This window comes from Kitasatospora sp. NPDC094016, from assembly GCF_040304045.1.
GTDB lineage: Bacteria > Actinomycetota > Actinomycetes > Streptomycetales > Streptomycetaceae > Kitasatospora.
Map to the genome: position 1 here is coordinate 1 of NZ_JBEOUK010000001.1, position 114,608 is coordinate 114,608.

General features: G+C 74.1%; 91 protein-coding genes, 2 pseudogenes and 1 riboswitch (1 of these 94 running past the window's edge). Of the genes and pseudogenes, 45 read left to right on the top strand and 48 right to left on the bottom strand.

What is annotated here, in order from left to right; genetic code table 11:
• Positions 1-150, top strand: a pseudogene (locus tag ABT015_RS00005) (IS30 family transposase); the annotation flags it as partial.
• Positions 151-205: 55 nt separating this feature from the next.
• Here the strand turns inward: ABT015_RS00005 and ABT015_RS00010 are convergent.
• On the bottom strand, positions 206-628 hold the full coding sequence (locus tag ABT015_RS00010; RefSeq protein WP_350874942.1) for a MarR family winged helix-turn-helix transcriptional regulator: 423 nt from the start codon (positions 626-628) through the stop codon (positions 206-208).
• Positions 629-659: 31 nt separating this feature from the next.
• The gene (locus tag ABT015_RS00015) at positions 660-1,892 is read right to left on the bottom strand and encodes a M48 family metalloprotease (RefSeq protein WP_350874944.1); all 1,233 of its coding nucleotides are present in this window, start codon (positions 1,890-1,892) and stop codon (positions 660-662) included.
• A gap of 295 nt (positions 1,893-2,187) precedes the next feature.
• On the opposite strand from ABT015_RS00015, the gene ABT015_RS00020 reads away from it, so the two are divergent.
• The 7 genes and pseudogenes from ABT015_RS00020 (at position 2,188) to ABT015_RS00050 (ending at position 8,859) form a co-directional block, all read left to right on the top strand.
• Positions 2,188-3,375 (top strand): CapA family protein, encoded by a 1,188-nt coding sequence (locus ABT015_RS00020; RefSeq protein WP_350874947.1) that lies wholly within the window; start codon positions 2,188-2,190, stop codon positions 3,373-3,375.
• Positions 3,376-3,662: 287 nt separating this feature from the next.
• Positions 3,663-4,448: a 2,3-dihydro-2,3-dihydroxybenzoate dehydrogenase gene (locus ABT015_RS00025; RefSeq protein ID WP_350874949.1), complete on the top strand. Its 786-nt coding sequence runs from the start codon at positions 3,663-3,665 to the stop codon at positions 4,446-4,448.
• 291 nt (positions 4,449-4,739) lie between these two features.
• A complete protein-coding gene (gene dhbC / locus ABT015_RS00030) occupies positions 4,740-5,891 on the top strand; it encodes an isochorismate synthase DhbC (RefSeq protein WP_350875648.1) in 1,152 nt (383 codons plus the stop codon).
• A 41-nt stretch (positions 5,892-5,932) separates the two neighbouring features.
• Positions 5,933-7,603 carry a (2,3-dihydroxybenzoyl)adenylate synthase gene (locus ABT015_RS00035; protein WP_350874951.1) on the top strand — a complete coding sequence of 557 codons (1,671 nt, stop codon included), beginning with the start codon at positions 5,933-5,935 and terminating at the stop codon, positions 7,601-7,603.
• A gap of 49 nt (positions 7,604-7,652) precedes the next feature.
• Positions 7,653-7,841 (top strand): annotated as a pseudogene (locus ABT015_RS00040) (isochorismatase family protein); the annotation flags it as partial.
• A 32-nt stretch (positions 7,842-7,873) separates the two neighbouring features.
• Complete coding sequence (locus ABT015_RS00045; protein ID WP_350874953.1) at positions 7,874-8,098, top strand: phosphopantetheine-binding protein; 225 nt, start codon at positions 7,874-7,876, stop codon at positions 8,096-8,098.
• Positions 8,098-8,859, top strand: coding sequence for an AMP-binding protein (locus tag ABT015_RS00050; protein ID WP_350874955.1), 762 nt, complete (start codon positions 8,098-8,100; stop codon positions 8,857-8,859). Before ABT015_RS00045 ends, ABT015_RS00050 begins: the two co-directional genes overlap by 1 nt.
• 86 nt (positions 8,860-8,945) lie before the next feature.
• Here ABT015_RS00050 and ABT015_RS00055 read toward each other — a convergent pair whose 3' ends face one another.
• On the bottom strand, positions 8,946-10,070 hold the full coding sequence (locus ABT015_RS00055) for a M20 family metallopeptidase (protein ID WP_350874957.1): 1,125 nt from the start codon (positions 10,068-10,070) through the stop codon (positions 8,946-8,948).
• Between the two features lie 124 nt (positions 10,071-10,194).
• On the opposite strand from ABT015_RS00055, the gene ABT015_RS00060 reads away from it, so the two are divergent.
• The 3 genes from ABT015_RS00060 to ABT015_RS00070 are packed head-to-tail and all read left to right on the top strand — an operon-like array spanning position 10,195 to position 19,089.
• Positions 10,195-17,514: a non-ribosomal peptide synthetase gene (locus ABT015_RS00060; protein ID WP_350874959.1), complete on the top strand. Its 7,320-nt coding sequence runs from the start codon at positions 10,195-10,197 to the stop codon at positions 17,512-17,514.
• Positions 17,507-17,692, top strand: coding sequence for an MbtH family protein (locus ABT015_RS00065; protein ID WP_350874961.1), 186 nt, complete (start codon positions 17,507-17,509; stop codon positions 17,690-17,692). The genes ABT015_RS00060 and ABT015_RS00065 overlap by 8 nt, the downstream gene beginning before the upstream one ends.
• On the top strand, positions 17,689-19,089 hold the full coding sequence (locus ABT015_RS00070) for a DHA2 family efflux MFS transporter permease subunit (protein ID WP_350874963.1): 1,401 nt from the start codon (positions 17,689-17,691) through the stop codon (positions 19,087-19,089). Before ABT015_RS00065 ends, ABT015_RS00070 begins: the two co-directional genes overlap by 4 nt.
• Positions 19,090-19,154: 65 nt before the next feature.
• On the opposite strand, the gene ABT015_RS00075 is transcribed toward ABT015_RS00070, so the two are convergent.
• The 3 genes from ABT015_RS00075 to fhuB all read right to left on the bottom strand — a co-directional run bounded on the left by ABT015_RS00075 (position 19,155) and on the right by fhuB (position 23,458).
• A complete protein-coding gene (locus ABT015_RS00075) occupies positions 19,155-20,009 on the bottom strand; it encodes an MBL fold metallo-hydrolase (RefSeq protein WP_350874965.1) in 855 nt (284 codons plus the stop codon).
• A gap of 12 nt (positions 20,010-20,021) precedes the next feature.
• A riboswitch (guanidine-III (ykkC-III) riboswitch) is annotated at positions 20,022-20,082 on the bottom strand.
• A 73-nt stretch (positions 20,083-20,155) separates the two neighbouring features.
• Positions 20,156-21,271, bottom strand: coding sequence for an enterochelin esterase (gene fes, locus ABT015_RS00080; protein ID WP_350874967.1), 1,116 nt, complete (start codon positions 21,269-21,271; stop codon positions 20,156-20,158).
• A gap of 21 nt (positions 21,272-21,292) precedes the next feature.
• Positions 21,293-23,458, bottom strand: coding sequence for a Fe(3+)-hydroxamate ABC transporter permease FhuB (gene fhuB, locus ABT015_RS00085; RefSeq protein ID WP_350874969.1), 2,166 nt, complete (start codon positions 23,456-23,458; stop codon positions 21,293-21,295).
• 105 nt (positions 23,459-23,563) lie between these two features.
• On the opposite strand from fhuB, the gene ABT015_RS00090 reads away from it, so the two are divergent.
• From ABT015_RS00090 to ABT015_RS00125, 8 genes are all read left to right on the top strand, one after another.
• Positions 23,564-24,589 carry an ABC transporter substrate-binding protein gene (locus ABT015_RS00090; RefSeq protein ID WP_350875650.1) on the top strand — a complete coding sequence of 342 codons (1,026 nt, stop codon included), beginning with the start codon at positions 23,564-23,566 and terminating at the stop codon, positions 24,587-24,589.
• A 141-nt stretch (positions 24,590-24,730) separates the two neighbouring features.
• Entirely contained in the window at positions 24,731-25,516 is a 786-nt protein-coding gene (locus tag ABT015_RS00095) for an ABC transporter ATP-binding protein (protein WP_350874971.1), read from the top strand.
• A gap of 192 nt (positions 25,517-25,708) precedes the next feature.
• Complete coding sequence (locus ABT015_RS00100; protein ID WP_402447214.1) at positions 25,709-26,566, top strand: DUF4132 domain-containing protein; 858 nt, start codon at positions 25,709-25,711, stop codon at positions 26,564-26,566.
• A complete protein-coding gene (locus ABT015_RS00105; RefSeq protein ID WP_350874973.1) occupies positions 26,563-31,716 on the top strand; it encodes a hypothetical protein in 5,154 nt (1,717 codons plus the stop codon). Before ABT015_RS00100 ends, ABT015_RS00105 begins: the two co-directional genes overlap by 4 nt.
• Positions 31,713-32,927: an ATP-binding protein gene (locus ABT015_RS00110; protein ID WP_350874975.1), complete on the top strand. Its 1,215-nt coding sequence runs from the start codon at positions 31,713-31,715 to the stop codon at positions 32,925-32,927. The genes ABT015_RS00105 and ABT015_RS00110 overlap by 4 nt, the downstream gene beginning before the upstream one ends.
• A 4-nt stretch (positions 32,928-32,931) precedes the next feature.
• The gene (locus tag ABT015_RS00115) at positions 32,932-36,660 is read left to right on the top strand and encodes a vWA domain-containing protein (RefSeq protein WP_350874977.1); all 3,729 of its coding nucleotides are present in this window, start codon (positions 32,932-32,934) and stop codon (positions 36,658-36,660) included.
• Positions 36,657-38,633 carry a hypothetical protein gene (locus ABT015_RS00120; RefSeq protein WP_350874979.1) on the top strand — a complete coding sequence of 659 codons (1,977 nt, stop codon included), beginning with the start codon at positions 36,657-36,659 and terminating at the stop codon, positions 38,631-38,633. Before ABT015_RS00115 ends, ABT015_RS00120 begins: the two co-directional genes overlap by 4 nt.
• A 100-nt stretch (positions 38,634-38,733) precedes the next feature.
• On the top strand, positions 38,734-39,213 hold the full coding sequence (locus tag ABT015_RS00125) for a MarR family winged helix-turn-helix transcriptional regulator (RefSeq protein WP_350874981.1): 480 nt from the start codon (positions 38,734-38,736) through the stop codon (positions 39,211-39,213).
• A 114-nt stretch (positions 39,214-39,327) separates the two neighbouring features.
• On the opposite strand, the gene ABT015_RS00130 is transcribed toward ABT015_RS00125, so the two are convergent.
• The 5 genes from ABT015_RS00130 to ABT015_RS00150 form a co-directional block, all read right to left on the bottom strand.
• Positions 39,328-39,903 (bottom strand): GTP-binding protein, encoded by a 576-nt coding sequence (locus ABT015_RS00130; protein ID WP_063349857.1) that lies wholly within the window; start codon positions 39,901-39,903, stop codon positions 39,328-39,330.
• 66 nt (positions 39,904-39,969) lie between these two features.
• Complete coding sequence (locus ABT015_RS00135) at positions 39,970-40,350, bottom strand: DUF742 domain-containing protein (RefSeq protein WP_350874984.1); 381 nt, start codon at positions 40,348-40,350, stop codon at positions 39,970-39,972.
• Complete coding sequence (locus ABT015_RS00140) at positions 40,347-40,778, bottom strand: roadblock/LC7 domain-containing protein (RefSeq protein WP_350874986.1); 432 nt, start codon at positions 40,776-40,778, stop codon at positions 40,347-40,349. Before ABT015_RS00140 ends, ABT015_RS00135 begins: the two co-directional genes overlap by 4 nt.
• Positions 40,778-43,000 (bottom strand): sensor histidine kinase, encoded by a 2,223-nt coding sequence (locus ABT015_RS00145; RefSeq protein WP_350874988.1) that lies wholly within the window; start codon positions 42,998-43,000, stop codon positions 40,778-40,780. The genes ABT015_RS00140 and ABT015_RS00145 overlap by 1 nt, the downstream gene beginning before the upstream one ends.
• Before the next feature lie 499 nt (positions 43,001-43,499).
• On the bottom strand, positions 43,500-44,768 hold the full coding sequence (locus ABT015_RS00150; protein ID WP_350875654.1) for an acyl-CoA dehydrogenase family protein: 1,269 nt from the start codon (positions 44,766-44,768) through the stop codon (positions 43,500-43,502).
• 426 nt (positions 44,769-45,194) lie between these two features.
• Here ABT015_RS00150 and ABT015_RS00155 point away from each other — a divergent pair, with 426 nt between their 5' ends.
• The 3 genes from ABT015_RS00155 to ABT015_RS00165 all read left to right on the top strand — a co-directional run bounded on the left by ABT015_RS00155 (position 45,195) and on the right by ABT015_RS00165 (position 50,508).
• Positions 45,195-46,268 (top strand): GAF domain-containing protein, encoded by a 1,074-nt coding sequence (locus tag ABT015_RS00155; protein WP_350874990.1) that lies wholly within the window; start codon positions 45,195-45,197, stop codon positions 46,266-46,268.
• A gap of 228 nt (positions 46,269-46,496) precedes the next feature.
• On the top strand, positions 46,497-48,086 hold the full coding sequence (locus ABT015_RS00160) for a lipase maturation factor family protein (protein WP_350875656.1): 1,590 nt from the start codon (positions 46,497-46,499) through the stop codon (positions 48,084-48,086).
• Positions 48,087-48,291: 205 nt separating this feature from the next.
• Positions 48,292-50,508 carry a hypothetical protein gene (locus ABT015_RS00165; protein WP_350874993.1) on the top strand — a complete coding sequence of 739 codons (2,217 nt, stop codon included), beginning with the start codon at positions 48,292-48,294 and terminating at the stop codon, positions 50,506-50,508.
• Between the two features lie 93 nt (positions 50,509-50,601).
• Here ABT015_RS00165 and ABT015_RS00170 read toward each other — a convergent pair whose 3' ends face one another.
• On the bottom strand, positions 50,602-51,603 hold the full coding sequence (locus tag ABT015_RS00170) for a transglycosylase SLT domain-containing protein (RefSeq protein ID WP_350874995.1): 1,002 nt from the start codon (positions 51,601-51,603) through the stop codon (positions 50,602-50,604).
• 82 nt (positions 51,604-51,685) lie between these two features.
• Positions 51,686-52,492: a helical backbone metal receptor gene (locus tag ABT015_RS00175; RefSeq protein ID WP_350874997.1), complete on the bottom strand. Its 807-nt coding sequence runs from the start codon at positions 52,490-52,492 to the stop codon at positions 51,686-51,688.
• 228 nt (positions 52,493-52,720) lie between these two features.
• Between ABT015_RS00175 and ABT015_RS00180 the strand changes: the two genes are divergently transcribed.
• The 3 genes from ABT015_RS00180 to ABT015_RS00190 are packed head-to-tail and all read left to right on the top strand — an operon-like array spanning position 52,721 to position 55,809.
• Positions 52,721-53,833, top strand: coding sequence for an ABC transporter substrate-binding protein (locus ABT015_RS00180; protein WP_350874999.1), 1,113 nt, complete (start codon positions 52,721-52,723; stop codon positions 53,831-53,833).
• A 3-nt stretch (positions 53,834-53,836) separates the two neighbouring features.
• A complete protein-coding gene (locus tag ABT015_RS00185; RefSeq protein WP_350875001.1) occupies positions 53,837-54,925 on the top strand; it encodes a FecCD family ABC transporter permease in 1,089 nt (362 codons plus the stop codon).
• Positions 54,922-55,809: an ABC transporter ATP-binding protein gene (locus ABT015_RS00190; RefSeq protein ID WP_350875003.1), complete on the top strand. Its 888-nt coding sequence runs from the start codon at positions 54,922-54,924 to the stop codon at positions 55,807-55,809. The genes ABT015_RS00185 and ABT015_RS00190 overlap by 4 nt, the downstream gene beginning before the upstream one ends.
• Here the strand turns inward: ABT015_RS00190 and ABT015_RS00195 are convergent.
• The 4 genes from ABT015_RS00195 to ABT015_RS00210 all read right to left on the bottom strand — a co-directional run bounded on the left by ABT015_RS00195 (position 55,794) and on the right by ABT015_RS00210 (position 60,621).
• Positions 55,794-56,834, bottom strand: a complete 1,041-nt coding sequence (locus ABT015_RS00195) for an L-tyrosine/L-tryptophan isonitrile synthase family protein (RefSeq protein WP_350875005.1) — start codon at positions 56,832-56,834, stop codon at positions 55,794-55,796. The two genes, ABT015_RS00190 and ABT015_RS00195, sit on opposite strands and share 16 nt — an antisense overlap.
• 104 nt (positions 56,835-56,938) lie before the next feature.
• Complete coding sequence (locus ABT015_RS00200) at positions 56,939-58,309, bottom strand: cytochrome P450 family protein (protein WP_350875007.1); 1,371 nt, start codon at positions 58,307-58,309, stop codon at positions 56,939-56,941.
• A gap of 112 nt (positions 58,310-58,421) precedes the next feature.
• The gene (locus tag ABT015_RS00205) at positions 58,422-59,795 is read right to left on the bottom strand and encodes an MFS transporter (RefSeq protein WP_350875009.1); all 1,374 of its coding nucleotides are present in this window, start codon (positions 59,793-59,795) and stop codon (positions 58,422-58,424) included.
• Positions 59,796-60,057: 262 nt separating this feature from the next.
• Positions 60,058-60,621 carry a sigma-70 family RNA polymerase sigma factor gene (locus tag ABT015_RS00210; RefSeq protein WP_350875011.1) on the bottom strand — a complete coding sequence of 188 codons (564 nt, stop codon included), beginning with the start codon at positions 60,619-60,621 and terminating at the stop codon, positions 60,058-60,060.
• A gap of 55 nt (positions 60,622-60,676) precedes the next feature.
• Between ABT015_RS00210 and ABT015_RS00215 the strand changes: the two genes are divergently transcribed.
• Complete coding sequence (locus ABT015_RS00215) at positions 60,677-60,946, top strand: zf-HC2 domain-containing protein (protein ID WP_350875013.1); 270 nt, start codon at positions 60,677-60,679, stop codon at positions 60,944-60,946.
• A 307-nt stretch (positions 60,947-61,253) separates the two neighbouring features.
• Here ABT015_RS00215 and ABT015_RS00220 read toward each other — a convergent pair whose 3' ends face one another.
• Entirely contained in the window at positions 61,254-62,207 is a 954-nt protein-coding gene (locus ABT015_RS00220) for a hypothetical protein (protein WP_350875015.1), read from the bottom strand.
• Positions 62,208-62,450: 243 nt separating this feature from the next.
• On the opposite strand from ABT015_RS00220, the gene ABT015_RS00225 reads away from it, so the two are divergent.
• Positions 62,451-63,701: a cytochrome P450 gene (locus tag ABT015_RS00225; protein WP_350875017.1), complete on the top strand. Its 1,251-nt coding sequence runs from the start codon at positions 62,451-62,453 to the stop codon at positions 63,699-63,701.
• 78 nt (positions 63,702-63,779) lie between these two features.
• Here the strand turns inward: ABT015_RS00225 and ABT015_RS00230 are convergent, their stop codons facing one another.
• Positions 63,780-64,238 carry an Lrp/AsnC family transcriptional regulator gene (locus ABT015_RS00230; protein ID WP_350875019.1) on the bottom strand — a complete coding sequence of 153 codons (459 nt, stop codon included), beginning with the start codon at positions 64,236-64,238 and terminating at the stop codon, positions 63,780-63,782.
• A gap of 167 nt (positions 64,239-64,405) precedes the next feature.
• On the opposite strand from ABT015_RS00230, the gene ABT015_RS00235 reads away from it, so the two are divergent.
• Both ABT015_RS00235 and ABT015_RS00240 read left to right on the top strand, forming a co-directional pair.
• Positions 64,406-65,035, top strand: a complete 630-nt coding sequence (locus tag ABT015_RS00235) for a LysE family translocator (RefSeq protein ID WP_350875021.1) — start codon at positions 64,406-64,408, stop codon at positions 65,033-65,035.
• Positions 65,036-65,057: 22 nt separating this feature from the next.
• On the top strand, positions 65,058-66,551 hold the full coding sequence (locus ABT015_RS00240; protein WP_350875024.1) for a CoA transferase: 1,494 nt from the start codon (positions 65,058-65,060) through the stop codon (positions 66,549-66,551).
• A 149-nt stretch (positions 66,552-66,700) separates the two neighbouring features.
• On the opposite strand, the gene ABT015_RS00245 is transcribed toward ABT015_RS00240, so the two are convergent.
• Positions 66,701-67,300 (bottom strand): HdeD family acid-resistance protein, encoded by a 600-nt coding sequence (locus tag ABT015_RS00245; RefSeq protein WP_350875026.1) that lies wholly within the window; start codon positions 67,298-67,300, stop codon positions 66,701-66,703.
• Positions 67,301-67,519: 219 nt separating this feature from the next.
• Here ABT015_RS00245 and ABT015_RS00250 point away from each other — a divergent pair, with 219 nt between their 5' ends.
• On the top strand, positions 67,520-69,334 hold the full coding sequence (locus ABT015_RS00250) for an NAD-binding protein (protein WP_350875028.1): 1,815 nt from the start codon (positions 67,520-67,522) through the stop codon (positions 69,332-69,334).
• A 122-nt stretch (positions 69,335-69,456) separates the two neighbouring features.
• Here the strand turns inward: ABT015_RS00250 and ABT015_RS00255 are convergent, their stop codons facing one another.
• From ABT015_RS00255 to ABT015_RS00305, 11 genes are all read right to left on the bottom strand, one after another.
• A complete protein-coding gene (locus ABT015_RS00255; RefSeq protein WP_063349877.1) occupies positions 69,457-70,242 on the bottom strand; it encodes an enoyl-CoA hydratase in 786 nt (261 codons plus the stop codon).
• Between the two features lie 171 nt (positions 70,243-70,413).
• A complete protein-coding gene (aceE, locus tag ABT015_RS00260) occupies positions 70,414-73,146 on the bottom strand; it encodes a pyruvate dehydrogenase (acetyl-transferring), homodimeric type (protein WP_350875031.1) in 2,733 nt (910 codons plus the stop codon).
• 195 nt (positions 73,147-73,341) lie between these two features.
• Positions 73,342-74,004 carry a GntR family transcriptional regulator gene (locus ABT015_RS00265; RefSeq protein WP_350875033.1) on the bottom strand — a complete coding sequence of 221 codons (663 nt, stop codon included), beginning with the start codon at positions 74,002-74,004 and terminating at the stop codon, positions 73,342-73,344.
• Positions 74,005-74,155: 151 nt separating this feature from the next.
• Positions 74,156-75,202: an enoyl-CoA hydratase/isomerase family protein gene (locus ABT015_RS00270; RefSeq protein WP_350875035.1), complete on the bottom strand. Its 1,047-nt coding sequence runs from the start codon at positions 75,200-75,202 to the stop codon at positions 74,156-74,158.
• A 304-nt stretch (positions 75,203-75,506) separates the two neighbouring features.
• Positions 75,507-76,730 carry a fumarylacetoacetase gene (gene fahA / locus ABT015_RS00275; protein ID WP_350875037.1) on the bottom strand — a complete coding sequence of 408 codons (1,224 nt, stop codon included), beginning with the start codon at positions 76,728-76,730 and terminating at the stop codon, positions 75,507-75,509.
• The gene (locus ABT015_RS00280; protein WP_350875039.1) at positions 76,727-77,665 is read right to left on the bottom strand and encodes a hypothetical protein; all 939 of its coding nucleotides are present in this window, start codon (positions 77,663-77,665) and stop codon (positions 76,727-76,729) included. Before ABT015_RS00280 ends, fahA begins: the two co-directional genes overlap by 4 nt.
• Positions 77,662-78,912 carry a homogentisate 1,2-dioxygenase gene (locus ABT015_RS00285; RefSeq protein WP_350875042.1) on the bottom strand — a complete coding sequence of 417 codons (1,251 nt, stop codon included), beginning with the start codon at positions 78,910-78,912 and terminating at the stop codon, positions 77,662-77,664. The genes ABT015_RS00280 and ABT015_RS00285 overlap by 4 nt, the downstream gene beginning before the upstream one ends.
• A 76-nt stretch (positions 78,913-78,988) precedes the next feature.
• Complete coding sequence (hppD, locus tag ABT015_RS00290) at positions 78,989-80,203, bottom strand: 4-hydroxyphenylpyruvate dioxygenase (RefSeq protein ID WP_350875044.1); 1,215 nt, start codon at positions 80,201-80,203, stop codon at positions 78,989-78,991.
• 206 nt (positions 80,204-80,409) lie between these two features.
• Positions 80,410-81,774, bottom strand: coding sequence for an alpha/beta family hydrolase (locus ABT015_RS00295; protein WP_350875046.1), 1,365 nt, complete (start codon positions 81,772-81,774; stop codon positions 80,410-80,412).
• 133 nt (positions 81,775-81,907) lie between these two features.
• On the bottom strand, positions 81,908-83,608 hold the full coding sequence (locus ABT015_RS00300) for an acyl-CoA dehydrogenase family protein (protein WP_350875048.1): 1,701 nt from the start codon (positions 83,606-83,608) through the stop codon (positions 81,908-81,910).
• 153 nt (positions 83,609-83,761) lie between these two features.
• The gene (locus tag ABT015_RS00305; protein ID WP_350875050.1) at positions 83,762-84,334 is read right to left on the bottom strand and encodes a PadR family transcriptional regulator; all 573 of its coding nucleotides are present in this window, start codon (positions 84,332-84,334) and stop codon (positions 83,762-83,764) included.
• Between the two features lie 186 nt (positions 84,335-84,520).
• On the opposite strand from ABT015_RS00305, the gene ABT015_RS00310 reads away from it, so the two are divergent.
• The gene (locus ABT015_RS00310) at positions 84,521-84,991 is read left to right on the top strand and encodes an SPW repeat protein (protein WP_063349890.1); all 471 of its coding nucleotides are present in this window, start codon (positions 84,521-84,523) and stop codon (positions 84,989-84,991) included.
• Positions 84,992-85,094: 103 nt separating this feature from the next.
• On the opposite strand, the gene ABT015_RS00315 is transcribed toward ABT015_RS00310, so the two are convergent.
• Positions 85,095-86,501, bottom strand: a complete 1,407-nt coding sequence (locus ABT015_RS00315; RefSeq protein WP_350875053.1) for a class II fumarate hydratase — start codon at positions 86,499-86,501, stop codon at positions 85,095-85,097.
• Positions 86,502-86,666: 165 nt separating this feature from the next.
• A complete protein-coding gene (locus ABT015_RS00320; RefSeq protein ID WP_350875055.1) occupies positions 86,667-87,443 on the bottom strand; it encodes a carbon-nitrogen hydrolase family protein in 777 nt (258 codons plus the stop codon).
• Between the two features lie 439 nt (positions 87,444-87,882).
• Between ABT015_RS00320 and ABT015_RS00325 the strand changes: the two genes are divergently transcribed.
• A complete protein-coding gene (locus tag ABT015_RS00325) occupies positions 87,883-89,712 on the top strand; it encodes a cholesterol oxidase substrate-binding domain-containing protein (protein ID WP_350875057.1) in 1,830 nt (609 codons plus the stop codon).
• A 21-nt stretch (positions 89,713-89,733) separates the two neighbouring features.
• On the opposite strand, the gene ABT015_RS00330 is transcribed toward ABT015_RS00325, so the two are convergent.
• A complete protein-coding gene (locus tag ABT015_RS00330; RefSeq protein WP_350875658.1) occupies positions 89,734-90,315 on the bottom strand; it encodes a helix-turn-helix domain-containing protein in 582 nt (193 codons plus the stop codon).
• Between the two features lie 163 nt (positions 90,316-90,478).
• Between ABT015_RS00330 and ABT015_RS00335 the strand changes: the two genes are divergently transcribed.
• Positions 90,479-91,336, top strand: a complete 858-nt coding sequence (locus tag ABT015_RS00335; protein ID WP_350875059.1) for an AzlC family ABC transporter permease — start codon at positions 90,479-90,481, stop codon at positions 91,334-91,336.
• Positions 91,336-91,644 carry an AzlD domain-containing protein gene (locus ABT015_RS00340; RefSeq protein WP_063349896.1) on the top strand — a complete coding sequence of 103 codons (309 nt, stop codon included), beginning with the start codon at positions 91,336-91,338 and terminating at the stop codon, positions 91,642-91,644. Before ABT015_RS00335 ends, ABT015_RS00340 begins: the two co-directional genes overlap by 1 nt.
• Before the next feature lie 11 nt (positions 91,645-91,655).
• On the opposite strand, the gene ABT015_RS00345 is transcribed toward ABT015_RS00340, so the two are convergent.
• Positions 91,656-92,195, bottom strand: coding sequence for a GNAT family N-acetyltransferase (locus tag ABT015_RS00345; protein ID WP_350875062.1), 540 nt, complete (start codon positions 92,193-92,195; stop codon positions 91,656-91,658).
• Positions 92,196-92,312: 117 nt separating this feature from the next.
• On the opposite strand from ABT015_RS00345, the gene ABT015_RS00350 reads away from it, so the two are divergent.
• From ABT015_RS00350 to ABT015_RS00375, 6 genes are all read left to right on the top strand, one after another.
• The gene (locus ABT015_RS00350; RefSeq protein ID WP_350875064.1) at positions 92,313-93,491 is read left to right on the top strand and encodes an acyl-CoA dehydrogenase family protein; all 1,179 of its coding nucleotides are present in this window, start codon (positions 92,313-92,315) and stop codon (positions 93,489-93,491) included.
• A gap of 63 nt (positions 93,492-93,554) precedes the next feature.
• A complete protein-coding gene (locus tag ABT015_RS00355) occupies positions 93,555-93,935 on the top strand; it encodes an ADP-ribosylation/crystallin J1 (protein ID WP_350875066.1) in 381 nt (126 codons plus the stop codon).
• A gap of 33 nt (positions 93,936-93,968) precedes the next feature.
• Complete coding sequence (locus ABT015_RS00360) at positions 93,969-94,235, top strand: ATP-grasp domain-containing protein (protein WP_350875660.1); 267 nt, start codon at positions 93,969-93,971, stop codon at positions 94,233-94,235.
• A 127-nt stretch (positions 94,236-94,362) separates the two neighbouring features.
• Entirely contained in the window at positions 94,363-95,265 is a 903-nt protein-coding gene (locus ABT015_RS00365) for an alkaline phosphatase family protein (RefSeq protein WP_350875068.1), read from the top strand.
• A gap of 407 nt (positions 95,266-95,672) precedes the next feature.
• Complete coding sequence (locus ABT015_RS00370) at positions 95,673-96,155, top strand: hypothetical protein (protein ID WP_350875070.1); 483 nt, start codon at positions 95,673-95,675, stop codon at positions 96,153-96,155.
• A gap of 310 nt (positions 96,156-96,465) precedes the next feature.
• Positions 96,466-97,758: a multidrug effflux MFS transporter gene (locus ABT015_RS00375; RefSeq protein WP_350875073.1), complete on the top strand. Its 1,293-nt coding sequence runs from the start codon at positions 96,466-96,468 to the stop codon at positions 97,756-97,758.
• A 160-nt stretch (positions 97,759-97,918) separates the two neighbouring features.
• On the opposite strand, the gene ABT015_RS00380 is transcribed toward ABT015_RS00375, so the two are convergent.
• From ABT015_RS00380 to ABT015_RS00420, 9 genes are all read right to left on the bottom strand, one after another.
• A complete protein-coding gene (locus tag ABT015_RS00380; protein ID WP_350875075.1) occupies positions 97,919-99,979 on the bottom strand; it encodes a glycosyl hydrolase family 18 protein in 2,061 nt (686 codons plus the stop codon).
• A 606-nt stretch (positions 99,980-100,585) separates the two neighbouring features.
• Complete coding sequence (locus ABT015_RS00385) at positions 100,586-101,194, bottom strand: hypothetical protein (protein WP_350875077.1); 609 nt, start codon at positions 101,192-101,194, stop codon at positions 100,586-100,588.
• 160 nt (positions 101,195-101,354) lie between these two features.
• On the bottom strand, positions 101,355-102,296 hold the full coding sequence (locus ABT015_RS00390; RefSeq protein WP_350875079.1) for an ABC transporter substrate-binding protein: 942 nt from the start codon (positions 102,294-102,296) through the stop codon (positions 101,355-101,357).
• A 39-nt stretch (positions 102,297-102,335) separates the two neighbouring features.
• Positions 102,336-103,013, bottom strand: a complete 678-nt coding sequence (locus ABT015_RS00395) for an ABC transporter permease (protein ID WP_350875081.1) — start codon at positions 103,011-103,013, stop codon at positions 102,336-102,338.
• On the bottom strand, positions 103,010-103,678 hold the full coding sequence (locus tag ABT015_RS00400) for an ABC transporter permease (protein ID WP_350875083.1): 669 nt from the start codon (positions 103,676-103,678) through the stop codon (positions 103,010-103,012). Before ABT015_RS00400 ends, ABT015_RS00395 begins: the two co-directional genes overlap by 4 nt.
• Positions 103,668-104,774: an ABC transporter ATP-binding protein gene (locus tag ABT015_RS00405; RefSeq protein ID WP_350875085.1), complete on the bottom strand. Its 1,107-nt coding sequence runs from the start codon at positions 104,772-104,774 to the stop codon at positions 103,668-103,670. The genes ABT015_RS00400 and ABT015_RS00405 overlap by 11 nt, the downstream gene beginning before the upstream one ends.
• Positions 104,775-105,172: 398 nt before the next feature.
• Positions 105,173-105,559, bottom strand: coding sequence for a rhodanese-like domain-containing protein (locus ABT015_RS00410; RefSeq protein ID WP_063349906.1), 387 nt, complete (start codon positions 105,557-105,559; stop codon positions 105,173-105,175).
• A complete protein-coding gene (locus ABT015_RS00415) occupies positions 105,553-106,173 on the bottom strand; it encodes a cysteine dioxygenase (RefSeq protein ID WP_350875087.1) in 621 nt (206 codons plus the stop codon). The genes ABT015_RS00410 and ABT015_RS00415 overlap by 7 nt, the downstream gene beginning before the upstream one ends.
• Positions 106,174-106,367: 194 nt before the next feature.
• Complete coding sequence (locus ABT015_RS00420) at positions 106,368-106,445, bottom strand: putative leader peptide (RefSeq protein ID WP_106981192.1); 78 nt, start codon at positions 106,443-106,445, stop codon at positions 106,368-106,370.
• 420 nt (positions 106,446-106,865) lie between these two features.
• On the opposite strand from ABT015_RS00420, the gene ABT015_RS00425 reads away from it, so the two are divergent.
• From ABT015_RS00425 to ABT015_RS00440, 4 genes are all read left to right on the top strand, one after another.
• Positions 106,866-107,708: a nitrilase-related carbon-nitrogen hydrolase gene (locus tag ABT015_RS00425; RefSeq protein ID WP_350875089.1), complete on the top strand. Its 843-nt coding sequence runs from the start codon at positions 106,866-106,868 to the stop codon at positions 107,706-107,708.
• Positions 107,709-107,719: 11 nt separating this feature from the next.
• Complete coding sequence (gene hydA, locus ABT015_RS00430) at positions 107,720-109,150, top strand: dihydropyrimidinase (RefSeq protein ID WP_350875091.1); 1,431 nt, start codon at positions 107,720-107,722, stop codon at positions 109,148-109,150.
• Between the two features lie 76 nt (positions 109,151-109,226).
• Positions 109,227-110,258 (top strand): TIGR03842 family LLM class F420-dependent oxidoreductase, encoded by a 1,032-nt coding sequence (locus tag ABT015_RS00435; protein WP_350875093.1) that lies wholly within the window; start codon positions 109,227-109,229, stop codon positions 110,256-110,258.
• Between the two features lie 27 nt (positions 110,259-110,285).
• Positions 110,286-111,812: an NCS1 family nucleobase:cation symporter-1 gene (locus ABT015_RS00440; RefSeq protein WP_350875095.1), complete on the top strand. Its 1,527-nt coding sequence runs from the start codon at positions 110,286-110,288 to the stop codon at positions 111,810-111,812.
• Here ABT015_RS00440 and ABT015_RS37945 read toward each other — a convergent pair.
• The gene (locus ABT015_RS37945) at positions 111,719-111,976 is read right to left on the bottom strand and encodes a glycosyltransferase (RefSeq protein ID WP_502897244.1); all 258 of its coding nucleotides are present in this window, start codon (positions 111,974-111,976) and stop codon (positions 111,719-111,721) included. The genes ABT015_RS00440 and ABT015_RS37945 overlap by 94 nt on opposite strands.
• A 188-nt stretch (positions 111,977-112,164) precedes the next feature.
• On the opposite strand from ABT015_RS37945, the gene ABT015_RS00450 reads away from it, so the two are divergent.
• On the top strand, positions 112,165-112,431 hold the full coding sequence (locus ABT015_RS00450; protein WP_350875097.1) for a GlsB/YeaQ/YmgE family stress response membrane protein: 267 nt from the start codon (positions 112,165-112,167) through the stop codon (positions 112,429-112,431).
• A 122-nt stretch (positions 112,432-112,553) separates the two neighbouring features.
• On the opposite strand, the gene ABT015_RS00455 is transcribed toward ABT015_RS00450, so the two are convergent.
• The 3 genes from ABT015_RS00455 to ABT015_RS00465 form a co-directional block, all read right to left on the bottom strand.
• Positions 112,554-113,141, bottom strand: a complete 588-nt coding sequence (locus ABT015_RS00455) for a TetR/AcrR family transcriptional regulator (RefSeq protein ID WP_350875099.1) — start codon at positions 113,139-113,141, stop codon at positions 112,554-112,556.
• 75 nt (positions 113,142-113,216) lie between these two features.
• Positions 113,217-114,230 (bottom strand): aldo/keto reductase, encoded by a 1,014-nt coding sequence (locus ABT015_RS00460; protein WP_350875101.1) that lies wholly within the window; start codon positions 114,228-114,230, stop codon positions 113,217-113,219.
• A gap of 139 nt (positions 114,231-114,369) precedes the next feature.
• Positions 114,370-114,608 carry the final stretch of a class I SAM-dependent methyltransferase gene (locus ABT015_RS00465; RefSeq protein WP_350875103.1) on the bottom strand. The gene runs 577 nt beyond the window's last position, so only the last 239 of its 816 coding nucleotides appear in the window; the start codon falls outside the window, past its right edge; the stop codon is at positions 114,370-114,372.

The window sequence follows — 114,608 nt, forward strand, 5'->3', positions numbered from 1 at the left end:
CTGCGGCAGTACTTCCCCAAGGGCACCGACCTGACAGCCCACACCAGCGAGCACCTGGCAGCCGTCGCCGCCGAGCTCAACGGCCGCCCACGCAAAACGCTCGGCTGGGAAACCCCAGCCGAGCGCCTGCATAAACTCATCGCGGCCTGAACAACCGACCACGTGTTGCAACGATCCCTAGAAACCGCCCCCCGTACAGGGGGTCTCAGCCCTCTTCGCCGTAGCGGGCCAGGTAGGCGGCGAAGCGGGCGACGTCGTCGTCGGACCAGTCGGTGAAGCGGGCGGTGAAGGCCAGCCGGCGCTGCTCGTTGGCGTCCTGCAGCAGGGCGAGCCCGGCCTCGGTGGCGCGCAGGATCTGGCCGCGCTGGTCGTCCGGGTCGGCCTCGCGCCGCAGCAGGCCGAGCTTCTCCAGGGCGGTGACCTGGCGGCTGACGGTCGACTTGTCGAGCATGAAGTGGGCGGCCACGTCGGCGGCCCGGCAGCCGCCGCGCTCGGTGATCAGGTCGAGGATGCTGTAGGTGACCAGGGAGAGGTCGGGGTGCAGCTGGGAGGCCTTGTGCCGGGCGCGCCGGGCGAAGGCGGTCAGCTCGCGCTGGATGGCGTCGATGGACGACTGGCGGCCGGGCACGGGCGTTCCTACCTCCTCGATATTTGTTGCACTATACAACGGATTCCCCCGGGTTCGCGCGCCGCTCCGGGCCTCCCCGTCCCTGAGTGGCCTGCCAGGCGCGGGCGGCGGCAATCCGGCGGGTCGCACTCGGGTGAGTGGCGAACAGTAGCTCAAGCGCCCTCGGCGGGTCGACATCGGAGACGTTCGCCAAGGCCAGTCTGCGTTGCATCGCGACGAACTGCTCGGCGTCCGACGTCAGTTCGAGCGCGTGTCGGTCAGCCCTGGCCTCGATCCGGCGGCTCACCGCGCACTGGACCGGCCCCGACAGCGCCCCCAGCAGCGCCGCGCACGCCGCCAGCAGCGGCAGTGCCCGCGGATCGGCCGCATCCGTCGCCCCCGCCGTCGACAGCAGCGGCCGCCAGGAGCCCAGCACCCCCAGCACGGCCACCGCCACGGCCGCGCCCACCGCGCCCAGCAAGGTGCCGAACGGCACGTCCCGGTGCTTCACGTGGCCCAGCTCGTGCGCCACCACCAGTTCCACCTCGCGCGGCGTGGCCGTCGACAGCAGCGTGTCGTACGCGACGATCCGGCGGGTCGCGCCCAGCCCCGACACGTACGCGTTGAGCGCGGTGGTCCGCCGCGAGGCGTCCGCCACCAGGACGTCCCGCACCCGTACGCCGTCCCGCTCGGCCAGCGCCAGCAGGGCGCTGCGCAGCGGGCCCGGCGGCATCGGAGTGAAGCGGTTGAACACCGGCTCGATCAGCAGCGGGTGCAGGAAGGACAGCGCCGCCGTCAGTACCGCCGCCGCGCCCGCCGCCGGCAGCCACCAGTGCCGCGGCGACCAGGCGGTCAGCGCGAACAGCCCGAGCGCGAGCGGAAGGACCAGCACGAGGGCCAGCCCCAGGCCGCGCAGCGCGTCCACCGCCCAGCCGCCCCAGCCCTGCGTCACCAGCCCGTACCGGGCCCGGACCACCCGCAGCCGGGCGCCGAACGGCAGCTGCAACGCCTGGCCGAGCACCACCAGGGCCGCCGCGCCCGCCAGTACCCCGGCCGTCCGGGAGCCGCCGAACCAGCCGCCGACGGCCGAGACCAGGCCGGCCCCGGCCGGGGTCAGGCCGAGCAGCAGGGTGAGCGCCAGGCCCGCCAGCCGCCCGCCCAGTGCCCAGGGCAGCTGGGCGCGGCGCAGCGCGCGGCCACGGGCACGCTCGGCGGGGGTGAAGTCGGCCGGTGGGCCGCCGGCGGGGGCGGGGCCGGTGGAGGCGGTGGTATCGGTGTCGTCCATGGGGTGGGTGCGGCTCCGGGCTGTGGCGGACGGGGCGGTTCAGCATCTCCTACCGCGCCGGGGCGGCGCTCAGTCCTCGGCGCCCGGTGCTCCAGCCTTTGGTGTCCGGCGGTGGGTGTCCGGTCGTGGGTGTTCGGTGGCTGCTGTCCGGTGGTTGGTGTCCGGCCGTTGGTGTTCGGCCGTTGGTGTTCGGCCTGTCGGTGTTGTGCCCGGAATGTTGCGGAACCGAGGCGGATGGGTGCGGAAGCCGTGCCGTAGGCTGACCGCTTCTGGATCGACCCGGGGGGAACCACTCATGCGCCGTGCCGCGGCCGCCGTCGCGCTGTTCGTCGGCCTGACCGCCGTCGCCGCCTGCGGGCCCGACGACCCCGCCCCGGCGCCGGCCGCCGCGCCCGGCTCGGCCGCGGCCTCCTCCGGCGGGGCGGCGGGCACCTCCGCCAGCCCGGGCGCGACGCCGTCCGGAGCCGCCGCCGGGAAGAACGCCGCGCCCCGGCCCGACGGCAGCATCACCGTCGCGTTCGCCGGAGACGTCCACTTCGAGGGTCGCACCGAGGCCCGGCTCGCCGTCCAGCCGCCCGAGCAGGCCCTCGGCCCGCTCTCGCGAACGCTCGCCGACGCCGACCTGTCCGTCCTCAACCTGGAGACGGCGATCACCGGGCGCGGCGCCCCCGAGCCGAAGACCTACACCTTCCGCACCTCGCCCAAGGCGCTCGCGGCGCTCAAGGACTCCGGTGTCGACGTCGTCTCCATGGCCAACAACCACGCCGTCGACTTCGGCGCCGACGGCCTGACCGACACCCTCGCCGCCAAGGACTCCTCACCGATCCCGGTCGTCGGCGTCGGCCGCAACGCCAAGGAGGCGTACGCGCCGTACGTCACCACCGTGCGCGGGGTGAAGGTCGCCGTCGTCGCCGCCAGCCAGGTCGAGGACCTCACCAACCAGAAGTGGCGGGCCGGTGCCAACAAGCCGGGCATCGCCTCCGCGCTGGACGTCCCCGCACTGGTCAAGGCGGTCGAGGCGGCCAAGCAGCAGGCGCCCGTCGTCCTCGTCTACCTGCACTGGGGCGACGAGGGCAAGGCCTGCCCCACCGGCCCGCAGACCGCCATCGCCAAGAAGCTGGCCACCGCCGGCGCCACCGCCGTGGTCGGCACCCACGCCCACACCATGGTCGGCTCGGGCATGCTCGGCAACACGTACATCGGCTACGGCTTCGGCAACTTCCTCTGGTACGGCACCTCCAACTACGCCTTCTCCAACGAGACCGGCGTCACCACCCTCACCCTCACCCGCGACGGCAAGGTCACCGGCGAGGCCTTCGCCCCGGCGACCATCGACGACAAGGGCGTGCCCGTCCCGGTCACCGGCGCCACCGCCGAGGCGGCCCGCAAGCGCCGCGACGCCCTCCGGGGCTGCACCGGTCTCGCCCCGGCCCCGGCGGCGCCGTCGGCTCCGGCGACGGGTGCGTCGGGTGCGACGGGCTGAGGTGCCTCCGGGGCCCGCGGGCCTCTCGTGAGTGACCGGGAGCCACCCTCAGCTCCCGTTCGCCGTCCGGCAGTTCGCCGTCCTCCAGCCCCCTGCGGCACCGCGGCCCCAGGGGGTCCGGTCCGCCGAATCGGCGAGACGAAACGTCTCGTGCCGGCGTGCCCGGAAATGGCGGCGATCGGGTCGGAGTCGAGGGGGATGGCGGTGAGTTGACGGCTGAACAGGGCATCGGCGCAGCCGAACGTATGTGTTAGGTTAGGCTTACCTAATATTGCTGGTCGGAGGGGATGTCCGTGCAACAGTCCGAATTCGCCGGTGCCGTCGCGATGGTCACCGGGGCCGGGCAGGGCATCGGTGCGGCCGTGGCCCGGGCGCTCGTCGCCGAGGGGGCCGTCGTCGCCGCGGTGGACCGCAATCCCGGCCCGCTCGCCGCCCTCGCGGCACAGTCGCCCGCCGTGCACCCGTATGTCCTGGACGTCGCCGACGGCCGGGCGGTGGACGACACGGTCGACCTGATCGAGCGCCGACTCGGGCCGATCGCCGCTCTGGTGAACGTCGCCGGGATCCTGCGCACCGCACCCGTCGTCGAACTCACCGACCAGGACTGGGCGGAGACCTTCGCGGTCAACACCACCGGCGTCTTCCACACCGGCCGCGCGGTCGGCCGCCGGATGGCCGGCCGCGGCCGCGGCGCCGTGGTCACCGTCGGCTCCAACGCCGCCGGGGTGCCGCGCGCCGGCATGGCCGCGTACGCGGCGTCCAAGGCGGCGGCCACCATGTTCACCCGCTGCCTCGGGCTGGAACTCGCCCGCTCCGGCGTGCGGTGCAACATCGTCTCGCCCGGCTCGACCGACACCGGGATGCAGCGCGCGCTCTGGGGCGAGGACGCCGAGGCCGCCGAACGGCGGGTCATCGAAGGCGACTTGGGTGCCTGGCGGGTCGGAATCCCGCTCGGGCGGATCGCCGCACCGGCCGACATCGCCGAGGCGGTGGTCTTCCTGGCCTCCGACCGGGCCCGGCACATCACCATGCACGACCTCTACGTCGACGGCGGCGCGACCCTGCGCGCCTGACGCCCTCGCCGCCCCGGCTTCCCCGCCGCTTCCCGCCGCTTCCCGCCGCTCCCCTCCGCGCCCTGGGCAACCCCCGGGCGTCGGCCATGCCCTGACCTCCCTCCCCGAGCCCCCCGTCCTTCCTCCCCGACGCCCAGACCGTCCAGACCGTCCCAGACTGGAGACTTCACGGTGACCACGGTGCACCACGCCCCCGCCGGGGGTGTCGTCGAGCACGCCGCTCCCGCCCCCGCCGCCCCGGCCCCCGCCGGGCCCGCCGGCGCTCCCGCCCCGGCCCCCGACCACGCCGTCATCGGCGCGGCCAGCGGCCTGCTCGGCCAGTACCGGGCCACGGCCGACGAGGCGTTCTTCGCCTCGCCGACCCGCACCCTGCTCACCGCCGGGGTGCACGCCCGGGTCCCGCAGGACGGGCGCCCGCTGCCCGTCCGGGTCGCCGCGACGCTGGCCGAGGCCCGTCGCGCCGGGGTCGAACGGCCGCTGGTGGTCGGCGCGGTGGCGTTCGACCACGACAGCCGGGTCGAACTCGCCGTCCCCGAGAGAGTCCGCAGAGCCGGGGCGCTGTGCGACGACCCGCTGATCGCGCTGCCCGCGCCGCCGGCCGAGCTGGTCGACTGGCAGGTGCGTCCGATCCCCGAGCCGGCCGCGTACGGCGCGGGCGTCGCGGCGGCCGTCGAGCGGCTGCGCGGCGGCGAGTTGAGCAAGGTCGTGCTGGCCCGCACACTGGAGCTGAGCGCCGACCGCCCGCTGGACCTGCCCGCGATCCTCCAGCGGCTCGGCCGCCGCGACCCGGGCGGCTACACCTTCGCCGTCCCCGCCGGTGGCGGGCGGACGCTGATCGGCGCCAGCCCCGAACTCCTGCTCTCCCGGCGCGGAACGGCCGTCCTGGCCAACCCGCTGGCCGGTTCGGTGCCGCGCAGCGCCGATCTCGGCGAGGACGTCCGGCGTGCCGCCGCACTGCTGGAATCGCCCAAGGACCTGCACGAGCACGCCGTCGTGGTGGACGCGATCCGCGCCGCGCTGGCGCCGTACTGCCGCACCCTGGAGGTGCCGGCGCGGCCGACCCTGGTGCGCACCGCCGCGATGTGGCACCTGGCCACCACCATCACCGGTGAACTGGCCGATCCGGCGGTCTCCGCCCTGGAGTTGGCCACCGCCATGCACCCGACCCCGGCGGTCTGCGGCACGCCGACGGCCGTCGCCCGGAGGGTGATCGGCGAGGTCGAGCCCTTCGACCGGGGCCTGTACACCGGCATGGTCGGCTGGGGTGACGCGGACGGCGACGGCGAGTGGGTGGTCACCATCCGCTGCGCGGAGGCGGACGAGCGGACCCTGCGGGTGTACGCGGGTGCGGGCGTCGTCGACCGGTCCCGGCCCGAGGACGAACTCGCCGAGACCAGTGCCAAGTTCCGCACCTTCCTGGACGCCGCGGGGGTGCCGCGGTGACGGTGCCGGGAACGTCTCCGACGCAGGGTCGGACTCCAGTCGTGGACCGGGCCCCCGTTCAGGAGTCCGCCTTCACCCCGTACCCCGCCGAGTTCGCCGAGCGCTACCGGGCCGCCGGGTACTGGCGCGGCGAGACCTTCGGGCGGATGCTGCGCGAGCGCGCCGCCGCGCACGGCGAGCGGATCGCGATCGTCGACCCGGCGGGGGAGGGGCGGCGCTGGACGTACGCCGAACTCGACCGCCGCGCCGACCGGATGGCCGCCGGGCTGCTCGCCCGGGGGATCGGGCGCGGTGACCGCGTGGTGGTCCAACTGCCCAACGTGGCCGAGTTCTTCGAGGTGGTCTTCGCGCTGTTCCGGATCGGCGCGCTGCCGGTCTTCGCGCTGCCCGCCCACCGCGCCACCGAGATCGGCCACTTCTGCTCCTTCACCGGCGCGGCCGGCTACGTCGTCGCGGCCGTCGACAACGGCTTCGACTACCGCGAACTGGCCTCCCGGGTCAAGGCGGAGAGCCCGGCGCTGCGGCTGGTCCTGGTGGCCGGCGACGACCCGGGCGAGCACCTCCGGCTGGCCGACGTGCCCTGCGACGGGCCCGGGCCCACCGAGGAGCCGGAGCCCGGGAGCGTCGCCTTCCTCCAGCTCTCCGGCGGCAGCACCGGAGTGCCCAAGCTGATCCCGCGCACCCACGACGACTACATCTACTCGCTGCGCGGCTCGGTCGAGCTGTGCGCGCTCGACGAGGACAGCGTCTACCTGTGCGCGCTGCCCGCCGCCCACAACTTCCCGCTCAGTTCGCCCGGTTCGCTCGGCACGCTGTACGCGGGCGGCCGGGTGGTGCTGTGCCCGCGGCCCAACCCGGAGACGGCCTTCCCGCTGATCGAGCGCGAGGGCGTGACCATCACCGGGCTGGTGCCGCCGCTGGCCCTGCTCTGGCTGGACGCCGCCGAGCGCGACGCGGGCGGCCCCGGCGCGGGGGGCCTGGACAGCCTGGAGGTGCTGCTGGTCGGCGGCGCCAAGTTCAGTGCCGAGGCCGCCAGGAGGGTGGGCCCGGTGCTCGGCTGCACGCTCCAGCAGGTGTTCGGCATGGCGGAGGGGCTGGTCAACTACACCCGCCTGGAGGACCCGGAGGAGCTGATCACCACCACCCAGGGCCGGCCGATCTCCCCGGACGACGAGGTCCGGGTGGTCGACGACCAGGACCAGGACCTGCCCGACGGCGCCACCGGCCACCTGCTCACCCGCGGCCCGTACACCATCCGCGGCTACTGGAACGCGCCCGAGCACAACGCCGACTCCTTCACGGCCGACGGCTTCTACCGCACCGGCGACCTCGTCCGCCGCGCCCCCACCGGCCACCTGGTGGTCGAGGGCCGGGCCAAGGACCAGATCAACCGGGGCGGCGAGAAGGTCGCCGCCGAGGAGATCGAGAACCACCTGCTCGCCCACCCCGCCGTGCACGACGCGGCGGTGGTGTCGATGCCCGACCCCTACCTCGGCGAACGCACCTGCGCCTACGTCGTCCTGCGTGCCGAGCAGCGCGAACAGCCGCCCAGGAGCGTCGAGTTGAAGCGCTTCGTGCGACAGCGCGGACTGGCCGAGTACAAGGTGCCGGACCGGGTCGAGTTCGTCGAGAGCTTCCCCGCCACCGGGATCGGCAAGGTCAGCAAGAAGGACCTGCGCGCCGCCATCGCGGCCGCACTCCCTACTCACTGAAGGAAGGACCGTCGTGGGCCTGCCCCGCATTCCCTCCCGTCCCCTCGCCGATGCCGGTGCCGGTGCCGGTGCCGGCGCCGTCGCCCCCGCGCCGGGCGACACGCTGCTCACCAGGTGGAAGGACAGCGCCTTCGTACGCACTGATCTGGACCGGCTGCCGCGCGAGCAGGGCCGGGACCAACTGGTGACCACCGGCGTGTACGCGCACATCGGGGTGCGGGTCACCACCACCGACGCCGTGTTCGCGATGCTGGAAGGGAAGTGACGGGCATGGCCTTCACCGTGGAGCGGATCCGGACCGAGGTCGCCGACCTGCTCGGCGAGGACCCGGCGGACGTCCCGCTGGACGAGAACCTGGCCGACTGGGGCATGGACTCGGTCCGGCTGATGGCGCTCGTCGAGCGCTGGCGGGCCGAGGGCGCCGAGGTGGCGTTCGTGCAACTGGCCGAGCGCCCGGCCGTCGAGGCCTGGGCCGCACTGCTCGGCGCGGCCTGATGGAGACCGTGCTGCTGGAAGCCGCCGGGCCGCAGACGCCCCCGCGCGCGGACCGGGCGGCGAAGTACCCGCCGACCACCGTCGTGGGGCCGGTCGAGGCGCAGGCCGCCCGGACCCCGGACGCCCCCGCGGTGCTGCTCGCGGGCGGCGCGGTCGTCACGTACCGGGACCTGAACGCCGCGGCCAACCGGCTGGCGCGCGCCCTGGCCGCGCGCGGCGCCCGGCCGGGAGCGGTGGTCGGCCTGGCGCCGGCCCGCCACCCGGCGCAGCTGCTGACCGCGCTGCTCGCGGTGGCCAAGTCCGGCGCGGCGTACCTGCCGCTGGACCCGGCGGACGCGCCCGGGCGCCGGGAGCGGCTGCTCGCGGAGACGGCGCCGGTGTGCGTGCTGGGGGAGGGGGTGCCGGAGGCGCTGACCGGGTTGGACGTGGACGGCGAGCTGGCCACCGACCCGCCCCGGGCGCTCACGCCGCAGCACCTGCTGTGCGTCGGGTACGGCCCGGGCGGGCGCCCGGCCGCCGTCCGGCTCACCCACGCCGAGGCCGACCGCCGGGTGCGTGAGCTCCAGGCGGCCCACCCGCTCGGCCCGGGCGACCGGGTGCTGCAACTGGGCCTGCCGCTCTGGGAGTTCCTCTGGCCGCTGCGGACCGGCGCCGCCGTGGTGCTGGCCGATCCGCAACGGCCGGGCGAGGTCGGGGAACTGGTGAGGGAACTGGGCGTCACGGCGGTGCGGGCGACGCAGGCGGCGCTGCTGCGCGGCTGACAGATGACGACGTTCAGCGAACAACTTTCAGATGACAGATGATGAAATCTGTTATCTGAAAGTTGTCATCTGTCTGCCGTCGATCGTCAGCCGTTCGCCGCCAGGTCCGCCGCCGTCCAGGCCATGGCGACCGCGCCGTCCAGCACCGCCCGGTCGGCCTCCGCCCCCACCGCGGCCTCGGTGAACGCGGCCTCGTGCGGGGCGCAGGCGCCGCCGGTGATGTCCAGCACCGGATGGATGGCGGGCACGGCGTGGGAGACGTTCCCCATGTCGGTGCACGCGAACGGCCCGCTCTCGACCGGCTCCGGCCGGCCGAGAGCCGACGCGTTGGCCCGCCAGAGGGCGAGCAGGGCGGGGTCGGAGCGCATGTCCAGGTAGTCCGGTTCGGGCCGGTCGAGCGTCACCTCGCAGCCGGTGGCGAGCGCCCCGGCCCGGAAGCAGTCCTCGACCCGGGCGCGCAACCGGGCGAGGTCCTCGGCCGCCGAGGCGCGGATCTCGTACTCCGCGCTCGCGCTGTCGGGGATCAGGTTGGGCGCGGTGCCGGCGGCGGTGGTGATGCCGTGCACCCGCCACTGCGGCGGCAGGTGCTGGCGCAGCAGCCCGAGGGCGACCTGGGCGACGGTGAGCGCGTCGGCGGCGTTGCGCCCCTGGTGCGGGTTGAGGCTCGGGTGGGCGGCGCGACCGGTGTAGCGGACGGAGAGGGTGCCGAGCGCGAAGGAGCGGAAGTCGGCGACCTCGACCGGGCAGGGGTGCACCATCATCGCCGCGTCCACGCCGTCGAAGGCGCCCGCCTCGAGCAGCAGCGCCTTTCCGGCTCCGCGTTCTTCGGCCGGCGCGCCGATCACCCGTACGGTGAGCCCGAGTCGGTCGGCGTACGGGGCGAGGCCGAGTGCCGCGCCGAGGCCGGCGGCGGCGATCAGGTTGTGCCCGCAGGCGTGCCCGAGGCCGGGCAGCGCGTCGTACTCGCAGACGAGTGCGACGGTGACCGGCCCGCTGCCCAGGCTCGCGGTGAACGCGGTGTCCAGTCCGTGCGCGGGCGCGGTGACGGCGTAGCCGTGGGCGCGCAGGAGTTCGGTGCACCAGGCGGCCGCGCGGTGCTCCTCGAACGCGGTCTCGGGGTGGGCGTGGATGCGGTGGCTGAGCGCGAGCAGTTCCGCGCGGTGCGCGTGGACGCGTTCGCGGACGGCCTGTTTGGTCGCGGTCAGGGGCATGGGCGGAGCCTCCGTGCTGTCAGGGCCCCTGCGGTGTGGGGCCGTTGATCAGGTCATATGAAGTTAGGTTAGGCTAACCTAATTAGGCGTTTCGTTCGCCGGACCCCGAGGAGCACCCCGAACCATGCCTGCCGTCGAAACCCAGGCCGTCGATGTCCCGCTGCTCGCCGCCCAGGCCGCCATCTGGTACGCGCAGTCACTCGACCCCGACAGCCCGGCCTACAACACCGGCGACGCCGTCGAGATCACCGGCCCGCTCGACGAGGCCCGGTTCGAGGACGCGCTGCGGCAGGCGGTCGACGAGGCCGAGGCGCTGAGCGCCGTCGTCGTCACCGGCCCGGACGGCACACCCCGCCAGCAGCCGCGCCCCGGCCGCCGCTGGCCGCTGCACCACCTCGACCTGCGCGCCGCGCACGACCCGGCCGCCGAGGCCGAGGCCTGGATGCGCGCCGACCTCGCCCGCCCGGCCGACCTCGCCGAGGGCCCGCTGTTCACCCACGCGCTGATCCGCCTCGCCGACGACCGGTACCAGTGGTACCGGCGGATCCACCATCTCGCCGTCGACGCCTACGCGTTGAACCTCCTCGGCGAGCGCCTCGCCGAGCTGTACACCGCGTACGCCACCGGCACCGAGCCCGCCGCACGCCCGTTCGCCACCCTCGCCGAGGCCGCCGCCGAGGAGACCGCCTACCGGGACGGCGAGGAGTACCCGGCCGACCGTGCCTACTGGGCCGAGCGCCTGGCCGGCGCCGACACCCCGGCGACCCTGCCGGGCAGCCCGGCGCCCGCGCCGTCCGCAACCCCGGCCCAGACCCCCCTGCGCCTCACCGCCGAGCTGCCCGCCGGCACCCGCGACCGCCTGGAGCGCGCGGCCGCCACCGCCCGTGCCACCTGGGCCGAACTGCTCCTCGCCGCCACCGCCGGCTACCTGCACCGCGTGGCCGGCACCGAGGACGTCGTGCTCGGCCTGCCGCTCGCCAACCGCCGCGGACCGGCCGCCCTGCGCACCCCCGTCGCCGCCGCCAACATCCTCCCGCTGCGCCTGGCCGTCCGCCCCGCCGACAGTGCCGAGGCGCTGCTGCGCCGGGTGGTCCGCGAACTGCGCGTCGTCCGCCGCCACCAGCGCTACCCACTGGAGGACCTGCGCCGCGACCTCGGGCTGACCGGCGAGCGGCGCGCCCTGTTCGGCCCGATGGTCAACATCAAGGCCTTCGAGGGCGACCTCGACCTGGCCGGCCTGCCCGGCGTCGTCCGCAACCTCGCCGCCGGGCCCGTCGACGACCTCGCCGTCAACGTCTCGCCCGCCCCCGGCGGAGCGCTGCGCCTCGTCCTGGACGCCGACCCGGCCCGCCACGACACCGCCTCGCTCGCCGCCCACCGCGACGGGCTGCTGCGCTACCTCGACGCCCTCGCCGACCTGCTGCTCACCGCCCCGCAGACGCCCGTCGCCCGGATCGACCTGCTCGACCCGGACGGCCTGCGCCGCGCCACCGCCGGCCGCACGGAGCCGCCGCTCGACCGGACGCTGCCCGAGCTGTTCGCCGCGCAGGCCGCCCGCACCCCGGCCGCCGTCGCCGTCCGCAGCGGCAGAGCCGCCCTCACCTTCGCCGAGTTGGACGCCGCCGCCAACCGTCTCGGCCACCGCCTGAACGCCCTCGGCGTGCGCGCCGGTGCGCCGGTCGCGCTCGCCCTGCCGCGCGGCGTGGACACCCTGGTCGCGATGCTCGGCGTGCTCAAGGCCGGCGGCGCCTGCGTCTCCCTCGACCTCGCCCACCCCCGGCAGCGCCTGGCCGCCGTCCTGGACGACGCCCGCCCGGTCTGCGCGGTCGGCACCGCCGAGGCCCTCGCCCGACTGGACCTCCCCGCCGGCCTGCCCACCGTTCTTCCCGGGGACGCGGACGCCGAGCCCGCCACCGCGCCCCCGGCCCCCCGGCCCCACCACGCCGCCTACGTGCTGCACACCTCCGGCTCCACCGGCCGCCCCAAGGGCGTCGTCGTCACCCACGCCTCGCTGGCCAACCTGTACGCGGGCCACGGCGAGGACCACATCGCCCCGGCCGTGCGCCGCACCGGCCGCGAGCGCCTGCGCGTCGCCCACAGCGCCTCGTTCGCCTTCGACGCCTCCTGGGACCCGGTGCTGTGGATGGTCCACGGCCACGAGCTGCACCTGCTCGACGACGCCACCTACCGCGACCCGGCCGCCCTGGCCGGCCACCTGCACCGGGAACGCGTCGACTACCTCGATGTCACCCCCTCCTACCTCGAAGTCCTGCTCTCCGAAGGCATCCTGGACGAGGAGTGGCACCGCCCGGCGGTCATCGCGGTCGGTGGCGAGGCCACCCCGCCCGCCCTGTGGCAGCGCCTCACCGCCGCGCCCGGCCTGCACCCGATCGACCTCTACGGCCCGACCGAGACCACCGTCGACGCCTACGCCTGGACGCCCGGCCCGGACGGCGCCCCGGTCGGCCGGGTGGTGCGCGGCTCCCGCGCCTACGTCCTCGACGGCTCGCTGCGCCCGGCGCCCGACGGCGCCGCCGGCGAACTGTACGTCGCCGGGGCCTGCCTGGCCCGCGGCTACCTCGGCCGCCCCGACCTCACCGCCGAACGCTTCCTCGCCGACCCGTTCGGCCCGCCCGGCGACCGGATGTACCGCACCGGCGACCTCGCCCGCCGCCGACCGGACGGCACCCTGGAATTCCTCGGCCGCGCCGACGACCAGGTGAAGATCCGCGGCTTCCGGATCGAGCCCGGCGAGATCGCCGCCGTCCTCGCCGAACTGCCGGGCGTCGCCCAGGCCGTGGTGATCGCCCGCCCCGGCCCGCAGGGCAAGCGGCTGCTCGGCTACGTCGTCCCCGAGGCGCTTCCCGAGGCGGCTCCTGAGGCGGCTCCCGAGGCGGTTTCCGAGTTCGAGGCCATGCCGGAGGACTCCACCGAACCCGCCCCCGTCCCCCGCGTCGCCCTCGACCCGGCCGCGCTGCGGGCCGCCCTCGCGGCCCGGCTGCCCGGACACATGGTCCCGGCCGCCGTCCTGGTCCTCGACGAACTGCCGCGCACCGCCCACGACAAGCTCGACCACCGCGCCCTGCCCGAGCCCGCCGCCGCCGAGCCCGGTACGGCCCCGGCCACGCCGCAGGAGGAACTGGTCTGCGGGCTGTTCGCCGACGTCCTCGACCTGCCGCAGGCACCCGGGCGGGACGCCTCCTTCTTCGACCTCGGCGGCCACTCACTGCTGGCCGGCCGCCTCGCGGCCCGGCTGCGCGAGACCTTCGACGCCGCCGTCGGGTTCGCCGACGTCTTCCGCCACCCGACCCCGGCCGCGCTCGCCGCCCTGCTCGACGCGCACCCCGGCGGCGAGCCCGAGGCCCGCCCCGCACTGGTGCCCGTACCGCGCACCGACCGGATGCCGCTGTCGCCCGCCCAGCGCGGCCTGTGGTTCCTGCACCGGCTCCAGGGCCCAAGCCCCACCTACAACATCCCGCTCGCCCTCACCCTCACCGGCCCGCTCGACCGGACCGCCCTCACCCTCGCCCTCGGCGACCTCACCGCCCGGCACGAGGTGCTGCGCACGGTCTACGGCGAGGAGCCGGACGGCACGCCGTACCAGCGGGTGCTGCCCGCCGCGCCCGTCGAACTGCACGACGGCACCGAGCTCGCCGAAGCCGTCCGGCACGCCTTCGACCTCACCGGCCGGCCGCCGCTGCGCGCCACCCTGTTCACCCACGGCCCGGTCGAACACACCCTGCTCCTGCTGCTCCACCACATCGCGAGCGACGGCGCCTCCACCACCCCGCTGGTCCGCGACCTGTCCGCCGCCTACACCGCCCGGCTGGCCGGCCGCGCACCGGAACTCCCCTCTCCCGCCGTGCAGTTCGCCGACCATGCGGCCTGGCACCGCCAGCTGCTCGGCACCGCCGAGGCGCCCAGCCCGCTCGCCGCGCGGCAGTCGGAGTACTGGCGCACCGCCCTGGCCGGCCTGCCCGACCAGCTGGAACTGCCCACCGACCGCCCGCGCCCCGCCGTCGCCGGCCACCACGGCGCCACCGTGCCCTTCAGCCTCGGCGCCGAGGCCCACGCCGCCCTCGCCGCGCTCGCCCGGGCCGCCGGCGGCACCGTCTTCATGGCCGTCCAGGCCGGACTCGCCGCCCTGCTCACCCGGCACGGCTGCGGCACCGACATCCCCGTCGGCACCCCGGTCGCCGGCCGCGACGACCCCGGGACCGCCGACCTGGTCGGCTACTTCGTCAACTCCGTGGTCCTGCGGACCGACACCTCGGGCGACCCGACCTTCCGCGAGCTGCTCGGCAAGGTCCGCGGCACCGTCCTGGCCGCCCACGAGCACGCCGACCTGCCCTTCGACCGGCTGGTCGAGGAGCTCAACCCGCCGCGCTCCCTCGCCCGCCACCCGCTGTTCCAGGTGATGCTCGCCTGGCAGAGCCGCCCCGACGAGCCCCACCCGCTGGGCGGCGGCCTCACCGCCCGGATCGCCGCCGTCCCCAGCGGCACCGCCAAGTTCGACCTCACCCTCAACGCGGGCGAGCTCCCCGGCGGCGGCATCGGCGGCTTCCTGGAGTACCGGACCGACCTCTTCGACGCCGCCACCGTCGAAGGGCTCGCGACCCGCCTCGCCCGGCTGCTCGCCGCCGCCGCCGGCGCCCCCGACACCGCGATCGGCCGGCTCCCGCTGATCGGCGAGGAGGAGCGGCTGCGCGCCCTCGTCGAGTGGAACGGCACCCCGCACATCTCGTCCCCGCACACCTCGACCCCGCGCACTTCGGCCCTGCCCACCCCGACCCCGCACGCCTCGGCCCCGAGCGCCACCCTGGCCGAGCTGTTCGAGGCCGCGGCCGCCGCCAACCCGCAGGCCGTCGCCGTCAGTTACGGTGACGAGCAGCTCGACTACACCGAACTCGCCGCCCGCGCCGACCGCCTGGCCCGGCTGCTGGCCGCCAACGGCATCGGCCCCGGCACCATCGCCGCCCTCGCCCTGCCGCGCTCGGTCGAACTCGTGGTCGCCCTCCTGGCGGTGGCCAAGTCCGGCGCCGCCTACCTGCCGCTCGACCCCGACTACCCGGCCGACCGCCTCGCCTACATGCTGGCCGACGCCGCCCCCGCCGCCCTGCTCACCGACCGCGCCACCGCACCCCGGCTGCCCGCCCACCAGGTGCCCCGACTGCTCGTCGACGGGCCCGAGTCGGCCACCCACCCGGCCACCCCGCTGGCCCAGCACGAGCGCACCCGCCCGCTGCGCGCCGAGGACACCGCCTACGTCATCTACACCTCCGGCTCCACCGGCCGGCCCAAGGGCGTCCCCGTCACCCACCACAACGTGGTCCGGCTGTTCCGCTCCACCGACCACTGGTTCGGCTTCGGCGCCGACGACGTCTGGACCCTCTTCCACTCCTACGCCTTCGACTTCTCCGTGTGGGAGCTGTGGGGAGCCCTGCTGCACGGCGGCCGCCTGGTCGTCGTCCCGCACCTGGTCAGCCGCGACCCGGCGGCCTTCCTCGACCTGCTCGCCCGCGAACGCGTCACCGTGCTCAACCAGACCCCGTCCGCCTTCTACCAGCTCAGCGCCGCCGACCGGGACCGCCCCGGGTCCGAACTCGCCCTGCGCTACGTGGTGTTCGGCGGCGAGGCGCTCGAACTGGCCCGGCTCGACGACTGGTACGCCCGCCACCCGGAGGACGCGCCCACCCTGGTCAACATGTACGGCATCACCGAGACCACCGTGCACGTCTCCTACCTCGCCCTCGACCGGGCCACCGCCGCGGCCGGGAGCAGCAGCACCATCGGCGTCAACATCCCCGACCTGCGGGTCTACGTCCTGGACCAGCACCTCCAGCCCGTCCCGCCCGGCGTCACCGGCGAGATGTACGTCGCCGGGGCCGGCCTGGCCCGCGGTTACCTCGGCCGCCCCGACCTCACCGCCGGACGCTTCGTCGCCGACCCGCACGCCGAACTGTTCGGCGAACGCGGCACCCGGATGTACCGCTCCGGCGACCTCGCCCGCCGCCGCGCCGACGGCGTCCTGGAGTACTTCGGCCGCGCCGACCAGCAGGTGAAGCTGCGCGGCTTCCGGATCGAACTCGGCGAGATCGAGGCCGTGCTGGCCGCCCACCCGGGCGTCGCCGACGCCGCCGTGGTCGTCCGGGAGGACGCCCCGGGCGACAAGCGCCTGGTCGGCTACGCGGTCACCACGGCGGGCCCCGAGGAGCCGAACGGCGTCGCCGCCCCGACCCCCGAGGACCTGCGCGCCCACGCGGCCGCCGACCTGCCCGCCCACATGGTGCCCTCCGCCGTCGTCCTGCTCGACCGGCTGCCGCTCACCGCCAACGGCAAGCTCGACCGCCGCGCCCTGCCCGCCCCCGAGGCGCCCGCCACCGGCGCCGGACGCCCGCCGCGCACCCCGCGCGAACAGCAGCTGTGCGAACTCTTCGCCGAGGTGCTGGGCGTCGCGGCGGTCGGCGTCGACGACGACTTCTTCGCCCTCGGCGGCCACTCGCTGCTGGTCGTCCGCCTCGCCGGGCGGATCCGCGAACTGCTCGGCCTGGACGTCGGCATCGGCACCCTGTTCCAGTCGCCCACCGTCGCCGCCCTCGACACGGCCCTGGCGGCCGGCTCGCAGAGCGCCGACGCGCTGGACGTCCTGCTCCCGCTGCGGCCCGCCGCGCCCGGACGCCGGACCCCGCTGTTCGCCGTCCACCCCGCCGGCGGCCTCAGCTGGTGCTACACCGGCCTGATCCGCCACCTGCCCGCCGACCTGCCGATCTACGGCCTCCAGGCCCAGGGCGTCGGCGCCGCCACGGCGGCCCGGCCCCTGCCGCGGACCCTGGACGAACTGGCCGCGCACTACGTCGACCGGCTGCGCGAGGTCCAGCCCGAGGGCCCGTACCGGCTGCTCGGCTGGTCCACCGGCGGGATCATCGCGCACGCCGTCGCCGTCCGGCTCCAGGACCTCGGCCACGCCGTCGAACTGCTCGCGATCCTGGACGCCTACCCCGCCGAGGGCTTCCGTGACCTGCCCGTCCCCGACCGGGCCGAGGCGCTGGAGGCGCTGCTCACCATGGGCGGCTACGGCCCCGAGGACCTCGCCGGGCGGCCGCTCGAACTCGCCGCCGTCACCGAGCTGCCGCGCCGCGAGGGCAGCCCGCTGGCCGGGCTCGACGACGCCACCGTGGCCGCCCTCAACCGGATCTACCTCAACACCGACCACCTCGTCCGGGGCCACGACCACCGCCCCTTCGACGGCGACGTGCTGTTCTTCCGCGCCACCGTCGACACCATCGACGAGACCCTGGTGCCCGAACTCTGGACCCCGTACGTGTCCGGGCGCATCGACAACACCGACGTCGCCTGCTCGCACAAGGACATGACCCTGCCCGCCCCGATCGCCCACATCGCCCGCGTGATCGCCGACCACCTGGAGAAGTCCTCCGATGAGTGACGCCCCCGCCAACCCCTTCGACGGCGACGGCGAGTTCCTCGCCCTCGTCAACGACCACGCCCAGCACTCGATCTGGCCGGCCTTCGCCGCCGTCCCGGCCGGCTGGAACGTCTCCCACGGCCCGTGCGAGCGCGCCGACGCCGTGCAGTGGATCACCGCCCACTGGACCGACCTGTGACCCCTCCGGCCGTCGAGGCCGCCCCGGCCCGCCCCCTGCTCGCGGGGCGGGCCGCGGTGGTCGTGGTCTACACCGCCGCGATGTGCATGAACGGCCTGGACTCGACCATCGTCAACCCCGCGCTGTTCACCATGGCCGAGGACTTCGGGCGGCCCGTCTCGGCCGCCAACGCCGTCGAGACGGCCTTCCTGGTCGGCCTCGCCGTCGGCCTGCCGGTGGCGGGCTGGCTCGGCGACCGGTTCGGCGTGAAACGGGTCTTCCTCGGCTCCCTGGCCGCGTTCACCCTCGCCTCCGCCCTGTGCGCCGCCGCCCCCGGCCTCGGCTCGCTCGCCGCCGCGCGGGCCGTCCAGGGCGTGGCCGGCGGGCTGCTCACCCCCGTCGGGATGACCCTGCTGTTCCGGGCCTTCGCCCCGCACGAGCGGGCCGGCCTGAGCCGGATCCTGATCGTCCCGACCGCCCTGATGCCCGCCCTCGGCCCGCCACTCGGCGGCCTCCTGACCGAACACCTCTCCTGGCACTGGCTGTTCCTGGTCAACGTGCCGATCGGGATCGCGGCCGTCGTGACCGGGCTCATCGGCCTGCGCGCGGCGGACGAGCCCCCGGCCGGCCGCTTCGACACCACCGGCTTCCTGCTCGCCACCCCCGGCCTCGGACTGCTCACCTACGCGCTCGGCTTCGGCCCGGCGCACGGCTGGTCCTCGCCGGGAGTGGCGCTCGGCGGCGTGGCCGGGCTCCTCCTGCTCGGCATCGCCGTCCGCCACCAACTCCGTTCCTCCGAACCACTGGTGGACCTGCGGCAGCTGGCCGACCGCACCTTCGGCACCGCCACCTGGCTGGCCCTGCTCACCTCGGCCGGCCTGATGGGCGCCCTGTTCGTCCTCCCGCTGCTCTACCAGGCCGCCCTCGGGGCCTCGGCCCTCGACGCCGGGCTGAGCGTCTTCCCCGAGGCGATCGGCCTGATGGCCGCCTCCCAGGTGGTCGACCGCCTGCTGCCCCGGTTCGGCCCCCGCCGTCTCGCGCTGCCCGCGCTGCTGCTCGCCGCCCTCGTCCTGGTCGCCCTCGGCTTCGCCGAGAACCCTTGGGCCGTAAGGGCGTTGATGTTCGCGGTCGGCCTCGTCCTGGGCACCGCCGTGCTCACCGTCCAGATCGCCGGCTTCGCCGACGTCCCCGGGCCGGCGATGGGCCGCGCCATGGGCCTGTTCACCATCGTCCGCACCCTCGGCGGCGCCCTCGGCATCGCCGCCACCGCCGCCCTCATCGGCGCCCTGGACACCGGCGGCGGCTCACCCGGCCCCTACCGCCTCGCCCTCCTGCTCACCGCCGCCCTGGTCGCCGCCGGCACCCTCCTCACCAGCCGCCTCCCCCGCGAGGCGCCGGCACCACCCCCCGCCGACTGAACGGCCACGCCGCACCCCGCGATCGCGGGGTGCGGCGCCAGTTCGTTGGACGCGGCCTTCCGGGCTCAGGCGCTCGGCCAGAGGATCAGGTCGGGCAGGGCGTGCCGGCGCGGCCGGTCGCCGAGGTCGGCGAGGGCGGTGCGGATGGCCCGGAGGTGCCCGACGGTCAGTTGCAGGGGCGGCTCGTCGGGCTGGTGGGTCGTGCGGATGGGGTAGTCGACGCCGGGGGTGCGGGTCATCTCGATGTGGCAGCCGAGCAGGTGCGTCACCGGGCGGCGTTCGGCGAAGTCGATCAGCCGGTCGACGGTGCGGGTGAAGGCCGGCCAGTCGTCGATGTAGAGGCGGCCCGGGTAGACGGTGTCGCCGGTGAGCAGGAGGCCCGTCCACGGGTCGTAGTAGGTGACGGCCGCCGGGTGGTGGCCCGGGGTGGCCAGGCATTCGAGCACCCGGCCGCCGCCCAGGTCCACCCGCGCGACGGCGTCCGGATTCTGGTCGAAGCCGAAGTACGGCCAGGCCGCGGCCGGGTCGGCGCCGACCAGGGTCGTCGCGGGCCGGTCGGCGAACTGCCCATCGCCCGCGACGTGGTCGCCGTGCGGGTGGGTGTGCAGGACGAGCAGTCCGTAGCCGTCGCGGGGGTTGTCGGCGAGCCACCGGTCGATGAGTCCGTCGACCACGGTGCGCAGCGGGAAGTACGCGGCGGAGGCGGTGGCCCCGGTGTCGATCAGGACGGCCCGCTCGCCCCCGAACAGCAGGAACAGGAACGGCGCCTCGTAGTTGACCGCCTTGTTCTGCCGCAGGATGGCGGTGTGCTCGTCGTACGCGTGGACCTGGATGTCCGGGTCCGTGTTGTGCTTCGCGGACGGGGACCCGTGGATCCACCGCGCGTCGAGCGGACGGGCGATCGGGGCACCGGCGGCCATGACGTCTCCCTGGGTGCGTCGTCTTGGCGGGCCGGGTACGGCGCACATCTCGTCCGGGGCGGTCACCGGCGCGCCGCCACCGGGACGCTAGCACGCCCCCGTCGCCGCGCGCCGGTCCGCCGGTCCGCCGATCCCCCCGGGAACCGTCAGGCGCCCCCGAGCAGGTGCGCCAGCCCGTCGGCCAGCCCGCCGCGCCAACAGGCGTAGTCGTGACCGCCGTTGAACTCGCGGTACGCGAGGTCGTAGCCGCGGGCGGTGAGGACGTCGCGCAGGTGGCGGTTCTGCGCGAGCAGCATCCACTCCTGGAGGCCGACCTCGACGTAGAACCGGGCCTCCCGCCGCTGCTCGCGGGCGAATTGGCGGGTCAGCCACTCGCTGCCCTCGTCGAACTCCGTCTCGTCCGGCCACCAGAAGGAACCGGACTGGCAGAGCGCGCCGCCGAAGCGGTCGGGGCGCCGGAACGCGGTGAAGGCGGCGGTGAGGCCGCCCGCGCTCTGGCCGGCGATCACGGTGCCGGCCGGGTCGGTGGTGGTGCCGAACTCCGCCGCCGCCCAGGGGAGGAGGCGGTCGGCGAGGAGGTCGACGAAGGCCGGGTTGCAGCTGAGGTCGTCGGGGCGGCGGGGGCCCATGGTGTGGACGAGCAGGGCGACGGTGGGCGGGATGGCGCCGTCCGCCGCCAGGTTGTCGAGGGTGTCGCCGACCGACAGCACCTCGCCCCACATCTCGCCGTCCAGCAGCACGGCCACCGCGAACGGCCCGTCCCCGGCGGAAGGCCCGCCCCCGGCGGGGAGGTGGACGTCCACCCGCCGCCCGGCCACCTCGTGGGCCACCGTCCGCCCGCGCGGTACGCCGTCGCGCCGCCGGACGTACGGCTGGGCGGGGGCGTCGGGCAGGCTGAGCACGGACGATGGGTGGCGCCCGTCGCGGGCGGGCAGCCGGGGGGCGGCGTCGTACGGGTCGGGGCGGGCGTGGTCGAGGACGCGCAGCCAGTCCGCCCGGGCGGTGCCGGGGGCGTCCCCGCGGAACGGGTACAGCTGGTAGGACGCCCGGTGGTCGGCGCGCAGCCGGTAGGTGATCGACCAGCGGCCGTCGTCACGGCGGGTCATCAGGTGCGGGGCGAGGTCGCCGGCGTGCCGGTCCTTGTCGGTGACGGTGTGCAGGAGGGCGAGCACGCCGTCGCACGACGTGTCCTCGTGCACGAAGGTGACCAGGCGGTAGGCGGGGTCGGCCGGATCGGGCTCGACGAGGGGAAGGGTTTCCATCTGCGGGACTCCTCGGGGAGGTCAGGCGGGGGTGCCCTTGCGGCCGAGCAGCACCCAGAGCAGGAAGGGGCCGCCGAGGACGGTGGTGACGATGCCGACCGGGATCTCCACCCCGCCGATCAGCACCCGCCCCACGGTGTCGGCGAGCACGACGAGGACGGCGCCGGTCAGGGCCGAGCCGAGGACCGGCACGCGCGCCGGCCCGGCCAGCCGCCCGGCGACCACGGGCGCGGCCAGCGCGACGAAGCCGACCGGCCCGCACACGCCGACGGCCAGCCCGGCCAGCGCGACGGCCAGCAGCAGGCAGCCGAGCCGGACCCGGGCCGGGTCGACGCCCAGTGAGGCGGCCACGCTGTCGTCGAAGCGCAGCACCGCCAGCCGCCGGGCCACCGCCAGCGCGAGCGGCACGAGCACGGCCAGCCCGATCAGGACCGGGGTGGCGACGGCGTAGTCCCGCCCGTTGAGGCTGCCGGAGGTCCAGACGTACAGCGAGCCGGCCGAGTTGAGCGAGCGGCGGGCGAGCGCGACCTGGATGACGGCCGAGGCGAGCGCGGACATCGCGAGGCCGACGACCAGCACCCGGTAGCCCTGCGTGCCGAGCCCGCCGGAGACCAGGGTGACGACCAGGACGGCGGCCAGCGCGCCGAGCGGGCCGGCCCACCAGGCGCCGAAGGTGCCGGAGACGGTGGCGGAGATCAGGACGGCGGCGGTGGCGCCGTCGTTGACGCCGAGCAGTTCGGGGGTGGCGAGGCGGTTGCGGGCGAGGGTCTGGGTGAGGCAGCCGGCCAGGCCCAGGGCGGCGCCGGCGGCGAGCCCGGCGACGATCCGGCCGAGCCGGAACCTCTGCACCAGCAGCACGTCCAGCCGGTCGCCGTAGCCGAACACGGCCTGGAGGGTGCGGCCGAGGCCGAGTTCGCTCTGCCCGGCGTGGGCGGACACGACGACGACGGCGAGCAGCGACGCGGCCAGGGCGAGCGAGGCGAGCAGCGCCCGGCGGGGGAGCAGCAGCGACCAGGCGCCGCGCCGCAGCACCAGGTCGGGTTCGGGCGCGGGCGGCTCGGACCGCCGGGCGGGGGCGGGCTCGGCCGGGTCGGCCATGCCGAGCGCGGCGGTCCGGCGGGAGCGGACGATCGCGATCAGCGCGGGGGCGCCGACCAGGGAGACGATCACCGACACCGGCGCCTCGAACGGTCGGGCCACCACCCGGGCCAGCACATCGGCCCCGGTGAGTACGGCGGCACCGAACAGCCCGGCGAGCACGGTGAGTTGCCCGACCCTGGGGCCGGCGACGGCCCGCGCCAGGAACCCGGCGAGCAGGCCGAGGAAGGAGATCGGGCCGGCCAGCGCGACGGCCGAGGCGGTGAGCAGGGTGACGGCGAGGGCGACCGCGGCCCGGGTGGCGCCGGGCCGGTGGCCGAGGCCGCGGGCGAGGTCGTCGCCGAGCGCGAGCGCGGTGAGCGGCCGGGTGGCGAGCAGGGCGAGCAGGAAGCCCGCGCCGAGCACCGGGGCGAGCTGGCGCAGTGTCGTCCAGCCCTCCACCCCGGCCAGCGAGCCCAGTACCCACACCCGGTACCGGTCGTACGCCTCGGGCGAGTTGACGATCAGCACGCCGGTGAGCCCGCCGAAGGTGGCGCCGACCGCCGAGCCGCCGAGCACCAGCCGCATCGGGGACCCGCCCCGGGCACCCGCGATGAGCAGCACCAGCGTGCTGGCGAGCACGGCGCCGCCGAAGGCGAAGGCCAGGTACCCGTACGAGGTCTGGACGCCGAGCACGGCGATGCCGAGCACGACCCCCAGCGAGGCGCCGGCGTTGACGCCGAGCAGTCCGGTCTCGGCGAGGGGGTTGCGGGTGACGGACTGCAACTGCGCCCCCGCGACCCCGAGCGCGGCGCCGACCAGCAGGGCGGTGGCCGTGCGGGGCAGGCGCAGATCGCCGACGACGAGGGCGAGCCGGCCGTCGGCGCGGGCGCCGTGGCGGTCCGACAGGTAGTCCAGCACCCGCCCGGGGCCGACCTCTCCGGCGCCGACGGACAGTGAGAGCGCGGCGAGGGCGAGCAGGACCGCGACCGCGCCGAGGGCGATCGGCCAGGCGGCGCGGCGGCCGTCCCCGCGCGGTGGCGTCGGTGGCGGCGGGGCGTCCGGCTCGGTGCGGGACTGCCCGGGGGCGCCCACTTGCGACAACGTCATAAGGTAAGGCTAACCTAATGAGCACATCGTCCCGTGGGCACCGCCATCGTGCCGGGTTGCCCGGACGCCGCCCAACCCCCGTACCACCGCTGCCCGGAGGCACCCATGCCGTTCGCCCAGAGCCCGCTCCACCCCGTCCGCCGCCGCGCGGCCCGGGCGCTGGCCGTCACCGGGGCGGCCGCCCTCCTGCTCGCGGGGTGCGGCTCCTCCGGGTCCTCCTCCGGATCCTCGGGCTCCCCGGGCGGCTCCTCCGCCGCCGGCAGCCCGGCGGCGGACGCGGCCGGCGGCAAGCGCACCGTCAAGGACGCGACCGGCAAGGCCGTCGAGATCCCCGCCGCGCCCCAGCGGATCGTCACCCTCACCCAGGAGGACCTCGACGCGGTGCTCGCCCTCGGGGTGAAGCCCGTCGGCATCACCAACGGCCAGGGGCTCAACGAGCCGCCCGCCTACCTCAAGGACAAGGTCCAGGGCGTCCCGGTGGTCGGCAACCTGCTGCAGCCCGTGATGGACAAGGTCATCGCCGCCAAGCCCGACCTCATCCTGGCCGGCGACATGCAGGACGAGCAGATGCTCAAGCAGCTGCGCGAGATCACCCCCGCCACCCTCGTCACGATGGCACCCACCGACGACTGGAAGCTCGCCTTCCGCGGCATCGGAAACGCCGTCAACAAGCTCGACCAGAGCAACAAGGTGATCGCCGACTACGAGGCCAAGGCGGCCAAGGCCGGCGGGGACCTCGGCAAGAACAAGGGCGCCGCCGTCTCCATCGTCCGCTGGAACCCGACCGGGCCGAGCTGGATGGAGAAGAAGCAGTTCGCCGGCGGCGTCGCCCTCGACATGGGCCTCACCCGCCCGGCCGCGCAGGACAAGGACGGCAACGCGCACAGCCCGGCGCTCAGCCTGGAGAAGCTCGCCGAGATCGACGGCGACTGGCTGTTCCTGTCCACCCTCACCGACGACGGCAAGACCGCGCTCAAGGACGTCCAGTCCAAGCCCGCGTACCAGGAGCTGGGCGCGGTGAAGAACAAGCACGCCGTCACCGTGGACGGTTCGGTCTGGTCCACCCGCGGTGGGCCGCTCGCGGCCGACGTGGTCATCGGTGACATCGGCAAGGCGCTCGCCGCCTCCTGACCGGTCCGCGTCCGTGTCCGCGTCCGCGTCCGTGTCCGCGTCCGCGTCCGTGTCCGCGTCCGCGTTCGGGTCCGTGTTCGGGTCCGTTTTTCGGGCCCGTGCCCGGCCGGCCGGTAGCCCCTCCAACCGAAGGAAACCGCGATGGAGTTGACGATCGAGGGCCTCACGGCCGGCTACGGCCCCGGCCGCCCGGTGCTCGCAGGCGTCGACCTCACCGTGCCGGCCGGCCGGGTGGTGGCCGTCGTCGGCCCGAACGGCTGCGGCAAGTCCACCCTGCTGCGGGCCGTCGCCCGGCTGCACCGGCCGGACGGCGGGCGGGTGCTGGTCGGCGGCGAGGACGTCTGGCGGCTGCGGCCGCGCCAGGCCGCGCACCGGGTCGCGCTGCTCCCGCAGAGCCCGCAGGCTCCCGAGGCGGTCACCGTCGCCGGGCTCGTCCGCTACGGCCGCCACCCGCACCAGGGGCTCTTCCGCCAGTGGTCGGCCGACGACGAGCGGCTCACCGCCGGGGCCCTGCGCGCCACCGGCGTCGAGGGACTCGCCGACCGCCGGCTGGACCGCCTCTCCGGCGGCCAGCGGCAGCGCTGCTGGCTCGCCATGGTGCTCGCCCAGGACGCGCCCGTCGTGCTGCTCGACGAACCCACCAGCGCGCTCGACCTCGGGCACGCCGTCGAGGTGCTGGAACTGGTCCGCGAGGTCGCCGCCGGCGGGCGGACGGTCGTCATGGTGCTGCACGACCTCGCGGCGGCGGCCCGCTACGCCGACCTGGTCGTCGCCCTGCGCGACGGCTCGGTGGTGGCCTGCGGCCCGCCCCGCGAGGTGGTCGACGCGCCGCTCGTGCGCGCGCTGTACGACATCGACAGCGACGTGCTCGCCGCCCCCGGCGACGGCGCGCCGGTGATCGTTCCCCGTGCGACGTCAGTGAATTGACGATACGTCAGATCTGATCTGGCGCTGCGGCGGGAGGCGGGTGGCGGGGCGGGCGGTGGGTCGCCCGCCCCGTTCACTCGTTCGATGGGTTTGCGCCCCGGAAGCCGCGGAACGGCCTCCCTGGCCGCCGCTTTGTCAGTGGGCCTCGCTACGTTCCTCGCATCGCTGACCGGCAGGTGGGAGGAGACGTCCGTGGCATGGGTGGAAACAGGCGCGGGAGGGTACCGCGTAGCGCTCGACGAGGAGGGCAAGGTGGTCTGCCGCAACGCGGCGGGCCGCGAACTGAAGTCCCTGCCGTCGAAGCTCGGTGACGATCCGGTGGTCGTCCAGCTCAGGCAGCTCACCGAGTGGCTGGCCGCGCACGAGCGGCGCTGCCAGGAGGACGTCGAGCGGTGGATGGTGCGCTCGCTGCCGGTGCCCGCCGCCGTGCTGACCGCGGTCTGGGCGGACGAGGCCTGGCAGGCCGTCCTGCGCGACCTGGTGGTCACCGGCTCGGACGGCGCCGTCGCCGGCTTCCTGCGCGGTGCGGACGCCGAGCGCGGGATCGGCCTGGTGGACCTGGACGGCGACACCGTCCGGCTCACCGACGGCGAGATCCTCATACCCCACCCCGTGCTGCTCCCGGACCTCGACGACCTGCGCGAGTTCGCCGTCGAGCTCGGCGTCTCCCAGCGCGTGCCGCAGCTCTACCGGGAGGTCTGGCACCGGCCGGACGAACTGCCGACCGGCACCGAGGTCACCACCTACGCCGGCGGCCGCTACCGGGAGCTGCGCGAGCTGCTCGGGCGCTGCGCCCGGCTCGGCCACCGGGTGCGCGGCGGCTCCGCCGTCCAGCCCGTGGTGGAGGCGGGCCGCACCGTCGAGGCCCGCGTCTGGGTGGGCGACTACTACGAGTACGACGCCTGCGAGACGGGCGCGCTCAGCTGGGCGGGCCCGGACGGCCGGGTGCTGCCGCTCACCGAGGTCGGCCCGATCGCCTGGTCCGAGGGCACGCGGATGGCCGCCGCACTGTACGCAGGCCGCACCATCGAAGGGGAGGACGCCGCATGACCGCCACCGGACTCGACCAGAGGGCCGTTCAGGACGCCGACCGGACGGCCGCCCAGGACACCGGGCCGCACGAGCGGCTGCTCGACGCGGGGGCCGTGCTCCCGGCCGGCACCCTGCCCGGCGCCGGCCGCCCCGACAGCGCCGCCGACGTGCTCACCGCCCGCGCCTACACCCACTCCGCGCTCGACGGGCGCCGGATCGTCCGGCTGGTCCCCGGCGCGCTCGGACCGGCCGAGGACCTCGCCGTCGACTTCCTCGGGCTGGTCCCCGACGGCACGCCGGCCGAGGTCGGCCAGGTCCGCCAGGAGGCGCTCGGCTTCCCCGCCTGGGCGCTGGTCCACGACCCGGCCAACGGACACCACGCGCTCGCCCTGGTCAAGGAGATGGAACGGCTCTCCCGCCAGGCCCGGTCCAAGCCCGGCACCGCCAAGGACGGGTTCGAGGAGCTGGCCGCCCGTCTCGGCCGCGCCGTGCCGCACTTCCTGCCCACCTTCTGCGAGGAGGTCGGCCGGATCTTCCTCGCCCACGGCAACCAGACCTACGCCGCCAGCTACTTCGGCAAGGCCCGCGAGGCCGAGCGCACCTACCGCCTGACGGTCGACGAGGAGCGGCTGCGCGCCGTCTTCCTGGAGTTCGCCCTGGCCGGCGCGCTCACCGTCAAGTCCCTGCGCCAGTACGTCAAGGAGCTCGCCGGGCGACTCGACGCGCTGACCGCCTGGCAGCGCTTCCGCCAGCTCTGCACCGAGCGCTCCGCCGCAGGCATGGCTCCCTACGCCGGGGTCGCCGAGGACGCCCGCGCGCTGATCAAGGCCGCCGGGCTGGACCGCGCCGAGCACGAAGAGGCGCTGCTCGCCGAACTGCTGGCCGCCCCGGGCGTCAACCGGGCGCCCGGCGCGTTCTGGAAGTCCTGGCACGGCTCCCTGACCGAACTCGGCCGGCGCGACCCGGCGGTCCGGGCCCGCCTGCTGGAGCTGATGCCCGACCCGGCCGGCACCGACGCCGCCCTGAACGACACCGCCTGGCTCGGCCTGCTCGCCGAGACCGGGGCCGAGCACCTGCTCACCGGCCCGCGCGCCGAGGGCGCCGAGGGCTCCGAGCCCGCTGCCGCGTGGCTTCAGCGCTGGTGCCACCACCTCGGGCGCGGCTGGCGCTCCCGGCCCAGCTGCGCCGCCACCGTCGCCCTGGCCGGCCGGATGGCCGAGCGGCTGCGGGCCGACGGCGTCCCGGTGGACCTGTACACCGACGTCCGCCGCAGCCGGACCCAACTCGACCTGCTGGACCAGCTGCTCGCCGACGGCGTGCCCGTCGCCGACCCGTCGGCCACCCACCGGTTCGACCTCAAGGACTGGGTCGACCAGTGCGGCGCCGACAGTACCGGCCTCGCGGCCGTCGCCGCCGACCCGCGCTTCCGGCCCGCCCTGCGCGCCGCGACCCCGCCCGCCTGGGACACCGCCGTCAGGCGGCAGGTGCCCGCCCTGCCGCTGCTGCGCCGCCTGTTCGAGGAGTGGGCCGAACTCCGGGCCGACGAGCTGACCGCGGCCCGCGGCCTGGCCGGAGCCGTCGACCTGGTGCAGTCGCTGAGCCCGTACCGCACCGCCGTGCGGGCCGTCGCCCCGGCCGCCGCCGAGCGGATCGCCGCCCTCGACGTCACCGCCCTGCTCGCCGGGGCGCTCGGCGCAGGCATCCTCGACGAACTCGGCTGGCCCGCCCTGGAAGAGGCCGTGGCCAAGCTCACCGACCCGGCCGACCCCGCCAAGCCCGTGGACCCTGCGGACCCCGACTCCGCCGGACCGGACTCCGAGTCGCCCGACACCCCCGGCCTCAACGGCGGGCGCCTCACCGGCCTGATCGTCGAGGACGCCTGGCCGCACCTGATCCTCGCCCGCCACGACCGGGCCGTCGTCGTCGGCCCGCAGGGCGTCCTGCTGGAGCACACCCTGCGCCTGCCCCCGGCGAAGGAGCGCTGGAACCAGCCCCGGCTGCGCTTCGTCGACGGCGAACTCCTCGTCGCCTGGTACCAGGACGGAAAGCAGCACGCCTACTGGTCCAGCCGGCCCGGCGAGGTCGTCGAACTCACCGGCGAGACCATCGCCGGCTACTACTACGGCGACCGGGACCCCGAGCCGCCCTCCCTCCCGCTGCCCGGCGGCGGCCGCACCACCGGCGAACGCCCGCTGCACCCCGGCGACACCCGGATGCCCGGCGAACACCGCGTCCTCAGCGACGGCACCGGCCACTGGACGCTGCGCTACGGCCAGGACGGCGCCGTCCTGCGCGAACTCGACCCGCACACCGGCGCCCTCGGCCGCGCCGCCGAACCACCGGTCATCGCCGCCACTGCTGCCGCCGGCTGGCTGCCCGCCGCTCGCGCCCGACTGCTGCCGCTCCAGCCCGGCCTGGAGCAGACGCCGCTCGGCACCGACGGCACCGTGCTCGGCAGCTGGGTCCGGATCGACCCCGGCCGCGCCGTCACCACCACGACCGCCGACGGGCAGGCCATCGTCCTGCCGATCACCGACGGCCACCCGGACCACGTCCCGGTCGGCCGCCTCGCTCTCCCCGGCCAGGCCCGACCGGTCGTCACCGAAGCGCAGCGCGGCGGCCTCGCCCTCACCCTGCCCGACCTGGCCACGGACACCGACCGCAACCTCGACCTGCGCCCCTGCCGCCCGGGGGACTTCGCCGCCGCCGGGACGGCGCTCGTCCCCCCGCTCGACCACTGGCACGCCCTGCGGCCCCGCGACGAGGCAGGCTCCCGCGTCCTGCGTGGCGTCGACACCGAGCAGGCCGCCCGCCTGATCGACGCCGCCTGGCCGACCGACAGCCGGCCCGCGCCCGAGGAGGAGCAGCGCTGGATCACCGTCCAGGGCGTCCGGCGCCCGCTCGCCGCCTCCGGTGGTGCCCGCCGCGTCCTGCCCGTCCAGGCGGTCGGCACCGTCCTGCCCGGCGTCAGCCACCCGCTGCTGCTCGCCGGGGTCGCCGGGCTCGCCCGCACCGCCGCCGACCTGCTCGACCGGACCGCCCGGTTCGTCCCGCAGCCGGAGGCCGAGAAGCCGTCCAAGGCCGAGGCCGCCCAGTACCGGCCCGAGCACGGCCGAGACCACGAACTGCGCGACGCCGTCACCACCCTCCTGCCCGACGTCGCCTGCTTCGGCCCCAACTGGGGCGACGGAGACCGGTGGCGGGTGCTCACCAACCTGCGCGCCGTCACCGCCGTCCTGGCCGACCCGCCGGCCGCCACCGGCGAGGGCTGGAGCACCCCGGCCACCGTCACCCTGCAACACGGCGACACCCACCACGGCTGGCTCCACCTGCTCGGCCGTCTCGACACCCTCGCCTACGCGGTGGCCGCCCCGCTCACCGAACCGGCCCACCGCTCCAGCCTCATGCTGCTCCTCGGCGAACTGACCGAGGGAGTGCTCGCCGACCACGGCGCCACCCTGCGCGAGATCGTCCTCGGCGAACCCGCCGACCGCGCCGACCGCCGCCGGCCCGCCGTCTCCCGCGAGGGGCAGGTGCTGCGCCACGGCGACCGCACCGTCGTCATCCTCGGCCACCGTCGGCACCACGAGGGCACGGAGCAGTGGTACGCCGTCGACCACGACCCGAGCGGCGCGTTCGGCCCCGTCGCCCACTTCACCACCGTCAAGGAACGCGGCACCGAGGAGCGGGTCGACGCCGCCTGGATCACCGCGCTCCGGCAGGCCGCCGCGCTGCACGGCGGCGCCCCCTGGCAGCCCGCCCGCGCCACCGCCTTCGGCGGGCTCACCGGGATCGGCGCCGCCCGCGCCGCCCTGCTGCTCAGCCCGCCGCCCGGGCTCTTCCAGTGGCACAGCGCCGTCCTGCCCGCCGACCGCCTCGCCGAGTACGGCCTCAAGTCCACCGAGGCCAAGGCCGCCCGGGACTGGCTGCGCGGCCGCGACCGGACCGTCCTCGCCGACGTCTGGGGCGCCCTGCTGCCCGCCGACCCGAAGACCCTCTGGACGGAGGGCCCCGACGTCGATGCCGGCGCCGCCGCCTGGATCCGACACTTCGGCCGGCTCGTCACCCTCCCCGAGGCCGCCCAGGCCACCGTCACGGGTGCGCGGATCGAACACATCGAGGCGGTGCTCAACCCCGCACAGACCCCTTGGCTGACCGGCACCACGACCTTCCGGCTCAGCGACGAGGGCGGGTCCACCCCCCAACTGCTCGCCGAGGACCAGAGCGCCGCACCCGACTCCGGCGACCTCGGCCGCACCGTCGACGCCCTGCGCTGGCTCGCCTACCACCTGCCCGCCGACAGCCCGCTGCGCCCGCTGCTGCCCGCGGCCGCCGCCGCGCTGCGAAACCGCCTCGCCGATCCGGAGCTGCTGCTCGACTTCCACCTCGTCCACACCACCAAGGGCGACTCGCTGTCGGCTGTCCTGCGCACCCACTTCGGCCTGCCGGCCGTGGGCGGAGCCGACCCGAACGGGCTGGTCGACTGCGGCCCGGCCCTCGTCCTGACGCCGTACCACGACGAGTACGAGCGGGTCTGGCTGCGCCCGGCCGGGCTCACCGGCCCCGACGACCCGGTGCTCGAACTGCTCGGCGGGCTGGGCAACACCTACTGGCTGGACGCCGAGCGGGGAGCCATCGAGGCCGTCCTGCGCGGCGAAGCGGAGCGCCTGGCAGCCGCCGCGAGCCCCGCCGCCGCGGCCGGTGACACCGAGCCCTGGCTACAGCACCCGCAGCTCACCGTCCCCGACCTGGTCGCCGAGGCGGCCCGGGCCCACGGCCTCGGCGAGGACGCCGCGGTGCTCTACCTCCAACTGCTGGCCCTGCCCGACCCCACCGACCGCAACGTCGCCCGCTGGACGGGCTGGAAGCCGGCCAGGCTCAAGCGCGCCCGCGCCGAACTCGCCGCCACCGACCTGGTGCTGGAGGCCAAGCGGGCCCGGGCCGGCCGGAGCCTCTTCCTGCCCGGCGGCTGGCAGGAGGCCAAGGCTCCCGCGCTGCCCGCCGAGACCTGGAAGGCCGCGCTCTACGAACTGCCCACCCACCGCGTCTCGCTGCCCCACCTGCCCGTCCCGGAGCTGTTCGCCCGGGCCTGGCAGCGGACCCTCGACGGCGACGCCCCCGGCTACGAAGAGCTCCAGACCAGCAAGCGCAGGAAGGCCCGCCGATGAGCGCCACGCCGACGAACAGCACGCCGCCCAACAGCACACCGACGAACGGCACACCGACGAACAGCACACCGGTGAGTGCCGACACCGCCGCCGCGCGCCGGCAGATCATCCCGCCCGAGGAGAAGCACGCCGCCGAACTGGAGTTCCTGGCCGCCTACGACACCGGCCCGCGCCCGCCCGGCTGGCGGCTCACCCCGCGCGCCGTCGTCACCTTCGTCATGGGCAGCGACGGCGAGAAGCTCAAGGCCGGCCGCCGCGGCCTCGCCATCGAGCAGAAGTTCGTCGGCGAGCGCGCCCTCGTCGAACGCTGTGTCGTCACCCTCGCCGGGGAGCGCGGCCTGCTGCTCGTCGGCGAGCCCGGCACCGCCAAGTCCATGCTCTCCGAACTGCTCGCCGCCGCCGTCTGCGGCACCAGCGCGCTCACCGTCCAGGGCACCGCCGGCACCACCGAGGACCAGCTCAAGTACGGCTGGAACTACGCCCTCCTGCTCGCCAAGGGGCCCAGCCGGGACGCCCTGGTGCCCTCCCCGGTGCTCACCGCGATGACCAGCGGGGCGGTGGCCCGCGTCGAGGAGGTGACCCGCTGCCTGCCCGAGGTGCAGGACGCGCTGGTCTCCCTGCTCTCCGAACGGCGGGTCGCCGTCCCCGAGTTGGCCGGCACCCCGGACGGACAGCTGCACGCCGCCGCCGGCTTCACCCTGATCGCCACCGCCAACCTGAGGGACAAGGGCGTCAGCGAGATGTCCGCGGCGCTCAAGCGGCGGTTCAACTTCGAGACGGTCGGCCCGATCGCCAGCCTCGCTGCCGAGGTCGAACTCGTCCGCCGGCAGTCGACCGTCGCCGTCGCCCGCGCCGGAGCCACCTACGCGGTGGACGACGCCGTCCTGGAGGCCCTCGTCACCGCCTTCCGCGACCTGCGCACGGGCCGCTCCACCGAAGGCTGGGACGTCGAGCGCCCGTCCACCGTGATGAGCACCGCGGAAGCCGTCTCGGTCGCCACCGCGCTCGGTGTCACCGCCGCCTACCTGCCCGACGGCGGCGACCTGCTCGGCCGCCTCCCCGGCCAGCTCATCGGCGTCGTGCGCAAGGACGACCCGGCCGATGCCGCCCGGCTGCTCGGCTACTGGGACGGACCGGTCCGCCGGCGCGCCGAACAGGGCGCCGGCACCTGGCGCACCCTGTGGGACCTCCGCTCGGCCCTGGAGGCATGAGGCGATGACCAGCACGGTGACGCCCGCCCCGGCGGGCCCTGACCACCTGGACGGCCCGGACAGCCTGGACGGTTTGGACGGTTTGGGTGACCCGCGCCCGGCCGTCCGGGCCGCAGCCGACCAACTGGCAGCCTCCGGCACCGGCCGGCCCGGGCCCTACCTGATCGGCGTGCGGCACCACGCGCCGTCGCTCAGCGCGGTCCTGCCCGCGCTGCTCGACGCCGCCAAGCCCGAGGTGGTGCTGGTCGAACTCCCCGCAGAGTTCCAGCCCTGGCTCGGCTGGCTGGCGGACGAGGCCACCCAGGCCCCCGTCGCCCTCGCGGCCGCCCCGACCGGCCGCGCGGGCGGTCGGGGCCCCGCGGCCGGCTCCGGCCCCGGCCGCCTCGCCTTCTACCCGTTCGCCGACTTCTCCCCGGAGCTGGTCGCCCTGCGCTGGGCCCGGCGCAACGGCGTCGAGACACTCGCCTGCGACCTCCCGCTCGCCCACCGCACCACGCCCCACGAGGAACAGCAGCCCGTCGCCGGTACCCCAGGCACCCCAGGCGCCCCGGGCGTCGCCGACGCGCTGCGCCACCGCCTCACCGGGCGCGCCTCTGACGACGACCTGTGGGACCGCCTCGTCGAGACCGCAGCCCCCGGCTCCACCCCCGACGCCGTCCGGCGCGCCGCCCTGCTGGTCGGCTGGGCGCTGCGCCGCGACGCCGAGACCGGATCCGGCGTCGATCCGGACGACCTGCGGCGCGAAGCCTGGATGCGCGCCCGGATCCGGGCCGCGGCGGCCGACGGGCGCCGGGTCGCCGTCGTCGTCGGCGCCTTCCACGCGCCAGCCCTGCTCGACGGGCCCGCCGCCACCGAGGAACCGCCGCACCCGGACGACCTCGGGCACGCCCTCTCCCTGATCCCCTACACCTACCCGCTGCTCGACGCCCGCTCCGGCTATCCGGCGGGCATCCGCGATCCCGAGTGGCAGCACACCGTCCTCGACGCCGGCGGCGACCCCGACCGCCTCACCCGGGCCCTCACCACCACCGCCGTCCGGATCTGCGAGGCACTGCGCAGCCAGGACCACCCCTCCGGCCCGGCCGACGCCCGCGAGATCGTCCGCCTCGCCGGAGACCTCGCCCGCCTGCGCGGCCACGCCGCCCCCGGCCGCGGCGAACTCGTCGAAGCCGTCCAGACCGTCCTCGCCCAAGGCGAACCCCTCGGCCGCGGCCGGGCCGTCGCCCGGGCCCTCGAACGCGTCCTGGTCGGCACCCGAACCGGCCGTGCCACCCTCGCGGCCCCGCGCAGCGGGCTCGCCCCCGCCGTCGAAGCCCTGCTCGCCGACCTCGGCCTCCCCGGCCCCGCCGACCCCGAGCCCCGCGAACTCCGCCTCGACCCGCTGCGCACCCCCCTCGACCGCCGCCGCGAGATCCTCCTCCACCGCCTCACCACCTGCGGGATCCCCTACGCCGACCCCGTCACCACCACCGGCGCGGGCGGCACCGAAACCATCGGCACGCGCTGGAGCCTCCACTGGACCCCGGCCACTGCCGCGATGCTCACCGTCGCGGGCGTCCGAGGCGTCACCCCCACGCAGGCCGCCGAAGGCACCCTGCGCGAACGTCTCCGCCGAGAACAGCAGGCCGACGGCCCCACAGCCCGCGAGGTCCTCCAAGGCCTCGCCGACGCGGCCGCCTGCGGCCTCCCGGCCCTCGCCGACACCCGCCTCACCCAACTCGCCGCCGTCCTCCCGTCCTCCGGCACCCTCCCCGAACTCCTCGACGCCCTGGCCCTCCTCGACCGCCTCGCCGCCGGCCACCTCCCGGGCTACGCCTCACCCGACGCCCTCGACACCCCCGACGGCTCCGCACCGTTGCCCGATGCGCTCGATACGTCGGGTGCGGGCGGGTCGTCGGCCGGGCCGGCGGGGCGGTTGGGGTCGGTGGGCGAGGTGTTGACCGTGGCGGCCGTACGGCAGTTGGAGGGGCTGGGCGGGTCGGACGACCCGGCCGATGCGCGGGCGCTGGTGGAGCTGGCCCGGCGGGCGGATCTGGACGGCGGGTTGCGGCTGGGGCACGTGCTGGCCGAACTCGCGGACCGGGGGAGTCCGTTGGTGCGAGGTGCGGCCGGTGCGGTACGGGTACTGCTGGGCCGGGAACGGGCGGAGGTGCTGGGCGGGCGGGCGGCTTCGTGGGTGGACGGGGCGACCGGCCCGGAGGCCCGGCACGCGCTCGGGCGGGGGCTGGTCGGCCTGCTGACGGCGGCGGAGGGGCTGTTCGCCGCCGCGCCGCAGGCGCTGGAGCCCGTGCTGGAGCGGATCACCTCGCTGCCCGACACCGCCTTCCTGGACCGACTGCCGGCGTTGCGCGGAGGCTTCGAGACGCTCAGCCCGGCCGCCCGGGACCGGTTGCTGGTCCTGGTCGAGGAACGCCTGGGCACCCGGCTCGCGGGCCTGCCCGAGGACGTCCCACCGGCGGTGGTGGCGGGTTGGGTCCGCGCGGATCTGGCCGCCCGGGCGGCGCTGGCCCGGCGCGGCCTGCTGCCGGCGCCCGGGGGCGATCCGGTGCCCGAGCCACCGCACCACGCCGACCCTCTCCCTTCCGCACCTGTCGCCACGCGGCACGTCCTGGGTACCGGACAGGACCTGGCCCCGGCCGAGCGCTGGCGGCTGCTCCTCGGTCGCCCCGGCAGCGGTGGCCTGAGCGGGCGTTGCGCCCGACTCGCCACCGCCCTGGACGAGTTGTACGGCAGCGGGTGGGGCGAGGGCTCCGGCCCGGGCCTGGACGGGCGGTCCGGGCGGGGCGGCCGCGAGGCGCCCTTCCCGGGGGTGCGGGAGTGGGCCGAGGAACTGTCGGCGCTGTTCGGGCCGGGCGTCCGGGAGGAAGTGCTGGCGGCCGCCGTGGCGCAGGGCCGGACGGACGTCCTGGAGGCGATCGAGCCGGGTGCCGTCCGCCCGTCGGTCGACTTGCTGCGCACGGTGCTGGAACATGCGGGCGGCCTGCCGGAGGCGAGGGTGGCGCGGCTGCGCCCGCTGGTGCGACGTCTGGTCGACGAGCTGACACGCACGTTGGCGACCAGGCTGCGCCCGGCGCTGACCGGGATCAGCGTGCCGCGTCCGACGCGTCGGCCGGGTGGCGGACTGGATCTGGACCGGACCATTCGCGCCAATCTCGCCACGGCCCGCCCGTCGGGGGACGGCGGCACACTCATCGTGCCCGAGCGTCCGGTGTTCCGGACCAGGGCCCGGCAGGCGGCCGACTGGCGGCTGATCCTGGTCGTGGACGTCTCCGGATCGATGGAGGCCTCGACGGTCTGGGCGGCGCTGACGGCGTCGATCCTGGCCGGGGTGCCCTCGCTGAGCACCCACTTCGTGGCGTTCTCCACCGAGATCGTCGACCTGACCGAGCGGGTCGAGGATCCGTTGAGCGTGCTGCTGGAGGTGCGGATCGGCGGTGGCACCAGCATCGCGGGCGGTCTGCGGTACGCGCGGAAGCTGGTGACGGTGCCGTCCCGGACGCTGGTCGTGGTGGTCAGCGACTTCGAGGAGGGTGGTCCGGTGGGCGGGCTGCTGGCCCAGACCCGGGCACTGGTGGACTCCGGTGTGCACCTGCTCGGTTGCGCGGCGCTGGACGACACGGGGACGGCCCGCTATTCGAAGGCGGTCGCGGGCCAGCTGGTCGCGGCCGGCATGCCCGTGGCGGCGTTGAGTCCGTTGGAACTGGCCCGCTGGGTGGGGGAGAAGGTGCGATGAGTGTGGCGAAGCGGACGAGCGGCTGGCCGGCGGTTCGGCCGGAGGTGGTCGCGGAGGTGGTGGCCGGGTTGAGCGCCCGGTTGCAGAAGCGGCTGGACGGCGCGGCGGCGAAGCTGGCGGAGCGGCCGGTGACCCGTAGCGGTGACGAGTGGCGGGTGGAGGTGGACGAGGAGACGGCGCTCGTGCTGCACGCCCCGGGCGCGGTGGTCGCGGATGCGGCCGACGTCCGCTGCGGCTGCCTGCTGGCCCCGGCCTGCGTGCACCGGGCCGCTGCGGTCACGCTCTGCCCGTTGGCCGAGGAGACTGAGGAGGTCACGCCGACCGAGACCGCCTCAGCACCCTCGGAGGAGGCGCGGGAGCCACGGGATCCGCAGGAGGCGCAGCCCGAGGCCCGGCCCACCCCGGTGGAGGTGGCGGCGGCCCGTCACCTCCACCGGGCCGGGTGTGCCGTGCTGGCCGCCGGGGTGAGCGGCGCGGGGGCGGTCGCGCAGGCCGAGTTGCTGCGGGCGGCCCACCGGGCGCGGCTGGCGGGGTTGTACCGCCCGGCCGCGGCGGCGGTCGCGGTGGTGACGAGGGTGCGCGCGGCCCGGTCCGGGGCGCCGGACCACCGGCTGGCGGACTTGGTGGCCGGTCTGCGCGAGCTGCTGGACCTCACCACTGCCCTGAGCACCGGCTGCGGCCCGGTCGCGGAGCTGCGCGGCACCGCCCGCCAGGCGTACGGCGAGGAGGGCGGGTTGCGGCTGTACGGGCTGTTCGCCGAGCCGGTGCTGACGGCCACGCATGCGGGGGTGGTGAGTTGGGCGGTGGACGCAGGGGGCCGGCTCAGCACGGTGGCCGAGGTGATGCCGCACGGTGACGCGGGGGCCGCGGCCCCGCAGGCGGTCGGGGCGGGCAACCGGACCGTCCGGCTGGGGGAGGCCCCGCTCAGCCACCGGGAGTTCAGCCGCGCCGGGCTGGCCGTCCAGGGCGCCACCCGGTCCGCCGCCGGGCGGCTGGGCGCGGGTGCTTCGGTCCGGGCGGTCCGGGCGGCGGGCGCGGCGTGGACGGCGGAGCCGGTGGCCGCGCTCTGGGCCGAACCGGCGGCCGCCCAGGTGGCGCGGGCGCTCGCGGCGGAGTCGCTGCCGTACGAGGGCCGCCCGGCCGGTAGCGACCTGCTGTTCCTGGACGTGACTCTGCTGGGCCCGGCTCCGGCCGGCCCGGGCGGGGCACCGAGGCTGCTGGCGCGCTGCGAGGGCGGTGCCGATGGCGCCGACGGCGGCTTGGTGGTCGGTCTGTGCACGGGGCACGAGCACCCGGGGCTGGCCTTCCGGGCGAACCTCGCACTGCTCGCCACCGCGCCCGGCCTGCGGCTGCGGGTGATCGGCCGGCTGGAGCGATCGGACCGTCCGGAGCTTCGCCTGCTCGCGATCGGCACGCCCCCGGAGCCCTCGACGGCCCCCGAGATCCCGGGCCTTCCCTCGCTCGCCGTCCCTGCGGACCGGGCCGACCGGGTCAATCTCGGCCTCGAACGCCTTCAGACCGCCGACCTTCAGACCGCCGACCTCCAGACCACCGACCTTCAGACAGTCGACCAGTCGACCGCCGCCCCCACCGATGCCGTGCCCGGCTTCCCGGCCGGGCTCCCGAGCGAGGCCCCGTACGGCCCGCCCGTCCACGTGCTCGGCCGCCGGGTCGAGCAGGCGGTCACCACCGGGCGCCACGCCCTGGCCCCGAGCGCGGCTACGGCGGCCGCCGACGGGAGCCTGCTGCGCGCCGCCGGGCTGGTGACGGCCGCCGAGCTCCTGGACGCCCTGCGGGCCGCCGCGGCCGACCGGCACCGCGACGTGTTCGGCCGGGTGGTCCCGGACGACCACGACGCCTTCGCCGGATCCTGGCTGGCGGCTGCCTGCTACACCGAGGAGCTGGCCGCCGCGCTCTGCGCCGCCGCCTGGGCCGGGGAGCCCGCTCCGGATCGGCATCGGGGGGAGGTATAAGGAAAACTATTTGCATAGACAGCTAATCCGCGTCGGCTGGCATACTTGTCGCAGGGAAGACGTCGAGAGACGTGCAGGGAAGTGGAAGGGAAGGCGAGCGATGGGCATCCGCGACGACGCGGCCGAGGTCCGGGCCCGTGGCTGGCGGACTCTCGCCGCGCTGCACGGGCTGATCGACGCGGCGCTGGAGAAGGCGCTGCAGGCGGAACACCGGCTCTCGGTGGTCGAGTACACGGTGCTGGACGCCCTGTCGCGGCAGGACGGGTGGCACATGCGGATGCAGCAGCTGGCCCGCGCCGCGGCGCTGAGCAGCAGCGCGACGACCCGCCTGGTGACCAGGCTGGAGGACCGTGGGCTGCTCAGCCGCTACCTCTGCGCCGACGACCGGCGCGGGATCTACACCGAGCTGACGCCGGAGGGCCGCACCCTTCTGACGGCCGCCCGCCCGGTGCACGACGCCACCCTGGAGGCGACGCTGGCGCAGGCCGCCGAGGCGCCGGAGCTGGCACCGCTGGTCCACGCGCTCTCCGGACTCGACGGCCCGGCCGGGCTCACCGGCAGCACCTCGGCCAACGCCTGAACCTGGGCCAACGCCTGAGCACCGACCGCGACCTGGCCCCCGACCCCGACCCCGACATCAAGGCCGGCACCGGCGCAGGCCCCGGCAAGCCCGCAAGTCCGCGAGCCCGGACGCTCAACGCCGCCCGGCGGACAGGGCGTTGCGGTGCACCTGGTCGAGCAGGGCGAGCAGCAGCTCCTTGCTGGACGCCCGTTCCCGCACGTCGCAGAGCACGATCGGGACCTCGGGGCCGAGGTCGAGGGCACGCCGGACGTCCTCGGGGCTGGCGTCGCGGCGGCCGTGGAAGCAGTTGACGCCGATCGCGAACGGGATGCCGCGCTGCTCGAAGAAGTCCACGGCGGCGAAGCTGGATTCGAGCCGCCGGGTGTCGGCGAGGACGATCGCCCCGAGGGCGCCGAGCGCGAGGTCGTCCCACATGAACCAGAACCGGAACTGGCCGGGTGTGCCGAACAGGTAGAGCACCAGGTCCTCGCGGACGGTGATCCGGCCGAAGTCCATCGCCACGGTGGTGGTGGACTTGCCCTGGACTCCGTCAAGGCTGTCGACCCCGATGCTGGCGCGGGTCATCCGCTCCTCGGTCTGCAGCGGTTCGATCTCGCTGACCGAGCCGACCATGGTGGTCTTGCCGACGCCGAAGCCGCCGGCGACGAGGATCTTGACCGCGCCCGGCACCAGGCTCTGGGTCGTCAATTCGGTTCTCCTGAAGTGGGACTGAGAGGTGCGGGGCGGTCGGGTCCGCAGGGTCGGAGCCGGCGGTCAGAGCCGGCGGACGCCCTCGATCACGGCCTGGATCAGCGAGATGTCCGGAGCCTCGGCGAGCTGGACCGGGGCACGGGTGAGGATCAGCCGGGCCTCGACGAGGTCGTCGAGCAGCACCTTGACGACGCTGACCGGCAGGTCGAGGGTGGCCGCGATCTCGGCCACGGCCAGCGGGCGTTCGCGGCACAGGTCGAGGATCGCGGCCGGTTCGGGCGTGAGCCGGCTGGTGTCGGTGCGCGGGTCGGAGGTGACCACCAGGGTGATCAGTGCGAATCCGTCACGGACCGGTCCGGTGCGCCCGTTGGTGATCGCGTAGGGGCGGACCAGATGGCCTGCGTCCTTGTCGTAGAACCAGGCCTCGTCGGCGTCGGTGGTCACGCACCGCCGCCCGCGCCGGCCTGGCCCGCGTCGCTGCGCGGCGCCGCAGTGAGGTACTGGCCGACCTGCTTGACCAGCATGTTGATCTCGTAGGCCATCAGCCCGGCGTCCACCTGCTCGCTGGTGAGGACGGCGAGCCGGGCGCCCTGCCCGGCGGTGGTGACGAACAGGAACAACTGGTCCATCTCGACCACGGTCTGTCGGACCCGGCCGCCGTTGAAGCGGTGGCCGGCGCCGCGGGCGAGGCTTTGCAGGCCGGAGGCGACGGCGGAGAGGTGTTCGGCGTCGGCCCGGTCGAGACCCTGGGACGTGCCGACCAGCAGGCCGTCCTCGGAGAGGACGATGGCGTGCCGGGTCTCGGGTACCCGCGCAACCAGCTGGTCCAGCAGCCAGTTGAGGTCGCGCTGGGTGTCGGTGTGCTGCGTCATCACTGCTGTTCCTTGGCTTCCTGAACGGCGGAGGCTTCCCGGGCGGCAGAAGGTGCGGCCGGGAAGTGGGGCGCGGCGGGCGCCTGGGGGGCGGTGGGGGTGTTCGGCGCGTCGGGGGCGGCCGCGCGGGCGGTCCGGGTGCCGCGCTGGATGGCGGCCATGGTGGTGCGGGAGCGCTGCGGCGACGGGTCGTCGGCCCTGGCGGCCCCGGTTTCTCCGGCGGCCCCGGTGGCCCCGGCGGCTCCGTGCCAGGGCCCGGCCTGGGTCGGCGGGCCGACCACGGGGGGCAGCATGGCGCCGGGGGCGTGGGCCTCGCGGAGCTGTTCGGCGAGGCTGGCATTGCGGACCCGCTGCGGCAGGACCCGCGGGGTGCGCAGTTCGCCGTCCGGGCCGTGGTCCGACTGCTCCTCCTGGGCGCGTTCGTGTGCGGGCGCAGGGGGCTCGGCGGTGGCACCGTAGAAGGTCCCGGCCGTGGTCCCGATCGTGGTCCCGATCGTGGTTCCGGCCGGGACGTCCGCGGCACGGCCGTCGGCCGACGGCTCACCGGGCGAACTGTCGGACGGGACCTCGTACGGGCGCGGGAGGACGGGCCGGGGGACGACCACGGCTCCGGGCAGGCCGGGTATCTCGGCGCCGACCGGCAGACCGCCGTTGGCCGGGCCGGGGGCGGCTCCCGCGGCCGGGCCGCCCTCCAGGGGGTACTGGGCGAGCAGTTCGCCGATGATCACAGCGCTGCCACCCGCACCGGGAGCACCGGGCACTCCAGGGACACCGGGCACCCCAGGGACACCGGGAACGCCAGGAGCGCCGGGAACACCGGGCACCACCAGACCGCCGGCCACACCACCAGCACCCGCGGCACCACCGGCCCCGGGCCCGCCGGGCGTACCCGGCTCGGCCCCGTGCGCCGGAGCGCCCGGCCCGGTTGTGCCGATCAGCCCGCCGAGCACTCCGGCGAGCGCGCCGGTCAGCCCCCCGTCCAGCCCGCCGTCCAGACCGCTCGGGTCGTTGCCCCCCGCCGCCCGCAGGGACTCGGGGACGGGGGTCCGGGTGACCCGCGCGCCGGACGGCAGCCCGGCCATGGCGGCCGGCTGTTCGGCCTGCTCCAGCAGCACCGCCGGCACCAGCACCACGGCCCGGGTGCCGCCGTAGGGCGAGGGCCGCAGGGTGACCTGGATGTCGTGCCGGGCGGCCAGCCGCGCGACGACGAACAGGCCGAGACGCAGGTCGTCGCCGAGGGCGGAGACGTCCAGCTCGGGCGGGTTGGCCAGGTAGTCGTTGAGTCGCTCGTACTCGTCCTCGCCCATGCCGAGGCCGCGGTCCTCGACCTCGACCGCCAGGCCCTTGGGGACTTCCTGCGCGGAGACCTGCACCTGGGTGTACGGCGGGGAGAAGGTGGTGCCGTTCTCGATGAGTTCGGCGATCAGGTGGATGACGTCGGCGACGGCCTGGCCGCTGAGCGAGGCGCGCGGCACGCCCTGGACGACGACGCGGGCGTAGTTCTCGGTCTCGGAGACGGCGCTGCGCAGCACGTTGACCATGGGCACGGCGTTGCGCCAGCGCCGGGCGGGCAGGGCGCCGCCGAGGATGACGAGGTTCTCGGCGTTGCGCCGCATCCGGGTGGCGAGGTGGTCGACCGCGAACAGTTCGCGCAGCAGCTCGGGTTCCTCGTGCTCGCGCTCCAGGGCGTCGAGCATGCTGATCTGTCGGTGGATCAGGATCTGGGTGCGGCGGGCGATGTTGAGGAAGACCTTCTTCGTCCCCTCGCGGCCCTGGGCCTGGTGGATGATGGCGGCGACGGCTGCCTGGCGGACGGCGGCGAGGCCGTCGGAGGTCTGTTGGACCTCGTCGCCGGTCCGGCGGGACGGCGACCAGGCGGGCGGTGTGGGCACGGGCTCCCCGGCGCGCAGCCGTCCGACGACCTCGGGGATCTCGTCCTGGGCGAGCGCGAGGGTGTCGGCGCGCAGCGCGCCGAGGCGGGCGGACAGGGCCCGCGCGGTCCGGATGCCGTGGACCAGGCTGATCAGCAGGACCAGGGCGACGACGGCGCTTCCGGCGATCAGGGCGGTGCGGTGTTCGGCGCCGCGCAGCAGGTAGGCGGCGTAGGCCCAGGCGGCGGCGAGGCCCAGGCTGGGGACCAGGACGAGGGCGAGGAGCGAGCTGCGGAGCGAGCCGGACCGGCCGGCGCGGTGGGCCGTGCGGGGGGCCGATATGCCTGGCATCTGATTCCTTGTTGCAGGGCCGAGTCGCTGGGCCGAACGGCGGTCCGGCCTGTACGCGGTCCGGCCGGGGCTTCAGGGCGCCACGGCCGGGGTGGCCGGACGGGGTGACGCGGTGTCATTGCCCGGGCGGGGGTGCAGCACGGCCGCCGACGGCAGGAACGGTATCAGTCCCAAGTGCCCTCATCGCAACATCAACTGACGATATGTGCACGGGTGATGACAGCGGCGGAGGCGCCCGGAGGGAGTGTCCGCCGGTGGAAAGCCGCAGCTCACGTCGGCCGTGGGCGGTGCGCGGGCGGTGCGTGGGCGGTGCGCGGACGGCTCTCCGGGGGCCGGGAGAACCTCCCGGAGAGTCGTCAGGAACAGGTCAATTCACCGCCGTGCCGAACGTTCGCCCTCGTCCGACAGTCCGGTCGGCCGGTGCGCGGGCCCGTCGGTGCGCGGGTCCGCCCGTCCGCCCGTCCGCCGGTGTGCCGGTCCGTCGGCGCGCGGCGCCGGTTCAGCCCGCCAGCGGTATCGGTACCACCTGCCCGCCCCCGATGGCCTGCAGCTCCACCGCGGCCTCCCGCTGGGACAGTTCGCTCCACGCCCAGCTCGCGAGGTCGGACAGCTCCGCCGACCACTGCTTGCCGTAGGTGCCGGAGGCGACCTGGCCGAGCCGCAGCCGCTGGACGTCCGAGGTCCCGGCCGGTGGGTAGACGTGGGTGGCGTCGCGCAGGTAGCGCTCGATGCTGAACTCGGCCTGGAGGCCCCGGGCGGCGTGGATCTCCATGGCGTTGCGCGCGGAGTCCAGCGCGTACTCGGTGTTGATGAGTTTGGCGTTCATCAGCTCGGCGTCGCAGGCCTTGCCGTGGTCGAGCAGGTGCGAGGCGTGGTAGGCGGCCAGCTTGGCCGTCATCAGCCTGGACTGCATCTCGCCGAGCTTCAGCGCGATGTTGGGCAGGCGGTTGATCGGCTTGCCGTAGAGCACCCGTTCCTCGGCGAAGCGCGCGGTGTCCTCGACGATCGCGGTGTGGATCCCGAGCGCGACGGCGGCGAGGTTGAGCCGGCCGTAGAGGGTGGAGGAGGAGTAGGCGACGTCCAGGCCCTGGCCCTCCAGGCCCAGCCGGTTGCCGACGGGGATGCGGCAGTCCTCGAAGACGATCTCGCCGAAGCTGAAGCCGTGCAGGCCGCTCTGCGAGCCGAGTTCGCCGACCCGGAAGCCGGGGCGCTCGCTCTCGACCAGGAACGCGGACAGGCCCCTGCTGCCCTCGCCGGTGCGGAAGACCACGCCGTGCACGTCGCCGATGTGGGAGTTGCCGACGAACCACTTGCGACCGTTGAGCACGTACTGGTCGCCCTCGCGGCGGGCGGTGCCGGACATGCCGAGCACGTGGCCGCCGCACTCCGGCTCCGTGACGGCGATGGTCGGCAGCGACTCGCCGGAGGCGAACCTCGGCAGCCACTTGCGCCGCTGGACGTCCGAGCCGAAGTGGATGACCTTGGCGACGCCGAGCTGTGAGGCCTGCGCCACCGCGCCCATGGCGCCGCTGACCCGGGCGAGTTCCTCCACGATGACGGTCTTGGCGAGGTGCCCCAGTCCCAGTCCGCCGAATTCGCGCGGAATGGTCACCCCGATCCAGCCCCGCCGGGCGATCTCCCGCGACAGTTCGAACTCGACGGTCCGTTCGGCCTCCATTCGGGCCACGTGCGGGCGTACCTCCTTCTCCGCGAACTCCCGGACCTCCGCTCGGAGACTCTCGTGGCGCTCGTCGGTGAAGTAGTCCATCGCCATGCTGGGGTCCTCTCGTGTCAGTGGATGTGCCGTGCCTCCGTCCGTGCTGTCGAAGTCGCTCCAGCCGCTCCCCGGAGATGAGTGGGGGTTCGAGGTGGTGGCGGCCGACTGCCCCGTCGCAATCGGTGCATGCGGAACTCGGGGCGTCCTCCCAGGGGTTGGGAATGCCGCCCGTGTCTTCGGCAGGGCTCATTGTCGTATGGGCCTCCTGTGCTGACCCAGAGTCGATCTTGAATTGGCGGAAATCGGCCCGTCCTTACGCTGGGGAGTTTTGCCATGGCTCTGAGTGGGAAGTGATCTTGACCCGCTGCGGCAACCTGCTGAGCGGCCGCTCACATGCGGCTTTGACTGTCCATCAGCAACGGTGATGAGCCGGACCGGGAGCACCGAACCGCCCGGATGTCTGATTACATGTGCGCCATGACTGATGTGATGAGCACTCAAGGCCAGTTCCCGGGTGCCGCCGGGGAGTCCGAGCGGACCCGCAGGCTGCGCAGCCTTGGTCTCAACGAACCGTCCGCGGACGAGGCCTTCGACCGCTTCGCCCACCTGGCCGCCAGCATCACCCGCGCTCCCATCGCGATGGTCAACTTCATCAACGACGAGCGCCAGATGTTCCGGGGGCTCTACATTCCGCCAAACTCGAACGACGTCGCGGTCGACGAAGGCGCTTCCTGGGCTGATCGGGGCATCGCCTTCGACCTTCCCACCCGTCAGATGCCGCTGAGTCACGGTTTCTGCCCGCACGTCGTCGCCCAGCGCTCCCCCCTCGCGCTCGACGACATCCTCGCCTACCCCCGGTTCTCCGGAAACCCGGTCGTCGACGAACTGGGCGTGCGCGCCTACCTCGGCGCCCCGCTCGTCGACGACACCAACACCGTCATCGGCACCGTGTGCGTCCTCGACCGGGAACCCCGGCAGTGGGGGCGCGAGCGGCTGCGCGACATCCAGCACCTCGCCGAGGCGCTGCTCTCCGAGATCCGGCTGCGCGACAACCTGCTCGCCCAGCAGCAGGAGATGTTCGCCGCCTTCGACGGCTCCCCGTTCCCCATCATGCTGACCGACGGCCCCGGTCAGGAGATCCGCTACGCCAACGCCCAGCACGCCGACACCTTCGGCGCCCCGGTGGCGTACGGCGCGATCGGCCTGGCCTACCCGCAGCTCGGCGCCGCCGGCCTCCAGCAGGCCATCGTCGAGGCCTACCACACCGGGCGCAGCACCGCCCTCAACGACGTCCGGATCCAGTCAGGCCGCCCCGACGCCCAGCGCGGCCAGCAGGTGTTCAGCTTCACCTGCACCCCGCTGCGGGCCGCGCGCACCGGCCAGGTCAACGGTGTCCTCACCGTCGGCATGGACGTCACCGCGCAGTCCCGCACGGAGGAGGAACTCGGCACGCTGGCCGCCCTGCTGGTCGACCGGCTCCAACAGAACGGCGCCACCCCCGTCGGCCGCCCGGGCATCGCCGGGGAGTCCGGACTCGTCCTGCCGAACTGAGCCGCCGACCCGCCGCCCGCGTGCGGCGTCGCCGTCCCCCTCCGCACCACCGCTCTCCGATCCGCACCACCGCGCACTACCCACCACCGTGGCGGGGCGCCTCTCACCCCCGAGGAGAGGCTCCCCGCCACGGTGCCGTCCGGGAGGCGGGACCGAGCGGGTGAACCGTCCCCGCCCGCACCCCGGCCGTGACCCGCCCGGCGGCCGCCGATGGTAGGCATGGGCCGCATGGACTGGTTCGCCGCCCCTGACTACTGGCTGAGCCGACTGCTCGTCCAACGCCTGCTCGCCGGCCTCTACCTGATCGGATTCCTCGCCGCCGCCGCACAGTTCCGCGCCCTCATCGGCAGCGACGGCATGCTGCCGGTGCCCCGCTTCACCGCCCGGGTCCCCTTCCGCCACGCGCCCGGCCTGTTCCACCTGCACTACAGCGACCGCTTCTTCGCCGCCGTCGCCTGGAGCGGCGCCGCGCTCGCCGCCGCCGTGACCGCCGGACTCGGTGACGTCGTCCCGCTCTGGGCGTCCGTCCTGCTGTGGGCGGTGCTCTGGGGGCTCTACCTCTCGATCGTCAACGTCGGACAGACCTGGTACTCCTTCGGCTGGGAGTCGCTGCTGCTCGAAGCGGGCTTCCTCGCCGCCTTCCTCGGCAACGCCGACACCGCGCCGCCCACCCTGGTGCTCTGGCTGATGCGCTGGCTGGTCTTCCGGGTCGAGTTCGGCGCCGGACTGATCAAACTGCGCGGTGACCGCTGCTGGCGCGACCTCACCTGCCTGCGCTACCACCACGAGACCCAGCCCATGCCCGGGCCGCTCAGCTGGTTCTTCCACCACCTGCCCGACCCGCTGCACCGCGTCGAGGTCGCCGCCAACCACTTCGTCCAACTCGTCGTCCCCGTCGGGCTCCTCCTCCCGCAGCCGGTCGCGAGCTACGCCGCCTGCGCCGTCATCGCCACCCAGCTGTGGCTGATCGCCTCGGGCAACTTCGCCTGGCTCAACTGGCTCACGATCACGCTCGCCCTCGCCGCCGTCGACCCGGCCCGCATCGGACTGCCCGTCCACGCCCGCGTCCACCCCGCCGCGCCCGTCTGGTTCGAGGCGCTGGTGATCGCCCTGACCGCGGCCGTCGCCGTCCTGAGCTACTGGCCGGTCCGCAACCTCGTCTCGCGCCGCCAGGCCATGAACCGCTCCTTCAACCGGCTGCACCTCGTCAACACCTACGGCGCCTTCGGCAGCATCAGCCGCGTCCGCCAGGAGGTCGTCGTCGAAGGCACCGACGAACCGACCCTCACCCCGCACACCGTCTGGCACGAGTACGGCTTCAAGGGCAAACCCGGCGACGTGCGCCGCCTCCCGCGCCAGTACGCCCCCTACCACCTGCGGCTCGACTGGCTGATGTGGTTCGCCGGCATCTCACCCGCCTACGCCCGCCCCTGGTTCCTGCCCTTCGTCGCCCGCCTGCTCGCCGGCGATCCCGCCACCCTCCGCCTGCTGCGCCACAACCCCTTTCCCGGCGCCCCGCCGACCCACGTCCGGGCGACCCTCTACCTCTACCGGTTCACCAGTTGGCGCGAACTGCGGGAAACCGGCGCATGGTGGCACCGCACCGCGCTCCACGAGTACCTCGCGCCGGTCGACCTCACCTCTCTCGGCCACGCCGGATACCGCCCACCCCTCGGCCGACGGCTCCGCGCCGTCCCGCTGGACCGGCCGCGGCGGCCCGGGGCCCGCCCGGGGACCCCGCCCGTCCGGCCCGACGGCCGTGGGCCCCAGTACCCGTCCGGCCCAACGTCCCACCACCCGTGCGGCCCTCCCGGGTAGCGGCCAGGCGGGGGGTATGGCACACGACACCGGCCCGTCGGGCGGTGGGTGCGTGCAAGGCTCGAACGGGCACCCGTATTCTGGGCGTCCACAACCGGCGGCCCGCCCGCGCGCCCCCCAGCCCCGCCCCCGGGGCACCCCGCGCAACCGGTCCGCCGCCCCCTCGCCGCCAGCCCCGCCGTCGTCGCCCAGAACCGGACCTCACATGACAGTGCTTCACTCGCGCAACGCCGACGCAGCCGACCCGGCGGACGTCGCCGACGCCGCAGACGTCAAGGACCCCCAGGACGCCAAGGCCACCACGGCGGAGACCGACCTCCGCGAGGACCTCGGCCGCTACGCCGAACTCGGGGCCTTCACCCTCACCGCCGACACCCACGCCTGGTACGCGGCAGTCGACACCGTCGCCACCCCCGAGGACGCCCGGGCCGCCTCCACCGCCCTCGCCGAACTGCGCGGCCGCGACCTCCGCCAGACGTGGGACGCCGTCACCGTCCTCGCCGCCGACGCCAAGCTCGACGAACCCGACACCATCGCCAAGGCCGCACTCCTCGTCGAGATGCTCCAGCGCGTCCACCGCACCTCCGCCACCCTCACCACCGCCGCCTACGACGCCGACCTCGGCGCCCTCGCCGCCGCCACCGCCGACGGCACCTGGCGCCGCGAGAACGGCGTCAAGCTCTCCTGGCTGCGCGCCCGCTCCCTGCGCAAGCAGGCCACGGCCCTCGCCACCGACCGCCGCATCCGCCGCGAGGACCTGCACGAGGCACTCGCCTCCGCCGAGGTCGAGCGCCGCGCCTGGGCCGCCCTCGCCCCCGCCGGCACCCTGCCGGTCGTCCCCGCCGACGGCGCCCTGGTCGAGCGGACCGCCCAGGCCTTCGAGGCGATCAACACCGGACTGCGCGGCCTCGCCCGGCTGCTCCCCGACCACGACCTCGACGGGCTGGCCTTCGCCGAGCTCGTCGACCTCGTCGAGCGGCTCGCGGCGGACGAGGGCACGCTCTACCGCCTGCCCACCATCCGCGGGCTGCGCACCACCCTGGAGGAAGCCGGCCTCGGCGACCTGCTCACCGAACTCGCCGCCGCCCGGGCCGACCGCCGTGCCGCCGAAGCCGCGTTCGCCGCTCGCCAGGCCCTGGCCGGCGGCCAGCGCGACGGGCTCGCGGGGGAGGGCAGCGCCGTCGAGGCTCCGGCTTCGGCTTCGGGCGAGGAGACGGTGACCGACGCGGACGCGGACGCGGACTCGGGCGAGGCTGAGGTCGTGGTCGAGACGGCCGAGGCAACCGAGGAAGAGGTGACGGAGGAAGCCCAGGCCGCTGTCGTGGTCTCCCTCCCGGCGCCGTCCCCGGCCGCCGACGACCTGGTGGCCGCCGCGACCGCCGCCCTGGCGGAGGTCGCGGAACCCACGGAGGCCGAGGCCGCCGTCGAGGTTTCCGCCGTCGAGGCCGAGGCCGCCGTCGAGGTCGAGCTTGCGGAGGAGACGCCGGTCCTGGAGGAAGAGCCCGTCGGTGAGTCGGAGGCGGTCGTGGAGGCTGCGGAGCCGGAGACGGTTTCCGGGGTCGATGTGGTCGAGGCTCCGGTGGCCGAGGTCGAGCCGATCGTTGAGCCTGCCGTTGTCGTGGAGCCGGTGGCTGAGGTCGAGGCCGTCGAAGAGGCGCCCGCCGTCGCCGTCGCCGTCGGTGAGTCGGAGGCGGTCGTGGAGGCTGCGGAGCCGGAGACGGTTTCCGGGGTCGATGTGGTCGAGGCTCCGGTGGCCGAGGTCGAGCCGATCGTTGAGCCTGCCGTTGTCGTGGAGCCGGTGGTCGAGGTCGAGGCCGTCGAAGAGGCACCCGCCGTCGCCGTCGTGGAGTCGGTTGAAGCGACCGACGCCATTGAGGACGTGCAGCCGGTGGCTGAGGTTGAGGTCGTCGAGGAGGCGCCCGCCATCGTCGTCGCGGAGCCGGAGGCGGTCGAGGAGGCTGCGGAGCCCGAGACGATTGCCGAGGTCGAGGCGGTCGAGGTTCCCGTGGCAGAGGCCGCCGAGCCGGTGGCCGAGGTCGAGGTCGTCGACGAGACGCCTGCCGTTGTCGCGGAGCCGGTGGCTGAGGTCGAGGTCGTCGAGGATGCGCCCGCCGCCGTTGCGGAGCCGGTTGCCGAGGTCGTCAAGGTCGTCGAGGCCGAGGTCGTCGAGGTCGCGCCCGCCGTCGAGTCCGCTCCCGTTGCCGCCGGTCGGCCCGAGAAGCCGGACTTCACGCCCGGCCGGCCCGTGACCGCCTACTCGGCCGACGAGCTGCTCGCCGTCGTCCGGTGGGTGGACGGTGACGGTGTGGAGCGTACGGCGGACGAACTGCTGCGGGCGGCGATGAAGGAGCTGGGCTTCGCCCGCCTCGGGCCGCGGATCAAGGAGGCGCTGGGCGCCGCCGTCACCGCCGCGCGGGGCTGACGTACCAGCGGGGAACCACGGCGAAGGGCCCGGGACGCGAGATCGCGTTCCGGGCCCTTCCGCTGTTTCGCGCGGGTTCGGGGGCGGGGGTTGTCAGCCGGTCTTGGTCCACGGCTGGCCGGTCATCAGCGCCTTGACGTTGGCCACGTACCCCGGGTTGGGGATGACGAGGTTGCCGACGACCTGGCCGGTGGCCGGGTCGGTGACGGCGTTGTAGTGCACGTTGCCCGCTCCGGCGTTGTACGCGGAGATGACGAGGTCGAGCAGCGGCGTCTTGCCGGTGGCCGGGTCGGGGGAGAGGTCGTACTTGCCGTCGAAGGAGGAGTCGCCGTAGTAGGCGACCAGCCAGTCGAGCAGCTGGGTGCCGAGCTGGACGTTCCCGGGGAGGGTCTTCGCGTCGGAGGTGGTGCCGAACTTGCTGTTCATCCAGCTGATCGTGTTCGGCATGATCTGCATGGTGCCGATCCCGCCGTCGCAGGCGAGGATGCCGGACTGCCAGCCGCTCTCCTGCCAGGCGATCGCCTTGACCAGGTTGACGGGCAGCGGCGGGAGCTTGTCGGTGCCGCCGCTGCTGAGGTTGAGCGTGCGGGCCTGGCCGGCGGCGGTGGCGAGGGCGGCGCCGACGGCCTCCTTGGGCTCGTCGGGCTGGGGCTTGCTGGGCTGGCAGCTGCTCTGCAGCGGTGGGACGTGCGGGGTCGGCGGCGCGGGCGGCGGCGGGGGCGCGACCGGGCCGGGCTTGGCGACGGGCACGGGGGCCACGACGGCGGGCTTGGTGACCGGGGGCGCTGTGGTGGGCGCGGCGGGCGGGTTGCTCGGCGCGCCGGGCTTGGTGGTGGCCGGGGCCGGGGCCGGCGTGGTCGGGGCGGGCTTGCTGGACTTGCTCGCGGACGGGGTCGGGCTGTGGGAGGCACTGGCCGTCGGGGAGGCGGTCGGCGTCGGGGTGGCGGTCGCGGACGGGCTCGCGCTCGGCGTCTCGGCCGGTGTTCCGGTGGCGGCGACCGCGGTGGTGTCCGGCGAGCTGTTCTGGTGGTTGTCGGCGTGCTTGGTGCCGCAGCCGGCCAGGACGGCCGTCGAGACCGCCGCAGCCGACACCATGACCAGTGCTCTCCGGGATGCGTTCACTGCCACTGTGGTTCCCCCCACTCGTCACCGGCGGGCCCGGTGAGTGGCGGTCATCCTACGATGTGCTGTTCGTGCCCCCTGTGAACGGGTGGTCCAACGCGTGCGCGAGGACCGTGGGCGCCGTCACCAGGGACGGTCCGTACCAGGTCAGGTGGCGTCCGCTGACCAGCGCCGCCGGGACGCCGGGGAACGCCTCGGGGCCGTCCTGTGCCGTGAAGCGGTACGGCTCGTCCGGGAGGACCACCAACTCGGGTCGGCAGGCGAGCAGTTCGGGCAGCGGGACGGCTGGGTAGCGCTCGGCGTGCCCGGCGTGGACGAGCCGGAGGCCGAGGCGGCGCAGCAGGTCCCCGGCGAAGGTGTCGCGGCCCAGGACCATCCACGGGCGGCGCCAGACCGGAACGATCGCCCGCGGGCCGTCCGGCGGGCGCCGGACCGGGGCCCACGCTGCCTCGGCCCGGTCCAGCCAGTCCGGGCGCGGAAGCGCGCAGGCGGCGGTGAGCAGCCGGTCGAGCGAGCGGAACGCGTCGTCCAGGGTGCGGATGTCGGTGACCCAGACCGGCAGGCCGGCCGCCCGCAGCGCGTCTAGGTCGGGGCGCCGGTTCTCCTCGTCGTTGGCGAGGACGAGGTCCGGGGCGAGGGCGAGGATGCCCGGCACGTCCGGGTTCTTGGTGCCGCCGATCCTGGTGACCGCCAGGTCGGCCGGGTGGCTGCACCAGTCGGTGGCGCCGACCAGCAGCCCGGGGGCGGTGGCGGCGACCGCCTCGGTCAGCGACGGCACCAACGACACCACCCGGCGCGGCGGGAGCGGGCCGAGCCGGACGGGCAGGTCGAGATCGTCCCGCAGGACGGTGGGGTCGGCCATCCGGCCACCCTACGCCGGGGGTTCGCGGACGGGCAGCCGACGGACGGCGGATGGGTGAGGGGCGGACGGGCGGACGGGTGGGTGGCGGATGGCGGGTGGGCGGACGGCGGGTGAACGGGTGCCGGGCGGCGCGGAAAAACCCGGGAACCCCTCGGACGCTCCGGCCGACTACCTGATCCGGGTTCGCAGGACGGGCCCCGAGCACGATCACCGACCAGGAGAATTGTCATGCGCCCTCGCGTTGTCTGCGGAATCGCGGCCGCCGTCGCCCTGTTCGCCACGGCCTGCGGAAGCGGCGCCGGAAGCAGCACCGGAAACGGCGGCGGGGGAGGCGGAGAGCGCGGCACGGCCGGCGCCGCCCAGACCGCCCCGGCCGGCGGCTACCCCGTCAAGGTGGCCGACTGCGCGGACCGGGAGACCACCATCGCCAAGGCTCCCGCCAAGATCGTCACCAGCAACGCCGCCGCCCTGGAGATACTGCTCCAACTCGGCGCGGGCGACCGGGTGATCGGCACCGGCTTCCCGCCCGGCAAGGGCACCCTCCCGCCGGCCCTGGCCGAACAGGGCGCCAAGGTGCCGGTGCTCGGCGACAAGATCATCCCCAAGGAGAAGCTGCTCGGCTCCGGCGCCGACCTCTACGTCGACACCTTCGGCGCGATGCCGATGATGGGCGGCGGCGCCACCGGGCCCAGCGAGGAGGAGTTCGCGGCGGCCGGCATCCAGCACGTCTACCTCCTCTCGACCGCCTGCGCCGGCACCCCCAAGGCCGCCAAGGCGCCGCGCACCGACCTGTCCGGGGTCGAGAACGACATCCGCCGCCTCGGCGCGGTCACCGGCACGGCCGCCCGTGCGGAGGAGCTCGTCACCGGGATGGAGAAGCAGATCGGCGAGGTGCGCACCGCCCTCGCCGGCGTCGCGGAGGCGCAGCGGCCCGGCTACTTCGTCTTCGACTTCGACGCCGGCACCAAGCAGCCGGTGGCGGTCTGCGGCCGGCAGGTCGCCAACGCGGTGATCACCCAGGCCGGCGCCCGCAACGTGTTCGCCGACTGCGACGCCGACTTCAAGCCCGGCTCCTGGGAGGACGTCGTCGCCAAGAACCCGGACTGGATCCAGCTCGCCGTCCGCAACCGGGGCAGCGAGGAGGCCACCCGCAAGGCCTTCGACGACGCCGAGGCGTTCCTGCGCGGCTTCCCCGCGACCCAGGGCCTGAAGGCCGTCCAGGAAGGCCACTTCGTGCGGCTCGGCTCCGAGGTCACCACCATCGCGGGCGTGCGCAACGCCGACGCCGTCCGGCAGATCGCCGCCACCGTCCACCCCGATCTCGTCAAGAACGGGCAGTAGACGGTGACGTCGGCCGTCTCCGTCGAACGGCGCGACGCGCCCCGCCCGGTCCGCACCCTGCGGGCCGGGCCGCTGGCCGTCGCGCTGACCGCCGCCCTGGTGCTCGCGTTGACCGCCGCCGTGTCGTTCGGCGCGGTGGACATCCCGCCCGGCGAGGTCTGGTCGGTGGTCGCCCACCACCTCACCGGGCGGGCCCCCGAACCCGGCACCCGCGACCTCATCGTCTGGCAGCTGCGCGTCCCGCGCGCCCTGCTGGCGGCGACGGTCGGGGCCGGGCTCGGCCTCGTCGGCACGGCCGTGCAGGCACTGGTCCGCAACCCGCTCGCCGACCCCTACCTGCTCGGCATCTCCTCCGGCGCCTCCCTCGGGGCGGTCGCCGCGATCGTCCTCGGCACCTCGCTCGGCCTCGACCTCGCCTTCGGCAGCGCGCTCGGCCTCACCGTCTCCCTGGCGGCCTTCGCCGGCGCGCTCGCCGCGTTCTCCCTGGTCTGGCTGGCGGCCCGGCGCGGCGGCGGCTTCTCCCCGCTGCGCCTGGTCCTCGCGGGCATCGCCATCGCCCAGTTCCTCGGCGGCATCACCAGCTACCTCGTCCTGCAGACCCGCGACGAGCAGCAGACCCGCGGCGTGCTGTTCTGGCTGATGGGCAGCCTGGGCGGCGCGGTCTGGGCCCAACTCGCCGTCCCCGCCGTCGCGGTGATGCTCGGGCTGGCCCTGCTCCAGGCCCGTGCCCGCGGACTCAACGCGATGCTCATGGGCGACGAGACGGCCGCCGGGCTCGGCGTGGACGTCACCCGGCTGCGCCGGGAGGTCTTCGTCGTCACCAGCGTGCTGACCGGCGTGCTGGTCGCGGTCTCCGGCGCGATCGGCTTCGTCGGACTGATGGTGCCGCACGTCTGCCGCCTGCTCGTCGGCGGCGACCACCGGCGCCTGCTGCCGCTGTCCGCGCTCACCGGCGCGCTGCTGCTGGTCGTGGTCGACACCGTGGCCCGCACCGCGCTGGACGGCCAGGAACTGCCGATCGGCGTGGTCACCGCCGTCCTCGGCGCCCCCACCCTGCTCTACCTGCTGGACCGACGACTGGAGCGCACGTGAGGATCGCCGTCGAGGACCTGAGCGTCACCCTGTCCGGGCGGGCGGTGGTGGCCGGCGTCCACCTGGTCGCCGAAGAGGGGGAGATCGCCGGCCTGGTCGGGCCCAACGGCAGCGGCAAGTCCAGCCTGCTGCGGACGGTCTACCGGCACCTGCGGCCGAGTGCCGGGCGGGTGCTGCTGGCCGGGCGAGACCTGGCCGGGCTGCGCCCCGCGCAGTCCGCCCGGCACATCGCCGCGCTGCCGCAGGAGCGGGGCGGGGACTTCGAGTTGAGCGTCCGTGAGGTGGTCGCGATGGGCCGCACCCCCTACAAGCGGTCGTTCGCGGCCGACGACGCCGAGGACCACCGGATCACCGCCGACGTGCTGGCGCGGGTCGGCATGGCGGACGCCGCCGACCGCCGTTTCGCCCAACTGTCCGGGGGCGAACGGCAACGGGTGCTGCTGGCCCGCGCGCTCGCCCAGCAGCCGGACGTCCTGGTGCTGGACGAGCCGACCAACCACCTGGACGTCCGCCACCAGGTCGAACTCCTCGCCCTGCTGCGGGACCAGCGCCGTACCACCCTGGTCGCGCTGCACGACCTCAACGCCGCCGCCTCCGTCTGCGATCGGCTGCACGTCCTGCACCGCGGCGCCCTGGTGGCCTCCGGGGCGCCGCGCGAGGTGCTGACCGCGGAGCTGCTGGCCGAGGTGTTCGGCGTCCGCGCGGCGGTGGTCGAACACCCGCTCACGGGCGACCCGTTGATCGCCTTCGACCACCGCACCCCGGCCGTCCCAGCCGCCCCGGCCTTGGTGGAGAGCGCCAGGGCCGGGGCGGATGCTGGTGGGGCCGGGGTCGAGGGGGTGCGGGCCGCCGAGGTGGGGCCCGCGCGTCAGAACGCCTCGTAGTGGCTCGGCCGGCCGTCGAGTTCGACCAGCCGGCCGCGCTGCGCGGCCTCCTCGCTGCGCAGCAACTCCCATTCACCGTCGGCGCGGTGGAGAACCGACGAGTGCCAGGGCGTCATCCAGGCGTCGGCGGCCTCCAGCAGCCGGATGCCGAACTTCGGCGCGCCTGCGGGCTGCGGGTGGATGGAGAGCCGGACCGACCGGGGGTGCTGCTCGGCGATCAACTCGCCCCAGGCTCGGCTGCGCTGGATCACCCCGTACGCGCGGCGACGGCAGTCGCGCTGCAGGGCGGAGCGGGTGCCGGTGAAGCCGACGGTGTCGTCGGTCAGGAAGCGCGTGATGCCGCGGTAGAGCCGCAGGGTCTCCTCGTCCGTCAGCACCAGCTCGCGCAACTCCTCGACGCTCGGCGCGTACTGGGCGTGCACCCGGGCGCGCTTGTCGTCGTACGGCAGGTCGCCGAGGACGTCCCGCAGGTCGAAGGTGGCGAGGTGGGCGAGGCCCTCACGGGCGATCATCGCCGTCAACTCGTCGGAGTACTCGTCGATGTGATCGTCGGGGACGTGGACGAGGTCGCCGAAGATGTGACCGTCCGAGCAGATCAGGATCCGTGCGCCGGGCTCGTAGTGCCCGCCGATCTCCGCGCAGAGCCCGTCGAGGAAGGTGAGCGACAGCCGTTCGCCCTCGTCGGGCAGGTGGCTGAGCACCTTCGCGGGGTTCGGCGACTTGCAGGGGAAGCCGGGCAGGGTGAACAGGATCGGGTCGCCTGCGGTGATGAAGTCCGTCAACTGGGCCAGCTGGAAGGGGAAATGCTCGGGATCGGCGTTCAGCCCCGGGTCGGATGCGCGGCGGTTCGGCAGGAGCAGGCCGAGGATCCGGGCGGCGAGCCGCGCGGCGTCCTGCGGGTGGGCGCCGACCCCGGTGTTCGCGGGCGCGGGCGTGGGCTCGGGCGCGGGCCCGGGTGTGGGTGTGGGCGCGGGCCCGGGTGCGGTGTGGTGGTGGCGGGCGGAAACGGTGCCGGCGGGCGGCATGGTGGTCCTCCGTGGAAGGTGGTGCGGGCGTGGAGCGGACGCCGGGCGGACGTCGGCGGCCGGTCGCGGCCGCGGGGTGTTCGCAGGGTGGCCGGGGCCTCGGCTCAGACGCGCCGGTCGTAGTCGACGGGCAGCCGGTTGACCCCGCGCGCCAGGACGGCGGGGATCCAGGCGAGGGAGTCCAGGCCCTCGCTGGGCGCCTCGGACGGGCGCAGCCCGGGCAGCCGGGTGAGCAGGGTGGCGATGGCGGTCTGGAGTTCGGCCCGGGCCAGGGCGGCGCCGGGGCAGTAGTGGATGCCGTGGCCGAAGGCGAGATGGGCGTTGGGCGTGCGGTCGAAGTCGAGGCGGTCCGCGTCCGGGAACCGGGTCTCGTCCCGGTTGGCGGCGCACAGCGAGACGATCACCGAGTCGCCGGCCGGGACGGTGGTCCCGAACAGGTCTCCGTCCTCGGCGAGGAAACGCCAGGTGGTGAGCTCGAACGCGGCGTCGTGGCGCAGCAGTTCCTCCACCGCACGGGCCAGCAGTCCGGGGTCGTGGGCGGGCCCCTCGGGGAGGGAGTCGCGCAGCCGGGCGAGCTGGTCGGGGTGGCGCAGCAGGGTGATCAGCATGGTGGTGATCTGGTTGGTGACCGGCTCCTGGCCCGCGACCAGCAGCTGGAACACCATGGAGTCCAGCTCCTCGCGGCTCAACTCGCCCGCGTCGTGGGCGGCGACGAGCCGGCCCAGCAGGTCGGCGCCGACCGTGTCCGGGTCGTGCCGGTCGTGGTCATCGGCGGGGTTCCCGGCGCGCTTGTGGGCGACCACGTCGGCGATGTACGTCTGGAGGCCGCGCAGCCGCGCCTCGTACGCCGGGCGGCCCGGGTCGTGCGGGCCGACGGGCTGTACGACCTTGCCCCAGTCGCGGTCGAATCGCACCGCCAACTCGGCCGGCAGGCCGATCACTTCGGCGAGCACCCGGAACGGGAAGTGCGCCGCGAAGCCGGCCACCAGGTCGGCGCCGCCGGCCTCGGGCAGTTCGTCGACCAGTGTGTCGGCCAGCTCCTGGAAGCGCGGGCGCAACGACTCCACCCGGCGCGGCGCGAAGGCGTCCAGGACGAGCCGGCGCATCGTGGTGTGCTTGGGCGGATCCTGGTGCAGCAGGTGGACCTGCAACTGGGAGTGCTGCGGCTCGGGCATGATCGACGCCAGCTCGCGCCAGTTCTCGTTGCCCAGTGCGTGGTTCTTGCCGAACCGGGGGTCGTTGAGGGTCTCGTGGGCGGCCTGATAGCCGGTGACCAGCCAGGCGTGGATGCCGCTCGGGAACTCCACCCGGTGCACCGGCCCGGCCTCGCGCATGCGCCGGTAGAGCGGGTACGGGTCGCTCTTGTACTCGGGGCCGTACAGCGGTACGGGGTCCGGGAGTTGGTCGTAGCCGTACGGGCAGCGCGGCTCGTCCGTCGGGTGGGCCGGCGCCGGGTCATGGACGGTGTCGGTCATCTGCGGTGTTCCTCCGGTGGTGCGGGCATGGCGGGGTGCGGGCTCTCGGGTACGGGCTCCGGGTGTATGGGCTCCGGGCGGGCGGGCGTCGGGAAGGCGCGGTCCGGCGGTCTCAGGTCCGTGGACGGCGGTGCAGGGCGAGCAGGGCTACGGCCGTCGCCGCGACCAGGGCGGCCAGGGCGATGCCCGCCCGGGTGCCGGTGGTGGCGCGGTCGCCGGCCAGCGCGGCGGCGCCGGCCAGGGCAGGGCCGAAGGCGAAGCCCAGGCTGCGGGCCAGTTGGACGGCGGAGCCCGCGGTGGCGAGCTTCCCGGGGGGCGAGGCGGTCATCACCAGGGCCTGGGTGGGGCCGCCGTTGAGGCCCATCCCGACACCGGCCAGGGCGAGCCGCCAGGCGATGTCGGCGGCGGACCACCCGGTGTCCAGCGGGACGAGCAGTGCCAGGCCAAGGGTGGTCACGGCGGCGCCGGTGAGCGCGGTCGGCCGGGCGCCCCAGCGGTCGGCCAGCCGTCCGCCGACCCGGCCGGCCAGCACCATGCCGAGCGGGAAGGCCAGCATGGTGAGCGCGGTGGCGGTGGCGCTCTCGCCGCCCGGGCCGCGCAGGTGCTGGGCGAGCAGGTAGTGGCAGGCCGCGAAGCCGGCGGCGAGGGCCAGCACCGACGCGTTGACCCCGACGGTGCCGGCGGCCCGCAGGACTTCGGCGACCGGCCTGCCCCCGGGGCGGCGCAGCCAGACCAGCACCAGAGGGGCGGCGGGCAGCGCCAGAAGCAGCCACAGCGGCGCCTCCGGGGCCAGGGTCAGCGCGAGCAGCACGGCGGCGACGGCCGCGCCGATCAGGGCGGCATCGCCGAGCGACGCCCGGTCGGGCGGGCGCAGGCGGCCCCGCCGCGGGGCGTACCGGCGCACGATCAGCACGGCGGCCAGGCAGACCGGCAGCTTGATCAGGAAGACCGCCCGCCAGCCGAAGTGGTCCAGCAGCAGGCCGCCGATGACCGGCCCGGTGACGGCGCCGAGCGGGCCGAGCGTGGCCGGGATGCTCATCGCCCGTCCGCGGGACTCGGGGCGGACGGAGGTGGCGGCCAGCACCGGCATCAGGACGAACAGCACCGCGCCGAAGGCGCCCTGGAGCAGTCGGGCGGCGATCAGCCAGCCCGCCCAGGGGGCGAGGGAGGCCAGCACGCTGCACGCGGCGAAGCAACTGACGGCGAGCAGCAACGCCGAGCGGGTGCCCACCTGGTCCAGCCAGCGCCCGGCGGGCAAGAGGAGCGCCACCAGCGGGAGTTGGTAGCCGAGGGTGGCCCACTGGGCGACCCCGGCGGACACGTGGAGGCTGGCCGAGATGTCGGTGAGGGCCAGGTTGACCACGTTCATGTCGAGCATCGCGACGAACGAGAGCAGCCCGGCGGCCACGACCAGGATCCATCGGTCCGCCGGTTCGGCCTGATTGTCCATCAACGTGGCGGCGGCCAGCGGCTGTTGCGCTGCCATGGAGTCCCTCCGTTGCCCGACTGCTGTACCGGACACCGCCTCGGCGGCGGTGTCCGGTACAGCAGTCGGAGGCGCGGGGGCTCCAGTTCCGAACATGTGGGGGAATTTTCGGACGGACGGACGGACGGACGGACGGTTCGGACGGACGGGCGGGCGGGCGAGGGCGGCGGACAGATGACAACCGACAACTAACAGATAACAGATTTCGAAATCTGTTATCTGTTAGTTGTCATCTGTTACCCGCCACCTGCCGTTCGTCCGCTCAGCAGGCCGCTGCGAGTTCCCCGCCCTCGGCCGCGCGGAGCCGGGCTATCAGCTCCTCCCGGGCGCGGGCGACTCGGGAGCGGACGGTGCCGATCGGGCAGCCGGCGACCTCGGCCGCCTCGGCATAGCTCAGGCCGACCACCTGGGTGAGAACGAAGGCCTCCCTCCGCTGGGCGGGCACCCGGTCGAGCAGGTCCCCGAGCGCGACGCCGTCCTCGAACCCGGCCGCCGGTTCGGTCCCCTGCCGCTCCGCCGCCTCCTGCCAGTCCGGCAGCGCCGCGCAGCGCGGTCGGGCGGCGGCCGTCCGGTACCGGTCGATCACCGTGCGCCGGGCGATCGACAGCAGCCAGGTGCGGGCCGAGGAGCGGCCGGCGAACGCGGGCAGGCCGCGCAGCGCGCGCAGGAAGGTCTCCTGTGCGAGGTCGTCGGCGGACTGGACGTCGGTGAGGTGGGCGACGAACCGCCAGACGTCCCGCTGGGTGGCGCGGACGAAGGCCTCGACGTCCGGGGCCCGGCCCGCGCGGGCGGTCAGCGCGAGCGCGGTGAGCTGCTCGTCATCCATGGCGGCCTCCCACCCGGCCGGTCCCACCGTGAGGGCAGTGCGGGACGATGGTCGTATGAGATGCGCGCAGTTCCGTACCGCCCTGTCGGCCCGGCTCGACGGCGAACCGACCGGACTGCCGGATGGCCGGCTGGACGGGCACGTCGCGCGCTGCGCCGGCTGCCGAGCGTGGCTGGAGCGGGCCGAGCAACTGCGCGGCCGCGTCCGGGCGAGCGCCGCCGACGGTCCGTCGGAGGAGTGGTCGGCCCGCTTGCTGGACGGACTCGGCGTGCGAGGGCTCGGGGGCGGTCAGGCTCCGGACGGGCCGGAGACCGTGGAGCGGTAGGACGGTGGCGCCGGCCCAAGCCGGTGTGCCGTCGTAGTCAGGCATGCGAAGGTCCTGAGGGGAGGGCTGGGAGCGGCGCCACCCGAGGCGGCGCCGTCGGCGTCCATGGGACTTCCGCGCGGCCCGCGGCGTCTCCATGGAGGAGACGGCGGGCAGGCGCGGGTCCGGGCCCTGGCGGCACGGCGGCGAAGGAGCGGCCGAGCGGCAGGGCGACCTGCCCGTCGAGCGAACCCCGTGAGCCCTGCGGTCCCCGGCGGCGGTGGGCTGCCGGGGGCGGTGGGCGGAGGGGGTGGGGACGGCGGGCGCGTCAGCGGGCGAGCGCGAGCACCGGCGGGCCGCGCCGGACCACGGCATGGGTGAGCAGCACCGACCGGGACGGCCGGGCCCGGCCGCCGGTGGGCCGGGGCGCAGCCGGCGGGCGGTAGCCGAAGGGGCGCGCGAAGAGCGCCAGCAGCGGGAGCACCAGCACTCCCGCGACCACGGCGCCGAGCGCGCCGAGCAGGTCGAAGAGCCGGACCAGCGCGGCGTCACCGCGCCACAGCAGCAGCGCGCAGGCCAGCGCGGCGAGCGCGTGGGCGGCGATCATCCCGAAGGACATCCCGTGCGCCATCCCGTGTGCCATGCCGTGTGTCGTCCCGGAGGGCATCCCCGCCATCCCGGCCACGTCCAGCGCCGTCCCATCGGCCGAAGCCGAAGCCGAAGCCGAAGCCGAAGCCGAAGCCGAAGCCGAGGCCGAAGCGGACGCGGAGAGCGACGTGGAGACCGACGCGGACGTGGCTACCGACACCGGGGCGGAAACCACACCCGCCGCCGTCCCGTGGTGCATGCCCGCCATGGCGTGCAGGCCGTTGGCGGCGGGCGGGACGTCCGGGTCGAGGCCCGCCATCCGGGCCAGGTCGACGGGGGAGAGCCCGCCGGGGATCCGCTCGGGGTTGCAGAGCAGCAGCGCGGCCCAGTCCGTGGTGGCGAGTCGGCCGAGACCGCCGCCTCCCCGGCCGAGCGCCGCGGCCTGTTCGAACAACAGGTGCAGCGCGCTCTGCGTCGCGACCATCCAGACGCTGATCGCGCCGAGCCCGCGCCGCTTGCCGGCGAGCAGCCAGGTCAGACCGAGGACGACCCCGAACACGCCGGCCAGCACCGGTGGTGAGACCCCGGCTCCGGCCATGGCGACGTGCGCCGCGGCGGCCAGCGCCACGCACAGCGCGGCGAAGACCACGGCGCGCAGCAGGCGGATCCGGTCGGTCATCACGATGGCACTCATCGTCGCACCCGCCCCGCCCGGCCCGGACCGCACCCTCCGGTATTGGCCGGTTCCACCCCGTGAGACCATGCCCGGCCCCGCGCCGCCGTGCGTCGAGACACCCGGCCCGGCCACCGCGCCAACCCGTTCGTACGACCATCGGCATGGTTTGACATCGCCCCCCGCTTGCTCACTAAATGTGCACACCCCGGCACCGAAGGTGGCTGTCGGGTGGACGTCGCACACGAAGCAGGAGGCCCGGCCATGGAGACCTCGACCGGCTTGGCGGCCCCCGCCGCCGACCTCTCCGACCCCCGCTTCTGGCAGCTGCCCGCCCCCGCCCGCGCGGCCGCCTTCGCCGAACTGCGCAGACTCCCCGCGCCGGTGTTCTTCGGCGATCCCGCCACCGGCCGGGGCTTCCACGCGCTGGTCCGCCACGCCGACGTGGTCGAGGCCAGCCGCACCCCCGCGGTGTTCCTCAGCGGCCCCGGCGTCACGACCCCGGAACCGCCCCGCTGGGTCCGCCTGGTGTTCGGCGACTCGATGGTCAACCTCGACGACCCCCGGCACGCCCAGCTGCGCAGGATCGTCTCGCGCGCCTTCACCCCCCGGCTGCTCGGCCAGGTCGAGGAGGACATCCGCCGTGTCGCCACCCGCCTGGTCGACGACGTCGAGCGGCGGCGGCCGGAGGACTTCGTCACCTCCGTGGCCGCCGAGCTCCCCTTCCAGGTGATCTGCACCATGATGGGGATCCCGGAACACCCGCGCCGAATGATCCTGGACCAGGTCAACCACGCCTCCGAGAACATCGGCGTGGCCCGCCCGCTGCGCCGCCGGATCCGGATGCCAGGGCGCGGGCTGCTGGCGCTGGCCCGCATGCAGGGCATGGTCGCCTCGATCGGCCGTGAGCGTCGCCGCAGGCCCACCGAGGACCTGATCTCCGCCCTGGTCACCGCCGACGTGGACGGCCGTCGGCTCACCGGACGCGAACTCGGCGCGTTCTTCTCCCTGCTGCTGGTGGCCGGCGTGGAGACGACCCGCAACGCGCTCGCCCACGGCCTGCACCTGCTGACCGCGAACCCGGAGCAGCGCGCCCTGCTGCTCGCGGACCTCGACGGAGGGCTCGGCGGTGCGGTCGACGAGATCATCCGACACGCCACGCCGATCATCCACTTCCGCCGGACCCTCGCCGTCGACCACGAGCTCGGCGGCCCCGGGGGCCCGCTGTTGCGCGCGGGGGAGAAGGTCGCGCTGTTCTTCGGCTCGGCCAACCGGGACGAGACGGTCTTCCCCGACCCGGACGCGTTCGACATCACCCGCACGCCCAACCCCCACCTCGGCTTCGGCGGCGGAGGGCCGCACTACTGCATCGGGGCGCACCTGGCCCGGCAGGAGATGAAGGTGCTGTTCCGCGAGCTGTTCGCCCGGCTGCCCGAGGTGCGGTCGGTGGGCGAGCCGGACATCGTGCCGTCCAACTTCGACCACCGGGTCCGGTCGCTGCGCTTCACGTTCTGAGCCCTCCGAGCCTTCCGAACCCTCTGAGCCCTCTGAGCCTTCCGAACCCTCCGAGCCCTCCGAACCCCCGTTCGCGCCCTACCCGCCGATCGGCAGCCCCCGGTCGGCCTTCACCTGCTTCATCGTCAGATGGGAGTTGACCTGCGCGATCCCCGGCAGGCCGGAGAGCACGTCGGTGATGAAGCGCTCGTACGCGACGATGTCGGCCACCGCGATGCGCAGCAGGTAGTCGGGCTCCCCGAAGAGGCGGTGGGCCTCCACCACTTCCGGCAGCTCCGCCACCCGGCGTTCGAACTCGGCGACCGTCACCTGATCCTCGTGACGCATGGTGATCGTGACGAAGGGTTGGAAGCCGCGTCCGACCGCCGTGCCGTCCAGGAGCGCGCGGTAGCCGCGGATCACGCCGTCCTGCTCCAGTTGTCGGACCCGGCGCAGGCAGGGGGAGGGGGTGAGGTCCACCCGTGCGGCCAGGTCGGCGTTGGTCAGGCGGCCGTCCTGCTGGAGCTCGCGGAGGATTCTGCGGTCGATTCGGTCCATGGCGCAATATTCTGCCAAAACGCGGGCCGGGCGAGCAGGAAGTGGCCATCGCGTGCCAGGGCTATCCGGCTACCTTCAGTGACCGAACGCACCGGACAGGTGCCGCGAGGATCACCGGACCAACGGCCGGGACCCGCCCGAACGAGCACGACAGGTCGCCGCTACCCATGGACACCCACGCCCTCCTCCTCTTCCTCGGAGTCGACCTGCTGCTGGTCTGCACACCGGGGCCCGACTGGCTCTACATCGCCGCCCGAGGCCTCGGCCAGGGCCGGCGCGCCGCCTTCATCGCGGTCGGCGGCGTCTGCGCCGGCTACGCCGTCCACACCCTGCTCTCCAGCGCCGGCCTGGCCGCCGCGCTGCGTGCCGTCCCCGCCGCCCTGCCCGTCCTGCGCCTCACCGGCGCCGCGTACCTGCTGGTGCTGGCCGTCAGCATGCTGCTCGCGCTGCGCAAGGGCGGGGGCGCCACGGCCCTCACCGAGCCCAAGCCGCAGCCCACCGCGACCGTGCTGCGCCAGAGCATGCTGACCGCCCTGCTCAACCCCAAGGGGCTGCTGCTCTACCTCTCCCTGGTGCCGCAGTTCGTCGAGCCGGGCGCCGCGCTGCCGGTCGGCGGTCAGGTGCTCGCCCTCGGCTCGCTCAACGTGCTGGCCTGCGCCGTCGTGTACGGGCTGGTCGCGCACGCCAGCGGACGCCTGGGCGGACGGCTGGGCGGCACCCCGCGCGCGGCGCGCCGGATGACCCTCGTCTCGGCGGTGCTGCTGATGCTGGTGGCGGGCGTCACAGCGAGCGCCTGAGAACGGGAGCACAATGCCGGGCATGACAGAGCGTCCGACCTTCCCCGGCACCCGGCCCGCCGATCAGCCCGTGCCCGCCGATCAGCCCGTGCCCGCTGAGCAGGCTGCGTCCGCAGAACAGCCCGCCCGCGGCGGGGAACCCGCGGACCGGGCCACCGCCGACCTCTGGGCCGCCCTCGGCGGATCGGCGGACCTGCTGGGGCGGGTCTCCTTCCACGGCCCCGGCGACGTCCCGCCCTCCGGTCTTCCGGTGCGCAGGCTCGCCCGGGCCACCGTGGCCGCCTGCTCGCTGGCCGCCGCCGAACTCGCCGCCCACCGCACCGGCGGCCCGGTCCCCGCCGTCCGGGTGGACCAGGGCGCCGTCGCCACGGCCTTCGTCAGCGAACGCCACCTGACCGTCGACGGCCGCACACCCGTCAGCTTCGCCCCGCACTCCGGTTTCTGGCGCACCGCGGACGGCTGGGTCCGCACCCACGCCAACTACCCGCACCACCGCGCCCGACTGCTCGCCGCCCTCGACCTGCCCGCCGACGCCGGGCCCGAAGAGCTCGCCAAGCTGCTGGGTGAACTGCCGGCGGAGCAGGTCCAGGAGCGGGCGTTCGAGGCGGGGGCGCTCGCCGTGGCCGTCGCGCCGGTCAGTGCCACCGTGCACCCCCTGGTGGAGAGCCGGGTGACCGGCACCGCGCCCGTCCGCCCGCTCGGCGACGCAGGCCCGGAGCGGCCCGCCGCCGGGATCCGCGTGCTCGACCTCACCCGGGTCATCGCCGGACCGGTCGCCACCCGCACCCTCGCCCTGCTGGGCGCCGACGTCCTGCGCGTCGACCCGCCCCACCTCCCCGAGGCCGACGACGCCCACGCCGACACCGGCTTCGGCAAGCGCTCCACCCGTCTCGACCTCGCCGATCCCGCCGACCGCGCCGTCTTCGACGGCCTGCTCGCCACCGCCGACGTCCTCGTCACCGGCTACCGCCCCGGCGCCCTCGACGCGCACGGCCTCACCCCCGACGCACTGTCGGCCCGCCATCCCGGCCTGATCGTCGCGCAGCTCTGCGCCTGGGGCTGGGCCGGCCCCTGGGCCGGCCGCCGCGGCTTCGACAGCCTCGTCCAGGCCGGCGTCGGCATCGCCGCCCACGAGGCCGGCCCCGACGGCCGCCCGGGCGTACTGCCCGCCCAGGCTCTCGACCACGGCACCGGCTACCTCGTCGCCGCCGCCGTCCTGCGCGCCCTCACCGAGCAGCGCACCGGTCGGCCCGGCGGCCGCCACCTGCGGTTCTCCCTCGCCGGTACGGCCTCGTGGCTGCTGCACGGCATCCCGCCCGAGGCGCCCGCCCCTGCTGCCTCGGCGGAGGGCACCCCGGACACCGAGGCGTACGACCCGGCCCGGTGGCTCGCCGAGACCGACTCCGCCTACGGACGGCTGCGCCACGCCCTGCCGCCCATCGCCTACACCGGCGCGCCCACCGACTGGTCCCGCCCGCCGGGGCGCTGGGGGACGGACGCGCCGGTCTGGCGCTGAGTGCGCGCCGCGCAACCGCCGGCACGGTAGCACCGGTCAGGGACGTCGGCGGCCTCCTGGCCTTCCGCGTGACCTGCGGAGTCGGCCCCCTGGAGACGGACCTGCGGCGTCAGACCTACGGCGTCAAGCCGTGAAGTCGGGTCGTGGAGTCAGACCCCCGCCGGGATCTGCTTGGCCCGGCCGCGCATCTGGATGGCCGTCACGATCTCGATCAGTCCGAGGATCACCAGCCAGCAGCCGGCCAGGACGGCCAACGCGGCGATCGAACCGACCGGCCAGATCAGCAGCAGCACACCGGCCACCGTGTTGGCCGCGCCTGCGAAGGCCTGCCAGCCACGGGCCGGCATCTGCGGGTCGGAGACCGCGGCGGCGAGCTGGGTGATGCCCCGGAACAGCCAGCCGATGCCGATCCAGATCGCCAGCAGGACCAGTGACTGCGCCGCGCTGCGGAAGCAGAGCAGCCCCAGCAGGACGCAGATCGCCCCGCTGATGAAGGCCAGCACCCGCAGTGCGGTGGTCGCGTGGGTGCCGAACGCGGCGACCAACTGCACGATGCCGATGACCAGCAGGTAGAGGCCGAACAGCACGCCCACCACCAGCAGGGTCTCCTTCGGCCAGACGAAGACGACGATTCCGAGGGCCAGCGAGACGATTCCGGCGAGCAGCAGGACCTGCCAGGCGGCCTTGGCGAGCTGGCCGAGCGGACCCTGGACCGGGGAACCGTCGGGGGTGATGATCGGGGAAACCACGGTGGTGCACTCCTCGGGGCCGGGGACGGGCAGGGGCCGAACCCCAGACTGGCCGGGCCACCGCCGACCGGCGCGTCGGGTACGGCCGTTCGGGGGATGGAGGCAGGTCGGGGGGAACAGAAGAGGGAGGAGACGAATGTTCGATGGAGCGGCTCCGGTGGCCTTCCGGTCGCCGGAACGACATCGTCCGGTCGCCTGCCGTCGATATCATCCGGCGGTATGACTTCTGAAGGGTGGGGGACCCGTTCGGTCGAGCCGGTCAGTCAGCACTACATCGTCTGCGGGGGCAACGCACTGGCCCACCGGCTGGTCCTGGAACTCGTAGAGCACTACGAGGTCCCGGTCGTCGTCCTGGTCGCCGATCGCACCCGCGACCACGCGCCGCAGATCGAGCAACTCCCCGGCGTCGCCGCCGTCGTCGAGTACGCCAGCATCACCGACGAGGCGCTGCGCGAGGTGTCGATCGACACCGCCCGCGGCCTCGCCCTCGTCGAGGGCAGTGACCAGGACAACATCCACGCCGCGCTCAGCGCCCAAGGCCACAACCCGGACCTGCGGATCGTGCTCCGGATGTTCAACCAGCGCCTCGGCGAGAACATCGAACGGCTGCTCAGGAACGGTGCCGCGCTCTCCGGATCCGCAACCGCCGCACCCGCCTTCGCCGCGGCGGCGCTCGGGCGGCCCAACTCGGTCGAGATCGGCGGACGCTTCCTGCACATCGCCTTCGACGACGCCATCACCTCCGACCGGATCTGCGTGGTCGCCGACCACATCGACCGCCAGGACCTCAGTAGGATCCGCCTGCTGCCCGAACAGCGCGGCGACTCGGCCGACTTCGTCCGGCTCGCCAGCGAGTTCGGCGACGACGGGCCGGTCCGTCCCGGTGGCGTCCGCCGCGAAGCGGAACCGGGACCGGCGCCAGAGGAGGAACCGGGTGGCGTGGCCGCCCTCCAGGCGCTGCGCATCGAACCCAGGGAACCGATCAGCTGGGCACGGCGGGCGCGCTGGCGGCTGCTCGACATGATGCGCTTCTTCACCAGCGCCCGGATGCGGCTGGTGCTGCTCACCGCCCTTGCCGCGGTGCTGATGGCCTTCGGCGTGCTCTGGTACCTGAACCGGAACTTCGGCTGGACCCTCTACATCTCGCTGCTCGACCTCGCGGGCGCCGCCCAGCCCGACCAACTCGCCGACATCGCCGCCGGGACCGGGACGGGCGGGCTGTGGCAGCGGGTGGCGCAGGTGGTGATCACCATCTGCGGGATCACCTTCGCCCCGGTCGCCACCGCCATCGCGGTGGAGGTGCTCGGCTCCGGGCGGCGCGGGCAGCCCCGCAACCCCGGGGCCGGCACCCGGGACCACGTGATCGTCGTCGGCCTCGGCAACGTCGGCACCCGGGTCGCGGCCCAACTGCACGAACTGGGCGTGCCGGTGGTCTGCATGGAGCGCGACCCGCAGGCCCGGGGCATCGCGGCCGCCAGGGCGCTCGGTATCCCGGTGGTCCTGGGCGACGGCCCGTTCGAGGAGCAGTTGCGCCGCGCCCGGTTGAAGCACAGCCGGGCGCTGGTCGCGGTCAGCGGCGACGATGCCACGAACCTGGAGGCGGCCCTGGAGGCGCGCCACGGGAATCCCGAAGTCCGCGTGGTGGTCAGGCTGTTCGACGACAACTTCGCCGGGCACTTCTACGCGACGCTGGACAACGCGGCCTCGCGCTCGGTCTCCTACCTGGCCGCACCTGCCTTCGCCGCCGCCCTGATGGGGCGCGAGGTGCGCGGGATGCTGTCGGTGTTCCGGCACGTGCTGCTGATCGCCGAGTTGACGGTCGAGGACGGCAGCGGGCTGATCGGGATGAACCGGCACGACCTGGAGGACCCGGGCGGCGTCCGGGTGATCGCCGTCCGGTTCGCCCGCAGCACGCAGTTGCAGTGGAACTTCCCCGACCGCACCCGGCGCCTCACCCCCGGCGACCAGATCGTGGTCGCCGCCACCCGTAGCGGGCTCGCCCGGCTCAACACGGCGCTGGTGGACGAGGCGTGACGGCGCCTGATGGATGGCGGCTGACAGTCGACGGATAACAGCTAACAGATTTCAGCTGACGAAATCTGTTAGCTGTTATCTGTTACTTGTCGGCTGTCAGTCGTCTGCCGTCAGCGGCCAGATCACCGGTTGGTGAAGGACGGCGGACGCTTCTCGGCGAAGGCCGCCATGCCCTCCTTCTGGTCCGCCGTGGCGAACGCCGCGTGGAACAGCCGGCGCTCGAAGCGGACGCCTTCGGCGAGGGTCGTCTCGAAGGCGCGGTTGACGCTTTCCTTCAGCATGACCGCCGCCGGGGTGGACATCGCCGCGACGGTCTCGGCCACCGTCAGTGCCTCGGCCAGCAGCTGGTCAGCCGGGACGATCCGGGAGACCAGGCCGGCCCGCTCGGCCTCCTCGGCGCCCATCATCCGGCCGGTCAGGCACAGTTCCATCGCCTTGGCCTTGCCGACGGCCCGGGTCAGCCGCTGCGAGCCGCCGATGCCGGGGATGACGCCGAGCTTGATCTCCGGCTGCCCGAACTTCGCGGTGTCCGCCGCCAGCAGGATGTCGCACAGCATCGCCAGCTCGCAGCCGCCGCCCAGCGCGAACCCGGCCACCGCCGCCACGACCGGCTTGCGCAGCGCGCCGAGCCGGTCCCAGGGGCCCAGCCAGTCGTCCAGGTAGACGTCCGGGAACCGGTTGCCCTGCATCTCCTTGATGTCGGCGCCGGCCGCGAACGCCTTCTCCGAGCCGGTGATCACCAGACAGCCGATCTCCGGGTCCCGGTCGAAGGCGGTGGCGGCCGCGACCACCTCGTTCATCAGCTGGGTGTTCAGCGCGTTGAGCGCCTTCGGCCGGTTGAGCGTGATCAGCCCCACCCGGCCCTTGCGCTCGACCAGGATCGTCTCGTAGGTCTCGGTCTCGGTCATCGCCGTTGACTCCCATTCCGCTGCTCGGCGCCGCGCGGGCGCGCCCTGACCATCCAACGATCTACGACGAGCCCCGCCTCGCGCCAGTCTTGGTATGCGAGACGGTCGTCACGGGTCCGGCATCCCGCTGGGGGAGCCGGGCCCGGGACTCCGGACACGGGACGTCAGGGGTCAGAAGCGGACCCCGTAGCGCTCGGCCGCCTGCCGGACGGTCTCCGCCTTGACCTCGCCCCGGCGCGCCAGCGCGGCCAGCGCCGCCACCGCGATCGACTGGGCGTCCACGCCGAAGTGCCGCCGCGCCGCGTCCCGGCTGTCGGAGAGGCCGAAGCCGTCCGTGCCGAGCGACGTCCAGTCCTGCTCCACCCACGGGCGGATCTGGTCCGGCACCGCGCGCATCCAGTCGCTGACCGCCAGCACCGGCCCGGGCGCCCCTGCCAGCGCCCGTGTCACGTAGGGGACGCGCGCCGCCGCGCCCGTACCGGCCGCCGCCTGCGCCAGGTTGGCCGCGTCGCAGTCCAGTGCCTCCCGGCGCAGCTCCGTCCAGGAGGGTGCCGACCAGACGTCCGCCGCCACACCCCAGTCCTCGCCCAGCAGTTGCTGGGCGGCGAGTGCCCAGCGCACGGCGGTGCCCGAGGCGAGCAGCTGGATTCGCGGCGCGTCGCCGGACGGGGAGGGCTCCGCCGGGCGGTAGCGGTACAGCCCGCGCAGGATGCCGTCGGTGATGTCGGTGATGTCGGTGATGTCGGTGGCATCCGTGCCGGTCGGCAGCGGCAGCGGCGGTTGTGGCAGCGGCTCGTTGTAGACGGTCAGGTAGTAGAAAACGTCCTCGCCGTGCGGGTGTTGGGGGCTGCTTCCGTACATCCGGCGCAGGCCCTCGCGGACGATCACCGCGACCTCGTACCCGAAGGCGGGGTCGTAGGACAGCGCCGCCGGGTTGGTGGAGGCGATCAACTGCGAGTGACCGTCGGCGTGTTGCAGGCCCTCGCCGGTCATCGTGGTGCGTCCGGCGGTGGCGCCGATCAGGAAGCCCCGGCCCAACTGGTCGGCCAGGGCCCACATCTGGTCGGCGGTGCGCTGCCAGCCGAACATCGAGTAGAAGATGTAGAACGGGATCACCGGCTCGCCGTGGGTGGCGTACGCGGTCGCGGCGGCGGTCAGCGAGGCCATCGAACCGGCTTCCGTGATGCCCTCGTTGAGGATCTGGCCGGTCGCCGACTCCTTGTAGTGGAGCAGCTGGTCGCGGTCGACCGGGTCGTAGGTCTGCCCCAGCGGCGAGTAGATGCCGGCGCTCGGGAAGAGCGACTCCATGCCGAAGGTGCGCGCCTCGTCCGGGACGATCGGCACCCAGCGGTGGCCGGTGGCCTTGTCCCGCATCAGGTCCTTGACCAGCCGGACGAACGCCATGGTGGTCGCGATCTCCTGCGTGCCGGAACCCTTGAGCAGCGTCTCGAAGGGCTTCGCGGGCAGCTCGGGGAGCGGGGTGAAGCGCACCCGGCGGGCGGGCGCGGGGCCGCCCAGCGCGGCGCGCCGCTCCCGGAGGTAGCGGGCCTCCGGGGAGTCCGGGCCCGGGTGCGCGTACGGGACCAGCTCGCCGGTCAGGGCGCTGTCGGGAATGGGGAGTTCGAGCAGGTCGCGCATCGCCCGGAACTCCGCCCCGGAGAGCTTCTTCATCTGGTGGTTGGCGTTGCGGGCCTCGAAGCCGGGGCCGAGGGTCCAGCCCTTGACCGTCTGCACCAGCACCACGGTGGGGGCGCCCCGGTGCTCCAGCGCCGCCCGGTAGGCGGCGTACACCTTGCGCGGTTCGTGCCCGGCCCGGGAGGTCGCGACGATCTCCAACAGCCGCCGGTCGTCCACGGTTTCGGCGATCGCCCGGAGTTCGGGCGCGGCCTGGAACAGGTGCTCGCGGACGTAGCGGGCGTCCGAGGCGGCGTAGGTCTGGAACTGTCCGTCCGGCACCGCGCCGAGCCGGCGCACCAGCGCGCCCGTGGTGTCGCGGGCCAGGAGGTCGTCCCAGGCCTCGCCCCACAGTGACTTGACGACGTTCCAGCCGGCGGCGCGGAACTGGCGCTCCAGCTCCTGGACGATCTTGCCGTTTCCGCGTACCGGTCCGTCCAGGCGCTGGAGGTTGCAGTTGACCACGAAGGTGAGGTTGTCCAGCCCCTCGCGGGCGGCCAGGGCGAGCGCGGCGGTCGACTCCGGCTCGTCCATCTCCCCGTCGCCGAGGAACGCCCAGACGTGCGAGCCGGAGGTGTCCTTGATGCCGCGCGCGGTCAGGTACCGGTTGAACCGGGCCTGGTGGATGGCCGACAGCGGTCCGAGGCCCATGGACACGGTCGGGAACTCCCAGAACCACGGCAGCCGGCGCGGGTGCGGGTACGAGGGCAGGCCGTCGCCGCCGGCCTCCTGTCGGAAGCGGTCCAACTGGGCCTCGCCGATGCGCCCTTCGAGGAAGGCGCGGGCGTAGACGCCGGGCGCGGCGTGGCCCTGGACGTACAGCTGGTCGCCGGAGCCGTCGGCTTCCTTGCCGCGGAAGAAGTGCTGGAAGCCGACCTCGTACAGCCAGGCGGCGGACGCGTACGTGGCCATGTGTCCGCCGAGGCCGCCGCGGTGGTTGCCCCTGGTCACCATGGCGGCGGCGTTCCAGCGGTTCCAGGCGGTGATCCGGCGCTCCATCGCCTCGTCGCCGGGGAACTCGGGCTCGGCGCCGGTCGGGATGGTGTTGACGTAGGGGGTGTCCAGGAGCGGCGGGACGTCGAGCCGGCGCAGTTCGGCGTGTTCGACGAGGCGGCGCAGCAGGTGGGCGGCGCGGTGCGCTCCGCCGAAGTCGCGGGCGGCGTCCAGGGAGGCGCGCCACTCCGCGACCTCTTCGGGGTCGTGGTCGGGAAGCTGGTCGAGCTGGGACACGGATGGTTCCCCTTTGCCGGTGCTTCAGAGTGCCGATTCCGGGATGCGGAATGGCATTTCTCTCCATGGAAGGTCTCTATGGACGGTAGGGAGTGATCAGGCGGCGCGTCAACCGCTACTGGAGGGTAATGTGAGCGATGATCGATCATCCTTATGCGAACTGAAATTCCGGGCCAGGACCCCGCCCGGATCCGCTCAGGCAGAGCGGTCGGCGTACTCCAGGACGTGTTCCGCCAGCAGCCGCCCGACCTCCGGATCCCGCCGCCGGAAGGCCTCGATCAGCGGGGCGTGGTCGGCCGCGTTCTCGTGCAGCTCCGGGCGGACCCGGTGCAGCGACAGCACCGTCCACACCTCCACGCCCAGCCCCTCCCACGTCCGCAGCAGCGCCCCGTTGCCGGCGGCGGCCACGATCTCGCGGTGGAAGGCCACGCCGTGCCGGGCCTGCCCGAGCGCGTCACCCGCCCCGGCCGCCGCCGCCATCCGTTCCGCGTGCCGCTCCAGGGCGGCGGTGTCCCCGGCCAGGTGGACGACTGCCGACTCGGCGGCCAGCCGCTCCAGCGCGGCCCGCACCTGGTAGACCTCGCGCAGTTCGGCCGGGCTGATCTCGCGCACCCGCACGCCCCGGTTGGGCTCGGCGTCGAGCAGCCCGAGCGACTGCAGCGAGCGCAGCGCCTCGCGGACCGGCGCCTGGCTGACGTTCAACTCGGCGGCCAGGCGCCGTTCCACGATCCGGTCGCCGGGCTGCCAGCGCCCGTTCAGCAGGCCCTCCAGCAGCAGTCCGCGCACCTGCTCGCCGAGCGGCACCCGGGACAGCGGGTCGGCGTCCTCGGCGGGCGGTGGAGGGCTCGGGCGGGTCATGCGGGCTCCTTGATCGTGGTGCGTGACGCGTGACGCGTGACGCGTGACGCGTGACGCGTGGTGCGTGGTGCGTGACGCGTGGTGCGTGACGCGTGCTTCATGACGTGCGGCTCATGACGCGTGGCGGTGCGGGGTCGGCGGCGCAGCCCGGTCAGGCCAGGCCCAACTCGTCGCCCACGCGCGGCGCGAGGAAGCGGGCGACGTCCGCCTCCCCGACCTCGGCGAGCGCGGCCGGGGACCAGTGCGGGGTGCGGTCCTTGTCGATCACCTGGGCACGGATGCCCTCGACCAGGTCGTGCCCGCCCAGCGCGGCGCAGGAGATGCGGTACTCCTGGTCGAGCGCGGCCTCCAGGGAGGGGAGCGTACGGGCCCGGCGCAGCGCGGCGAAGGTCACCGTGACGGCCGTGGGGGAGTTGCCGAGGATCAGCTCCGCGGCCTCCTTCGCCTCCGCCACGCCGGAGTTCAGCAGTCGTTCGACGATCTCCCCGACGCTGTCGGCCGCGTAGCAGGCGTCGATCCAGGCGCGCTGCTCCGCGAGCGGGGCTCCCGGCTCGGGCTCGGCGTGCGCGGCGACGACGGCGGCCGGGTCGGAGCTCTCGGCCAGGGCGTCGAGCAGCGCCGCGATCCGCGTCGAGGGGACGAAATGGTCCGCGAACCCGCACAGCAGCGCGTCACCGGGGCCCATCGAGGCCGAGGTGAGGCCGAGGTGGGTGCCCAACTCGCCCGGGGCGAGCGCGAGCAGCCGACTGCCGCCGACGTCCGGGACCAGCCCGATCCGGGTCTCGGGCATCGCGATGGTGGAACGTTCGGTGACGATCCGGACCGCGCCGTGGGCGGACAGGCCGATGCCGCCGCCCATGGTGATGCCGTCCATCACCGCGACGTACGGCTTCGGGTAGTGGGCGATCAGTGAGTTGAGCCGGTACTCGTCGCGGAAGAAGGCCCGGGTGCCGGCCCCGCCGGCCTTGGCGTCGTCGTGCAGTGCGCGGAGGTCGGCCCCGGCGCAGAGGCCGCGCTCGCCGGCGCCGGTCAGGACGACGGTGCGCACCCGGTCGTCCGCGGCCCACTCGGCCAGCGTCGCGTGGATGGTGGTGATCATGCCGTGGGTCAGGGAGTTGAGCGCCCGCGGCCGGTGCAGCACGATCCGTCCGGCCCCGCCGTCCAGGGAGACCTGGACCTCCGCCACCTCTGCGCTCATCGGGTGCGTTCCCGTCGTCCGGTCGTCCCTCGGTCTTGACGACTCCTGTCGTCCACCGTACCGGGGTGGCGCGGAACCGTGATCATCCGACCGGTCGGGCGACGGGCCGCGAGGACATCGCGCCACTGGTGGGGCAGGCCTGTGGGCGCGGTGGGTTCGGCGCGCGAGGGGGAGTTCGGGGAGGGGGTGGGGGTAACAGATAACAGCTGACAGATGATGAAATCTGTCAGCTGTTATCTATCGCCTGTTATCCGTTATCCGTCATCCGTTCGCCGTCAGTTGTCGGCCGGCGGCGGTGGGCCGGCTACGGCTGGACCCGCCCCGTCACCTCGCCGAACCCGATGACGGCGCCGTCCGGCCCCGGCGCGGTGGCGGTGATGGTGACCTCGTCGCCGTCCTCCAGGAACGTCCGGGTGGTGCCGTCCGGGAGCTTCAGCGGCTCCTCGCCGTTCCATGTCAGCTCGATCAGCGCGCCGCGGGTCTCCGGCTCCGGCCCGCTGACGGTGCCCGAGGCGAACAGGTCGCCGGTGCGCAGCGAGGCGCCGTTGACCGTCATGTGGGTGAGCTGCTGCTGTGCCGTCCAGTACATCGAGGCGAACGGCGGCCGGGACACCAGGTGCCCGTTCAGCCGGACCTCCAGCGCCAGGTCCAGTCCCCACGGCTCGCCGCCGCGGTCGTCCAGGTACGCCAGCGGCTCGACGTCGCGCTCGGGCGGCGCGACCCGGGCGTGCTGCAGGGCGTCCAGCGGGACGATCCACGGGGATACGGAGGTGGTGAAGGACTTGCCGAGGAACGGGCCGAGCGGCACGTACTCCCAGGCCTGGATGTCGCGCGCGGACCAGTCGTTGACCAGGCAGACGCCGAACACGTGCTCGCGGAAGTCGCCCAGGACGACCGGCCGGCCCAGCTCGGACGGGGTGCCGACGACGAAGCCGACCTCCGCCTCGATGTCCAGCCGCCGGGTCGGCCCGAACGACGGCGCCGGGTCGGCGGGCGCCTTGCGCTGCCCGTGGGGCCGCACCACCGGGGTGCCGGAGACGACCACCGTGCCCGCCCGCCCGTGGTAACCGATGGGCAGGTGCTTCCAGTTGGGGGTGAGCGGCTCCGAGCCCGGGCGGAAGATCCGGCCCAGGTTGGTGGCGTGGTGCTCGGAGGCGTAGAAGTCGACGTAGTCGGCGACCTCGAACGGCAGGTGCAGCTGCACCTCGCCCGCCGGCACCAGCGCGGGCGACAGCGCCTCGCGGTAGGACTCGTCCGTCAGCCATCGCGTGAGGTCGGCCCGGACCTGCGTCCAGGCCGAACGCCCTGCCGCCAGAAGCGGGTTGAGCGAGTCCGCGGCCAGCAGCGCGGACGGCGCCCCGGCCGCCCGGGCGGCCGCCGCGGCGTCCAGCACGAAGTCCCCGACGCGCACGCCGATCCGGCGCCGGCCGGGCTGGTCGGCGGCGGTGAACACGCCGTACGGCAGGTTGTGCACGCCGAACGGCGAGTCCTGGGCGCTGGCGAGCCAGCTGCGGGGGGTGGTGCTCAACGGTCCTCCTGGGGCTGTGACGTGGACGGCAGCAGGCCGAGCGCGGCCAGGTCGTCCAGGGGCTCGGCGATGCTGCACGTGCCGAACGCGGTGAACGAGTTCCGGATCACCGTAACCTGACGATCGGTCAGCGCATGGACGGCCTTGGCCAGCACCGCGCCGTCGCGTTCCGCCAGCACCGCCGCTGCTGCGGCCCGGTCGGTCTCCTGCGCGGCCAGCAGCACGTTGAGGAAGCCGTGGTGCTCGAAGCCGGTGGCCGGGTCGGTGTGCCGGACGGCGTTGTGCAGTCCGGCGGTGCACTTGTACGGCAGTCCGCGCAGCGCGCAGCCGGTGAGGAAGGCGGCCAGCTCCTCCTCGTCCGGGAACGCCTCGGCCACCACCCCGCCGGTGCGGAACTTCGCCCGGTAGGGGCTGTCGATGAGCACGTCCAGTACCTCGCCCAGGCCGTCGCCGCGCAGGAGTTCGCGCGGCAGCTCGATGGCGGCCGGGACGTCGGGCGGCAGCAGCCGGTCCAGGGCGGCGACCGCCTCGGCGGCGTCCCGGACGGCGAGTTCGACGCCGGCCACCTCGAAGGGCGCGGCGGCGGCGAGCGCCGGGCCGAGCTCGGCACTGCCCCCCGGCAGTACGAGCCCGACCCTGAGCGGTGCGCCGCCCGCCATCGCCACGCCGCCCGAAGCCGGCGCACCGGTCGACGTCACCGCCGCACCGCCCGCCACCGCTGCGGCCAACTCGCCCAGCCGGCCGGCCCCGCACAGGAGCGGGCCGACCGCCTCGGCGTACCAGGCCGCGCGGTGCCCGCGGTGCGCGGGTACCGCCTCGGCGACCGGCAGGTTCCCCGGGGGGAACACCGCGGCGTCGTCGAAGAGCCCGTGGAACAGCTCGGGGATCGCCCCGGTGGCCGGTGCGTCGGGCGCGGCGGACGAGGCGGCACTCATCGCCCGGGCCCCCGCCCGGCCCAGGTCCAGGCGTAGTTGCCGTCCTCGCCGGCCCGGCCGCCCTCGCCGAGCTCCAGCGGGCGGAACGTGTCCACCATGACGGCGAGTTCGTCGAAGAACTCCACGCCGATGCTGCGCTCGTACGCGCCGGGCTGCGGCCCGTGGGTGTGCCCGCCGGGGTGCAGCGAGATCGAGCCCTGGCCGATGCCCGAGCCCTTGCGGGCCGCGTAGTCGCCGCCGCAGTAGAACATGACCTCGTCGCTGTCCACGTTGGCGTGGTAGTACGGCACCGGGATCGACAGCGGGTGGTAATCCACCTTGCGGGGAACGAAGTTGCAGATCACGAAGCCGTTGCCCTCGAACACCTGGTGGGCCGGCGGCGGCTGGTGGACCCGGCCGGTGATCGGTTCGAAGTCCCGGATGTTGAAGGCGTACGGGTACAGGCAGCCGTCCCAGCCGACCACGTCGAAGGGGTGGTGCGGCACGGTGTAGCGGGTACCCGAGACGCCGTTCGGGCCGCGGTGCTTGACCAGCACGTCGATGTCCCCGGAGGTGCCCCCGGAGGCGCCCCCGGCGGTGTCTGCGGAAGCTTCTCCGTCGGCGTCGACGACCAGCGGGCCGACCGGGCCGCGGAAGTCCCGCTCGCAGTACGGCGCGTGCTCCAGCAGCTGCCCGTACTTGGAGAGGTAGCGCTTGGCCGGGGTGATGTGGCTGTTGGCCTCGATGCAGTACGCGCGCAGCGGCTCGTCCCCGGCCGGCACCCAGCGGTGGGTGGTGGCGCGCGGGATGATCACGTAGTCGCCCTGGCCGACCTCGATCGAGCCGAAGACCGTCTCGACCGTGCCGGAGCCGGACTCCACGTACACGCACTCGTCGCCGAGTCCGTTGCGGTACAGCTCGCTCGGGGCCCCGGCGGCGACGTACGAGATCCGCACGTCGCCGTTGCCGAGGACCAGGCGGCGGCTGCCGACGACGTCCGCGGATTTCCACTCCTGGTCCGCGAACAGCTCGTGCAGCTTGAGGTGGCGGGGGAGCAGGGGGTGGTTGGGCACCGTGGACTGGTCCGGCAGCTCCCACGGCACCGCGTTCACCACGGCCGAGGGGATGCCCCGGTGGTACAGCAGCGAGGAGTCCGAAGAGAACCCCTCCTCGCCCATCAACTCCTCGTAGTACAGCCCGCCTTCGGGTGTGCGGTGCTGGGTGTGCCGCTTGGGCGGGATGCTGCCCAGCTGCCGGTAGTACGCCATCTCCCTGCTCCTCCTCGACCGTGCTCAGCCGACCGTCCTCACGGTACGCCCGACCGTGCTCAGAGTTCCCCGGCACTCACAGGTTGCCGCGGGCGTCCTGCTCGCGCTCGATCGCCTCGAACAGCGCCTTGAAGTTGCCCTTGCCGAAGCCCAGCGAACCGTGCCGCTCGATGAACTCGTAGAAGACGGTGGGGCGGTCGCCGATCGGCTTGGTGAAGATCTGTAGCAGGTAGCCGTCCTCGTCGCGGTCGACCAGGATGCCGCGTGACTTCAGGTCGTTGATGTCCACCCGCACCTTGCCGATCCGGGCACGCAGCTCCGGGTCGTCGTAGTACGAGTCGGGGGTGTTGAGGAACTCCACGCCGCGCGAGCGCAGCACGTCGACGGTGGTGAGGATGTCGTTGGTGGCGAGCGCCATGTGCTGGCAGCCGGGGCCGGTGTAGAACTCCAGGTACTCGTCGATCTGCGACCGCTTCTTGGCGATGGCCGGCTCGTTGAGCGGGAACTTCACCCGGTGGTTGCCGCTGGCGACGACCTTGGACATCAGGGCGGAGTAGTCGGTGGCGATGTCGTCGCCGACGAACTCGGCCATGTTCACGAAGCCCATGACCCGGTTGTAGAACGACACCCACTCGTCCATCCGGCCCAGCTCGACGTTGCCGACGGCGTGGTCGAGGGCCTGGAACAGGCGCTTGGGCGAGCCCTCCGGGTGCTGGACCTTGCTCTGCGCGGTGATGTACCCCGGCAGGTAGGGGCCGTGGTAGCGGGAGCGGTCGATCAGGGTGTGGCGGGTCTCGCCGTAGGTGGCGATGGCCGCGCGGCGCACGGTGCCGTTCTCGTCGGAGACGTCGTTCGGCTCCTCCAGGACGGTGGCGCCGGTCGCGCGGGCGTGCGCGATGCACTTGTCGACGTCCGGGACCTCCAGGGCCAGGTCGACGACGCCGTCGCCGTGGCGGCGGTGGTGGTCCAGCAGCGGGCTGTCCGGCAGTACCCCGCCCTTGATCACGAAGCGGCAGGAGCCGGAGCGGAGCACGAAGGCCTTGCGGTCACGACGGCCGGTCTCCGGACCGGAGTAGGCGACCAGCTCCATGCCGAACACGGCCTGGTAGAACTGGGCCGTCTGGGTGGCGTTGCCGACCACGAAGACGACCGCGTCCTGCGCGGTGACGGGGAACGGGTCGGTGGCCGGGTCGTGCTCGACGAGGCCGACGAGGCGGCGCAGCTGGTCGGCGTCGAGACCGGCCTCGCGCTCCTCGGGGGTCAGCTCAAGGGCGTGGGACTGCGGGGTCATCGGTCGTTCCTCCACTTTTGGCCTCGGCTCCGAGGCGTCCGCTTGAGGCGGCCGCGCCGCGAACGGGTGGGCGGTGCGGCTGGCCGAGAGCTTGCTCCTGTCCGGGTGGCTGGGCAACAGGTCGCGATTTCACTGTTCAATGTGTACAAGCTGATCAGGAAATCCCGCATTCGGCTGCGCAAAATGTGCTGCCGATCGAGGCCGGTTCACGGGGCCCGTGACTCCGGGTCCTGGGCGGTCCCGAGCGGGGCGAGGTGGCGCAGGAACCATGCCCCGGCGAGCTCGGCGACCTGGTCCAACGTGCCCGGCTCCTCGAACAGATGGCCCGCGCCCGGCACCACCGCCAGTTCGCTCACGCAGTGCAGCCGGGCCCGGGCCCGCCGGTTCAGGTCGATCACGGTGGTGTCCAGGCCGCCGACCACGAGCAGCGTCGGGGCGCTCACCCGGCCCAGGACGTCGGGACCGGCGAGGTCGGGGCGCCCGCCGCGGGAGACCACCGCGCCGACGGCGGGCCCGAGCGCGGTGGCGGTGTGCAGGGCGGCGGCGGTGTGCAGCGCGGCCGCGGCGCCGGTGCTGGCGCCGAACAGGCCGAGCGGCAGGTCGCGGGTCTCCTCCAGCCGGCCCAGCTCCTCGGCGACGGCGGTCAGCCGGTCACCGAGCAGACCGACGTCGAACACCTTGCGGCGGTCCGGCTCCTCGGCCTCGGTGAGCAGGTCGAACAGCAGCGTGGCCAGCCCGGAGCGGTTCAGGTACCGGGCGACGTGACGGTTGCGCGGACTGCGCCGGCCGCTGCCGCTGCCGTGCGCGAAGAGCACGATTGCGCTCGGTGCGGCGGGGACGGTCAGCCGGCCGGCGAGGCGCACACCGGCGGCGCGCAGCACCAGCTCGCGGTCCACGCCCACCGGCCCTGGCGCGCGCCGCCCGTCGGCGGCCTCGGCGAGCAGCCGCAGGACCTCCTCGTCGCCGGTCTGCGCGAAGTCCCCGTAGAACTCGCCGATCGCGAAGAACGGCGACGGCGTGCCGACGCAGACCAGCTCGTCGGCGACCTCGGACAGGCGCTCCGTCCAGTCCGCCGGGGCCACCGGGACGGCGAGCACCACCCGGGCCGCCCCCCGGGCCCGGACGATCCGGCAGGCGGCCCGGGCGGTGGAGCCGGTGGCGACGCCGTCGTCCACCACGATCACCGTGCGGCCGCGCAGGTCGGCGGGCGGGCGGCCGCCCCGGTAGCGGCGGGCCCGGCGCTCCAACTCGGTGCGCTCGCGCTGCTCCACGGCGGCCAGCTGGTCGTCGCCGACCCCGGCCAGCCGGATGACCTGCTCGTTCAGCACCCGGACGCCGTCCTCGCCGATCGCCCCCATGCCCAGCTCGGGCTGGTAGGGCACGCCGAGCTTGCGGATCACGCAGATGTCCAGCGGCGCGCCGAGCGCGGCCGCCACCTCGGCGGCCACCGGAACCCCGCCCCTGGGCAGCGCCACCACCACGGTGTCGGCGCCGCCCAAGTGGCCCACGCGGGCGGCCAGCCGCCGACCCGCGTCGGTCCGGTCGGTGAAGTGGGTCCCGGTGCCGTGCATGACGCGCCCTCCGTGTTCCACGGTACGTCCGGGCGGCGTCGGGCGGGGCACTGAGGGGCGGGGCGGGGTGCAGCCCGGGGGTGCCGGCCCGCTGACCGGCACCCCCGGGGTCGTTCCACTCGCTGCGCGGCGGCTACGGCCGCATCTCGTACGCGCCCGACAGCTCCTCGACCCGGGCCCACACGGCGGCGGCCCGCTCCGCGTTGGCGACCGGCCGGCGTACGTTCGCCAGCGCCCAGGCGGCCTGCTCCGGGGTCGTCGAGGCCTTGCCGTGCAGCTCGGTCGCGTGCGCGGAGAAGTCGCGGACCAGCGCGTCGAAGATCTGGTCCAGGACGTCCTCGTCCAGGCCGGTCAGCTCCGCCTGCTCCAGCACCAGCTGGCCGTAGACGATCAGTGCGAACAGCTGGCCGATCTCCAGCAGGAAGTCCAGGTCCGCCTGCTGCTCCTTGCTCGGCGCGTGGCCGAGGAGCAACTCGCAGAAGCCGTCGGCCTGCTCGCGGAAGCGGGCGACGTTCGGCAGCTGCGCGTGGCGGTCGTACGCGGTGCGCCAGTCGTGGAAGCGGATCGCGCCGAGGCCGCGGGCCGCGCCCTGGCGGAACAGGAAGGCGTCATCGGCGGCGTCCAGCCGGGTCGGCACCGGAGCGTAGTCGCTCGGGGCGAACAGGTAGTTGCCCATGAACTTGAGGATCAGCGCCAGGTTGACGTGGACGGTGCCCTCCAGCTTCGGCAGGCCGCGGATGTCCTTCGCCGCCTTGTCGAAGTAGGTGTCCGCCTCGAAGCCCTTGGCCGCGATGACGTCCCACATCAGGTCGATGACCTTCTCGCCCTCGGTGGTGACCTTCATCTTGGTCATCGGGTTGAACAGCAGGTAGCGGCGGTCCTCGGGGGAGGCGGTGCGGAAGTAGTCCACGGCCCGCGCGCTGAACATCTTCATCGCCACCAGGCGGGCGTACGCGTCGGTCAACTCCCGTCGCACGTGGGGGAAGTCGGTGACCTTCCGGCCGTACAGCACCCGGTTGTGGGCGTGTGTGACGGCCTCGTACATCGCGTGCTCGCAGATGCCGACCGAGGCCGTGCAGAGGTTGAACTTGCCGACGTTGACGGTGTTCAGCGCGGCGTCGAAGGCGGCCTGACCGGTGTGCAGCACGTCCTCGGCGCGTACCGGGTAGCCCTCCAGCCGGAACTCGCTGACGTACATCTGGGCGTTCACCACGTTCTTGACCAGGTGGTACGCGTCGTGGCGGCTGTCGGCGGCGAAGAAGACGTAGCCCTCGGGGCCCTCGACGTCGGAGCGGCGGCCGAACACAGAGACAAGGCCGGCCACGTTGCCGTTGCCGATGTAGTACTTGGAGCCGGTCGCGGTGAAGCCGCCCTCGCCGTCCGGGGTGAGGATCATGTCGGTGGAGTAGATGTCGGCGCCGTGGGTGCGCTCGGAGAGCCCGAACGCCATGACGTGCCCCTCCGTCAGGAGCTTCGCGGCGCGGGCCCGGACGGCCTCGTTCTTGCTCTGCCAGACCGGTCCGAGGCCGAGGATGGTGACCTGCCAGGTGTACCAGTAGCCGAGGCCGTAGAAGCCGAGGATCTCGTTCAGCTCGGCGATCCGGGAGGTGTCCCAGCGCTTGCCCGGGTCGGCCGCGGACGGGGTCAGGAATTCCGCGAACAGGCCCTCCTCGGCCGCGAATCCGAGGAAGTCGGCGTACCAGGTGCGGTCGACGTAGGTGTCGATCAGCGCCTTCTTGCCGCGGGACTCGAACCAGTCCACGGTCGCGCGCAGCAGCCGGCGGGTCGGCTCGTCGAACTGCGCGGGGTCGTACGTACGCGGGTTGAAGAGCATCACGGGCTCCCGGGGGTCGAGGGTGAGGGGTGGCGGGTGAGGAGGCGGGTGAGGCGGCGGCGGGTGGTGGCCGGCGGGTGGCGGCGAACAGCGAACAGCGAACAGTTGACAGATGACAACTGACAGAGTTCAGATTTCAGCGTTCAGATTCTGTTATCTGTCACCCGTCATCCGTGACCCGTCATCCGCGGCGAGGCGGTGCAGGGTGGCGAGCACGTCGTCGAGCCAGGCGAGGGTCATCCGCTCGTACTCGATGCCGCCGCGCAGCACCACGTGCTGGAGCTCCTGCTGGGTGTCGAGCGCGGTGAGGTCGGGGAAGTCGCGCTGCTCGCCGTGCAGGTAGCGGGCGAGCAGGGCGGCGTGGCTCTCGCGGTGCCGTTCGACCTCGGAGATCAGCGCGGCCGGGTCGTCGAACGCGGCGGCGCGGATCTTGACCGCGAGCTCGTGTCGGACGGACTCCGGCTCGACCGGTTCGCGCAGCCAGCCGGCGAGCACGGCCCGCCCTGCGTCGGCCGCCGAGTAGACCTTCTTGTCCGGCCGGCCGTCCTGGGCGACCTCTTCGGCGGCGACCCAGCCGTCGGCCTCCATCCGCCGCAGCACCTTGTAGATCTGCTGGTGGGTGGCGGTCCAGAAGCGCCCGATGGAGCGGTCGAAGCGCCGGGCCAGTTCGTAGCCCGAGCCCGGCTGCTCCAGCAGTGAGACGAGGATCGCGTGCTCCAGTGCCATGTCCGGCATCCTGCTATGCAACGAATTGCATAGGCAAGGATGGTCCGCAGTGGTGAGACGCAGGTCACCGCCGTGATCGGATGGTTATCGAGCATCTACGGCCAAAAGGCGCAAATCGCCGGATAGGCGCCAGAATGGGTACGGGGCAAGCGCCCTCCATGTTCCGAACCATAGGAGGTGGTATCGGTGTCTACCCAGATTCCGATGGGCATGGAGCATCACCCGGACATCGTCGAACTACGGGAGCACTACGAGCGGATCACCTCGACCCCGCGCGCCCAGGCCACGGAGGCCCTGGCCGTGCTGGCCGGTCTCTTCCTGGCGGCATCGCCATGGATCGTCGGCTTCACCGCCTTCAACACGCTGACCGTGACCTGCCTGATCGTCGGCCTGGCCTACTGCGTGCTGATGGCGGGATACGGGTCGGCCTACGAGCGCACCCACGCGAGGGCCTGGGCGGCCACCGTGCTCGGCGCGTGGACGATCGTCTCTCCCTGGCTCGTCTCCGGATCGGCCGCGCAGGGCAGGAACATCGTCACCTGCGTCATCGTCGGTGCCGTGATGTTCCTGCTCGGTCTCGCGGCGATCTCGATGGCCACGATCACGGCGAACGGAGCAGCGATGCGACTCGGCCGCGCCGGCCGCGCCAAGGGCTGACGTCACTGACAGCCCGCGTCCGGGGCGTGGAGGATCGAACCGTCCTCCGCGCCCCGGCGCACGTCGTCAGGGAGCCGCGGCCGTCACCGGGAATCCGCAGCCGTCACGGGCGGGTCATCCGCAGGACGTCGAGCGCCTCGTCGAGCTGCTCCCGGGTGAGCTTGCCCTGTTCCACGTAGCCGTGCTCCAGCACGACCTGTCGGATGGTCTTCCGTTCGGCCAGCGCCCGCTTGGCGACCTTCGCCGCCTCCTCGTACCCGAGGTAGCGGTTCAGCGGGGTGACCACCGAGGGGGAGGACTCCGCGTACTCCCGGGCCCGTTCGACGTTGGCGGTGATGCCGTCCACCGTCCGGTCCGCCAGCAGGCGGGCGCTGTTGGCGAGCAGCCGCACCGACTCCAGCACGTTGCGGGCGAGCACCGGGAGCATCACGTTCAGCTCGAAGTTGCCGCTCGCGCCGGCCAGGGTGACCGTCGCGTCGTTGCCGACCACCTGGGCGGCGACCATCAGCACCACCTCGGGGAGCACCGGGTTCACCTTGCCCGGCATGATCGACGAACCGGGTTGCAGGTCCGGCAGGTTGATCTCGCCGAGGCCGGTGCGCGGGCCCGAGCCCATCCACCGCAGGTCGTTCGCGATCTTCGTGAATCCGACGGCCACCGTGCGCAGTTGGCCGCTCAGCTCGACCAGGGCGTCGCGGGCGCCCTGCGCCTCGAAGTGGTCCCGCGCCTCGGTGAGCGGCAGGCCGGTGGTGCGGGCGACCTCCTCGATCACCGCGGCCGGGAAGCCCGGCGGGGTGTTGATCCCGGTGCCCACCGCCGTGCCGCCGAGGGGCAGTTCGGCGACCCGGGGGAGCGTCGCCAGCAGCCGCTCCCGCCCGTGCCGAACCTGGGCGGCGTAGCCGCCGAACTCCTGGCCGAGGGTCACCGGCGTGGCGTCCATCAGGTGCGTCCGGCCCGACTTGACCACCTGCGCGAACTCGGCGGCCTTGCGCTCCAGAGCCTCCGCCAGGTGCTCCAGCGCCGGGATCAGGTCATGCGTGACGGCGGCGGTGGCGGCGATGTGGATCGAGGACGGGAAGACGTCGTTGGACGACTGGCTGGCGTTCACGTGGTCGTTCGGGTGGACCGCGCGGCCCAGCCGCTCGGCGGCCAGGGTGGCGATCACCTCGTTGGCGTTCATGTTGGACGAGGTGCCCGAACCGGTCTGGAACACGTCCACCGGGAACTCGTCGTCCCACCGCCCTTCGGCGACCTCCTCGGCCGCCGCCGCGATCGCCGCCGCCGTGTCCTCGTCCAGGACGCCGAGGCGGGCGTTCACCCGGGCCGCCGCGGCCTTGATCCCGGCCAGCGCGGCGATGTGCGCGCGCTCCAGCCGCTGGCCGGACACCGGGAAGTTCTCCACCGCCCGCTGCGTCTGCGCCTGCCACTTCGCGGCGGCCGGCACCCGGACCTCGCCCATCGAGTCGTGCTCGACGCGGTACTCCCGCTGCTTCTCCTGCTCGTCACCCATCACGCGCTGCACCTCCTGAACGGGCCGGTGGTCCGGCCCCGAGCGGTCTCCGATCACCACAGCCGCGCGCGGGCCCCGGGTATTTCCGCCCGGCCGCATCCACGGTGACGACCAGGCCGCGTCCGCCGGGCCGCCCCCGTCGCGTCCGCCGGGTTGCGGCCGCTGTTACCGCCGGGGCAGCTCGGCGCGGACCAGTTCGCCCGGCGCGGTGCCGGCCTGGGCGACCAGGGCGCCGCCCGGTGCCCAGAAGCCGGAGCCGCCCGAGGTCTGCGGCTGCTCGCCGCTCGCCCCGGCAGAAGTGGCCAGCACGGCCCACACCCCGTGGGCGGCGGCGCGGTCGCGGAGGTGCCCGTCGCGGCGGGCGGCCTGCGCGGGCCCCGCGCCGTACAGGGTGGAGGCGACGTAGGCGTCGATGCCGAGCGCGGCGGTCTCCTCGGCGTGGGCGGGGTCGGCGGCGTCGGCGCAGATCGCGAGGCCGAACCGGAGGCCGTCCAGTTCCAGGACGGCGGGGCCGTCGCCGGGGGTGAACCGGTCGTTCTCGGCGTCGTGCAGCCGCGACTTCCGGTACACGACGGCGGCGCCTTCACCGGTGACGGCCAGGGTGGCGATGGACTCGCCCCTGCCGGGTTCGGTGACCGGCGCGCCGACCAGGGCGGTCGTGCCGGTCGCGGCGCAGGCGGCGACCAGCGGGGCGAGGCGCGGATCGGTGGGGCCGAGCGCGGGCGCGGCCAGGTCGTAGCCGGTCAGGGACAGCTCGGGGAACACCACCAGACGCGCGGTGGCCTCCCGTACCGCCTGCGCGTGCCGTTCGACGTTCACGGCCACGGTGTCCGGGCGGCCGGCGTCGGCGCAGGCGGGCTGGGCGACGGCCACGGTGATGGTGGCGGTGACGGCGGTGGTGACGGCGGTGACGGCGGTGGTGGCGATCAGGGGTGCGGGCATGGCGGTGCCTCCGGGCGCGAGGTGGAAAAGATCAACGTATGCGCAGGTCCGGGCGGTGGACAAGGGTTTCGCGTGGCAGCCGGGAGGGAGGCGGCCGGGGTGGACGCACGTACCGCTCCGCGCTGCGCCGGGAGCGGCCGTAGGCCCGGGGCATGATCACCCGAATGGATGAATAGCTGAGTGGAGTGCTTCAAACTGCCGTACGCCGCTTCGTACGCTCCTGTCCGGGCCGGATTCACGCCGGCCCCACCCTGATCGCCGCTGCTCGGCATCATCGCTGTGCGGCATCACCGCCGCTCGGCGTGGGTGACCGGCTAGTGGGGGCGGACTCATGACGACGACAGGGCGGGGCATGGCCGGGGGCGCGGAAGACCATGGGGGGACGGACCCAGGGAAGCGGCGTGGAACCGCCAGGGGCGGCGGGCTCACCCGGCGGCAGATGCTCGGCGCCTCGGCCGCCCTGGGCGGCGCGGCCTGGCTGCTGCGCGGCACCGTAGGCCCGGACAGCGCCGAGGCGGCCACCCCGGTGCCGCCCGGCCTGCCCGCCGGCACCGAGCTGTACCAGCGGGTCTTCCAGAACTGGTCCGGCGAGATCCGCACCGACCAGCTGTGGACCTGCGCGCCCCGCACGCCCGAGGAGGTGCCGGGGCTCGCCGACTGGGCGCACGCCAACGGCTGGCGCCTGCGCGCCACCGGCTACCGGCACACCTGGGCGCCGCTCACCGTCGCCGACGGGACCCCGGACAGCGCCCGCGTCCTGCTCGTGGACACCAGCCGCCACCTCACCGCGATGACCGCCGACTCGCCGACCACCGTCCGGGTCCAGACCGGCGCCACCATGGAGGACCTGCTCGCCCACCTGGCCGGCCGGGGCCTCGGCCTGACCGCGTGCCCGGCACCCGGCGAACTGACCGTCGGCGGGGTGCTCGCCATCGGCGGCCACGGCACCGCCGTACCCGCCGCCCACGAACTCCGGCCGGAGGGGCACGGCTACGGCTCGGTCAGCAACCAGGTCGTCCGGCTCACCGCCGTCGTCCTCGACCCGGCCACCGGCCGCTACACGCTGCGCACCTTCGAGCGCGCCGAGGCCGACAGCGCCGCCTTCCTGGTGCACCTGGGCCGCGCCTTCCTCACCGAGGTCGTGCTGCGGGCCGGCGCGGACCGCCCGCTGCGCTGCGTCAGCCGTCTCGACATCCCGGCCGGCGAACTGTTCGCCCGCCCCGGCACCGGAGGCGGCGGCGGTGGGCTCCTGGGCGGCGGTGGGCTCCTGGGTGGTCTGCTCGGCGGTGGCGGCCCGCGCACCCTCGCCGACTTCGTCGAGCGCGACGGCCGGGTCGAGGCGATCTGGTTCGCCTACACCGAGTACCCCTGGCTGAAGACCTGGAGCGTCGCCCCGGCCAAGCCGCTTGGCTCCCTGCCCGTCGACCAGCCCTACAACTACCCCTTCTCGGACAGCATTCCGGAACCGGTCGCCCGGCTCGCCGGCCAGATCCTCGCCGGCGCCTGGGGATCGGCCCCGCTGTTCGGCCAACTCCAGTACCTGATCGCCAAGGTGGCGCTCACCGGCGACCTCACGGACGTCCTGCTCTCCGGCGGGCTGCTCCGCGACCTGCTCAGCGGCGACCTGATCACCCACCTGCTCGCCGGCGGCCTGCGCTCCGACCTCTGGGGCCCGTCGCGCAGCCTGCTGCAGTACGTCCGGCCCACCACCCTGCGGGTCACCGCCAACGGCTACGCGGTCCTCGCCAGGCGTGCCGACCTCCAATGGGTGGTCAGCGAATTCGCCGCCTACTACCGGAAGTTGCTCGCCGAATACCAGTCCCGGGGGGAGTTCCCGGTGAACGGCGCGGTGGAGATCCGGGTCACCGGCGTGGACGACCCGACCTCCTCCGGCGTCCCCGGCGCGCGGCCGCCGTTGCTGTCCGCGCTGCGTCCTCGGGCGGACCGCCCGGAGTGGGACACCGCCGTCTGGCTCGACGTCCTGGCCTTCCCCGGCACCCCGGGGCTGGAGCGCTTCGCCCGCGACCTGGAGCAGTGGCTGCTGCGCACCTTCGACGGCACCCGGGCGGGCCTGCGGGTCGAGTGGTCCAAGGGCTGGGCGTACACCGCCGACGCGGCCTGGTCCGATCCGGACCTGATCGGTCGGGTCATTCCCGCGAGCCTGCGCGACGGCGGCGGGCCGGGCTGGGACGAGGCGGTCGCCGTCCTGGACCGGCACGACCCGCACCGGGTGTTCGGAAACCCCTTCCTGGACGGCCTGTTGAAGTAGCCGAACATGTCCGACTGATCGTCAGATGTGCTCCATGACGATCACCGCGAGGGTGTCCGGCGCCAGCGCGCGGAAGACGTGCGGGGCATCGCCCGGGTAGCTCACGTAGTCGCCCGGGCCCAGTTCGACCGGGGCCTCCGTCGGCCCGGCCAGGGCCCGGCCCGATCCGACCAGCACGTGCTCGACGGTACCGGGCATGTGCGGGTCGGAGGCCCGGGTCTCGCCCGGCTGCGCCTCGATCCGGTAGATGTCGCGCCGGGCGTTCGGCGGGCAGGAGGAGAGCACGGTCGCCGCGTAGTCGGCGCGCTCGGAGTGGGTCACCGGCCCCTCGCCGGCCCGGATCACCTTGACCGCCGGGCGCGGGGGGTCGACCAGGCGGCTGAACGGCACGTTCAGTGCGACGGCGAGGGCCCAGAGCGTTTCCACGCTCGGGTTGCCCGCCCCCGACTCCAACTGGGAGAGCGTCGACTTGGCGATGCCCGCGCGCCGGGCCAGCTCCGCCATCGACAGTCCGCCGCGTTCGCGCTCGCGCCGGATGGAGACGGAGATCAGGCCGATCAGATCCGCGCCGGAACCCGCGCTCGGGGTGGTCCGCTCACTCATGCTTGCCACTCACGCTCTCCTGGCTCCTTCTCCGGCTCCCGTGCGGCTGGTGCCGTTCATGCTGCCACTCGTGAGGGCGGCTGTCCGCACCTGCCCGTCGTTCGGCCTGTCGGTCCAATCGTTCGCCTTGACGAACCGAGGCGGTGGGTTCAGTCTGGTGGACATGCGTTCGCTACTCCGAACACTGGAGCATGCCACCCTTCGGGACATCGCTCTCGTCTGCCTCGCCGACGCGCTCGTCGGCGCCTCCTTCGGCGCGATCAGCGCCTCCGGCGGCCTGCCTCTGTGGGTGCCGGTCGCGCTCTCCGTCCTCGTCTTCGCGGGCGGCTCCCAGTTCGCGGCGATCGGCGTGGTGCTGTCCGGCGGCGGTGCGCTCGCCGCCGTCGCCACCGGGCTGGTGCTCAACGCCCGGCTGCTGCCCTTCGGCTTCGCCGTGGCCGACGTGCTCGCCGGCCCGTGGTGGCGGCGGCTGTTCGGCGCGCAGCTGATCACCGACGAGACCGCCGCGTTCGTCCTGCGGCAGGACGACGGTCGACGGCGACGGGCCGCGTTCTGGCTCTGCGGACTGGCGTTGTTCGTGGTGTGGAACGTCTCGGTGGTCCTCGGGGCCCTGGCCGGCGGGCTGATCGGGGACACGGACGCGCTGGGCCTCGACGCGGCCTTCCCCGCCGTGCTGCTCGCCCTCGTGCTGCCCTCGCTCGCGGACCGCCGCGTCCGCACCGCCGCCGTGGCCGGCGCCGTCGTCGCGGTCGCGGCCACGCCGTTCGTCCCGGCGGGGCTGCCCGTCCTGCTCGCCCTCGTCGGGCTGTTGTTCGCAGGGCGGCCCGGAACGCGCGAGGGCCGTGACGGTCGCGGGGTGCGTGACGGTCGCGAGGTGCGGCAGGGCCTTGAGGTGCGGCAGGGCCTTGAGGTGCGGGAGCCGCAGAACTCGCTGCAGTCGCGGGAGTCGCGGGAGTCGCGGAAGGGGGCGTCGGTCGAGGAACCGGGCGTCCCGGTGATCGAGCGGGAGGAAGCCCGATGATGCCGTTGTACGCCGTGCTGCTGCTGGCCGTCGGGACGTACGCCTTCCGCCTCGCCGGGCCGCTCCTCGGCCACCGGCTCGCCCTCTCGGAGCGCGTGCGGCACCTGCTCGCCGTCGCCGCGGCCGTCCTGCTGGTCGCCCTGGTCGCCACCGGTGCCCTCACCCAGGGCCAGGGCTTCGCCGGTTGGGCCCGCCCGGCCGGCGTCCTGGTCGCCGGTGTGCTCGCGCTGCGGCGGGCGCCGTTTCCGGCGGTGGTGGTCGCGGGCGCGGCGACGACGGCGCTGCTGCGGCTGTGCGGGGTGGGGTGAGGGGCGGCCCGTCAGCCGCCCAGCGCCTTGAAGAAGATCGTCGTCGGGTGCGCGCGCCCCGTGGGGTCGGTCGCGTAGTCCGGCACCGAACCGACCCGCGTCCACCCGGCCGCCTCGTACAGCCGCTCGGCCGGGCTGCCCGTCTCGGTGTCCAGCACCAGCAGCCGCAGCCCCAGCTCGGTCGCCCGCTCCTCCAGCGCCGCCAGCAGCCGCCCGGCCAGCCGCTGCCCCCGGTCCGACGGGTGCACCATCAGCTTGGCGACCTCGCCGCGGTGCCGCCCGTTCGCGGGCACCGCCGGGCGCAGCTGGATCGTCCCGGCGAGCCGCCCGTCGGCCTCCGCCCGGACCGTCCACAGCAGCAGCCGTTCCGCCGCGACCTCCGGGGCGAGCGCCCGCCACCACGCCACGGCCTCGGCCCGCCCCAGCGGCGCGAGGAAGCCGATCGACCCGCCACCGTGGACGGTGTCCACCATCAGCCCGGCGAGCTCCTCCGCCGCGCCGTCCAACTCCTCCGCCGTCACCTGACCGACCGCGTACGCCCCGCCCGCCATGTCGTCTTCCTCACTCGTTCGAGCCCGCCCACCGTCCGGGCGGTTGCGACATACTCGCCGGTACCGCGCCGAGACCGGGATCCCGTCGGTATCCCGCCGACACTACAAGGAGCTTCGATGACGAAGCCGACCCGGATCGACCCGTCCGACCTGCTCGCCGTCGGCGACCTGCTCTCCGACGAGGAGCGGCTGATCCGCGACACCGTCCGGAGGTTCACCGAGGAGCGGATCCGCCCGCACATCGGCGACTGGTTCGAGCGCGGCGTCTTCCCGGCCCGCGAACTCGCCCCCGAACTCGGCGCCCTCGGCGTGCTCGGCATGCACCTCGACGGCTACGGCTGCGCGGGCGCCGGCGCGGTGGCGTACGGGGTCGCCTGCATGGAACTGGAGGCGGCCGACTCCGGGCTGCGCAGCTTCGTCTCGGTGCAGGGCTCGCTCGCGATGCGTTCGATCCACGCCTTCGGTTCCGAGGAGCAGAAGCAGCGCTGGCTGCCCGGCATGGCCGCGGGTGAGCTGATCGGCTGCTTCGCCCTCACCGAACCGGACTTCGGATCCGACCCGGCGAACATGCGGACCCGCGCGGTGCGCAAGGGCGGCGACTGGGTGCTCTCCGGCAGCAAGATGTGGATCACCAACGGCAGCATCGCCGACGTCGCCGTCGTCTGGGCGCAGACCGAGGAGGGTGTGCGCGGCTTCCTGGTCGAGCGCGGAACGCGCGGCCTGACCGCCACCGACGTGCACGGCAAGCTCTCCCTGCGCGCCTCCGTCACGAGCGAACTCGCCTTCGACGAGGTGGTCCTGCCCGCCGACGCCGTCCTGCCGGGCGTCAGCGGTCTGCGCGGACCGCTCTCCTCCCTCAACGAGGCCCGCTACGGCATCCTCTGGGGCACCGTCGGCGCCGCCCGCGACTGCTACACCGCCGCCCTCGACTACGCGAAGAGCCGGATCCAGTTCGGCCGCCCGATCGCCGGATTCCAGCTCACTCAGCACAAGCTCGTCGAGATGATGCTGGAGGTGGAGAAGGCCTACCTGGTCGCCCTGCGGATCGGCCGGCTCAAGGAGGAGGGTGCGGCCCGCCCGCCGCACGTCAGCTTCGGCAAGCTCAACAACGTCCGCACGGCGCTGGAGATCGCCCGCAGCGCCCGGACCGTCCTCGGGGCCAACGGCATCACCACCGAGTACCCGGTGCTGCGGCACGCCAACAACCTGGAGTCGGTGCTCACCTACGAGGGCACCGGCGAGATCCACACCCTGATCCTGGGCGAGGCCATCACCGGCGAGTCCGCCTACCACTGACAGACCGTCCACCTCGGGAAACCCGGTGGCCGGGACCGTCGCGGCCCGGCTACCGTGCCCACCGTGAACAGCGAGCCCACCACGCCCGGCACCGCCCCGACCACCACCCTCTGGCGCCCCACCGGCCCCGAGGAACTGGCCCTGGTCGAGGCGTCCGGCTGGCGCGCCTGGCCGCCCCGGCTGCCCGAGCAGCCGATCTTCTACCCCGTCCTCAACGAGGACTACGCGATCCGCATCGCCCGCGACTGGAACGTCCCCGCCTCCGGCGTCGGCTACGTCACCCGTTTCGAGGTCGACACCGCCTTCCTCGCCCGCTATCCGGTGCAGCGGGCGGGCGGCCGCACGATCCTCGAACTCTGGGTCCCAGCCGAGGAGTTGCCGGAATTCAACCGGAACATCGTCGGCCCCATCGAGGTCGTCCACGAGTTCCGGGCCCTGCCGTGACGCGTCCCTCCACGCCGGCTCGCCCCCGCACCGCTGACCGCCGAGGGCGGCGCCTTCGCCCGGCGCCTGCTCGCGGAAGTCGGTGACACCCTGCCCGTCGCTGTCGCCCTGGACGCCGGCCCGATCGCGGACCCCTACGACCCGGCCGAGCGCTGGGCCGTCGTCGAGGCGAATCTGCCGTGGTTCGCGCACTGCTACGCCGCCGACCCGGACCGCGTCCTGGACGTCGTGCTGCGCGCCGCCGGACCGGTCTCCGCACTCGCCCAGGCCGACCGCCGGTTCGTCCGTACGGCCGCCTGACACCCGGCGGACACCTGGCATTCGGTGAGTGGACGCCGGGCGGTACGGCGGGCGGTGGAGCATGGCGCGGTCGGCGGCGCCCTCGGCGGGCGCGGCCGGGTGTGTACGACCGAAAGGAACCCCCGCCATGTCTGCTGCCCAGTGGCCCCGCCCCCGGGTGCTCGTCGTCGGGATCGACGGCGTCCGCCACGACTACCTGGAGCACGTGCCGATGCCGCGCCTCCAGGAGCTCGCCGAGGCAGGGTTCCTGGTGCCGGTGACCGTGGCGGACACGACGCCCACCATGTCCGGGCCGTGCTGGGCCACCATCGTCACCGGTGTCGAGCCCGCCAAGCACGGTGTCTGGGGCAACCACCTCGGCGGCAACCGGCTCGACGTGTTCCCCGACTTCGCCACCCGGCTCGCCCGCGGCGACCGCCGCCGCACCTTCGTCGCGGCCGGCTGGGACCCGCTGATGATCAACGAGTCCGGCGGCCCGCTGTTCCGTGCGCCCGGCCGGCTCTCGTACATCGCCCCGGCCGAGGACACGCCCGAAGCCTGGGAGGCCGTCGACGAGGAGGTCACCCGCGAGGCCGTCCACGTCCTGGGCACCGCCGACCCGGAGGCCTCCTTCGTCTACCTCGGCGCCGTCGACGAGACCGCCCACTTCCTCGGCTGCGGCGACGAGTACCGGGCGGCCATGCGCACCGCCGACGAACGCCTCGGCCGGCTGCTCGACGCCGTCCGCGGCCGCGCCGACCACGCCGACGAGCAGTGGACCGTCATCGTCGTCACCGACCACGGCCACGTCGACGCCGGCGGCCACGGCGGCCGCACCGTCGAGGAGCGCACGGCCTGGGTCGCCTGCGCCGGGCACGGCATCCCGGCCGGCCCGCCCACCGGGGAGATCCGCCACCCGGACGTCGCCGCCCAGGTGTACGCCTCGCTGCTGCGCCCCATCGACCCGCACTGGACCCTCGACGGCCGGCCTTTCCCGGTTGCCCGGCCGGAGGCGGTGCCGGTGCCGGAGGCGGTGTCGGCGTCGATCTGATCGGCGCTCTGAACGGCGGTCCGGCAGGTGCTCTGACCAACGATCCGACCAACGTCCGACCGGCGGCCGACACCGTCGCCGGCCCCGGGCCCGACGACGCCTCAGGGGCGCGCTGATGCATCCGGGTGCAGCAGGCCGGGCTGCGCCGGGGACCGGCTTGAGTGACGCTCGATCGAGGCCCGGGCGGCACTTGAAGACGGTGTGCCAGCCTGGGCGCCCCACCGTGTAACCCCGAGACCGGGTCGCTGGACATACCTCTGAAGGTGGAGACGGTACCCCGTGGGATGGAGACAAGATCGCGACCTGGTGGTGACGCTCCAAAGGGACGGCACGGGCCACGATGGATACACCCGGACGGCAGACCTCGCCGACCGGACCGGAACCGGAGACGGAGAGGACAGACGGGCATGAAGGGCATCGTGAGCAAGGTCGCACTGGGAGTCGCGGGCACCGGCATGGCCGTCGCCGTGGCGGCCGTGGCAATCGGCCCGAGGGTGTCCGATTGGTACGACGGACGCCACCAGGAGCAGGCCACCTACGACACCGGCAGCCAGGCCAAGGCCGAGCGCCGTTCGATGCCGGCCTGGCTGCCCGACAACGCCTCCTCGGTGAAGTACCTGATGTCCACCACCGGCGACGACCGCCTGCTGCGCGCCACCCTCCCGGAGGGGCGGCTGCCCGTCGGCTGCAACACCGGCCTGCCCGGCAAGTCGGCGCACTCGGTGCCGCTGTCGCTCAAGGCCGGCTGGTTCCCCGAGGGTGTCGCGGCCAAGGCCAGTGGCACCTGCGGGCACTACAACGTGACGCTCACCGGCAACCAGCTCTACGCGTGGCAGGACGGCGCGGCGGTGCAGGCGGCCCTGCGCGCCGAGCGGCCCGCCAAGCACTGAGCCGGGCGCACTGAGCCGGGCGCCCCGAGCCGGGCGCCGTGCACGGGGGCACCGAGCCGGGTGCCCGCACCGGGCACCCGCACCGGGCTCGCCGTGAGGCTCCGAGTACGCCGCCAGGCTCCGACCGGCCCGCCAAGCACCGACAGGTGCGGGCGGGCCGTCGTCGTGCCCGGGTACCGCCGGAGTGGCCGACGGTGGACCAGCGGGAGGACCCCCGCTGTCGGAAACGGCCTGGGCTGCGATAGGACGGAGCGTGGACAAACCCGTCCCGCCCCCGTCCCGTCCCGTTCCCCGTTCCGTGAGGAGCCCCATGCCCGGCCCGACCGTCGGCTCTGCCGGCGACACGTCGACCGCTCCCTCCGCCGCCCCCACCACCGGCCAGTCCCGCCCCGGCCGGGCCACGATCGCCGTCCTGGGCGGTCTCGTGGCGCTCGGCCCGCTCACCACCGACCTCTACCTGCCCGGGCTGCCCGCGATCGCCGACGACCTGGTCGCCGAACCGGCCGCCGTCCAGCTCACCCTCACCTTCTCCATGTTCGGGGTCGCGGCCGGGCAGTTGCTCTTCGGACCGCTCAGCGACCGCTACGGCCGCCGCCCGCCGCTGCTCGCGGGGCTCGTCCTCTACACCCTGGCCAGCGTGGTGTGCGTGATCGCGCCGAGCCTGACGGTGCTGATCATCGCCCGCTTCATCCAGGGCGCGGCCGGATCCGCCGGGCTGGTCATCGGCCGGGCCGTCGCCCGGGACCGCTTCCAGGGCGTCGCGATGCTGCGGTTCCTGGCCTCCATCGCGCTGATATCCGGGCTGGCGCCGATCCTCGCCCCGATCCTCGGCGCGCAACTGATGCGGTTCACCTCGTGGCGCGGCACCTTCGGCGCGCTGACCGCGCTCGGGCTGCTCCTGACCCTGGCCGCCTTCGGGGCGCTGCGCGAGAGCCTGCCGACGCAGAACCGGGGCACCGGCGGGGTGGGCGCGACGCTGCGCACGATGGGGCGGTTGCTGCGCGACCTGCCGTTCCTCGGGCTGGCGCTGACCAGCTCCTTCGCCTTCGGTGCGCTGTTCGGTTACATCAGCGGGTCGTCCACGGTGCTCCAGCACGTGTACCAGGTCTCGCCGCAGACCTACAGTCTGTTGTTCGGGGCGAACTCGCTGGCCATCGTCGTGATGACGCAGTTGAACGGACGGGTGCTCGCGCGCCGCTTCGCCCCGCGGGGGCTGATGCTGGCCGGGCTGGCGACGGCGGTGACCGCCGGAGTGGCGCTGGTGTTGCTGACGGCGGTCTGGGACTTCGGGCTGGTCGGGTTCTGCCCGCCGTTGTTCGTGATGATGGGCAGCATGGGCGTGGTCCTGCCGAACACGGCCGCGCAGGCGCTCAGCCTGGTCGAGCCGCGGGCGGCCGGGACGGCGTCGGCGCTGCTCGGCACCGGCAACTTCCTGTGCGGGGCGGTGGTCGCACCGCTGAGCAGCCTCGGCGGCCGGCCGTCGGCGGTGCTGCTGGCGGTGGTCGTCCTGGCGAGCGGGGTGCTGGCGATGGCGGCGTACGTGACGCTGTGTCGGCCCGGGCGGATGAGGACGGCGGAGGCCGAGGTGGTGGCAGGGAGCTGACGGCCCCCGGCCGCCGGCCGGCGACGAGCAGCTGACGGCTGACAACGAACAGCAAACAGATAACAGCTGACAGATGATGAAATCTGTCAGCTGTTATCTGTTATTCGTTCCCTGTCAGCCGTCAGCCGTCAGCCGTCAGCCGTCAGGCGTCGCGCGCGGCTCAGGCGATCGAGAAGTCGTCGCCGAAGACGTTGCCCTGGCCGTACCAGCCGTGCAGGTACACGGTGACGGTGCCGGAGGCGCCGGTGGTGAAGGGGACGGTCAGCTTGGTCCAGCCGGAGGCGTTGGGGGTCCAGGAGCTGGCGGTGGCACCACCGCTGACGCCGAGGTACGCGTAGTTGCCCTGCACCCAGCCACTCAGCGTGTAGCTGGTGTTGGCCTTCAGCGTGACGGTCTGCGAGCACTCGCCGGTCTGGCCGGCGGTGGCCGCCGCCTGGAGCGCGTAGGACCCGGAGTGGACCGGGGTGGAGACCACGGCGCCGCCGCTCTGGCAGGTCCACGGGGCGAGGCTGCCGGTCTCCAGGTCGCCGTTGACCAGGCCGGTCGGCGGCGGGGTCGTCCCGGTGACGGTCAGTGCGTACGTGGCGGTGTGGGTGCCGGACGGCCCGGTGGCCGTCACGGTGAGCGGGTAGCTGCCCGCCGTGGCGGCCGTGGTGGTGGTGATGTTGAGGGTGGCGCCGGTGCCGGCGGTGACGCTGCCGGGGGTGACGGTGGCGGTGACGCCGGCCGGGGCGCCGCTGACCGACAGGTTGAGGCTCTGTGCCGAGCCCGCCGTGACCGCCGTGGCGATGGCCGCCGAGGTGGACGAACCGGCGGCCACCGTACCGGAGTTCGGGTTCACTGCGACCGAGAAGTCGTTGCCGGGCTGAGTGCCCGTGACGTTCAGGGTGAAGACGCCGGTGTGACTGCCGGAGGCCGCGCTGCCGGTGACCGTCAGCGGGTAACTCCCGGGCGCCACCGCCGTGGTGGTGGTGATGTTGAGGGTGGCGCCGGTGCCGGCGGTGACGCTGCCGGGGGTGACGGTGGCGGTGACGCCGGCCGGGGCGCCGCTGACCGACAGGTTGAGGCTCTGTGCCGAGCCCGCCGTCACTGCCGTGGCGATGGCCGCCGAGGTGGACGAACCGGCGGTGACCGTGGCGGAGTTGGGGTTGACGGCCACGGAGAAGTCGTTGGTCACCGTCGAGCCGCTGGTGAACGGCGCGAAGATGTGGGTGAAGTCCCAGGTGTTCTGGCTGATGCCGGAGCAGGAGTCGTCCCCCGCCTTGCCCGGGCAGCCGCCGTTGTCGCGCTGGAGCGCCCAGAAGGACAGCGTGTTGATGCCCTTCGACACCGCCCAGTTGTAGACGGTGGTGGCGTTGGCCACGGTGAAGGTCTCGGCCGCGCCGTAGTCGTCGATGCCGGGCATCTCGGTGATCCCGATCGAACCCCACAGCTGGGCGGGGGTCTTGGACGGGTAGAGCTTGGCGAGCTGGTTGTAGAGGCCCTGCGCGGAGGTCTGGGTGTCGGCCGCCATGTCGTGGGTGGCGCCGTCGTAGTAGTCGAAGGTCATCATGTTGACGACGTCGATCCGGGCGTTGTTGCTCACCGCGTTCTTCAGCACGGCGAGGCCGCTGGAGGCCAGCCCGCTGGTGGTGGTTGGCAGCGTGTAGGAGAACTGGACGTTGCGCCCGTTGGCGGCGGCCCAGTCCTGCACGATCTTGATCGCCTTGTTGCGGCGGTCGATTCCGGCCGTGTTGGTCAGCGAGTTGTCCTCGATGTCGAGGTCGATCCGGCTGACGTCGTAGGTGGTGACGAGGTTCTCGAAGGCTGCCGCGATCTGGTTGACGTCGGTGCAGCTGTCGGCCAGTTCGGTGCCGGTGTTGTCGGCGGTGTAGCCGCCGAAGGAGGGGATCACGTCCCCGCCGTTGGCCCGGATGGTGGCGATGTCGGCGCCGAAGGTCGAGGAGGAGACCGGCTTCGAGGTGTCGCCGTTCCAGTACGGGGTGCAGGAGCCCTTGGTGGCGGCCTGGAGGAACGCCATCGTCAGGTACTTGGCCCCGGACTGGGCGGCCAGGGCGGCGGGGCTCTGCCCGGTCCAGGACTCGAAGTAGGGGGCGAAGACCCTGCTGGGGAGCGGGGTCGCGGCCTGGGCGGAGCCCGTCCCGGCGGCGACCAGGCCGGCCGAGGCGGCCAGTGTGGCGCAGGCCGTCAGGGCCGCCTGGATGGTTCTGCGTAGACGCATGGATTCTCCAACATACGTGGTGGGGCAGGACGTTGGGGATACGCGCATGATCGGGGCGCGACGGCCGTGTGGGGTCGGCTGCGCGGGCCCGGACGTGCGGACGTGTGGGTGTGCTGACGTGCGGGCGCGCGGAAGCCCACCGACTCGCGTGGAGGCGGGTGGCGGGTACGCGTGTGCGCACGCCGTACGGAGCGGGGGTGGTGCGGGACAGGGCAGGGCAGTGCCTCAGCCGCCGGTGGTCACACCCCCACAGTGCATCCCGGTCGGATCGACATGCTTATGGTTGGACTAGACCACTGGTCTGTCAAGAGACCTAACAGTTCGTCAACACACCGCCCCCGTGCCCGAAGGGCCGTCCGACCGGCCGGGTGTGCGCGGTGCGGCCGGGACTGTGGAGGTGGGCGGTGGGGCGGGGTGGCCGCGCTACCGAAGGGCGGACGCGTCGAAGGGTGGACATGTCGAACGGTGGATGTGCCGAAGGGCGGATGCGTCGAAGGACGGCGCCGCCGAAGAGCGAAGGTGCCGTGGCCGCGCGCCCGTCGGCGGGCGCGCGGCCACGGCGGCCCGGCGCTCAGGACACCGGGCGGTTCGGGTGGCCGCTCCGGATCACGCCGGCGGCGGGCAGAGGGTGGTCCGCAGCGCGTCGTTGATCTTCGCGGCGGTGTCCGGTCCGAAGCCCTGCGGGTGGTCGGGCGAGGTGAAGCGCTGGTTGGCCAGCTCGACCAGCTTCGACTTGTCCTTGGGGAACTGGAACAGCGCCTGGCACTGATTGCGGGCCCGGTCCACGGCCTGGTCCGGCTTGCCGCCGACGATTGCCGGGTCGATCGCGTCCAGCGCGGCGACCAGCTTGCCGGTTAGGTCGGTGCCCGGCTTTCCGGGCAGGCCGGCGTCGCCGGGGGGCGTGGGCTTGGCCGGGGCGGGGGCCCCGGGGGAGCCGGAGTCCGGGGCAGGGACCGAGGGGTTGTCGGGCGCGGGCGTCGAGGGGGCCGCGGGCGCGGAGGGGGAGGCGGCCGGGTCGGGCGCGGAGGCCGAGGGCGACTTGGGCGTCGGCGGCGTCGTGGCGGTGCCGGGGGCGGGGACCGAGGCGGCGGCCGGGGTGGTGGGGGAGCCGGCCGCGGCGGTGGCCGGGTGGGGGCCCGGTCCGGAGCTGGAGCAGGCAGCGAGGCTCACCGCGGCGAATGCCGTGAGGGTGGCGGCGAGGAGACGAGTGCGCATGGCGTCACACTGTCATGTCCGCGGCGCTGAAGGGAAGATCCTCCCGCGAGCGCGGACGGCCCGGGAGGTGGGACCTCCCGGGCCGCCGACTCGCCGCGTCCGTAAGGCGCGTTAGGCGCACAAGGCGCACAAGGCGCGCAAGGCGCCCGCCGAGGCGTGGTCAGCCGAGGCCGTTGGCCTTCAGCCAGTCCTTGGCCACCGCCGACGGGTCGTCCTTGTCGATCGCGACACGCTTCATCAGCGCCGTCAGCCCCGCCGTGTCGAGCTTGGCCGACACCGCGTTGAGGGCCGCCGTCGCGGTGGGGTTCACACTCGCCTTGTTGACCAGCGGGGTGACGTTCTGCGCGCCGAAGAGGTTCTTCGGGTCGGTCAGCGGGACGAGCTTCAGCTGGACGATCTTCGGGTCGGTGGTGAACACGTTGCCGACCTGGATGGTGCCGTCCTTGAGCGCGTTCGCGGTGGCGTCGCCGGTGGGCTTCCACTCCTTGAAGTTCAGCCCGTAGACGTCCTTGAGCTGCTGCTCGCGGCGGGACTTGAACTCCGGCGGACCGCCTATCGTGAACTCGCCCGCCTTGGCGGCCAGGTCGGCGATGCTCTTGAGGCCGTACTTGTCGGCGTTCTCCTGGGTGACGCTGAGCGAGTCCTTGTCCTCGGCGGGGGAGGAGTCGAGGATCCCCAGCGCGGCGGGCAGCGTCTTGGCCAGCGCCGCGTTCACCTCCTCGGTGGTGGCGGCGGTGGACTTGGCGTCCAGGTAGGCGAGCAGCGAGCCGTTGTACTCGGGCAGGACGCTCAGGCTGCCGCTCTGGAGCTGCCCGTAGAGCACCTCGCGGCTGCCGATGTTGAACTTCTCCTCGACCTTGACGCCCTTGGCCTTGAGGGCCTGCGAGTAGATCGAGCCGAGCAGCACGTTCTCCGGGAAGTTCGCCGAGCCGACGACCACCGTCGAGCCGGCGCCGGCGCCCGAGGCGGCGGGGGAGCCCGCCGCGGAGCCGCCGCCGAGCGGGTCGCCGCCGCCGGAGGAGCCGCAGGCGGTGGCGCCGAGGGCGAGCGCGGCGAGCGTGCCCAGGACGACGGCGCGCCTGCTTCCGTGGTTTGTCGACATGGTGACAGATGTCCTTCCGGAGAGGATGGGGAACGAGGTTCAGCGGGCCCGGCGCTGGGCGCGCATTCCGGGCGGGAGCGCGTACCGGGCGAGCAGGGCGAAGAACAACTGGGCGCCGACCGCGAGCAGCACCACCAGCAGCGCGCCGCCGACGGTGACGGCGTACTTGCGGGTGGCCAGTCCGTCGATGACGTAGCGGCCGAGGCCGCCCAGACCGACGTACGCGGCCACGGTGGCGGTCGCGATCACCTGGACGGTCGCGGTGCGGAAGCCCGCCAGCAGGGTCGGCGCCCCGGACGGCAGGCAGACCTGCCACAGCACCTGCGGGTGGGTCAGCCCGATGCCGCGCGCCGCGTCCCGGACGTCCGGGTCGGTGCCGCGCACCCCCTCGACGGCGGCCACCAGCAGCGGCGGCGCGGCGAGCGCGACCAGCGGGATCAGCACGGCCGTGTCCCCGACCCCGCCGAGCAGCACCGCCAGCGTCACCAGGCCGAGCGTCGGCAGGGCGCGGGTGGCACCGGCGAAGGCCGTCACGAGCGTGACGCCGCGCCCGCTGTAACCGATCAGCAGTCCGAGCGGCACGGCGAGCAGCGCCGCGAACAGCAGGGCCTCGCCGGAGAGCACCAGGTGCTCGGTGATCCGGTGCACGATCGAGTCCGGGCCGCTGCGGTGGTCGGGGGCGGAGAAGAAGTCGCCCAGCCAGTTCAGCCAGTTCACGAACCGGCTCCCTTCTCCCGGACGGCCCAGGGCGCGAGCAGCCGGCGGGCGCCCACCAGCAGCAGGTCGACGGCCAGCGCGAGGACGGCGATCAGCGCGATGCCGGCCACGATCGGGGTCGGGAAGGTGCGCTGGAAGCCGTCGATGAACAGGTAGCCGAGCCCACCGCGCCCGATCAGCGCGCCGACGCTGGCCAGCGAGATGCTGGACACCGCCGCGACCCGCAGCCCGGCGATCAGGTACGGCACGGCGGCGGGCAGCTCGACGGAGGTCAGCCGGTGCCACGGCCCGTACCCCATCGCGGTGGCGGCCTGCCGGACCGGGTCCGGGACGGCGCGCAGGCCGTCCACGGTGGTCGGCAGCAGCACGGCGAGCGCGTAGAAGGTGAGCGGGATCATCACGGTGGCCTGGGTGGCGAGGCCGGTGTAGGGGATGAGCACCACGAACACGGCCAGCGAGGGCAGCGCGTAGACGATGTTGAAGACGGCGGACAGCGGTTGGTACAGCCGGGGGAAGCGCGTGCAGGCCAGGCCCAGCGGGACGGCCAGCAGCAGGCCGATGAGCACCGGGACCAGGGCGATCACGGCGTGGTCGGCGAGCAGGTCGCCGAGGTAGCCGAGATGGTCGCCGATCCAGTACCAGCGGACGATCGGTTCACCGTCCACCGGCCGCTCCGTCCGTGAGGCCACCGGCTGCCGGGCCGGCTGCCGTGCCTGCTGCGTCGGCTACCGGGGCGGACAGCGCGGCCAGGACGGCCTCGCGGCTCGCGGTGCCGGTGGCCCGGCCGTCGGCGTCCAGGGCGACGGCGGCCCCGGCGGGGGAGAGGACGGCGGCGTCCAGCGCGGTGCGCAGGGTGTCGGCGTCCGGCCGGTAGCCGGAGACCGGGTGCAGCTCGGCGGTGGCGGCGTCGCGGTCGATCCAGCCGATCGGGCGGCGCTCGTCGTCCAGCGCCAGCTCCCAGCCGCCGTAGCGCAGCCCGTCTGCCACCGGGCGGACGGCGACGGCGGTCGCGGGGCGCAGGGCGAGGCCGCGCAGGCCCCGGTCGCGGCCGAGGAAGGCGGCCACGCCGTCGTCCGCGGGGGTGGTGAGCAGGGTGTGCGGGTCGGCGAGCTGGGCGATCCGGCCGTGTTCGCGCAGGACCACCACCTGGTCGCCGAGCCGGACGGCCTCCTCGATGTCGTGGGTGACGAACAGCACCGTCTTGTGCAGCTCGGACTGGAGCCGCAGCAGTTCCTCCTGGAGCCCGGCGCGCACCACCGGGTCGACGGCGCTGAACGGCTCGTCCATCAGCAGCACCGGCGGGTCGGCCGCGAGGGCGCGGGCCACGCCCACCCGCTGCTGCTGGCCGCCGGACAGCTGGAACGGGTACCGCTTGCCGGTCTCGGGAGCGAGCCCGACCAGTTCGAGCAGTTCGGCGGCCCGGGCGCGGGCCTTCTTGCGGTCCCAGCCGAGCAGGTAGGGCACGGTGGCGACGTTGTCGATCACCTTGCGGTGCGGGAACAGGCCGGCCTGCTGGATCACGTAGCCGATGCCACGGCGCAGCTTGGCGGGCTCCAGTTCGGCGACGTCCGTGTCGTCCAGCAGCACCCGGCCCGAGGTCGGCTCGACCATCCGGTTGACCATGCGCAGCAGGGTGGTCTTGCCACACCCGGACGGTCCGACCAGGACGGTTATCCGACCGGTCGGGACGTCCAGGTCCAGGCCCTCGACGGCGATGGTGCCGTCGGGGTGGCGCTTGCCGGCGCCCTCGAATCTGATCACGGGGAGTTTCCTCGTCAGGGCGCCCCGGGGAGGCGGCGCCTGTTTCGGTCGTGCGGTTGATGGCGGTTCGTCGACAAGCGGCGACGGCGTGGGCCGTACCGGCCGCTGCCGTGACGGCGTCTGTCGGATCGACCGCCTGGGCGTTCTTCCGCCCGCGTGGCTGCCCAGCTTCGGACCGGCGGAAACTCTGATCAGACTATGACCTGGATCATCTCCTGTCTCTCACTTACCACCCGGCACGGGGCCCGGACCCCGCCTCCGGACGGCCGGGGCCGACCGGACGCCCGACGTTCCGGCAGGTCAGAGGGACGGGACGCGGACAGCCTGACGGCGGGTCGAGGGCTCGGGCCCCGGGCGATCAGCCCGTCAGCCGCCGAGCGCCCCAGCCCTCCAGGCTCTCAGCCGCCCCGGCGTGTCGGCAGCCCGGAGGCCGCCCAGCCGACGAAGCCGCCGTCCAGATCGGTCGCCCGGTGCAGCCCCAGCTCGCGCAGCGAGGCCGCCGCCAGGCTGGAGGCGTACCCCTCCGAGCAGACCACGATCACCTCGACGTCGTAACCTGACGCCTCGGGGATCCGGTGACTGCCCGTCGGGTCCAGCCGCCACTCCAGGACGTTGCGCTCGATGATCAGCGAGCCGGGGATCTCCCCCTCCGCCGCCCGCTGCGCCGCCGGACGGATGTCCACCAGCAGCGCGCCGTCCAGCTGCGACTGGTACGCCTCCCGGGCGCGCGGACGGTGGACGCCCTCGCGGGCCCGCTCCACCAGGTCGTCGATCGTGGTCACCATTGCTCCGGTCCTTCCTCCGAGGTGCGGACGAGCCCGCCGGCTCGCAGGTCGTAGTGCGCCATCGAGCCCAGCGGGGGCGAGTAGGCGTGCAGGGTCACGGCCGGGCCGGACGCGGTGTTGCGGACGTCGTGCACGTACTCGGGGCCGAAGGCGCGGGCGGTGCCGGCCGGGACCCGGCGGATCAGCAGGCCCTGCTCCGGCCCGCCGAGGGACAGCTCCTCCAGCTCGCCGAGGGCGACGGTGAACGCGCCGCGCGAGCCGCCGTGGTCGTGGAAGCCGGTGGACTGGCCGGGCAGCCAGCTGATCAGCCACACCTCGTGGTCGTCGTCGGCCACCAGCCGCTGGTACCAGCGCTCCTCGGTGGAGAGTCGGACGAGGTGGATCCACTGGTCGGGCTGTTCGGCCAGTTCGCGGACGACGGTGCGCAGGGCGCTCGGGGTGAGCGGCGCGCGGGTCTCCTCGGTGGCGGTGGCGGTGGCGGTGGCGGTGGCGGTGGCGGTGGCGGTGGCCGTGGCTCTGGCTGTTCTGGCCGGTGCCGGTGCCGGTGCCGGTGCCCGTGCCGGGGTCGGGGCTCGGGCGGCAGCGGGTTCGTCGGGGGCGAGGTTCAGGCTCATGGGGGCGTCCTCGGGTGCAGCGGGAACGTCGGCGGGGTGCGCCCTGGTCCGGCGGCGGGCGAGGGCACGGGCCGACGGAGCGGCACGGCACGCGCGGGTGCGCCGGGCGGGGCGGGAATCAGAACTCTGGGTGCGGGTGTGCGGCGCGGGCCCTGGCGGACGTCACAGGGCGGGGGCGGCGGGGAGAGCCAAGGTCAACAGGCACAGATGGAACTCGCCTGGCGTCGCAGATCGACGTGCAGGCGGCAGACCAGAGTGGTGCCGGTGTCCATGCGCCGGATCCTTCCCGAGCCAACCGGACGAAGTCAAGCCGGATGGGGCCGACCGCCGCCGGCCGCGCCGCGCTGCTCCACCCCGGGCCGACCGGCTGACCGGCCGACCGGTCGTCGAGCCGTTCCGGACCGCAACCGCCGAACGGCACGCACAGGCGTAAGGACCCCACGCGCGGGGTAAATGATCGTTTCATCCCATCCAGGACCCTCCGCGTGTCCGCGTCACGAGATCGCCCCAGATGCGTTACCGCCAACGTATTGTCAGGCCACCGAGGCCCGGCCTACGGTCTACAGACCGCTTTCTACGCACGTAGACCCCTGCGGATCCCCGGCGGTCCGCAGACGAGACCCGCCCGCCCCGTCAACCCTCAGACCGCAGGCCCGACCCCATGGCCGGGCAGCGGAGTTGCGGAGGTATCCATGTCGCAGATCGTCCGTGCCGCGCTCGTCCAGACCCGCTGGACCGGCGACCAGGAGAGCATGATCGCCCTTCACGAGCGGTACGCCCGCGAGGCCGCCGCCCAGGGCGCGAAGATCATCGGTTTCCAGGAGGTCTTCAACGCCCCGTACTTCTGTCAGGTCCAGGAAGCCGAGCACTACCGCTGGGCCGAAGCCGTCCCCGACGGTCCCACCGTCCGCCGGATGCAGGACCTCGCCCGTGAACTCGGCCTGGTGATCGTCGTCCCGGTCTACGAGGAGGAACAGGCCGGGGTCTACTACAACACCGCCGCCGTCATCGACGCCGACGGCAGCTACCTCGGCAAGTACCGCAAGCACCACATCCCGCAGGTCAAGGGCTTCTGGGAGAAGTACTACTTCAAGCCCGGCAACCTCGGCTGGCCCGTCTTCGACACCGCCGTCGGCAAGGTCGGCGTCTACATCTGCTACGACCGCCATTTCCCCGAGGGCTGGCGCGCCCTGGGCCTGGCCGGAGCGCAGATCGTCTACAACCCCTCCGCCACCAGCCGAGGCCTCTCCGGCTACCTCTGGCAGCTGGAACAGCCCGCCGCGGCCGTCGCCAACGAGTACTTCGTCGCCGCCATCAACCGCGTCGGCACCGAGGAGTACGGCGACAACGACTTCTACGGCACCTCCTACTTCGTCGACCCGCGCGGCCAGTTCGTCGGCGACGTCGCCTCCGACAAGGAGGAGGAGCTCGTCGTCCGCGACCTCGACCTCGGCCTGATCGAACAGGTCCGCCAGCAGTGGGCGTTCTACCGAGACCGCCGCCCCGACGCCTACGGACCGCTCGCCGAGGCCTGAGGAGCAGCGCGATGACCACCCGCGACCCGCACCAGCGCACCATCGTCCGCGGCGGCCTCGTCATCACCGCCGCCGACGAACTCCACGCCGACGTCCTCATCGAGGGCGAACGCATCGCCGCCCTCGCCACCACCGGCAGCTCCGCCGCCGAGGCCTGGAGCGCCGACACCGTCATCGACGCCACCGGCCACTACGTCATCCCGGGCGGCGTCGACGCCCACACCCACATGGAACTGCCCTTCGGTGGCACCTCGGCCTCGGACACCTTCGAGACCGGCACCCGGGCCGCCGCCTGGGGCGGCACCACCACCATCGTGGACTTCGCCGTGCAGTCCGTCGGCGGCTCGCTGCGCGAGGGCCTGGACACCTGGCACGCCAAGGCCGACGGCAACTGCGCCGTCGACTACGCCTTCCACACCATCGTCTCCGACGTCGACGAGGGCGTCCTCAAGGAGATGGACGCCCTCGTCGACTCCGGCGAGTCCACCTCCTTCAAGCTCTTCATGGCCTACCCCGGCGTCTTCTACAGCGACGACGGCCGCATCCTGCGCGCCATGCAGCGCGGCGCGGCCAACGGCGGGCTGATCATGATGCACGCCGAGAACGGCATCGCCATCGACGTCCTGGTCGAACAGGCCCTCGCCGCCGGGCACACCGCGCCCCGCTACCACGGTGAGGTCCGCCGCGAACTCCTGGAGGCCGAGGCCACCCACCGGGCCATCAAGCTCGCCCAGGTCGCCGGCAGCCCGCTCTACGTCGTCCACGTCTCCGCGGCCGCCGCCCTCGCCGAGCTCGTCCAGGCCCGCGACGCCGGGCTCAACGTCTTCGGCGAGACCTGCCCGCAGTACCTGTTCCTCTCCACCGACAACCTCGCCGAGACCGGCACCGACGGCTTCGAGGGCGCCAAGTACGTGTGCAGCACGCCGCTTCGGCCGCGCGAGCACCAGGAGGCGCTGTGGCGCGGGCTGCGCGCCAACGACCTCCAGGTGGTCTCCACCGACCACTGCCCGTTCTGCTTCACCGGGCAGAAGGAACTCGGCCGCGGCGACTTCTCGAAGATCCCCAACGGCCTGCCTGGCGTGGAGAACCGGATGGACCTGCTCCACCAGGCCGTCGTGGACGGGCACATCACCCGTCGGCGCTGGGTCGAGATCGCCTGCACCACGCCCGCCCGGATGTTCGGGCTGCACCCGCGCAAGGGCACCATCGCGCCCGGCGCCGACGCCGACCTCGTCGTCTACGACCCCACCGCCGTGCAGACCGTCTCCGCTGCCACGCACCACATGAACGTGGACTACTCGGCGTACGAGGGCCGCCAACTCACCGGCCGCGCCCGCACCGTGCTCTCGCGCGGCACCGTCGTGCTGGACGGCGAAACCTGGCTCGGCCGGGCCGGCCACGGCACGTTCCTGCGCCGCGACACCTGCCAGTACCTGACCTGACCACTCTCCCGTGCCGCCGCCCGGGCCTGTGCGCACGACCGCCCGGGCGGCGGAACCACCCTCCCCGGAGCCACCCATGGACATCGGCCTCGTCCTGCAGACCGACCCGCCCGCCCGCCTGCTCATCGACCGGATGATCCGCGCCGAACAGGCCGGGTTCAGCCACGGCTGGACCTTCGACTCCTGCGTCCTGTGGCAGGAGCCGTTCGTCATCTACAGCCGGATCCTCGCCGAGACACGGCGGTTGACCGTCGGACCGATGGTCACCAACCCCTCGACCCGGACCTGGGAGGTCACCGCCTCCCTGTTCGCCACGCTCAACGACATGTACGGCAACCGCACCGTCTGCGGCATCGGCCGCGGCGACTCCGCCATGCGGGTCGCCGGACGCCACCCCGCCACCCTCGCCCGGCTCTCCCAGGCCATGCACGCGATCAAGGAGCTGGCCGAGGGGCGGACGGTCGAGGTGGACGGCACCGAGATGCACCTGCCGTGGGTCGGCCCCGGGGCTCAACTCCCCATCTGGATGGGCGCGTACGGGCCGAAGGCGCTCGCGTTGACCGGTCGCCAGGCCGACGGGTTCATCCTCCAGCTGGCCGACCCGTACCTCACCGAGTACATGGTCAAGGCGGTGCGGTCCGCCGCGGCCGAGGCCGACCGGGATCCGGACGCCGTCACCATCTGCGTCGCCGCCCCCGCCTACGTGACCGCCGACGACTCGCCCGCCGCGCTCGCCCACGCCCGGGAGCAGTGCCGCTGGTTCGGCGGGATGGTCGGCAACCACGTGGCCGACCTGGTCAGCCACTACGGCGCGCACTCCGACCTCGTCCCGGAGGCCCTCACCGACTACATCAAGGGCCGCCAGGGGTACGACTACAGCCACCACGGGCGGGCCGGGAACCCCGACACCGCCTTCGTGCCGGACGAGATCGTCGACCGCTTCTGCCTCATCGGCCCGCCGCAGGCCCAACTCGCCCGCCTGGAGCACCTCCGCTCCCTCGGCGTCGACCAGTTCGCCGTCTACGCCATGCACGACGCCGTCGAGGCCACCATCGACGCCTACGGGTCCGACGTCATCCCGCACCTGTCCCACCAACCCCGGACGTAACGCCACTCGCGCGGAGGGGAGTTGCCCATGGCCGACACCGCGACCAGCGGCGGCGGGCACCGGCAGCACTCCGACGGCCGGGTCGAACTCGACCCGGCCGCAGGAGAGTTGCCGTCCAACGGCTTCACCAACGACGACCTGCGGCCGGTCCCGGTGGCACGGCGCACCTGGACCACCTACAACTTCCTGGCGCTCTGGGTCGGCATGGCCCACAACATCCCGTCCTGGACGCTCGCCTCGGGGCTCGTCGCGCTCGGCATGGACTGGAAGCAGGCCGTACTGACCATCGCGCTCGCCAACTTCGTGGTGCTCGTGCCGATGCTGCTCACCGGGCACGCGGGGACGAAGTACGGCATCCCGTTCCCGGTGTTCGCCCGGGCCGCGTTCGGACTGCGCGGCGCCAACCTGCCCGCGCTCATCCGGGCGGCGGTGGCCTGCGCCTGGTTCGGCATCCAGAGCTGGATCGGCGGCGAGGGGATCTTCCTGCTGGCCGGCAAGTTGCTGGGCGAATCCTGGCGCACGGCAGCGGAGTTCGGCGGCTACCCATGGACGCAGTGGGTGTCGTTCCTGCTGTTCTGGCTGATCGAGATGGCCATCATCGCCCGCGGGATGGAGACCCTCCGGCGGTTCGAGAACTGGGCCGCACCGTTCGTGATCGTCGGCGCGCTGGCGCTGCTGGCATGGATCACCGTGAAGGCGGGCGGGTTCGGTCCGCTGCTCGACCAGCCGTCCCGACTGGGCTGGGGCGGCGGGTTCTGGAAGGTCTTCTTCCCGGCGCTGATGGGCATGATCGGGTTCTGGTCGACCCTGTCGCTCAACATCCCCGACTTCACCCGCTTCGGCGGCAGCCAGCGCGCCCAGATCCGCGGGCAGGCGCTCGGCCTGCCGACCACGATGACGCTCTTCGCGCTGCTGTCCGTCCTCGTCACCTCCGGCTCGCAGGCCGTCTACGGCGCACCGGTGTGGGACCCGATCGAACTCGCCGCGAAGATGGAGAACCCGGTCGGCATCCTGTTCGCGCTGCTGACCGTCCTGATCGCGACGCTGTCGGTGAACATCGCCGCCAACGTCGTCTCGCCGGCCTACGACCTCGCCAACCTGCTGCCCCGGCTGGTCGACTTCCGTACCGGGGCGCTGATCACGGGCGTCGTCGGGATCGCGATCTTCCCGTGGCGGCTGATCTCCGACCCGCACGTGTACATCTTCACCTGGCTGGGGGTGGTCGGCGGGCTGCTCGGGACGGTGGCCGGGGTCCTGATCGCCGACTACTGGGTGCTGCGCGGCACCCGGCTGCAACTCGCCGAGCTGTACCGGCCGGGTGGGGCGTACTGGTACGCGGGCGGGTGGAACTGGCGGGCGGTGACGGCGCTGCTGGTCGGGGGCGTCCTGGCGGTCGGCGGCTCGTACGGCGGGCCGTTCCCGGCGGACGGGCTGCTGCCCCTGTTCAAACCGCTGGCCGACTACGGCTGGGCGGTGGGCTTCGGGTCGGCCTCGGTGCTGTACCTCGTGCTGGGCCCTCCCGGGTGTCCGGGCGGGCGGGCGGCTGACAAGTGACAGGTAACAGATGACAGATTTCGCCCTGCGGTCCGCACCGAGGAGGCGAAGGTGGCGTGGGTTGCGACGGCCACCTGATGGCCGGCCGTCTGGAGGCGGGCGCCGAGCCCGGTGAACGGGGCCACGTCGCCCCGGGATCCGGCGGTGGCGATCAGGATGCGCATGGCCGCAGTATCCCGGCGCGGGCACCCCGCCGGAAGGGCGCCGCGCCCGGAGCGGCCCGGAGCGGCCCGGTCCGGGGTGGCCGGTTCGGGCCGGTGCTCCCACGGCGCCGGAACCGGGCGGCGGCAGGCGGCGTCCTTCCTGGCAGAGCGGCGGAACGGGGCCGTCGCGCCGTGGACGGGAGGGACAGATGAGCATCGTCGCGTGGATCGTGCTAGGCCTGCTGGCGGGGGCACTGGCCAAGCTGCTGCTGCCGGGGAAGGACCCGGGCGGCCTGATCGTGACCACCCTGATCGGTATCGCCGGTTCCTTCGTCGGCGGTTGGATCGCCTCGCACTTCCTGCACAGGTCGGTGACGGCGCACTTCTTCGACATGGCGACCTGGGTGTCGGCGATCGGCGGGGCCCTGGTGCTGCTGATCATCTACCGGCTGGTGTTCGGCAGTTCCCGACGCTAGCCCGAGCGCCGGGAACCGAGCTGCACCGAAACATCGACGACCGGGCCCGCCGGCGACCGGGTTTCGCTCCGGTGCCGGCGGGCCCGGTCGTCGGTGTCCGGGTCAGGGGCGCCTGAGGTGTGTCACTTGGCGAGCAGGCCGCCGAGGATGAGCTTCCAGAGGGCCTCGAAGCGGTCCTCGATGGTCGGCTCGGACCACGAGGACGCGTACGCCGGGTCGTGGAAGGGGCCGGTGGCGTCGAAGACGGCGCGGGCGGTGGAGAGGATGTGGGCGAGCTTGAACTCCTTGCTCTCCATGCCGTCCTGGACGATCTGGGCGATCTGGGTGACCAGGGTGTCGATGTGTGCCTCGACGATGCCGCTGTTCTCCTCGACCAGCACCATGTAGGTGGCGAACAGCTCCGGGTCGTCCAGCGCCTTCTTCCGCTTGGCCGCGAACAGCGTCACCAGCCAGCGGTGCAGCCGCTCGACGGCCGAGCCGGCCTCGGTCGAGATGAAGGCGAGCTGGTGGTGCGCCTGGTCGAGCCAGCGCTGGGTGACCGCCTCGCGCAGCGCGGCCTTGCTCGGGAAGTGGCGGTAGACGCTGCTGTGGCTGACGCCGAGGATCCGGGCGACGTCCACGACGGTGGCCTTGGCCGGGCCGAACCGCCGGAGGACGTCCTCCGCCGCGATCAGGATCTGCTCGGCGGTGAGTGTGGTGTCCGTGGTCACGGGGAGGTCCGTCCTTAGGGTCGTGCGGTCGAGGGTGGTGCTGCCGTCCCCGGCCGTCGGGCCGGTTCCGGTGGGTCAGTGCTCGCTGTCCAGGTGTGCCATCTGGGCGGCAGCGTAGCGGTCGCCCGCTGCGGAGCCGGCGGGGACGGCCGCCTCGATGGCCGCGAGGTCGGCCGCGGTGAGCGTGACGTCCAGCGCGCCCAGCGCCTCGGTGAGGCGGTCGCGGCGGCGGGCGCCGACCAGCGGAACGACGTCCTCCCCGCGCGAGGCGACCCAGGCGATGGCGACCTGGGCGACGCTCGCCTCCTTCGCGGAGGCCACCGCGCGAAGCGCCTCGACGAGCGCGAGGTTGTGGGCCAGGTTGTCGCCCTGGAAGCGCGGGCTGTGGCCGCGGAAGTCGGTGCCGGCCAGGGCGCGACCCTGGTCCCAGTGGCCGCTGAGCAGGCCGCGCGAGAGCACGCCGTAGGCGGTGACGCCGATGCCGAGCTCGCGGGCGGTGGGGAGGATGGCGTCCTCGATCGAGCGGGAGATCAGCGAGTACTCGATCTGCAGGTCGCTGATCGGGTGGACGGCGGCGGCGCGGCGCAGGGTGTCGGCGCCGACCTCCGACAGGCCGATGTGGCGGACGTAGCCGGCCTTCACCAGGTCCGCGATGGCGCCGACGGTCTCCTCGACCGGGACGTTCGGGTCCAGGCGGGCGGGGCGGTAGACGTCGATGTGGTCGGTGCGCAGGCGGCGCAGTGTGTAGGCGAGGGCGGTCTTGGTGGCGGCGGGGCTCGCGTTGTAGCCGAGCCACTGGCCGTCCGGGCCGCGCTGGGCGCCGAACTTCACGCTGATCTGCACGTTCTCGCGGGCGCGGCCGCGCAGGGCCTCGTGGATCAGCAGCTCGTTGTGGCCCATGCCGTAGAAGTCGCCGGTGTCGAGCAGGGTGACCCCGGCGTCGATCGCGGCGTGGATGGTGGCGATGCTCTCGGCCTCGTCGGCCGGGCCGTACAGGTCGGACATGCCCATGCAGCCGAGGCCGAGGGCGGAGGTGACTGGTCCGGAGGTGCCGAGGGTGCGCTGTGTGGGGCGGGAGGTCGTGGCCACGGGGACTCCAGGGGTGGGTGCGGCGATGGGTGGGGTGACCCAGAGTCCACTATGGCACGACAGCGAACAGATTTCAAAATCTGTTCGCTGTCGTCTGTTATCTGTTATCTGTCATCTGAAAGCTGTCACCTGTTATCTGTCACCCGCCGACTCGATCGGCCGCTCGGCTGCGCTCCTCGTGCGCGAGCGCCTCGTCGGCTGCGGCCTCGCCTGCCGGGAGCCCTGGCGGCGAGGCCGGACCCCAGTCCTCCCGCCCGCCCGGCGATCGCAGCAGGTAGGCGCGGGCCGGCGGCAGGTTGCGCCACACCGTGCGCCGGCCCAGCCCGTACGCCGCCTCGAACTGCCGCAGCAGTCGCACCACTGCCCGGTGGCGGGCGC

Excerpts from the sequence above, each read along its gene's own strand:
- ABT015_RS00345 (WP_350875062.1), bottom strand. The coding sequence starts at position 92,195 with ATGGCGGGCGGGGCGTACGCGGTCGGTCAGGTGACGGCGGAGGAGTTG.
- ABT015_RS00285 (WP_350875042.1), bottom strand. The coding sequence starts at position 78,912 with ATGGCGTACTACCGGCAGCTGGGCAGCATCCCGCCCAAGCGGCACACC.
- ABT015_RS00165 (WP_350874993.1), top strand. The coding sequence starts at position 48,292 with ATGACAGTGCTTCACTCGCGCAACGCCGACGCAGCCGACCCGGCGGAC.
- ABT015_RS00255 (WP_063349877.1), bottom strand. The coding sequence starts at position 70,242 with ATGACCGAGACCGAGACCTACGAGACGATCCTGGTCGAGCGCAAGGGC.
- ABT015_RS00095 (WP_350874971.1), top strand. The coding sequence starts at position 24,731 with ATGGAGTTGACGATCGAGGGCCTCACGGCCGGCTACGGCCCCGGCCGC.
- ABT015_RS00380 (WP_350875075.1), bottom strand. The coding sequence starts at position 99,979 with ATGCGTCTACGCAGAACCATCCAGGCGGCCCTGACGGCCTGCGCCACA.
- hydA (WP_350875091.1), top strand. The coding sequence starts at position 107,720 with ATGACCACCCGCGACCCGCACCAGCGCACCATCGTCCGCGGCGGCCTC.
- ABT015_RS00060 (WP_350874959.1), top strand. The coding sequence starts at position 10,195 with ATGCCTGCCGTCGAAACCCAGGCCGTCGATGTCCCGCTGCTCGCCGCC.
- ABT015_RS00450 (WP_350875097.1), top strand. The coding sequence starts at position 112,165 with ATGAGCATCGTCGCGTGGATCGTGCTAGGCCTGCTGGCGGGGGCACTG.
- ABT015_RS00125 (WP_350874981.1), top strand. The coding sequence starts at position 38,734 with ATGGGCATCCGCGACGACGCGGCCGAGGTCCGGGCCCGTGGCTGGCGG.
- ABT015_RS00045 (WP_350874953.1), top strand. The coding sequence starts at position 7,874 with ATGGCCTTCACCGTGGAGCGGATCCGGACCGAGGTCGCCGACCTGCTC.
- ABT015_RS00280 (WP_350875039.1), bottom strand. The coding sequence starts at position 77,665 with ATGAGTGCCGCCTCGTCCGCCGCGCCCGACGCACCGGCCACCGGGGCG.
- ABT015_RS00390 (WP_350875079.1), bottom strand. The coding sequence starts at position 102,296 with ATGTCGACAAACCACGGAAGCAGGCGCGCCGTCGTCCTGGGCACGCTC.
- ABT015_RS00425 (WP_350875089.1), top strand. The coding sequence starts at position 106,866 with ATGTCGCAGATCGTCCGTGCCGCGCTCGTCCAGACCCGCTGGACCGGC.
- ABT015_RS00435 (WP_350875093.1), top strand. The coding sequence starts at position 109,227 with ATGGACATCGGCCTCGTCCTGCAGACCGACCCGCCCGCCCGCCTGCTC.
- ABT015_RS00300 (WP_350875048.1), bottom strand. The coding sequence starts at position 83,608 with ATGCTCTTCAACCCGCGTACGTACGACCCCGCGCAGTTCGACGAGCCG.
- ABT015_RS00205 (WP_350875009.1), bottom strand. The coding sequence starts at position 59,795 with ATGGCAGCGCAACAGCCGCTGGCCGCCGCCACGTTGATGGACAATCAG.
- ABT015_RS00410 (WP_063349906.1), bottom strand. The coding sequence starts at position 105,559 with ATGGTGACCACGATCGACGACCTGGTGGAGCGGGCCCGCGAGGGCGTC.
- ABT015_RS00220 (WP_350875015.1), bottom strand. The coding sequence starts at position 62,207 with ATGAGTGCCATCGTGATGACCGACCGGATCCGCCTGCTGCGCGCCGTG.
- ABT015_RS00295 (WP_350875046.1), bottom strand. The coding sequence starts at position 81,774 with ATGCACGGCACCGGGACCCACTTCACCGACCGGACCGACGCGGGTCGG.
- ABT015_RS00115 (WP_350874977.1), top strand. The coding sequence starts at position 32,932 with ATGACCAGCACGGTGACGCCCGCCCCGGCGGGCCCTGACCACCTGGAC.
- ABT015_RS00265 (WP_350875033.1), bottom strand. The coding sequence starts at position 74,004 with ATGACCCGCCCGAGCCCTCCACCGCCCGCCGAGGACGCCGACCCGCTG.
- hppD (WP_350875044.1), bottom strand. The coding sequence starts at position 80,203 with ATGACCCCGCAGTCCCACGCCCTTGAGCTGACCCCCGAGGAGCGCGAG.
- ABT015_RS00225 (WP_350875017.1), top strand. The coding sequence starts at position 62,451 with ATGGAGACCTCGACCGGCTTGGCGGCCCCCGCCGCCGACCTCTCCGAC.
- ABT015_RS00200 (WP_350875007.1), bottom strand. The coding sequence starts at position 58,309 with ATGACCGACACCGTCCATGACCCGGCGCCGGCCCACCCGACGGACGAG.
- ABT015_RS00230 (WP_350875019.1), bottom strand. The coding sequence starts at position 64,238 with ATGGACCGAATCGACCGCAGAATCCTCCGCGAGCTCCAGCAGGACGGC.
- ABT015_RS00160 (WP_350875656.1), top strand. The coding sequence starts at position 46,497 with ATGGACTGGTTCGCCGCCCCTGACTACTGGCTGAGCCGACTGCTCGTC.
- ABT015_RS00175 (WP_350874997.1), bottom strand. The coding sequence starts at position 52,492 with ATGGCCGACCCCACCGTCCTGCGGGACGATCTCGACCTGCCCGTCCGG.
- ABT015_RS00170 (WP_350874995.1), bottom strand. The coding sequence starts at position 51,603 with ATGGTGTCGGCTGCGGCGGTCTCGACGGCCGTCCTGGCCGGCTGCGGC.
- ABT015_RS00315 (WP_350875053.1), bottom strand. The coding sequence starts at position 86,501 with ATGGGTGACGAGCAGGAGAAGCAGCGGGAGTACCGCGTCGAGCACGAC.
- ABT015_RS00090 (WP_350875650.1), top strand. The coding sequence starts at position 23,564 with ATGCCGTTCGCCCAGAGCCCGCTCCACCCCGTCCGCCGCCGCGCGGCC.
- ABT015_RS00145 (WP_350874988.1), bottom strand. The coding sequence starts at position 43,000 with ATGCCAGGCATATCGGCCCCCCGCACGGCCCACCGCGCCGGCCGGTCC.
- ABT015_RS00120 (WP_350874979.1), top strand. The coding sequence starts at position 36,657 with ATGAGTGTGGCGAAGCGGACGAGCGGCTGGCCGGCGGTTCGGCCGGAG.
- ABT015_RS00015 (WP_350874944.1), bottom strand. The coding sequence starts at position 1,892 with ATGGACGACACCGATACCACCGCCTCCACCGGCCCCGCCCCCGCCGGC.
- ABT015_RS00385 (WP_350875077.1), bottom strand. The coding sequence starts at position 101,194 with ATGCGCACTCGTCTCCTCGCCGCCACCCTCACGGCATTCGCCGCGGTG.
- fhuB (WP_350874969.1), bottom strand. The coding sequence starts at position 23,458 with ATGACGTTGTCGCAAGTGGGCGCCCCCGGGCAGTCCCGCACCGAGCCG.
- ABT015_RS00180 (WP_350874999.1), top strand. The coding sequence starts at position 52,721 with ATGCGCCCTCGCGTTGTCTGCGGAATCGCGGCCGCCGTCGCCCTGTTC.
- ABT015_RS00335 (WP_350875059.1), top strand. The coding sequence starts at position 90,479 with ATGCGTTCGCTACTCCGAACACTGGAGCATGCCACCCTTCGGGACATC.
- ABT015_RS00320 (WP_350875055.1), bottom strand. The coding sequence starts at position 87,443 with ATGCCCGCACCCCTGATCGCCACCACCGCCGTCACCGCCGTCACCACC.
- ABT015_RS00420 (WP_106981192.1), bottom strand. The coding sequence starts at position 106,445 with ATGGACACCGGCACCACTCTGGTCTGCCGCCTGCACGTCGATCTGCGA.
- ABT015_RS00365 (WP_350875068.1), top strand. The coding sequence starts at position 94,363 with ATGTCTGCTGCCCAGTGGCCCCGCCCCCGGGTGCTCGTCGTCGGGATC.
- ABT015_RS37945 (WP_502897244.1), bottom strand. The coding sequence starts at position 111,976 with ATGCGCATCCTGATCGCCACCGCCGGATCCCGGGGCGACGTGGCCCCG.
- ABT015_RS00055 (WP_350874957.1), bottom strand. The coding sequence starts at position 10,070 with ATGCCCCTGACCGCGACCAAACAGGCCGTCCGCGAACGCGTCCACGCG.
- ABT015_RS00370 (WP_350875070.1), top strand. The coding sequence starts at position 95,673 with ATGAAGGGCATCGTGAGCAAGGTCGCACTGGGAGTCGCGGGCACCGGC.
- ABT015_RS00415 (WP_350875087.1), bottom strand. The coding sequence starts at position 106,173 with ATGAGCCTGAACCTCGCCCCCGACGAACCCGCTGCCGCCCGAGCCCCG.
- ABT015_RS00235 (WP_350875021.1), top strand. The coding sequence starts at position 64,406 with ATGGACACCCACGCCCTCCTCCTCTTCCTCGGAGTCGACCTGCTGCTG.
- ABT015_RS00250 (WP_350875028.1), top strand. The coding sequence starts at position 67,520 with ATGACTTCTGAAGGGTGGGGGACCCGTTCGGTCGAGCCGGTCAGTCAG.
- ABT015_RS00155 (WP_350874990.1), top strand. The coding sequence starts at position 45,195 with ATGACTGATGTGATGAGCACTCAAGGCCAGTTCCCGGGTGCCGCCGGG.
- ABT015_RS00305 (WP_350875050.1), bottom strand. The coding sequence starts at position 84,334 with ATGGCACTGGAGCACGCGATCCTCGTCTCACTGCTGGAGCAGCCGGGC.
- ABT015_RS00210 (WP_350875011.1), bottom strand. The coding sequence starts at position 60,621 with ATGGATGACGAGCAGCTCACCGCGCTCGCGCTGACCGCCCGCGCGGGC.
- ABT015_RS00240 (WP_350875024.1), top strand. The coding sequence starts at position 65,058 with ATGACAGAGCGTCCGACCTTCCCCGGCACCCGGCCCGCCGATCAGCCC.
- ABT015_RS00215 (WP_350875013.1), top strand. The coding sequence starts at position 60,677 with ATGAGATGCGCGCAGTTCCGTACCGCCCTGTCGGCCCGGCTCGACGGC.
- ABT015_RS00065 (WP_350874961.1), top strand. The coding sequence starts at position 17,507 with ATGAGTGACGCCCCCGCCAACCCCTTCGACGGCGACGGCGAGTTCCTC.
- ABT015_RS00340 (WP_063349896.1), top strand. The coding sequence starts at position 91,336 with ATGCCGTTGTACGCCGTGCTGCTGCTGGCCGTCGGGACGTACGCCTTC.
- ABT015_RS00150 (WP_350875654.1), bottom strand. The coding sequence starts at position 44,768 with ATGGACTACTTCACCGACGAGCGCCACGAGAGTCTCCGAGCGGAGGTC.
- ABT015_RS00025 (WP_350874949.1), top strand. The coding sequence starts at position 3,663 with ATGTCCGTGCAACAGTCCGAATTCGCCGGTGCCGTCGCGATGGTCACC.
- ABT015_RS00440 (WP_350875095.1), top strand. The coding sequence starts at position 110,286 with ATGGCCGACACCGCGACCAGCGGCGGCGGGCACCGGCAGCACTCCGAC.
- ABT015_RS00270 (WP_350875035.1), bottom strand. The coding sequence starts at position 75,202 with ATGAGCGCAGAGGTGGCGGAGGTCCAGGTCTCCCTGGACGGCGGGGCC.
- ABT015_RS00020 (WP_350874947.1), top strand. The coding sequence starts at position 2,188 with ATGCGCCGTGCCGCGGCCGCCGTCGCGCTGTTCGTCGGCCTGACCGCC.
- ABT015_RS00350 (WP_350875064.1), top strand. The coding sequence starts at position 92,313 with ATGACGAAGCCGACCCGGATCGACCCGTCCGACCTGCTCGCCGTCGGC.
- ABT015_RS00325 (WP_350875057.1), top strand. The coding sequence starts at position 87,883 with ATGCTCGGCGCCTCGGCCGCCCTGGGCGGCGCGGCCTGGCTGCTGCGC.
- ABT015_RS00110 (WP_350874975.1), top strand. The coding sequence starts at position 31,713 with ATGAGCGCCACGCCGACGAACAGCACGCCGCCCAACAGCACACCGACG.
- ABT015_RS00195 (WP_350875005.1), bottom strand. The coding sequence starts at position 56,834 with ATGCCGCCCGCCGGCACCGTTTCCGCCCGCCACCACCACACCGCACCC.
- ABT015_RS00140 (WP_350874986.1), bottom strand. The coding sequence starts at position 40,778 with ATGACGCAGCACACCGACACCCAGCGCGACCTCAACTGGCTGCTGGAC.
- ABT015_RS00330 (WP_350875658.1), bottom strand. The coding sequence starts at position 90,315 with ATGAGTGAGCGGACCACCCCGAGCGCGGGTTCCGGCGCGGATCTGATC.
- ABT015_RS00375 (WP_350875073.1), top strand. The coding sequence starts at position 96,466 with ATGCCCGGCCCGACCGTCGGCTCTGCCGGCGACACGTCGACCGCTCCC.
- ABT015_RS00075 (WP_350874965.1), bottom strand. The coding sequence starts at position 20,009 with ATGGCCGCCGGTGCCCCGATCGCCCGTCCGCTCGACGCGCGGTGGATC.
- ABT015_RS00105 (WP_350874973.1), top strand. The coding sequence starts at position 26,563 with ATGACCGCCACCGGACTCGACCAGAGGGCCGTTCAGGACGCCGACCGG.
- ABT015_RS00050 (WP_350874955.1), top strand. The coding sequence starts at position 8,098 with ATGGAGACCGTGCTGCTGGAAGCCGCCGGGCCGCAGACGCCCCCGCGC.
- fes (WP_350874967.1), bottom strand. The coding sequence starts at position 21,271 with ATGGAAACCCTTCCCCTCGTCGAGCCCGATCCGGCCGACCCCGCCTAC.